The 115,343-nt window shown below is 44.4% G+C and carries 90 protein-coding genes and 3 pseudogenes (1 of these 93 only partly in view); 62 read left to right on the top strand and 31 right to left on the bottom strand.

Annotation, left to right across the window (positions count from 1 at the left end; genetic code table 11):
• Nucleotides 1-362 precede the first annotated feature (362 nt).
• The 3 genes from ACFBZI_RS11510 to ACFBZI_RS11500 are packed head-to-tail and all read left to right on the top strand — an operon-like array spanning nucleotide 363 to nucleotide 2,436.
• Complete coding sequence (locus ACFBZI_RS11510) at nucleotides 363-1,214, top strand: ParA family protein (RefSeq protein ID WP_375716513.1); 852 nt, start codon at nucleotides 363-365, stop codon at nucleotides 1,212-1,214.
• A 50-nt stretch (nucleotides 1,215-1,264) separates the two neighbouring features.
• Nucleotides 1,265-1,504: a hypothetical protein gene (locus tag ACFBZI_RS11505; RefSeq protein ID WP_375716512.1), complete on the top strand. Its 240-nt coding sequence runs from the start codon at nucleotides 1,265-1,267 to the stop codon at nucleotides 1,502-1,504.
• A 5-nt stretch (nucleotides 1,505-1,509) separates the two neighbouring features.
• Nucleotides 1,510-2,436 (top strand): ParB/RepB/Spo0J family partition protein, encoded by a 927-nt coding sequence (locus ACFBZI_RS11500; RefSeq protein WP_375716511.1) that lies wholly within the window; start codon nucleotides 1,510-1,512, stop codon nucleotides 2,434-2,436.
• A 63-nt stretch (nucleotides 2,437-2,499) separates the two neighbouring features.
• On the opposite strand, the gene ACFBZI_RS11495 is transcribed toward ACFBZI_RS11500, so the two are convergent.
• The 14 genes from ACFBZI_RS11495 to ACFBZI_RS11430 all read right to left on the bottom strand — a co-directional run bounded on the left by ACFBZI_RS11495 (nucleotide 2,500) and on the right by ACFBZI_RS11430 (nucleotide 25,094).
• Nucleotides 2,500-8,163: a DotA/TraY family protein gene (locus ACFBZI_RS11495; protein ID WP_375716510.1), complete on the bottom strand. Its 5,664-nt coding sequence runs from the start codon at nucleotides 8,161-8,163 to the stop codon at nucleotides 2,500-2,502.
• A 525-nt stretch (nucleotides 8,164-8,688) separates the two neighbouring features.
• On the bottom strand, nucleotides 8,689-9,954 hold the full coding sequence (locus ACFBZI_RS11490) for a hypothetical protein (protein ID WP_375716509.1): 1,266 nt from the start codon (nucleotides 9,952-9,954) through the stop codon (nucleotides 8,689-8,691).
• Entirely contained in the window at nucleotides 9,954-10,898 is a 945-nt protein-coding gene (locus ACFBZI_RS11485) for a hypothetical protein (RefSeq protein ID WP_375716508.1), read from the bottom strand. The genes ACFBZI_RS11490 and ACFBZI_RS11485 overlap by 1 nt, the downstream gene beginning before the upstream one ends.
• A gap of 48 nt (nucleotides 10,899-10,946) precedes the next feature.
• Complete coding sequence (locus tag ACFBZI_RS11480; protein ID WP_375716507.1) at nucleotides 10,947-11,486, bottom strand: hypothetical protein; 540 nt, start codon at nucleotides 11,484-11,486, stop codon at nucleotides 10,947-10,949.
• Between the two features lie 12 nt (nucleotides 11,487-11,498).
• Nucleotides 11,499-12,593, bottom strand: a complete 1,095-nt coding sequence (locus tag ACFBZI_RS11475) for a hypothetical protein (protein ID WP_375716506.1) — start codon at nucleotides 12,591-12,593, stop codon at nucleotides 11,499-11,501.
• A gap of 14 nt (nucleotides 12,594-12,607) precedes the next feature.
• Nucleotides 12,608-13,930, bottom strand: coding sequence for a hypothetical protein (locus ACFBZI_RS11470; RefSeq protein ID WP_375716505.1), 1,323 nt, complete (start codon nucleotides 13,928-13,930; stop codon nucleotides 12,608-12,610).
• Nucleotides 13,931-13,943: 13 nt separating this feature from the next.
• Nucleotides 13,944-15,113, bottom strand: coding sequence for a conjugal transfer protein TraW family protein (locus tag ACFBZI_RS11465; RefSeq protein WP_375716504.1), 1,170 nt, complete (start codon nucleotides 15,111-15,113; stop codon nucleotides 13,944-13,946).
• A gap of 34 nt (nucleotides 15,114-15,147) precedes the next feature.
• Nucleotides 15,148-15,756: a hypothetical protein gene (locus ACFBZI_RS11460; RefSeq protein ID WP_375716503.1), complete on the bottom strand. Its 609-nt coding sequence runs from the start codon at nucleotides 15,754-15,756 to the stop codon at nucleotides 15,148-15,150.
• A gap of 103 nt (nucleotides 15,757-15,859) precedes the next feature.
• Entirely contained in the window at nucleotides 15,860-17,362 is a 1,503-nt protein-coding gene (locus tag ACFBZI_RS11455) for a hypothetical protein (protein ID WP_375716502.1), read from the bottom strand.
• Nucleotides 17,363-17,387: 25 nt separating this feature from the next.
• Nucleotides 17,388-19,004 carry a hypothetical protein gene (locus ACFBZI_RS11450; RefSeq protein ID WP_375716501.1) on the bottom strand — a complete coding sequence of 539 codons (1,617 nt, stop codon included), beginning with the start codon at nucleotides 19,002-19,004 and terminating at the stop codon, nucleotides 17,388-17,390.
• Between the two features lie 90 nt (nucleotides 19,005-19,094).
• Nucleotides 19,095-19,847, bottom strand: a complete 753-nt coding sequence (locus tag ACFBZI_RS11445) for a hypothetical protein (protein WP_375716500.1) — start codon at nucleotides 19,845-19,847, stop codon at nucleotides 19,095-19,097.
• 27 nt (nucleotides 19,848-19,874) lie between these two features.
• Nucleotides 19,875-21,761 carry a hypothetical protein gene (locus tag ACFBZI_RS11440; RefSeq protein WP_375716499.1) on the bottom strand — a complete coding sequence of 629 codons (1,887 nt, stop codon included), beginning with the start codon at nucleotides 21,759-21,761 and terminating at the stop codon, nucleotides 19,875-19,877.
• 2 nt (nucleotides 21,762-21,763) lie between these two features.
• The gene (locus ACFBZI_RS11435) at nucleotides 21,764-24,475 is read right to left on the bottom strand and encodes a DNA polymerase family A protein (RefSeq protein WP_375716498.1); all 2,712 of its coding nucleotides are present in this window, start codon (nucleotides 24,473-24,475) and stop codon (nucleotides 21,764-21,766) included.
• Nucleotides 24,476-24,497: 22 nt separating this feature from the next.
• Nucleotides 24,498-25,094, bottom strand: a complete 597-nt coding sequence (locus ACFBZI_RS11430; RefSeq protein WP_375716497.1) for a hypothetical protein — start codon at nucleotides 25,092-25,094, stop codon at nucleotides 24,498-24,500.
• A gap of 264 nt (nucleotides 25,095-25,358) precedes the next feature.
• Between ACFBZI_RS11430 and ACFBZI_RS11425 the strand changes: the two genes are divergently transcribed.
• The 20 genes from ACFBZI_RS11425 to ACFBZI_RS11330 all read left to right on the top strand — a co-directional run bounded on the left by ACFBZI_RS11425 (nucleotide 25,359) and on the right by ACFBZI_RS11330 (nucleotide 54,313).
• Nucleotides 25,359-25,790: a hypothetical protein gene (locus tag ACFBZI_RS11425; protein ID WP_375716496.1), complete on the top strand. Its 432-nt coding sequence runs from the start codon at nucleotides 25,359-25,361 to the stop codon at nucleotides 25,788-25,790.
• Between the two features lie 22 nt (nucleotides 25,791-25,812).
• Nucleotides 25,813-26,217 (top strand): hypothetical protein, encoded by a 405-nt coding sequence (locus ACFBZI_RS11420; protein WP_375716495.1) that lies wholly within the window; start codon nucleotides 25,813-25,815, stop codon nucleotides 26,215-26,217.
• A 12-nt stretch (nucleotides 26,218-26,229) separates the two neighbouring features.
• A complete protein-coding gene (locus ACFBZI_RS11415) occupies nucleotides 26,230-26,574 on the top strand; it encodes a hypothetical protein (RefSeq protein ID WP_375716494.1) in 345 nt (114 codons plus the stop codon).
• A gap of 12 nt (nucleotides 26,575-26,586) precedes the next feature.
• Nucleotides 26,587-26,901, top strand: a complete 315-nt coding sequence (locus ACFBZI_RS11410) for a hypothetical protein (RefSeq protein WP_375716493.1) — start codon at nucleotides 26,587-26,589, stop codon at nucleotides 26,899-26,901.
• Nucleotides 26,832-27,929 (top strand): hypothetical protein, encoded by a 1,098-nt coding sequence (locus tag ACFBZI_RS11405; RefSeq protein WP_375716492.1) that lies wholly within the window; start codon nucleotides 26,832-26,834, stop codon nucleotides 27,927-27,929. The genes ACFBZI_RS11410 and ACFBZI_RS11405 overlap by 70 nt, the downstream gene beginning before the upstream one ends.
• Nucleotides 27,929-28,999, top strand: a complete 1,071-nt coding sequence (locus ACFBZI_RS11400; protein WP_375716491.1) for a hypothetical protein — start codon at nucleotides 27,929-27,931, stop codon at nucleotides 28,997-28,999. The genes ACFBZI_RS11405 and ACFBZI_RS11400 overlap by 1 nt, the downstream gene beginning before the upstream one ends.
• A gap of 26 nt (nucleotides 29,000-29,025) precedes the next feature.
• A complete protein-coding gene (locus ACFBZI_RS11395; protein ID WP_375716490.1) occupies nucleotides 29,026-32,256 on the top strand; it encodes a putative type IV secretion/conjugal transfer ATPase in 3,231 nt (1,076 codons plus the stop codon).
• Between the two features lie 26 nt (nucleotides 32,257-32,282).
• Nucleotides 32,283-34,718 carry a type IV secretory system conjugative DNA transfer family protein gene (locus ACFBZI_RS11390; protein WP_375716489.1) on the top strand — a complete coding sequence of 812 codons (2,436 nt, stop codon included), beginning with the start codon at nucleotides 32,283-32,285 and terminating at the stop codon, nucleotides 34,716-34,718.
• A 588-nt stretch (nucleotides 34,719-35,306) separates the two neighbouring features.
• Nucleotides 35,307-40,301: a hypothetical protein gene (locus ACFBZI_RS11385; protein WP_375716488.1), complete on the top strand. Its 4,995-nt coding sequence runs from the start codon at nucleotides 35,307-35,309 to the stop codon at nucleotides 40,299-40,301.
• An 83-nt stretch (nucleotides 40,302-40,384) separates the two neighbouring features.
• Complete coding sequence (locus ACFBZI_RS11380; RefSeq protein WP_375716487.1) at nucleotides 40,385-41,251, top strand: OmpA family protein; 867 nt, start codon at nucleotides 40,385-40,387, stop codon at nucleotides 41,249-41,251.
• A 170-nt stretch (nucleotides 41,252-41,421) separates the two neighbouring features.
• On the top strand, nucleotides 41,422-42,492 hold the full coding sequence (locus ACFBZI_RS11375; RefSeq protein WP_375716486.1) for a hypothetical protein: 1,071 nt from the start codon (nucleotides 41,422-41,424) through the stop codon (nucleotides 42,490-42,492).
• Between the two features lie 12 nt (nucleotides 42,493-42,504).
• Entirely contained in the window at nucleotides 42,505-43,440 is a 936-nt protein-coding gene (locus ACFBZI_RS11370) for a hypothetical protein (protein ID WP_375716485.1), read from the top strand.
• 14 nt (nucleotides 43,441-43,454) lie between these two features.
• Complete coding sequence (locus ACFBZI_RS11365) at nucleotides 43,455-44,078, top strand: hypothetical protein (protein ID WP_375716484.1); 624 nt, start codon at nucleotides 43,455-43,457, stop codon at nucleotides 44,076-44,078.
• Nucleotides 44,068-44,985 (top strand): hypothetical protein, encoded by a 918-nt coding sequence (locus ACFBZI_RS11360; protein ID WP_375716483.1) that lies wholly within the window; start codon nucleotides 44,068-44,070, stop codon nucleotides 44,983-44,985. The genes ACFBZI_RS11365 and ACFBZI_RS11360 overlap by 11 nt, the downstream gene beginning before the upstream one ends.
• A gap of 12 nt (nucleotides 44,986-44,997) precedes the next feature.
• Nucleotides 44,998-48,318, top strand: coding sequence for a D-alanyl-D-alanine carboxypeptidase family protein (locus ACFBZI_RS11355; protein ID WP_375716482.1), 3,321 nt, complete (start codon nucleotides 44,998-45,000; stop codon nucleotides 48,316-48,318).
• 97 nt (nucleotides 48,319-48,415) lie between these two features.
• Nucleotides 48,416-49,036, top strand: a complete 621-nt coding sequence (locus ACFBZI_RS11350; RefSeq protein WP_375716481.1) for a hypothetical protein — start codon at nucleotides 48,416-48,418, stop codon at nucleotides 49,034-49,036.
• A 236-nt stretch (nucleotides 49,037-49,272) separates the two neighbouring features.
• A complete protein-coding gene (locus tag ACFBZI_RS11345) occupies nucleotides 49,273-49,497 on the top strand; it encodes a hypothetical protein (RefSeq protein WP_375716480.1) in 225 nt (74 codons plus the stop codon).
• 96 nt (nucleotides 49,498-49,593) lie between these two features.
• Nucleotides 49,594-50,205, top strand: a complete 612-nt coding sequence (locus ACFBZI_RS11340; protein ID WP_375716479.1) for a hypothetical protein — start codon at nucleotides 49,594-49,596, stop codon at nucleotides 50,203-50,205.
• Between the two features lie 332 nt (nucleotides 50,206-50,537).
• The gene (locus ACFBZI_RS11335) at nucleotides 50,538-53,048 is read left to right on the top strand and encodes a DNA cytosine methyltransferase (protein ID WP_375716478.1); all 2,511 of its coding nucleotides are present in this window, start codon (nucleotides 50,538-50,540) and stop codon (nucleotides 53,046-53,048) included.
• A gap of 2 nt (nucleotides 53,049-53,050) precedes the next feature.
• Nucleotides 53,051-54,313: a hypothetical protein gene (locus ACFBZI_RS11330; RefSeq protein ID WP_375716477.1), complete on the top strand. Its 1,263-nt coding sequence runs from the start codon at nucleotides 53,051-53,053 to the stop codon at nucleotides 54,311-54,313.
• Between the two features lie 550 nt (nucleotides 54,314-54,863).
• Here ACFBZI_RS11330 and ACFBZI_RS11325 read toward each other — a convergent pair.
• The gene (locus ACFBZI_RS11325; protein WP_375716476.1) at nucleotides 54,864-55,430 is read right to left on the bottom strand and encodes a hypothetical protein; all 567 of its coding nucleotides are present in this window, start codon (nucleotides 55,428-55,430) and stop codon (nucleotides 54,864-54,866) included.
• 304 nt (nucleotides 55,431-55,734) lie between these two features.
• Here ACFBZI_RS11325 and ACFBZI_RS11320 point away from each other — a divergent pair, with 304 nt between their 5' ends.
• Together ACFBZI_RS11320 and ACFBZI_RS11315 are read left to right on the top strand one after the other, a co-directional pair.
• The gene (locus tag ACFBZI_RS11320; protein WP_375716475.1) at nucleotides 55,735-56,802 is read left to right on the top strand and encodes an ATP-binding protein; all 1,068 of its coding nucleotides are present in this window, start codon (nucleotides 55,735-55,737) and stop codon (nucleotides 56,800-56,802) included.
• 16 nt (nucleotides 56,803-56,818) lie between these two features.
• The gene (locus ACFBZI_RS11315) at nucleotides 56,819-57,748 is read left to right on the top strand and encodes a M48 family metallopeptidase (RefSeq protein WP_375716474.1); all 930 of its coding nucleotides are present in this window, start codon (nucleotides 56,819-56,821) and stop codon (nucleotides 57,746-57,748) included.
• Between the two features lie 54 nt (nucleotides 57,749-57,802).
• Here ACFBZI_RS11315 and ACFBZI_RS11310 read toward each other — a convergent pair whose 3' ends face one another.
• The 6 genes from ACFBZI_RS11310 to ACFBZI_RS11285 form a co-directional block, all read right to left on the bottom strand.
• Entirely contained in the window at nucleotides 57,803-58,342 is a 540-nt protein-coding gene (locus ACFBZI_RS11310) for a lysozyme family protein (protein ID WP_375716473.1), read from the bottom strand.
• An 8-nt stretch (nucleotides 58,343-58,350) separates the two neighbouring features.
• Complete coding sequence (locus ACFBZI_RS11305) at nucleotides 58,351-59,022, bottom strand: hypothetical protein (protein WP_375716472.1); 672 nt, start codon at nucleotides 59,020-59,022, stop codon at nucleotides 58,351-58,353.
• A 93-nt stretch (nucleotides 59,023-59,115) separates the two neighbouring features.
• Nucleotides 59,116-59,997, bottom strand: a complete 882-nt coding sequence (locus tag ACFBZI_RS11300) for a CHAP domain-containing protein (protein ID WP_375716471.1) — start codon at nucleotides 59,995-59,997, stop codon at nucleotides 59,116-59,118.
• Nucleotides 59,994-63,383, bottom strand: coding sequence for a hypothetical protein (locus tag ACFBZI_RS11295; RefSeq protein ID WP_375716470.1), 3,390 nt, complete (start codon nucleotides 63,381-63,383; stop codon nucleotides 59,994-59,996). Before ACFBZI_RS11295 ends, ACFBZI_RS11300 begins: the two co-directional genes overlap by 4 nt.
• 20 nt (nucleotides 63,384-63,403) lie before the next feature.
• Nucleotides 63,404-65,902, bottom strand: a complete 2,499-nt coding sequence (locus tag ACFBZI_RS11290) for a hypothetical protein (RefSeq protein ID WP_375716469.1) — start codon at nucleotides 65,900-65,902, stop codon at nucleotides 63,404-63,406.
• A gap of 3 nt (nucleotides 65,903-65,905) precedes the next feature.
• A complete protein-coding gene (locus tag ACFBZI_RS11285; protein ID WP_375716468.1) occupies nucleotides 65,906-69,187 on the bottom strand; it encodes a hypothetical protein in 3,282 nt (1,093 codons plus the stop codon).
• 131 nt (nucleotides 69,188-69,318) lie between these two features.
• Here ACFBZI_RS11285 and ACFBZI_RS11280 point away from each other — a divergent pair, with 131 nt between their 5' ends.
• Nucleotides 69,319-72,996, top strand: coding sequence for a primase/helicase family protein (locus tag ACFBZI_RS11280; protein ID WP_375716467.1), 3,678 nt, complete (start codon nucleotides 69,319-69,321; stop codon nucleotides 72,994-72,996).
• A gap of 52 nt (nucleotides 72,997-73,048) precedes the next feature.
• On the opposite strand, the gene ACFBZI_RS11275 is transcribed toward ACFBZI_RS11280, so the two are convergent.
• The 5 genes from ACFBZI_RS11275 to ACFBZI_RS11255 form a co-directional block, all read right to left on the bottom strand.
• Nucleotides 73,049-73,999: a DNA cytosine methyltransferase gene (locus ACFBZI_RS11275; RefSeq protein WP_375716466.1), complete on the bottom strand. Its 951-nt coding sequence runs from the start codon at nucleotides 73,997-73,999 to the stop codon at nucleotides 73,049-73,051.
• 107 nt (nucleotides 74,000-74,106) lie between these two features.
• Entirely contained in the window at nucleotides 74,107-75,021 is a 915-nt protein-coding gene (locus ACFBZI_RS11270) for an OmpA family protein (protein WP_375716465.1), read from the bottom strand.
• Nucleotides 75,022-75,095: 74 nt separating this feature from the next.
• Nucleotides 75,096-79,181: a YadA-like family protein gene (locus ACFBZI_RS11265; protein WP_375716464.1), complete on the bottom strand. Its 4,086-nt coding sequence runs from the start codon at nucleotides 79,179-79,181 to the stop codon at nucleotides 75,096-75,098.
• Nucleotides 79,182-79,213: 32 nt separating this feature from the next.
• The gene (locus ACFBZI_RS11260; protein ID WP_375716463.1) at nucleotides 79,214-79,462 is read right to left on the bottom strand and encodes a hypothetical protein; all 249 of its coding nucleotides are present in this window, start codon (nucleotides 79,460-79,462) and stop codon (nucleotides 79,214-79,216) included.
• Between the two features lie 191 nt (nucleotides 79,463-79,653).
• On the bottom strand, nucleotides 79,654-81,096 hold the full coding sequence (locus ACFBZI_RS11255) for a site-specific integrase (protein WP_375716462.1): 1,443 nt from the start codon (nucleotides 81,094-81,096) through the stop codon (nucleotides 79,654-79,656).
• Nucleotides 81,097-81,188: 92 nt separating this feature from the next.
• Here ACFBZI_RS11255 and ACFBZI_RS11250 point away from each other — a divergent pair, with 92 nt between their 5' ends.
• From ACFBZI_RS11250 to ACFBZI_RS11215, 8 genes are all read left to right on the top strand, one after another.
• Complete coding sequence (locus ACFBZI_RS11250; protein ID WP_375716461.1) at nucleotides 81,189-81,539, top strand: hypothetical protein; 351 nt, start codon at nucleotides 81,189-81,191, stop codon at nucleotides 81,537-81,539.
• A 23-nt stretch (nucleotides 81,540-81,562) separates the two neighbouring features.
• Nucleotides 81,563-82,513 (top strand): DotI/IcmL family type IV secretion protein, encoded by a 951-nt coding sequence (locus ACFBZI_RS11245; RefSeq protein WP_375716460.1) that lies wholly within the window; start codon nucleotides 81,563-81,565, stop codon nucleotides 82,511-82,513.
• A 17-nt stretch (nucleotides 82,514-82,530) separates the two neighbouring features.
• Entirely contained in the window at nucleotides 82,531-83,532 is a 1,002-nt protein-coding gene (locus ACFBZI_RS11240; protein WP_375716459.1) for a DotH/IcmK family type IV secretion protein, read from the top strand.
• A gap of 11 nt (nucleotides 83,533-83,543) precedes the next feature.
• On the top strand, nucleotides 83,544-85,502 hold the full coding sequence (locus ACFBZI_RS11235) for a TraB/TrbI/VirB10 family type IV secretion system protein (RefSeq protein ID WP_375716458.1): 1,959 nt from the start codon (nucleotides 83,544-83,546) through the stop codon (nucleotides 85,500-85,502).
• A 14-nt stretch (nucleotides 85,503-85,516) separates the two neighbouring features.
• On the top strand, nucleotides 85,517-86,713 hold the full coding sequence (locus ACFBZI_RS11230; RefSeq protein ID WP_375716457.1) for a hypothetical protein: 1,197 nt from the start codon (nucleotides 85,517-85,519) through the stop codon (nucleotides 86,711-86,713).
• A 48-nt stretch (nucleotides 86,714-86,761) separates the two neighbouring features.
• On the top strand, nucleotides 86,762-87,148 hold the full coding sequence (locus ACFBZI_RS11225; RefSeq protein WP_375716456.1) for a hypothetical protein: 387 nt from the start codon (nucleotides 86,762-86,764) through the stop codon (nucleotides 87,146-87,148).
• A 50-nt stretch (nucleotides 87,149-87,198) separates the two neighbouring features.
• Nucleotides 87,199-87,780 (top strand): hypothetical protein, encoded by a 582-nt coding sequence (locus ACFBZI_RS11220; RefSeq protein ID WP_375716455.1) that lies wholly within the window; start codon nucleotides 87,199-87,201, stop codon nucleotides 87,778-87,780.
• Between the two features lie 98 nt (nucleotides 87,781-87,878).
• Nucleotides 87,879-88,883 (top strand): DNA cytosine methyltransferase, encoded by a 1,005-nt coding sequence (locus ACFBZI_RS11215; RefSeq protein WP_375716454.1) that lies wholly within the window; start codon nucleotides 87,879-87,881, stop codon nucleotides 88,881-88,883.
• 81 nt (nucleotides 88,884-88,964) lie between these two features.
• Here ACFBZI_RS11215 and ACFBZI_RS11210 read toward each other — a convergent pair whose 3' ends face one another.
• Nucleotides 88,965-92,024: a hypothetical protein gene (locus ACFBZI_RS11210; protein ID WP_375716453.1), complete on the bottom strand. Its 3,060-nt coding sequence runs from the start codon at nucleotides 92,022-92,024 to the stop codon at nucleotides 88,965-88,967.
• A gap of 592 nt (nucleotides 92,025-92,616) precedes the next feature.
• Between ACFBZI_RS11210 and ACFBZI_RS11205 the strand changes: the two genes are divergently transcribed.
• From ACFBZI_RS11205 to ACFBZI_RS11195, 3 genes are all read left to right on the top strand, one after another.
• Nucleotides 92,617-93,228: an IS607 family transposase gene (locus ACFBZI_RS11205; RefSeq protein WP_375716452.1), complete on the top strand. Its 612-nt coding sequence runs from the start codon at nucleotides 92,617-92,619 to the stop codon at nucleotides 93,226-93,228.
• Nucleotides 93,225-94,367: an RNA-guided endonuclease InsQ/TnpB family protein gene (locus ACFBZI_RS11200; protein WP_375716451.1), complete on the top strand. Its 1,143-nt coding sequence runs from the start codon at nucleotides 93,225-93,227 to the stop codon at nucleotides 94,365-94,367. Before ACFBZI_RS11205 ends, ACFBZI_RS11200 begins: the two co-directional genes overlap by 4 nt.
• A 118-nt stretch (nucleotides 94,368-94,485) precedes the next feature.
• Nucleotides 94,486-94,734: a hypothetical protein gene (locus ACFBZI_RS11195; RefSeq protein WP_375716450.1), complete on the top strand. Its 249-nt coding sequence runs from the start codon at nucleotides 94,486-94,488 to the stop codon at nucleotides 94,732-94,734.
• Nucleotides 94,735-94,783: 49 nt separating this feature from the next.
• Here ACFBZI_RS11195 and ACFBZI_RS11190 read toward each other — a convergent pair whose 3' ends face one another.
• From ACFBZI_RS11190 to ACFBZI_RS11175, 4 genes and pseudogenes are all read right to left on the bottom strand, one after another.
• The gene (locus ACFBZI_RS11190) at nucleotides 94,784-96,298 is read right to left on the bottom strand and encodes a RepB family plasmid replication initiator protein (protein WP_375716449.1); all 1,515 of its coding nucleotides are present in this window, start codon (nucleotides 96,296-96,298) and stop codon (nucleotides 94,784-94,786) included.
• A gap of 638 nt (nucleotides 96,299-96,936) precedes the next feature.
• Nucleotides 96,937-97,368, bottom strand: a complete 432-nt coding sequence (locus ACFBZI_RS11185; RefSeq protein WP_375716448.1) for a hypothetical protein — start codon at nucleotides 97,366-97,368, stop codon at nucleotides 96,937-96,939.
• Between the two features lie 51 nt (nucleotides 97,369-97,419).
• The gene (locus ACFBZI_RS11180; protein WP_375716447.1) at nucleotides 97,420-97,866 is read right to left on the bottom strand and encodes a hypothetical protein; all 447 of its coding nucleotides are present in this window, start codon (nucleotides 97,864-97,866) and stop codon (nucleotides 97,420-97,422) included.
• A gap of 103 nt (nucleotides 97,867-97,969) precedes the next feature.
• A pseudogene (locus ACFBZI_RS11175) lies at nucleotides 97,970-99,478 on the bottom strand (UvrD-helicase domain-containing protein); the annotation flags it as partial.
• Between the two features lie 248 nt (nucleotides 99,479-99,726).
• On the opposite strand from ACFBZI_RS11175, the gene ACFBZI_RS11170 reads away from it, so the two are divergent.
• The 25 genes and pseudogenes from ACFBZI_RS11170 to ACFBZI_RS11050 form a co-directional block, all read left to right on the top strand.
• Complete coding sequence (locus tag ACFBZI_RS11170) at nucleotides 99,727-100,704, top strand: YqaJ viral recombinase family nuclease (RefSeq protein WP_375716445.1); 978 nt, start codon at nucleotides 99,727-99,729, stop codon at nucleotides 100,702-100,704.
• Nucleotides 100,705-100,810: 106 nt separating this feature from the next.
• Nucleotides 100,811-101,932, top strand: coding sequence for a RecT family recombinase (locus ACFBZI_RS11165; protein ID WP_375716444.1), 1,122 nt, complete (start codon nucleotides 100,811-100,813; stop codon nucleotides 101,930-101,932).
• Between the two features lie 67 nt (nucleotides 101,933-101,999).
• A complete protein-coding gene (locus tag ACFBZI_RS11160) occupies nucleotides 102,000-102,275 on the top strand; it encodes a hypothetical protein (RefSeq protein WP_375716443.1) in 276 nt (91 codons plus the stop codon).
• A gap of 901 nt (nucleotides 102,276-103,176) precedes the next feature.
• The gene (locus tag ACFBZI_RS11155; protein WP_375716442.1) at nucleotides 103,177-103,563 is read left to right on the top strand and encodes a hypothetical protein; all 387 of its coding nucleotides are present in this window, start codon (nucleotides 103,177-103,179) and stop codon (nucleotides 103,561-103,563) included.
• A 9-nt stretch (nucleotides 103,564-103,572) separates the two neighbouring features.
• On the top strand, nucleotides 103,573-104,094 hold the full coding sequence (locus ACFBZI_RS11150; RefSeq protein ID WP_375716441.1) for a single-stranded DNA-binding protein: 522 nt from the start codon (nucleotides 103,573-103,575) through the stop codon (nucleotides 104,092-104,094).
• Nucleotides 104,095-104,247: 153 nt separating this feature from the next.
• Nucleotides 104,248-104,949: a thermonuclease family protein gene (locus tag ACFBZI_RS11145; RefSeq protein ID WP_375716440.1), complete on the top strand. Its 702-nt coding sequence runs from the start codon at nucleotides 104,248-104,250 to the stop codon at nucleotides 104,947-104,949.
• Between the two features lie 9 nt (nucleotides 104,950-104,958).
• Complete coding sequence (locus ACFBZI_RS11140; RefSeq protein ID WP_375716439.1) at nucleotides 104,959-105,099, top strand: hypothetical protein; 141 nt, start codon at nucleotides 104,959-104,961, stop codon at nucleotides 105,097-105,099.
• 234 nt (nucleotides 105,100-105,333) lie between these two features.
• Nucleotides 105,334-105,762, top strand: coding sequence for a helix-turn-helix domain-containing protein (locus tag ACFBZI_RS11135; protein WP_375716438.1), 429 nt, complete (start codon nucleotides 105,334-105,336; stop codon nucleotides 105,760-105,762).
• A gap of 177 nt (nucleotides 105,763-105,939) precedes the next feature.
• The gene (locus ACFBZI_RS11130) at nucleotides 105,940-106,749 is read left to right on the top strand and encodes a hypothetical protein (protein WP_375716437.1); all 810 of its coding nucleotides are present in this window, start codon (nucleotides 105,940-105,942) and stop codon (nucleotides 106,747-106,749) included.
• Between the two features lie 81 nt (nucleotides 106,750-106,830).
• Complete coding sequence (locus ACFBZI_RS11125; protein WP_375716436.1) at nucleotides 106,831-107,475, top strand: hypothetical protein; 645 nt, start codon at nucleotides 106,831-106,833, stop codon at nucleotides 107,473-107,475.
• 90 nt (nucleotides 107,476-107,565) lie between these two features.
• Entirely contained in the window at nucleotides 107,566-107,721 is a 156-nt protein-coding gene (locus ACFBZI_RS11120) for a hypothetical protein (protein ID WP_375716435.1), read from the top strand.
• A complete protein-coding gene (locus ACFBZI_RS11115) occupies nucleotides 107,711-107,869 on the top strand; it encodes a hypothetical protein (RefSeq protein WP_375716434.1) in 159 nt (52 codons plus the stop codon). Before ACFBZI_RS11120 ends, ACFBZI_RS11115 begins: the two co-directional genes overlap by 11 nt.
• A gap of 15 nt (nucleotides 107,870-107,884) precedes the next feature.
• Nucleotides 107,885-108,811, top strand: a complete 927-nt coding sequence (locus ACFBZI_RS11110) for a hypothetical protein (RefSeq protein WP_375716433.1) — start codon at nucleotides 107,885-107,887, stop codon at nucleotides 108,809-108,811.
• Between the two features lie 12 nt (nucleotides 108,812-108,823).
• Nucleotides 108,824-109,198, top strand: coding sequence for a hypothetical protein (locus ACFBZI_RS11105; RefSeq protein ID WP_375716432.1), 375 nt, complete (start codon nucleotides 108,824-108,826; stop codon nucleotides 109,196-109,198).
• A 29-nt stretch (nucleotides 109,199-109,227) separates the two neighbouring features.
• Entirely contained in the window at nucleotides 109,228-109,857 is a 630-nt protein-coding gene (locus tag ACFBZI_RS11100; RefSeq protein ID WP_375716431.1) for a hypothetical protein, read from the top strand.
• Between the two features lie 8 nt (nucleotides 109,858-109,865).
• Entirely contained in the window at nucleotides 109,866-110,297 is a 432-nt protein-coding gene (locus ACFBZI_RS11095; RefSeq protein WP_375716430.1) for a hypothetical protein, read from the top strand.
• A 164-nt stretch (nucleotides 110,298-110,461) separates the two neighbouring features.
• Nucleotides 110,462-110,794, top strand: a complete 333-nt coding sequence (locus ACFBZI_RS11090) for a hypothetical protein (RefSeq protein WP_375716429.1) — start codon at nucleotides 110,462-110,464, stop codon at nucleotides 110,792-110,794.
• Between the two features lie 11 nt (nucleotides 110,795-110,805).
• Nucleotides 110,806-111,321: a hypothetical protein gene (locus ACFBZI_RS11085; protein ID WP_375716428.1), complete on the top strand. Its 516-nt coding sequence runs from the start codon at nucleotides 110,806-110,808 to the stop codon at nucleotides 111,319-111,321.
• 20 nt (nucleotides 111,322-111,341) lie between these two features.
• Nucleotides 111,342-111,695 (top strand): annotated as a pseudogene (locus ACFBZI_RS11080) (ribonucleotide-diphosphate reductase subunit beta); the annotation flags it as partial.
• A 978-nt stretch (nucleotides 111,696-112,673) separates the two neighbouring features.
• Nucleotides 112,674-113,414, top strand: a pseudogene (nrdB, locus tag ACFBZI_RS11075) (class Ia ribonucleoside-diphosphate reductase subunit beta); the annotation flags it as partial.
• A gap of 9 nt (nucleotides 113,415-113,423) precedes the next feature.
• Entirely contained in the window at nucleotides 113,424-113,960 is a 537-nt protein-coding gene (locus ACFBZI_RS11070) for a hypothetical protein (protein ID WP_375716427.1), read from the top strand.
• Nucleotides 113,961-113,991: 31 nt separating this feature from the next.
• Nucleotides 113,992-114,294: a hypothetical protein gene (locus ACFBZI_RS11065; RefSeq protein ID WP_375716426.1), complete on the top strand. Its 303-nt coding sequence runs from the start codon at nucleotides 113,992-113,994 to the stop codon at nucleotides 114,292-114,294.
• A gap of 12 nt (nucleotides 114,295-114,306) precedes the next feature.
• Entirely contained in the window at nucleotides 114,307-114,780 is a 474-nt protein-coding gene (locus ACFBZI_RS11060) for a hypothetical protein (RefSeq protein WP_375716425.1), read from the top strand.
• Entirely contained in the window at nucleotides 114,777-114,944 is a 168-nt protein-coding gene (locus tag ACFBZI_RS11055) for a hypothetical protein (RefSeq protein ID WP_375716424.1), read from the top strand. The genes ACFBZI_RS11060 and ACFBZI_RS11055 overlap by 4 nt, the downstream gene beginning before the upstream one ends.
• 29 nt (nucleotides 114,945-114,973) lie before the next feature.
• Nucleotides 114,974-115,343, top strand: partial view of a hypothetical protein gene (locus ACFBZI_RS11050; RefSeq protein WP_375716423.1) — the 5' portion only. 41 nt of this gene lie beyond the right edge of the window; 370 of the gene's 411 nt are visible here — the first part of the coding sequence; its start codon is at nucleotides 114,974-114,976; its stop codon lies beyond the right edge, outside the window.

Raw genomic sequence — 115,343 nt, 5'->3', positions numbered from 1 at the left:
AGAGCTGCTTTTTTTGCGTGTCCATATTTGGACACATTGGAAATTGAATTGACAAATCAAGCAAGCAAACCATAAAAAACCATCTGTCCATATTTGGACACTTTCGTTATTTTAATCGATAGGGTAGTGCGTGTATCGTACAAGATTTTTATCCTATCGGACAATAAAAATGCAATTTTAGCGATATTTTTTGTTTTAACACTTGAAAATATCGAATATATAGCGTATTATGTCAGACAAGAAAATTGATGTATCGTACAATTTGGGAATGAAAAGTGTCCAAATATGGACACATAAAAACCGAAATTGATGAATTTTTACTAAGTGTCCAAATATGGACACATAAAAAAGGAAGAAACCAAATGTCTAAAAAACAAACTCGCATTATCGCACTGACCAATCATAAAGGCGGTTGTGGCAAAACAACAACTGTTGTTCATTTGGCCGCAGAATTGGCTCATCTTGGCTTGTCTGTGCTTGTTGTGGATTTGGACCCACAAGCAAACAGTAGCGATCATATCGGCAAGCAACATTCGTCTCTCAACCCACTATCTGTTCGTGACCTACTGCTCAAAGAAACAGATAATATCATGGAAGTTATCCAATTTGAGACCCGTTTTGACGGCGTGGCATTATTACCATCGTCTCTATCTTTAACCGTTGATGGTGAAAAAATCAAAGACCGTTTTCAAGCTCGCCCTTTTGAGGCTTTAAAAAAAGTACTGGCTCCTGCAGTTGGTGTTTTTGATGTCATCTTGATTGATACACCACCACACCTGGGCATTCTCACTGCCAATGCTTTGGGCTGTGCCACTGATTACATTATCCCTGTGTTTAGCGGTTCTCAGTATGGCTTGAGTGGCACAACAACGCTACAACAATACATTGGTGAAATTCGTGAAGTGAATCCTGAGCTTAATATGTTAGGTGTTTTGCTTTTGCACCATGACTCACGCACCAATGTTTGTCGCACCATGAAAGAAGTGGTACAAGAAACTTTTGAAAAAATCATTCCTATCGACATTCCTACCAGCACCAAAATGGAGCAAACCACAGCAATGCAGACCAGTATTCGCAAACTGGACCCAACTTCTAAAGTAGCTCGAGCATTTAGAAAATTGGGTTTGTGGGTGGCTGCTGAGATTGGTTTTGCTGTTACCAAAGATGCCGAAACTGATGCTGATGATACAGATGAGGACGCAGGCGGTGAGTGATGAATTTACTGATCAAACGCAATGACTTTTTTAAAGAGTTGGAAAGCAAGGTGGTTGCCAATATCGTGCATTTTGCCATTGATAAACGCAAGAAAAACCTAGTGATTAAATTTTCTTTTTTGTATGGCTCTAAACAACTTGAAATATATCGGTTAAATTACCACAGCCATGTCAAAGATGATTTAAAAGGTTGGGTTGAGATCGACAGCCACCTTATGCCAACAGAACAAGTACAAAGCATTGCCAATTTATTAAAAGCATCAAACATCGAACATAAAATAAAGGAGTGATAATTATGAGTTTTAATGCCCAGGCTTTAAAAGAAAGAATGACAGCAAACATTCAAGCTCAACAATCTGCAGAAAAGGGTGTTGATCAGTTACTGGATAAAGACACAACAGAGTTAATGCAAATCTCTTTGGATAAAATCAAGCCAAATCCAGCACAGCCACGCAAACGCTTTGATGAAAGTGAGCTGTTAAAATTGGCGGACTCTATCCAAGACGCTGGGTTGATTTCGCCCATTACGGTGCGTAAAGTGCCAGGTATGGACCAGTATCACATTGTTGCAGGCGAACGCCGTTACCGTGCTCACCAAATGCTCAATAAAAAAACCATCAGCTGTGTGGTGATAAAAATCAATGACCAACAAAATGCACTGATGGCATTGGCTGAGAACTTAAGCCGTCAAGATTTGACAGATTACGAGATTGCCAAGGCGGTGTCTTTGTTTGAAAAAGACTTCCCAAACCGTAAAGAGTATGCCAAAGCAATCGGGGTAACACGGCAAAAGCTCTACCGCTTACTGTCTTTTGAAAAGTTGCCAAGGGTGATTATCTCTATCTTGGAAGATACCCCTGATTTGTTTTCTTGTGCGCAAGCAGACCGTTTGGCTACCATTGCCAAAGGTGTGGACGAAGACGCTTTTGTTGATGCAGCACTCAAAGGCTTTGATGAAATGCGAGAAAACCGCTTGACCGAATCAGCACTGCCTGATTTTGTTAAAGACTTGCTAGAATCGCCTGAAGAAACAGAAATCGCCCCACAAACACGCTTGGCAAAATCTACGCTATTAAAGCGCACCATCAGTGTTGGTGGTCAAACCATGGGCAAAATCAAGCAAGACGCTAAAAAACTCACTGTTGAGCTATCCAATGAGTCGTTATCAGATGATAAACAAAAACGCTTGTTTGACTTCTTAGAAGAATTACTCAATTCGTGATTTTTACCACCAAAAAAAAAGCAGCCCAAATTTGAGCTGCTTTTTTTTGTTGCCAATTAACGATTAGTCATCTTTTGGTTTTGGATCAAAAGTGCTATCGCTGGTTTTTGGCTCAACCTTGGTGGTTGTCGCTGAGCGCTCATGCTCTTCCTCAACTGTTTTTTCTAGACGAGAGTCATCAATTGCAGTAGAGTTATCTTGATAAGAGCCACTGATCACAACTTCAGGATTTTTCCCCGTGTTGAGGGTGGTGTAGCTCGTATCGTTATAAGACCGACCACCTTGTTGATAAGATGTACCGTCAGGCGTGGTTGTTGGTTGTTCAACCGTTGTTGTTGGTTGAGGCTTGTTTCCTTGACCACTAGGAGTATAACCAGCATCTTGGTTAAATCTACCTAATGACGATACGCCCTGCGAGGTCTGGTAACGCACTTGATTTTCAGATGTTGCTTTCACCTGTGGAGCAGTACCAATAGCCATACCACCTGATGGGTCACGTGAAATCACCCTTGGTGCAGGTTGTTCCGCTCGTGCGATGCGAGATGCACTTTGCACCTGTGGCGATGGCGTTACTTGGGTTGTTGCTGTTGGTGTCGCTGCCACATTAACAGGGTTAACAACAGGAGCGTTATTACCATTATTAAGGTTGGCAGTCACGCCTGTTGGAGCGACAACGCCTGTCGGGTTGGTTGACACAGTGCTAACAGTGTTGGCAGGACCACCCATGTCTATTGTCGCAGTTGGGGTGGCAATAGGACTTTGATGCTGTTGGTTGGTTCCGACAGTTTGCACAAACGCTCCGCCTGCATCAGCAACTGGGTTGGTGTTTGCAGGTGCTGGACCAGCCAAGTTGCTCGCTTGGGTTTGAGCATTAGCCACAGGCACATCGTTACCACCAGCAAAATTGGCAGTACTTGTAAAGCCGTTACTACCAGGTGTGCCAATTACCGTATTGCCAGAGTTGACAAAGTTAGGTGTTTGGGTATCACTAACCACGCCTGCAGATGGCCAACCATTAGCTTGATTGTTATTGCCGCCAGCAAACGCACCTTGTGCAGTGACTGCTGACACAGCAGCAGTATCTTGACCATTGTGGTTATTTGTTGGTCCTGCCACATTAGAGGCAACATTAGCAGCACCGCCCACCGTGAACGCAGGATTTGTATTAGGAGCAGTGATAGAGCCTAGGTTCACATTGGTGGCCTGTGGTTGGTTGCCAGCCCCATTGTTGTGCATTTCGCTTGCAACATGAGCATTACCCGCCCCGTGATTGCCAGCTAGGTTACTCACTGCATTGTTGTTAACCTGTCCAGCAGGGCTTGTAATGACATTTTGAGCGCCATTATTAGCCGTTAGACTTGATGGGTTCAAGTTATTCGCTCCTGCAGTTTGCGATAGGGTGTTAGTGCCTGTCGCTAAGTTGCTAGCAGAATTTGTACCCAAGTTGGCATTTGGTACTGCACCCAAGTTGGTGTTTGGTACATGGCCAACAGTCACACCTGGGTTAATGTTGGCTGAACCACTAGGCTTAACATCAGCGGCTCGCTGTGCTTTTTCTAGGCTATTTGGTGTCAATTTGACATCATTTGCACCAGAAATAGCATTGCTCACAGGCGTGGCTTGTTGTTTTGTATCACCTGTTGCACCTGTAACAGTGAAACCATCTGCTTTTGGAGCAGGTTGGTTAGCGCCGCCAAGTGTCACTGAGCCTTGATTACTTCCATCAGTGTTCCGCACATCTGCTGTATTAAATGCAGATACTGGGTCTTGTTGAACGGTGGCACTATTACCATTTGCAGCCGTTTCAGCTGTTGTTGCAGGGGTTGCACCGTTCTGTTGGGCAACAGACGCAGGGGCTTCGCCATTTGTCGCTTGTGGGGCATTATCACCGCCATTCAAGGCAACAGAGGCATCAATCGCATTGTTTTGATTGTCTGATACGCCAAAGCCTGCAACATTCGTGCCGCTATTAGTGGTATCAGCAGCATTAACCACAGATTGATCAGCAGTTGTTGCAACAGTTCCACTGCCAGCTGCATCAGCACCTGTTGGGGTGTTGTCAATCGGCGCACCAGTGCCTGTCACATTAGACGCACCACCGTTGGCAGAAGTGGTGTTTCCAGATGTCCAAGTGCCTGCCCAAGCAGCATTGGCTTTGTTGTCTTTACCGCTGATATTGTCACTGCCAGTAAAGCCTTTATTAATGCCTTTGTTACCACCCGCAGCAGTCACAGAACCTTTGCCGTCAGGTTTAAGCTTGTTGGCTTGTGCCTTATCAGCACCGCTTGCGCCACCCAACTTGGTAGTGTTGTTTGCAGCTTTGGTTGTTGTGCCAGTAGCTGCAGCATTTTTAGCTTTAATATCAGTGCCTTTTGCTTTCGGATCCTGGTTTTGTCCAGCTTTAGCAACAGGGGCGAATTTAGCATTTCTAAAGCCACCACCTTGACCAGCAGCGTTTCTAAGAGAACTTCCAACCAAGAACCCAGCTGTAGCACCAGCAATGCCGCCCGTGTTATGTGCTGATTCAGAGATATTAGCGTTAGGGGTTTCTCCCACTAAATCTGACCCACCTGCATCTCCAGTGCCTTGCCCACTGCCCAGTCCAGTAACTGCAGAATTTGCATCACTATCTGTTGCCGCATGGCTATCACCACTGGTGTCTGTCAGATCATTATCTTGACCTGGGCTTAGGTCAGTGCCAGTTGCACTGTCTTGCTGATCATTAGCTGGCTCGTCAAGGTCTTGATGGGCTTCGTCTGTGCCCTCCAAGTCATTAACTGGAGGTTTTTCATCTTGATTGTCAGCAGTTGTTGGCGGGTTCCCGTCCAGAGGTGCGACATCACCACCATCATTAACAGGATTGTCTTCACCTAGAGGTGATTTATCATCAGAACCCTTAGGATCGGTTTCGTCCCGTTTTTCATCAGCAGCAACTGTGCTTTCTGGCGTTTTTTCTGTATCCAAGGCGGATTTATTACCGTCTTTCCCTCCAGATAGGCCTAGAGCAGAACCTTTTCCTGTATCAGCGCCTTTGTTTTGATCGTCCTGAGGATCTTCACCACCACCGTTATTATCACGGGCTTTTTCCATCTCTCGGCTACGCTCTTTGTTGTTTCTCATGGCCTCCTTACGGCGGCTTTTCGCAGCAAGTGCCAAGCCTCCAATCGTGCCAGCCATACCACGCATAATGCGATCGCTGTCCAGGTTGCCAAAGTTTCTCAACAAGTTCGTGCCTAGCCAGTCTAGGATATTATCGCCAAGCTCTTGCACCAAACCAAAAATTAAGTAAGTAATGGCAACCAAAGTAAAACTGTAGATATACCAATACGCTTTCATGGTGGTTAAGATTGACAACAACTCTCCTATGGTGGTGCTAGATGTAGAACCTGCAAGTGTTTGTTTGATGTTAAAGAATGTTTGAGTGAACAAAATAACAGCGGGTTCATACAACACAAACGCCAAATAAAAACCACACAAAATCAGAATGGGTCTAAAGAACAAGCCAATCAGGGTGATATATCCCTGTTGTTGTGAGCCAATAAAACGATCACCTTGCAAGGCGTGCATGATTAAGAACACAGGGATAGCAAACATCGTCTGTGTGACTTGTAAAATCCAGCCAATCGCAGCCAATGTCAGCAAAAAGTATGGCATGGTAGGGATAACCACCCCGAGCATTAAACCAATAAGCTCGAAAGCCTCACGCGCTTCTTCCAAAAATGGTTCGATAACTGTTGTAAACAAGGTGAAAATGGCCTGAACGAGGACATCTGAGGCACCGATAGACGAGCCAAGAGTAAGGAGAGCGACACCAGCGTTGGTTCCAGCCCCTTTTAACGCCGCACCAACAACAGACAGACCAATAACTGCTGCTTTTTCAATTACAGAGATCATTGTGGCTGTAATAAGAAACATCTCGCCACTGTCTTGGATACGGAATAAAATATCACCGCTTTCTTCATGGTTTAGATTCAGCCCTTGACCATCATCAGCTTTCACCCCTAGGATTCCTTGAATGGCGTATTCTTCTGTGCCATAAATCATGCGAGAAAGCAATCCCGTTGGAACCAAGCGGTTTTCATCGATTTTATCGCCATTGGCTGATGCTTGAGAAGCCATAGAAAGCGTGCTGATGTTGCCAGCGCCCGTGCCTACACCTGGTATGGTAGCAAACTCTCTTAACAAGCCTTGATAAACACCCTTAAAGCCATCTAGGTGCTTATTAAACATAGATTCTGACTCAGGGTCTGGGTCTTGTGGGTTTAGATGGAACGAGTCGCCCCGTGCATAAATTGTTTTATCGGCAACCTTACGCACAGAATTTAATCGAGCACGAGAAAAACCTGCATCAAGCCAGCCGTTTTTAAGGAACTGTTCCTCCATTTCACGCAGGTTTTTGGCGCTGACCTTGTTGTTGATAACCTTTTTTTCAGTCAAATAGTTTTTAATTTCAGCATTTAACTGAGCAGTGTTGTTGTTAGCAATGGCAATGATTTTTTCCACAGAAATTGCATCAGCAGAGCCAGCGAGACTTGCCGCTTCCCCTGATGCACCTTGGGCACCATTACCACCAGCACTGCCTGTTCCTGCACCATTTTCTCCACCCTCGGTGTTTGAAATGTCTGGGCTAGAGCCGATTTGCACCTGCCAACCATGGCTTACTGGTGGTGGAGCGGATAGCTGGGCTACCCAGTTTTTACCCAATGAACCAGCACCAGACGCAAAAGTGTTGGTCAGTTCTGCAAAGGGCAAGTCTTTAATTCTTGAGGCAACTTCAGTACCAGCAGCCAGATAAAAAGCATCACGATAAGTTGCCAAAGCTGCTAGGTTGCGTGCAGACTTGATAGTAGCGCCGATACGCTCCATATCAGAGGCAGACTGACCACCAAAAACTTTACGAATAAAATATTCCTTTGACGAGTTATTCCATGGTTCCACTATAGGTGTCATGCCGACAGGAGTATCAACAACAACCCCTGCTGAATTTATCGCATCTACCACACTCCAATCAGGGATTTCCAAAGTTAAACCACCACAAGTAGGGCTCGACTTTTGGTTACTGGCCTTGTCGTAGATCTCAAAACCTGCTTTTTGATTGGCATTAAAACTCTTAAAACTCACTTCATTAAGAAATGGCTGATTGACAATAAGCATGGCACTTTTGGCACAATACCCTTGTATAGCACCATAAAAAGCAGCATCTGTCAGGTTGTTTGCCGCTGCAAAAGCGGGGTTTTGATCGATGTTGTTAATGGCAGGCGAGACCAACACCGCTTTTTCAGCAAATTTCTCATAGGCTTTGTTGGCAATCCCGTTTGAGTTTAGGGTAATCGCCATCAAAAACACCGCCACCAGCGGATAGCCAGAGACGGTTGGGAACAGCATTAACACCGAAAATAAAGGACGCCCCCACAAGCCAAGGATTGAACCCGAACCACGGGCAAAACCCTTAATTTCCCCATCGTTGGTTGAAGTAATCATGTTGGCAATCATAGAGAATGCCAAAATCAATAAAACAACCGTCAAAGAAATGACACTGACTTGATTAATCAGCAATGGCACAATACTGCCATTAGGATCAATTTGGGTAAGAGCAGGGGATTGTCCTGCGGTGTAAAACGAGCGGATAAAGTTCTCGTCAAACAGGTACTGGAGTATCTGAATGACCTTGTCTTGCTCACACGCCGCTGCGCCATGTGGACACATAAAAGAAGTATTGTCAGCCATGAGTTATGTTCCAATTTGCTGATTATCGGGGTTAAAAACTGCAGTCACACTTCCTTATCATTCTTTACAAAATAATAAACATAGATAAGTAATAATGCTGCTCTATTCATTGTTTCCATTCTCACCTTTTGTTAAAATTTGCCTGTTTAAAACGACGCCTTTATCCTGCAACAGCACAAGATAGCTTTCGCAGGCAATGAATGCCGATTAAACCCAGAAGCTGTTCCCATGTGGCTTGTCTGAAAGACACTAAGAACAGTGGAACAGGCTAACCGTACGGTCTTGGGTTGCAAAACCCTAAAAGTAATCCAACTGGCAATTTATATTATAGATTGCTAAGGTGAGTTGGTTACGGTGAATGAGTTACCTTATTCATATTTTAGTAAGACTAATTTATATATTTTATCTTACATTAGCAATATTGGCAAGGTTCATTTGTCATCACCAACCACCAGCAAAAGCCAACCACAAAAAAAAAGCCAAGGCACGAAACCTTGGCTGTCAACCATGCAAAACAATACAAGATCAATCAAATCGCCTTACAGCAGTCAAGTAACTGGGCTGGCGTGTATAAACACACAACGGCGTGCGTTCAAGTACTTCTTCGCCGCCAGGCAACAGTTCAACCTCTTCTTCAGGCACAACTTGCACAACAGGTTCTTCTGCTGTATCCACGATACCTGTACCTGCCACATCTTTACTCACCTTAGGTTTTCTTGAAAATACCCCAAAAATTCGCTTGGTGGCAATAAACATATCTTCAATAGATACTTTTTTAGTAAGCAGGCCCTCTGTTTTTTTCTCACTATAAGACTCAATACTTGAACCTGTCTTAGTCAAAGCGTCATCAAACCCAGTGGCAACCTTAGCAAAACCACTCTCAATTTTCTGTAAAAATGTTGGGGGAGAGGGCAAATCTTCTTCTGCCACTTCTTCAACAATCAATTCAGGCTTTTTGCCATTAATCCAATCCTGCATGGCAAGCTGATCGGTGGTCTGTTCAGGAATGTTCACCCCTGACTTTTGTGCCAGCTCTTGCATGGTGGCAGTGGGGTCTTCAAGCGTTTCGTCAAGACTTGGGATAACAGCCACCGCCTGCTGTTCTGTGCCACGATGGGCAAAGTACAAATAATACGCCAAATGCAACAAACAGTAGGGTAGTGCGTCCGTTTGCCGTTGGGTGTAACTACAAAAACCCAATAAGCCAGCCGTTTGTGTAAATAGCTTATCAGGGTCTAAAATCAAGTGTTCATGGCTGTTTTGGGGTGTGCGGGTAACTCTCAACACGCCAAACTGCTTTGATGGACTGGCGAACAGTGTCGCTAAGTCATCACCCAGCAAGTGAGTAATCAAACTTTGGCAACTCTCGGCAATCTGTGCATTATTGGCGGTTTTGCCCACGCAAATGGTCACAAGCCAGCTTTTTCGCCAAGAATACTGGCTCATAATGGCATGATAGTCTGTGATGTCCTGTTTTAACACCTTGCTACGCAATTCATGAAACCACGGCTCATTATTCACATCAGGTTTTTCAAGGGCGTGAATGGTGTCTTGTAAGCTCTCTCGGGTAGCGTTTTGTGCTTTCATTAAGCCGACAATACGGTTCAGCACTTCCATCTCGTGCTTGTTTAAGCCACCATGTCGCATGCGTACCATCAGCCATAAAAATGCCGACAGCAGGGGATATAAGGCGTTTTGTTCTGCCTTGTCTGTCGTTTCAGGTTCGCTTGGCTCACTTATACCCAAGTCCACCACAGGCAAGTCATCATCTGGGGGTAAAACAACGCCCATCAAGCCACCAATTGCTCATCAAACAGCTGTTTGTATTTTTGGCACAGCTTAAGGAATTTAAGGTTAATCTCTTGCAAAACCCGCTGGCGTTCTTCATCAGTGATCGGCTGGTATTCGCCTTGCTCATCGGCATCATACATAAAATTGGCCATACCATACCCTTTCATCATCTCTGATTTTAAGTAGGTATCGTACAACGCCAAACTGTCGCTAAATTCAAGCGGTTCACCCGTCAAGCTCCACATTTCGCCAACGCCAGCAATGGGGTTATCATAGCTCAAATAGCGGTTACACACCTTAACCAGTGCTTGGCGTAGCTCTGCCATCTCAAACTGTGTGGCAAAAATACACAACCAGTGATACATCAGCCATTGGTTGTGTTCAGGCAAATCAGTGCTTTTTAAGAACACCAAATCAGGCAGACCTGCCGTTTTGTCCACTTCTTTTTGCACACTTTCAGGAATGCTCTTACCATAGCCTACAAAGCTGACTTCGCCATTGTCGATACGCTCAGAAAACAACTCAGCCAGTGTCAAACGCAACATTTCAATGCGTGTGCGTCGGCAAATACGCATTAACATGGTTTGCCAGTCCAATTCTTGGTCAATAATACCGCGGTGCTGGCTTAAAGCTGCCATCAGCTCCAAGCCCCATTCTCGAATAACAAAATTGTGCTCGTGGTAAATCCCTGCTTTTTGTAGATTGGCTAGCGCCGACATCAAGGCATTTTGCACATCATCATCGCTTTGGTAAGTCGCCAAATCTTCAAGCTCATCGTCTTCAAACACCCACTTGCCAGCGTTGCCAACAGATTTTGGCAGATAAGGGCTGACCATTCGCCACAGTTGTGTGCGTTCTTCGGCAATCGAACCAAAAACTTCATCAAAAGTATAAGGGGCAAGCTTTGGCTCTTCTAAAGTGGCTTGGTTTTGCTGTTCTGTCATCGTTATTCCTAGTTCGTTAGTTTATTTCAAAAAAAAGTGCGGTGAAAATCAAAAACCATGGCTCAAAGCATCGTTGGCTTGGCTATCATAATCACGGGCAGCTTGACTGGCAGCAATACGCGCCGCATCAGCCTCAGCTCGGCTCTCTGCCAGTGTTGGATTTGGGGCAGAGACATCAAAACCTGCCTCTTTGAGCAGCAGATGGTTATTGGTGATTGTCAGCTTACTGGTTAGGGTTTTTTCCACACCAAGGGTTTTGCCGTTAAGCAGCTCTTTTAGGTTGTCTTCGCTCAGCTCCAATGCACGGACAATTTTACGAATGTCTTCAAATGCCGCATGGGTGATATGCGTACAAGGACTGTCCGCCCCAAAAATAATCTCGGTCATCACCCCTTGGCTTGGGCGGTAATCGGTGTCGTTCATGGCAATCACCACTTGTACATCAGACGGCAGCACAGCACAAATCTGTTTTTTATTGACAGGGTGGGTGGTCACAGGGTCAAGACTGCGGGTCTGTGGGTTGGCGACTGCGATAAGCTCACCGCTTTCTTCAATTTCTTGCTTGGCTGAACCTAAGATTTTTACCATGGTTAGGATTTCCTATGATCGTGGCAGTTGTGACAAAATCGCCTGTAATGAAAAGAACTGGCGTTTTTCTTCTTCTACCGTGTCGATAAATTCATTTAAAGTCTGTTTGGCAAGGGCGGATACTTGGCTTTGCTGTTGGCAGTGGCTAAGTAGTGCTTGCGTTGCCAATAAATGGTATTTGATATGCGGGGCATACTGGATTAGTACCTGTTTTTCAAATTTGGACAACAGGGGCAAGCCTGCAAACGCATAACAAAAGTTATCGCTATCGGCATTGGTCAATGTGGCGTCTTTGTTGAATTTTTTTAAAACGGTTTTAAACAAATCACCATCTTCAGTAAACGGCGCCACAAAATCTGCGTCTTTTGCCACTTCATCTCGCCACAAGTATTCCAATTCAGTAAACATCGCTTGCGTTTCTTGCATGATTTTGGTGTTGATGTGCTTGTTAATGCGGTTGAACGCTTGGGCGATAAAATGCGACAGGTAATGGTTTAAAAACATATGGGCTTGTAGGGCAGATGATATTTTATCTGTTCCCTCAAGGCGGTTTTGTACTTTAATGTCCACCTTATTGGCAGGCAAATAAAGCTGGTGGTATTTGGCTTTCACCTGTTTGATTTGCACAGCTTGGGTAATATCCCGAAACAAGGCATCATAAGTAGCACGAATAACGGTGTTAAAGCCCACCGCTTTGACCGATTCGCCATCATAAGACAGATGGTCATAATCGGTTCTAATACTCAAAGCAGAAGACAGATTAGACACCAGCACATCAGCCAAGTAAAAATAAAACACCATCAATTGGGCAGGGTTTGGGGCAGGGATATTCATGCCTTTGCTTTGCTTTAAAGTGCTTTTACTGGACTGTCGGGGTGTGCTTAGCTCTTGTAGTGCAGGTGCCAAGCCAGGGTGGGTGTTGGACTGTTTGACAACAGATTTAAAATCATGGGGGCATAACCCCATTTCCCCGATAAGTATGGGGTCATGCCTAGGGTTTAGTGATAAGCCGTCCTCGCCTGCAGGTTCACTGATGAACCGCATTTGAAACAGAGCTTTACCAGCAATTTCTTGAGACAGATCGATAAGAAGACCAGTGCTGCTCATCGTATCAGATCCAATTAACGACCAACCAAAGACGAGGCGGTATTTCTTAGAGCTTGTCTGCGTTGTTGGTCAATTTTGGTTTCTAAGCCTGAACTTGAGATTTGTGCTGACGCCATGGCGGCAATCATTGCCTCGTGTTGTAGTAGCTGTTCGTATTCATCAGCAGCCAGTTTTAGACGCAAGGCTTTAACAGCAAGCAATTCTTTCATTACGCCACGCTCAGTAGCACCAACAAGGTAGCGAGACCAGTCTTTGTACTCTTCACCACCACCGAAGTAGCGATCAACATCTTTTTTCATTTGGGCAGCCAGTGGGGTATTGTCTTCACCACCGCTTGCTTTGTCGCCATCATTTTTTTCAGGATTGGTGGTGTTGCTGGCGGTTTTGCCGTCTTTGTCTTTGCCGTCATTTTTCTTAGCGGCTTCAACTTGGCGAGCTTCACTGGCAGCGACACTGTCTTGTTTTGGCTGTCCTGAAGTATGTGTTGGCTCATCAGCCACGCCAGAGTACTGGGCTTGTAGGTTTTTAAGATAAGTAGCTGCCGTTGATTTGACAGCGTCCAGACGGCGTTTGGTGTCTTGATACGATTGACCCATTTCAGAGCTTGCCTCTTCTGGGGTCAGGGTATCAGCAGCAAAACCCATCATGTTGTTAATAAATGCCGATTTGTCTTGGTAGTTATCTGAGTTATATTCGGCAGGCTCAAACATTGTGGCCGCCATTAAGCTTTTACCCGCACGAGGGGCAGGTTTGGTACACAAGCCAGCTCTTGCTTGGTCTTGGGTACAGTATAACCGATCGTGTAGCTCTAGGCGGTTGGCAATTTGTTGTGAGCGGTCAGCGTACAAGCCAGGGCGTGCAGTGATTTCTGTGCGAATCATGTTTGGCACGGCCTCTTTGATACGGGACTGCTGACGAACAACCTTGGTTCGTGACTCGTGAACATTACAAATATCAAAGCCTTGACCTTGTTGGCCATAATCTTGAATGGCTTTGGTTTTTTCACGAGCGCCAGCGGCTTGTTGTTCGGCGGTTACTTGAATTTTGGTGTTGTTTTCAATGGCCTTGGACACCTGCATGGTGGACACTTGTTTTTGTTGTGCCAGTGTCTCTAAAGCTGAGCGGATTACCGCTGTTTGTTGATCTAAGGTCAGTTTAACTGCACGGTCTAGGTTGTCCATAAACGCATTGGCGGAGCGTTCTGGAAATTCGAAAGCTGACGACATATAACCTTTGACAGTGGCGGTGTTACTGTCGATATAGCAGGTAAACGCTTGGGCACTGGTGCCAGCACAAAGTAGAGCGGTGGCGAGGCCGAGTTTTTTAAACATTTTCATAGCTCATTCCTTATCAGCGACCAACCAAGTTACTTGCTGAGCGTGTGGTCATACGGCGACGCTGTTCATTCATTTGGTCTTCAAGCGGTAGGGTAGAAGTGATGGTCATAGCGGCCAAGTTGCCCCCAACACGCTGGTTGGATAAGCCTCTTTGATAGTCGATATAAGCACCCAGACCCTCCATTTTTGCCAGTTCAACCAAAATACCACGAGGGCGTTGTTCTAACATTTGTTTTTGCCATTCGGTGGCTTGCTCAGTACCATAGTAGCGAGCCACATTTTTAAACAGCATATCTTGTGGGGAGATGGAATTGCCCTCAGCGTCTTTCAAATCCTCACGAATTTCACTCATCGACTGCAAATACGCCAAAGAATAGGCAGGGAATGCCGCCAGTGAAGTGGCACGGTTTACCGACAATAGGTAAGCTTGACCCAATGCGGTTTGTCCAGCCTCTTTTGGAATGGCGGTATGTGGTCTGCCTAAGATATTTTGGCGTACTGCGTCTTTGGCCGCACCCACCAGCGAGTCTTTGGGTGCTGATTCAAACAATAACGCAGCATTTGAGTCAGCACCTGGCAACTCACTCACCTTGCTACACATGCCTTGATCATATTCTGCTTGTGAACAGAAGTTCTCGGCGTGTACTTTGGCTCGTTTGGTGCGGTATTCCCCCTCAGAGTTCGCCAATCGTCCAGGAGAGTTGTCAAGGGTGACAACTTTTTCTACAGCTTTTAGCGACGCTTCACCCACAGCACGGTTGGTTTGCGTGCTTTCGGCATACACTCGACAGACTTGGTAGCCTTGTCCTGTCTGTACACCATGGTCAAGCATAACTCTGACATTCTCTTTATTGGCCTCGACTTTTTCATTAACCGCTGTTTCAAGTTTGCGGTTGTTTAAATCGGCTTTACCGATTTGCGTGGCGGCCAACGCCTCTTGCTGAATGTTGATGGCGATTGCCTCTTGGATCATCGCTGTATTGTCCTGAATCGCTGTGGCCAGTGCCATTTGCGATTTGGCAATGCGTGTACCCAATCGAGTGCTTAATTTGCCACCCTCACTGGCAGCCACCGCACTGACTGTTCCTGGGTTTAGGCCATAAACACCATAACTGGAGATTGTCATAAAAGGGGCAGCTGCCAAGACAGCAAGGGTTAAGAGTTTTGAGGAATGTTTTTTCATGTTGTTACCTAAAATCAGGTGTTATGTGTTGCTTTTATTTATTTCCCAATGAGATTTCCCACTTGTGGTACGCACCTTTTTGCTGTGCTGGCGTTAAGTACTCAATGCACACACCCTCTTCGCCACTAGCTGCTGAGCGCCAACCACCATTGGTAAAATTCTTATCCTCATCAAGTAAACAAATCTTGTTGCTTTTGGCTGAGATTTTAAGAGTCGGCACGATGTTATCTGACCCAACTGTCCAAGGCAGCGTTTCTACCGTTTTGGTCTTGGGATTGATGGCGACATAGGTGTAAATCTTGAAATCTGGGTTATAGACTGACGGCATGGAAATATGCCCTAAAATCTTATCTTTGTTAAAATTTGGCTTACCAGACTTGATGATTTTATCAAAATGCTTGGTAGCGTTGGTGCTGCATAAGTTATAACTGTAATAACTTGTCTCTTCAATGTCTTCGTAATCGCCCATTTCTGCATAACACAGGTCAATGCTATAACCATTGACTTTTTTATTGATATAAGCGTCATAGTTTTTGGCGGATTCATAGCGTGATAAATCCATAACATCATACAAATGTCCATGAGCCACACCAGATAGACCTAAGGCTGTTACTGTTAAGGTTTTCGCAAGAATCGATTTCATGATTTGTACTCCTTAATAGATAGTGTTTTGTCTAAACTTGTCTAAATTTTTGTCTAAAAGGTATCCAAGTTAGACAAAACAATCATATCACATTTTTAGTCAATCAGCGTGTCTGGTGCTTTTGTTGGTGATACACCTTAAGTCTTTCTAGCTGAGCTCTGAGGGGGTCATAAATGCCTTTGGCAGATTTATTGCGACCGCCATCATAGTAACCTGTGTTTTTGTTCTCGGCTTTTACACCTTTCTTATTGACAAAACCAATAGGCATTGGTACAGCTGCCCATTCCTGAGACAACGCATACTGTGCTTTATTGACATCAAAGCTCTTACCGTTGATCATACTGCTAATGCGATCATACAGTAGTTGATAACCAAACAAATCTTGGACATCTTTGGTAAACGGTTGGTTTAGATATTGTCGTAAATTCGGGTGAGCATTAACCAAGCCCTTTCGTGTATCAGGGATGATTTGGAAACGACCTACAGCAAATAGTGCCGATGAGCAAGGTCCGTTATATGTTGCATTGATTTGGGCAAGGGTCATTTGAGTGATCGTGGTCTTGCCGTCGCCAGCTCCATAAGCACCGCCTTTACAGCGATCTGGGCGGTTGAATGCTTCATAAGACTTTGATTCGCCCGACAAAATCACCATAAATAAATCAATGACAATTTCTTTTAACTCAGGTGGTAGGTTAACAAGGTTCATTTGCGGTCTTTCCCCAGCAAAGTTACCACCTGCACCCCCTGGCTGATTAGACACCATACCACTGTCAGGGTGTGCCACACGGCCGTCCCATGCACCACTTAGCTCGCCTGTTTGTTCGATGGTCACAGGGGCAAGTCCTGTTGGTGGGGTGTCCCATGCCACAGAGCTTTGGATTTGTGCCATGAATGAGTTTTGGATCATCGAACCCATGGTGTGATACTGCTCTTCGTTTTTGGCAAGATCACGGCAGTTAGAAGTTTGACAAAATGAATCGTCAGTTTTGCCAGGGTCAATGACATTGCGAGTGTAGGCGTATCCTGCTTGCACCTGCTCATCGGTCAAGGTTAGGTTATTATTGATGGTGCTGTAATTGGTGCTCATACCGCCTTGAGCGCCAAAGCTTGGCAGGCAAATGCCTTGGGCAGCCTCTGAGACATCGCAGTAGTTGTCGTAGTGGTTTTTGGCACGCAAAGCGCGTTTAAAACCATCACCACGGTAGCGAGTGCCAGCATTGGACTGCATAATGGCGGTTTTTACCTGTGAGCTTAGCTCATGGCGTGCGGTATGCAGTTTTTGTTGTTGCAAGCTCTCACAACCCATAGAAGTGGTAATACCCACGCCATAGGTGGTGTCATCAATGGCTTGCTTGATGGTTTTGGCTTGCTCAATACCAATTTTAACCGCTGTTTTGTTGATGGTGGTGTACAAGGAGCGTTTGGCAACTTCTTGGGCGTGTAGGGCGGTTTGGGAAGCATTGATTTCCAATGCCGCCGACAACTGGTCCGCCTGCTGAATTTGTGCCACCGCACCAGGATTTTTCACAAAATCAGTGACTGCATTGGCGCTACCTGCAACGAGAGTTAAGGCCATCGCCAGTGGCAAGGTTTTATACTTCAACATACAAAAAAAACGCTCCTAACACCAATCAACGAGTGGCAATTTCAGTGCCGATCGTTCTTTGTTTGCCTGTCACAGGGTCAATATAAGTCTTGGTGGCAGGCGTGGTTGTTGAACCTGCTTTACCTGCTGGCGGTGTTGGTGCTTGTGGAGCGTTTCCACCTGCACCTCTAAACCCAGCATTACCCGCAGGCGGTACTTGTTGAACCTGTGTCTGTTGTTTGTCTGTGCTAACATTGTTATTAACCACAGGGGCAGACGCATTTTGTGCTTGGTTATTCATGGTAGCTGACAGTGGGGTGGCCGCTGCTGGTGGTGGCACCGCAGGCGTGTTGTTGTTACCAAGACCAAGACCCAGTTTTTGACCAGCTTTAGCGGCTAAGCCACGAATGTCTTTTTCTTTTTGGACATTCTCGGCAGAGCGTTCTTCATAAGTATCACCCAAGGCTTTGGCGCTGCCCGCCATGATTTTGATACGCTCAATTTCTTGGGCGTAGTATTCTTTGGCCTCGTTGTGTTCTTTCCACTGCTGTTCTACTTGTCTGTAACGATCAACATTAACCACTTGACACTTGCCACTGCTGTCACACTCTTGGTACTCAAAACCAAAACCTGATACAGGTTTGGTTTTCTTGACCGTGGTTTTTGGTGCTGGTGGAATCTTCGCTTGAACATCTTTCATCATTTGAGCAGCAACGCTAGCACCTGACTCAGCGTTATCTTTTTGAGCGTCAGAAATTTTGAAGTTAAAGATGTCATTCACGCTGTTGTCCAAGTCATTGATAGCTTTATCAACACCACTATATTTGTCGTAAATTTCATCAGAAACTTTCTTCAAGGACTCGTCAGCTTTTAGCAAGCGTTTTTCCAAAGATTGCGTAATCTTATCACCCACTGTATCAATATGGCCAACGACAATACCACCAACATAATGATCAATGTTGCCAAACTTATCGTTGGTATTTTTAACGGACTCCGCCCAGCGTTTGTTAAAGTCAATCACAGGTTTTAGCGAGTCACGGGCGAATTGGTCAGCGATTTCACAACCACGGTCAATCAGACCCCGTTTCATTTCTGCCATTTTTTGTTGGGCATGTTTACGCACGATACCTGAGATGTCACCCCATGAAGTTGGGATTTTTGGTAGGGCTGTTGTCAAATCAAGCAGTTCACTGCTGACGGTTAGACAGCCTTTGGACGCTTCGTTTTTACCAACATTTTCCATCATCTCAGTGGCTGTTGAGCCATAGACGGTTTCGGCGGCGTCAATATTGCGTTCGATGGCTTTTTCGGCAGCCTCGCCCAAACCTGCTGCACAAGTCTCGGCAGCACCTGGCACATCATCTTTTTCTTTTTGAGCGGCATTTGGCGCCTCAGGGTGGTTTTCTGAGGGTTTGACATCAACAGATGGCTTAGATGTGGTTGGCGTAGCCGCCGCTGGTGCATTAGTACCAATACGGTTTTTTTGCACATCTTCAGTTTTGGCTGAATTGCCTGTCTTTGAGCCAGCAATTGCTGTGTTTAGTGGCTTATGTTCACCTGGCAGCAAAGCATTGGCAACCAAGGGGGTTGCAGCAACGGTCACAGAGGCAGATACCAAAGCTATGGCGGCCGCAAGGTGTGTTTTTTTGCGTGTGGTTTTCATGGCTGAGATCTCGAATATAATATATGTTAGCCTAACTTGATAATATTTATTATAGATGATAAAAAATGCCTTGTAAAGTGGCAAAACCAATCATTCAGGAACAACTTCGGCAGGGGGTTTTGTTGGCGGGCCACCAATTCTACCCAAAACGCTTCTAATCACAGGCTTGCTCTGCTGTGTTGTTTCATGAGCCGCTAACCCATGAGCCTCACGGGTTTCACTTGCTCTTTTATCGTCTTGTGGTTTGCCTTGCAGATGGTTTTCTAGGCGAGATTGCGAAGTTTTTAACATCTCATCAAGCTGATTTTTACGCTCCAGGTTGCTTTCTGGCGTGCGTTTGCTTTGGTTTTCTTGGATTTGCTCAAATACCGCTTTGATTTTTTGTACAGACAGTTTGTTGGCTGGCACAGTGTCAATCAAGCGGTCAGTGCAATCTTTTACCTGCTCAGGTTTTAGCTCATCAAGCAAGGGTAGCACTTGCATTTGTAGCACAGGGTTGCCTTGAGTTAAAGCGAGTAGGGTGTCATCTTTGACATAGGGCACAGGGCTTTCTTGGCTTTTGTTTTTGAGTGTGCCAGCAGCACTGCCAGCGGTATCGCTAAAACAGTGCAAATCATTACCAGCCAGACTTTGGGCAACTGCCATGTCTTTATTGGCAGCTTGATTGACAAGCGTAGTGGCACAACTGGGCGTATTTGGCAATAGCCCCAAATCAGTCGCTAAGTCTTGGCTGTGATCATCTAAAGGTAACAACCCTTGCTCGGACAACGCAAACACATAGGCAACATTGACAAGGCTGCTCGGTGGGTGCGTTGGCGTTTGTTCTATCAACTCATTGCTCATGACAGATATTCCAAAAAGTAGCCGAGATTACGGAGCAGGTGATGAACTGTTATTTTTACTTGATTCGTTGCTGTTGCTAGCACCCAAACCAAGTTTATTACCAACAAAGTTTTTCACCATATTCCAAGCGGCAATTAACATACCACCAATACCTATGGCTTTTTCAATCAAAGCATTCTTTTTCTTGCCCGCTAAGTCAGAATCTTCTACCGAACGGCGAGTTTTGTTGTTGGACTCGTTTAGGGTCTTATACTGGTCTTCAGGGGCATAAGGGCCTTTTTGTTCGGCTTTATCTCTTAGCTTTTCAGTATCTGATTGTAATTTAGAGAAATGGGCATGTCCCATTTTCTCCCCAGCGGTGTTTTGTTGTTCAGCGTCTTGGGCTTTAGTGGCGTCATTTGCTGATTTGGCGGCTTGGTTTTTGTGTTTGGCATTTTCAAATTCAAATTTTAAAGAACCACCTGCTTTATTGGTTGCCTCTGCAGTCTCACCAGCAACACGGCTTGGGGTTGGGCTTTCGGCTTTTTGCATGGTTTCTTTGGCAATTTCAGCTTTTTGTTCGTTAGCATGAACATTTTTGCTGACAGTCTCAGGGTTATTAGCAAAAGCACTTAAAGTCTCTCTTACCTTGCCTTGATAGACCACCTTGGAGGTATTAATGGCCATGCCAATCGGTTTGGTAACGATTGCCCCCGCAGCACCCACCATCTTACCCAATAGGTCAGTGGTGGCGGCATAACCTGCCATAATCGCACCGCTAAAAGAGGCTTGCGGCACACCGCCACCACCTCCTTGTGGTCTATAATGTCTTGAATTAAAACTCATGGCAGGATTGTGCAACGACTGGGCGTGCTGTGCCTGCGGTTCTGTCTTTTCTTGGGGCTTATCTTTGTCGTTGTCTGACGCTTTATTGACTTGCTCGTTATCAGTAGCAGGGTCTTTGGGTTTATCTTTACCGTTTCCTTTTTCTTTGTCCCCATCTTTAGCGTTGTCGGCGTCGGTTTGTATGTCTTGGGTTGTTTTGCCATCATCTTTTTTGGCAGGGTCTTGCGATTGCTTGCCGTTTGCCTGCTCGTTGCTATTGGCGTTGTCTTTTTCCTTATCTAGGGCGTGTTGCGGAACCAGTTCTGATGCTTTTGACACAAGAATTAGAGTATTGTTAATGCTGTTACCATCAATACCCAATGCGTCTTTTTCCTCGTTTTTGGCATATTCTGAGTTTGGATTGACGCTGTAATTGTATTTTTCAACAAAATCTTTGATATTAAAAGTAATCATTGAGTCAGCAGAATAGCCGTTTACCTCTTGATCTCGATATTCTTTGAGATTTTTGTAAAACTCCTCAACTTTTTTACTGTCGTTGACATTATTTTCATCACCGCCGATATAGCGATTGAATGTTTGGTAATCCAACCCTGTTTTAACCATTGTGGGCTGATCCATGATTTTGGTGTCAGGTTCTACAAAATCAGTAAGCTTAAAAGCCAAATGCGGACCTACTTTTTCTCGTATTTCCCCTTTAAAACCATTCTCCATGCTTGCCAATTCGGGATTTTCCTCCAGCTCAGAAACCAGTTCTTGGTACCAATCGTTTTTTTTGCTTGGATTTAAGGGGTCTTCTCTTAAGTTTTGAAGATAAGCGTTTTTAATTGCCTCAACACCTTTGCCATGAACAAGAACATCATCACCCAGTGTTAGTGTGGTAAGGCGAATGGTTTTATCAATATCTGCCTCACGATTTTGGTAACGTTGAGAAATCTCAATCATATCCTTGCCTAAAAGATAATCTCTTGGAAAAGGCAAGTTAGCATATGGGTCTTTTTGAGCCTGTGGTTCTTTTTCCAGCGTATGTTCTTTTTCTGCTGACAAAGCCTGTGCTTGTGCTGAGGCGTGTGGTGTTTGACTAATGCTCATGGTTAAAATCCGTAATCTAGTGAAGTGGGTTGGTTACTTGCTGGCGTCATAGTAACTGGCGGTTGCCTGACTTGCGGTGGTGGCTCATGCCTTGTCAAACTGTCGTCATGTGTCGGTTTGTTATCTGTATAACCCAGCTCGTCAGCAAAAACTGCCGCAAAAGTGTTATCCCTGTCATCGTCTGCTTTTGCTGGTTGTGGGGCAGGGGCTTGTGTTTTTTCAGCATTTAACAAGCTTAACAAATCACGAGAGCTGTTTACTTCCTGTCCTGTTTCTTGGCTCACCGTAACAGCCAAGGCTTGCACATTCACATTGAGCTTAGAGTGGTCAGGTAGTGTTTGCACAGGGTCAGAGCTAAAGGTCAAACGCAAATTAAAATCTGCTCCCAGCTGTGCTGCCGCTTGGTTTACCAGTGTGACAGCCTGCTCATTGGCGGCCTTATCAACGCTTGCAATGGTCATTGAGTCATGCACCATCATGACAACAGTTGATTGCTTGCCGTGTTCTTCAAGGGATTGGTATAGCAGGGCATTCATATGGTTCATGGCAGCTGCCCCATATCCTTGACCTAGGTTTTGGGCAAGTTTTGATGGGGTGATGGCTGAAGTTTTACCATTTGCCGTGTCGTACACCAAAGCAACACTGGTATTGTTATTTAAATACATCTGGCGTAAGGTGTCGGCTTTGATAGCGTTGTCGGCTTTGATAGGGCTAGTCTTCTTGTTCTCAACTCGGATATTGTTGTACTGCTGACGCTCACCGCTGGGGTAATTCACTTCAATAACGGTGTTGTCTGTGGCAAGTGGCGGCGCCCAGTTAAGGGGGTTATTGGCAAAGTATTGGCGAACTGCAGGGTTTTCGGCTTTACCCAGTGCGTCTAAGATGGCACTTTGTGCAAATAGGGCGTTTTGTCCGCCATATTGTAAGCGAATGGGGTTGTCATTATCACCAATTTGCAGATGACTGCTGCCAGTGGCAATGCCTTGCTTAAAAAAGTGGTCAATCTGCTGTTTGGTGTTTTCAATCTCTGGGAAAATGGATTTCACCCCTTGCTCAATCTGTTGGGCTTGTTGCAGGCTGATACCATTTCTCTTAGAAATACCCCAATCAGTTTGTCCATAAGCAACAGGAATTAGGCCTTTTTTACCCAAATCCCGCACTTGTTCAGCCTCAGCGTGCAAAGGGTCTGTCGCTCCTGCCATGCGTGCTTGTTGATACTGCAAGGTTTGTTGTACCGCTTGTTCATGACTGATTGGCTGATTGTGCATGGTGGCGGTCATCATTGAGCCAGTGTACAAATAGGGGTCAATATCTTGTTGGAACAAGTCTTCTAGTCGTTTCAGGCCGTAAGTTTTGGCAATACAGCGGATTTCTAACTGATTGGCGTCAAATACCGAACCAGCGGCACCCAAACCAACACTAAGGCATTCTTTAATCTCTGGCGTTAAACCATGATAGTTGATGTTGCTTTGCGTGCCTGAAGTGTGGCGGTTGGTGTGCGTACCAAAAGCGGTCAAATCCACTTGCAAACCACCGTTTTCATACTGTGCATTCTTAAGCTTGTCAGCGTCATTACTAAACATACGAAATTTATCGGCAGTAGAACGCAAATCCAAGCTGGCTTTGACAAAATCAAGGCGTGCTTTTTCTTTTGGGTCTTCGATGTCTTGACCGTCATAGTTGCGTAGCCACGAAACTTCTGGCGAGTGGCTTTGGGCGATACTGCTTAACTCTGGTTGGTAGCCTGTTTGTGCCAGCTTATCAAACCATTGGGGGTTTAATAAGCTTTGGTTTGGCACATGGCTTGGGCTGGCAAGCAAATCTTTAAAGCTGCCTGGTGCGGTGAATGTTTTGGTGTCGCCGTCCATCAAGTCGTTGAATGCCAAAGGATTAGACCACACAGGGGGATAATTTTCAAAAGCCTGCTTATAAACAGCGATTGAGCGATCCATATTTTGCTGTAGTTGCTCTTGTTTGATGTCAAGTTTTCTGTTATCGGCGAACAACACTGGTTTGTGGCTAGCCATTCTTGCCAGCTGATCGACATTGAGCACGACTCTATCGAACAGCTCATCAGGGCTTTGTGAGATGTTGTTTAAATGCTTTTTAAGATGGGTGTAGGATTGGCCTGCCCAAAATGCGGCATTTTCTTTGCCATAACTGGCTTGTTGCACCAACTGGCCTTGTGCGGCAGTTGCTTTTTGACCAAGGTCTGCCAAAAACTCACTGACAGCAGTGGCATTTGGGTCTTGTGGGTTGAGCTGGCTTTGAATGTGTTGGCTTTGTCTGCTGATTTCGCCATAACCTTGACTGCGAACACTGAAAATACTGCGTTCGGTGTCCAAAGCTTGCACATCACCCGTTGAATACTGCTTGCTTTGTAATGGGATATGCGTGGCACGGTAAAGATCACCAATATTGACAACACGGCCGTTGATGTCATCAACTTGGATATTCATGGCTTTGGCGAAGTCTTGGATAGTGTGCTTGCTTTCACAGACAATGTGCAAATCATCGGCATTGCGTGCTTTCACCAAAAAATTAGCAAGTTTTTGGGTGCTGTCAGCGTCTTTGCACTTACTGCCAGTAAAGTTTTGCCCACCATCTCGACTAAAAGCAGCAACCAGCTGTTTTCTAGTAACGTCAAACTGGTTCACTGCTGGTATCTCTTCAAAAGCTAGGCTGAGTATCTGCTGGGGTTTATTCGGTTGCATGGCGATTCCTTTTGATGATTAATCAATCATATTCGGCTGCGCCGAGCCGTGCTTGTCTTAATTGCTGTTCTTCGGTCAGTGGAGCGTCAAACCTTGATAGCGATTTTTGAATTTGCTGTCTGGCATATTTGTCCTGCACCACACCTGTGTCAAATTTTTGTAAATCTTGCAAATTGGTGATACCACCTTGAGCACGAATCATCGCCTCATGCTCTTGCACCACGCCAATTGAAGTTTGGCTTTCGTTAATGGCGTCGCCAAAGGTGCGTTTTTGGTATTCATAAAAAGGGCTGTCTTCATCAACGGGCACACCAAGTACCAAAGCGTCGTAAGCCTCATCACCCAATTGTGCTCTCTGCCCTTTGTACGCCAACGACAAATCAGACGCATAGTCTTCAAACTCGGCAGTTTCTTCAGCAATCTGCATAAAATCCTCAAAAGTTTTTGGCTTGGGTTGGTTTAGGTGCATAAACAACCAAACGCCTGCCCCAATCGCCAGCAAAATGATGATAATCAGGCGTTTTTTCTTAAGATTTTGCACAAAACTTTTTTGTGTTTTTTTACCAAGCTCGTTGGCAGACTTCAAAAAACTGGCAGATTTGGGTGGATTTTTGTTCATTTTTTGGCTCAAGCACTGATAGGTGGCGTTTGCAATCGCTTGGTAGAAACTAGATTTTTCAAGACTTTGCAAGGTGTTGTTGGTAGTTTCTTAATTTTATCTTAAAGATATTAATTAGTCAATATTGACAAAAAAACAAACTGGTGCTATCTTAATGCCACAGAAAAATAGGTTTTTGCTTTGGCAGGCTTATTTTTTCAAACCGTGCCATAGCAAAGACATTGCTACGGTGAATCTGATTGATTAAAAATAAGGTTACAAATCATGACCGTTCAAAGTACTTTACTTAAAAAGTCCACAGATCTACAGCTTAAAGTAGGTGCAGGCGTGGCAACATTTCTAACCCCAGTATTGGCCATGGCTGATGCTACCAAGAAGACTGCTGTTGAGAAGCTGGCTTCTAAGCAAGGGATCGAACTAGATGGCGAGCTTGCATGGGGTGGGCAAGGTGGGCTTATCGACAGTGTACAAACCGAGGCTGAAAAACTGTTTGACCTAATGGCTATTGTTTTTCTGGTGGTGGGGTTTGTCATCACTGCCTCAGGCCTTGTAACGATATATTCTCGAAGCAAGCGTGATCAACCAACAGGTGGAGCTTGGATTGCAGTGGCAATTGGTGTCGCTATCGGTTTGATCTCAACAGGATACTTGGTGATTGTCGGCCGCTCTGTTAAGTCTTTGAAAGGCGGAAAGTAGGCTGGTGTGTTGGGTTCCTGTCATGCATCACTCATCAACAAAAACCACTCGTTGGTACAACAATCTGTGTCAGGTGTTCCTGTTGCTCATGACACCTGCGGTTGCCTTTGCCGAAACAGGCTCAGGGTATCTTGCAGGTGTTGCCAAACAAAGCGGCCTTGGCTATAAAAGTGGCAAGTCTCTCGACAACTTGACCACAACTGCAACCAGCGCGGTGAATGGCACTTATACCATTCTTTCACTTGTGTTTATCGTTGTTGGCTTTGCCATGGCCGCCATCAGTTTGGTGGCTATTTATAACCGCAGTAAGCGCGATCAGCCCACAGGCGGGGCTTGGGTTGCGTTTGCTGTGGGTTTAATTATGGGTGTGCTTTCAGTCAGTTATCTGACAATCGCACGACGCACTGAACTTTCTATTGTTAACTAATCGGTCAATAACATGAATAAGTTTTATACAGTATTGCTATTGCCGTTTTGCCTTATGCAGGCACAAGCACAAAATATCGCCAGTGTCACCAAAGGCCCGTCCAATGTCAGCCTTGAGGGGATTTATACCCGTGCCGAGGGCTTTTTGGGCAAGTTTTTGGGTGCGTTTGCGTTATTCGCTGTGCTGGCAGGGTTTGTCTTGGTGTTTTATGGACTTAAAAACATCTATGACTTAAATCTTGGTGCAGGGCAGGGCAAAGGCACTGTCGGTACCAGTGTCATCGGTGTGGTTATTGGCTTTTTAATCGCAGGTCTGGGCGGTTATTTTTTAACCGTTGTCGGCATGGTTTCACTTTAATAGTCAATCATCATGACCAACCACCCACTCAAGCAATACGCAAGCAAAATCATGGCAGGGGAGAGTACCCCAAACGACTGGACGGAGATTTTTCAGCTGTGCCTTAGCGGTGATGAAAACGGATTGACCAGCCAACAAGCCATCGATGATTTGCTAACTCTTTTGGATTTTGGCGAATACTATTACCTGCCCATCATTGACATCGCACAAGTCATTTTACAAAAAGGCAATGCAAAACAAATCATAAGGTTTATGCAATGGCAAACACAACTCCTCAACAAAGTCCACAACAGCTACCAAACGCACCAGCGGGCTACGGCACGCTAGATTTTGCGGTGCTTGCCAACTGGCATTCTGAAAAGTCCACGCACTGTACTGACGAATATTTTGAGTACAAACAACTCACCTTTGAAAAAGCCAAACAACAAAAAGGAGCAAATCGACTGGTTTGCTGTCATTTTTGTGGCTTTCCCGATCATGAATACCTAGAACTACACCATTTAGATGGTGATCATAGCAATTTTGGCAAAATCAAAGACGATAAAGGTAACGACACCGAGCAAGACAATCTTGTTTTGGCGTGTTCGCTGTGCCACCGCTTGCACCATTTGGGTTGGATTGGCATTGAGGGCTTGGGCAAACTGCTTTATATGCCACCCAGTGCCGCCAAACAAGTCGGTTTTCATGAGCAATTTAACCTATTGCAACGCTTTTTATTACTGGTTAAACACGGTCAAGACCAAAATCAAAAACAGTTGGTAGAGTCGCACGCCTTGTTTAACAGCTTTCGAGAGGGAGAGTTTCGCTTACACCAAGCATCTCTAGAGAACGCTTATCGCCGTCACCAAGTGCGTGAGCTTATCGCCAAGGCTAAAGCCGAAGAGTTGGCTAAAAAGAGCCTAGAGAGCCAAAACAACCCTGCCAACGAACAAGAAAACCAAGGCGAAGAGCAAGACAAAACCGCCAATAAAGACCAAGAGCGTGCTTATAACGAAGATGATGAAAAATACATCGAAGAAAAAAGTGGCGATGAGTTTTATAAATCCGCCTATCTGCTCGATATTTTAGACGCTGCCGCCAGAATTGATAGCAAAAACAGACGGCAATTACAGCAAAGCGGTGAGCAGACTGCCAGAACTGCCCCAAAACGAGCAATTGACAACTTTTTGACCGCCCAAAGACAACGCACATTGGGGTTTTTTGCAATGGAGTTTGATATTGACATATTCAAACCTTGGGACGACAGGCTTGGCTACACCTTAGAACAGCGACTGGATACCTACTACAACATGTATGGTGTGGGCAGTACAGACGGTGTGGCGGAAGTTTTTGGTAAATTTGAGGGCTATTTATAATGGTGTCTTTACAGTCTTTACTAGAGCTTTTTTCACAAAGTGAAAGTAGCGAAAGTATCAACCTATTAAACCCTGATAAGTCTTTGGTGGACGCCATCGCCAACGAATGGCAAGATGTCAGTGATGATGACAGCAGTTTGTCACCTGTTATTACGCTATTAAGCCATGTTCGTAACGCCATTGATATTGACGAGGGTGTCAATCAAGACAGTTTAAACACCCATGATCTGTCTGTTTTGCGGCTGTATCAGCCACTGGTGATTGGTGCAGAGCATTTGTTAAAAGCCCCACTGTTTTCTAGCAAAATCAGCAGTGAAGTTGAGGGCTTTTTTGGTTTAACCACCTTTTTAATGCCTAAGTTTTTATCAGAAAAATTAAGATCGTGGCTACAAAGCTATCCACCACTACAAATGGGCTTTGACCATCGTTTTTGCTTGACAGACGCCGAATATAAACTCATGCGCCAAGAGCGTCTGATTGGCAAACACGCTTATTTTAGAACGCAAACCGAATATTTTGAACCAGCTTTTGTGCTGGGCGACTTATACAGCACCGTACAAAGCAATCAAGATTTTAGCAATTATCAAGACCCTGTTAAGAAAAACATGATTGTTGCCAACAATCTGTTGCATTTGCTACAAAACTCAGAAAGCACCTTGCACCGTGCCAATTTAACCGTGCTAAAACGACTGGCACATTTTCGCCTAAAAGCGTGTGTTAGCTTTGCCCAAAGCGTCAGTGGCTTAAGCTCAAACTGCCTAACCATGCCAAATGCCCACACCTTTTCTTATGCCCAGCTAAGAGGCGCGTCAAGCTGTGTGCTTATTAAAAATGCCCCAACAAGAATAGCGGCCACATTTGTGTTTATCATGGCTCAGTTGGGCTATTTGCCACTGCCAAGTGCCAAAGAACAAGTGTTGGCGTTTATTAATACCCATTTGCAAGACAAAACCGACATGCTACATATCGACAAGCAAATCGGCTACCAGTTGCAATTTCCAATCCAACAACAAACCGTACTCCAAAGCCACCAAGTGGTGAGTGGCTTGTTTACCAAACCCACATACTAAATCTAGCAAAAAGGAAAGAATTAAAGATGTCCCTGTTCGCTTCAAAAATCCAATCCGTGATTGTCAATGCGTTGGCGGCACTCAAAACCACCAACGAAGATTACTGCTCCATTGAAACCATTGACTCAAGCACCAACATCGTCTTTGAAAACGGCTCACTGATGAGCTTAATTCGTTATGATGGGTTGATGTCCATCATCACCGTGGACGAGTTTTACGACATGATTCAGTACATGGCCCGTGATTTAAACAACTTTATGGCAAAACCTGGCTATAAAATTGCCTGTGTGTTCCGCAAAGACTTAAACTCATACTCACTGCTTGAACGCTCTAAAGAGATTCAAAAGAAAACCGCCAGTGTGCTACTGCTTGATGTCGATGATTTGATTGAAGAAGAATCAGAAGAGTATCAAAAGCGGGTTTATAACGAAGAAGTGTGGTTCGCTGTCATCACTCAGCCTGTGGTGTTGGATAAAGTTGAGCGTCAAACCGTGGCAGAAGAGCATATGGCTTATGTGCGTCCGCCTATCCGCAATGCCCAAAATGTGCTGCAACCCCTAGATGTTATCCGCTCAAAACACCAAACCTTTGTGGGAGCGGTGTCATCTGCTTTGTCTAACCGCAGATTTTATTGTAAAGCCGAAGTGGTCAATGTGCTTGACGCACTAAACTTTGTCAAACGCCAAGTTGTGCCTGATTTGACTTCCAAAAAATGGATGCCAGCCACAGTGCTTGGTTCTCGAGTGGCAGAGTACTTGGGTTATCCAAACTACCAAACCCCAATCACTTGGCCAATCACCCACGACAAAAACGACATGTCGCACCTATTCCCACCAAAGCTATCACGCCAAATCATGGCCAGTACCACCATGCGAGTGATGGGTGCCAAAGAGGGCTTGCCAAATAACACCGTGTCTATGGGCGGCCGCTTATTTGCAGGCTGTATGATGGACATTGCTCCAAGTCAGCCAAACTTGTTTAATGCCTTGTTCTCAGCATTTAACCAAAAAACCAACCGTGATTTGTCTGGTAAAACCGTGACCATGCCATATTCCATCAGCTTTATGCTTACCAGTGATTGTTTGGCGAGCATGGCAATCAAGCGGGCGATGGCGGGCTTTTTGGCAAAAGTGCCACCAATCACCAATCAGAACTTGCGTTACTCACTAGACCAGCTAAAAGTCTCAAAAAATGAGGGCTTGGCAGTGGTTGGTTTGCAGATTTCTGCCATGACTTGGGTGGACGACACCCCAGAGTGCTACAAGCTACTGCGTGACCGTAAGCAGCAACTACAAGCCACGATGGAGGCATGGGGTGGTATGACCACCAAGGACAATGTTGGTGATCCATTAATGCTTTGGCAGTCTAATGTATTGGGTCTTAACCAACAACATGTCGGCACCAAAGCCGCCGTTGAGCTACCCAAAGCCTTGGCGATGTTGCCATTGACTCGCCCAGCCACGCCATTTCCCAAGGGAACCATTCCGCACAGTACCTTAGATGGCAAGCTGATGATGTTAGAAAAATTTAGTCCTTTGCAAACGACTTGGATTACTATCATCACAGGTATTCCAGGTTCGGGTAAATCCGTTCTACTAAACAACACCTTGGTGAACAGCTGTTTAATGGCAGGGATTAGTAAATTGCCATGGATTTCGGTAATTGACAAGGGTTTTTCATCAACAGGCTTTATTCAGCTATTACAAGACCGCTTACCGCCTGAACGCAAGCACTTGGTGGTTGCCAAAAAACTGCGTAAGGACAAAAAACACGCCATCAACCCGCTGACAACGCTCAAAGGCTTACCGTTTCCTTTGGAATGGGAGTTGCAACAAATGGTGTCGTTTATGACCACCATCACCACCCCAGCCGAGCTTGAAAAGCCGTATGAGGGTACAACCAGTTTTTGGACGGAAGTTATTCGCCTAACCTTTGACTCAATCCAAGACACAGGGGCAAACTCCACCCCAAAAATGTATCGTCCGCATGACAATGAAGAACTGGACTCCTTATTGCAAGAATATAAGGTGCTAAATTACCGTACTTACCAAGTCAAAGACAAGTTTGGGCGGATCATTGATGAATATGATTATGAAGTCTTTGATGAGATTTCCAACTTTTCGCTTGAGCGTAAATTGCATGTGATGAGTGAACAGGCGAACAATAAGCGTGATTCAGAGCGTTTGGCTCGTGCTGCCGACTTGGCTCACCGTTATGCCATGCCTGTGCTTGCCGATATGATCAGTATCATCAAATCTGCTGCCATTACCGACATTTACACCAACAAAGTGGCGTCCACAGAAAGTATGCCAGACTTTGCTTTGCGTGCCTTGTCAAACGTGATTGCCGAGTATGAGTGTTTTTCTTATCACACCGAGTTTGATGTGGACACCGCACGGGTGATGGCACTGGACCTAAACGATGTGGTTGATCGCCGCAACCGCCAACAAACCGCCTTATTCTTCCAAATCGCCCGCATGGTATCGGTGAAAAACTTCGCCTTGTCAGAAGACGACTTAAGATCAGGCAAAATCCCTGCGTTGTTTATGCCGTACTACGAACGCCGCCTAAAAGATTTGCGTTCTGAAAGAAAAATTTTGGCATTTGACGAATTGCACAACGCCAAAGGCGATATGGCAACCATGAAACAGTTAGAAACTGATGCTCGTGAGGGCCGTAAATGGGGTTTGGAGCTGATTTTATCTTCTCACAAATTGGGCGACTTCCGTTATGAGGGTCCGACAGAGGCAGAAACTGTGGATTTGTTGAGCTTTAGTACCACCGTTTGTGTGTGTTCAGAACCGACAGAGAAAGACTTAGACATTTTCAAAAAGTCTTTATCGTCCAACCCTGGGGTGATTAATGGCTTTGACAATATCGGACTGTCAGCACATGGTTTGACTTATTTTGTATGGTTTAAGACCAAGGCGGGTAAGTTTTCACAATATTTGACCAGTTCTGTGGGGCCAAAACGCTTGTGGAGCTTGACCACTGACCAGACAGACCGTGCGATGTTGCAGGCGGTGTCTGCCAAAGTGCCGAGCTTGAAACGAGCCATTGAAGTGTTGGCGTGGTTCTTTGGTCCTGGTGCGTCCAGTAAGGTTAAAGAACGCTTAGAGCTTGAAAAACGAGACCCAAATGCAGGGGCGATGACCAAGCAGCGTGAAGCTGGGGTGATTGATCAGATGGCGTTGGAGGCGATTCATGCTTATGAATACCACGAGCACCAAATGGCACTAAAAGAAAAGAAAGCTTGATGTAGATAGGTTAGAACGGTGGCAAGATGGCAACAGTCCGCAATCGCACGGCGATAGAACAAAGTCAAACCAAAGAAGTTGAAATTGACACAAGGAGTTTTAGCGAAAAGCTGCAAGCGTCGTTAAAAACCCATAAGACAGCGTCAATGGCGGCTATTGCTGCCCCAATCATTGGTGGACTAATGGCCCTGACTTCGCCAATTGCCGCTTTGGTTGGCTTGCCATTTATTTATGTGATTTCAAGAAAGTATTTTCACCCCAATCACCGCTTGCACAATATGCCGTTGGCAATCCCCCAACATTTAAAATTGCCTGATGGCCGAGAGCGTGTGCCGTCTGACACCAAGCTGAATAAAGACTCTATCCACAGAATGTGGGGCAAAGGCATTAGCTTTTTGGGGCATATGCGTGATGATTTGGGCTTGCAAGTATGGCTCAATAAGGCAACCGCCACCACGCACATGACCATCATTGGTACAACAGGTTCTGGTAAGACTGAGACCATTTTAACGCTACTGCTCAACCAAATGCTGGAAGATTCAGGGTTTATCTTTGTGGACGGCAAGGGTGACGCCAGTGTTATGCCCAAGGTGAATTATGTGGTTCGCCGTGTGGATCGTGATGAAGACATTTTGGTGTTGAACTTTGGTGGTTCTGCTGACCCCAATAAAAACTTGCGTAGCCGAGAAACCAACACTTTTAATATGATGGCGTCAAGCCCAGCGGCGATTTTGATTGAGATTTTGTCGGGCATGGTGTCCACCAGTGAGGCAGGTAGTGATATGTGGGAGGGGCGATGTTTGTCTTATCTGGCAGCATTGACTCGTCCATTGGTGTATCTAAGAGACCAAGAGATGATCGACTTGGCACCAGCGACTTATAACGATTTTATGGAGCTGACCCAAGTTGAACGCTTTGTCCATGATTCGCCGTATCCGCCAGAGATTAAAAAAGGCTTGAAAGCCACGATGGGGGCGCTTGACAACTTTCTACAAACCTTGCCAGGTTATAGCCCCAATAAGCTGTATCAACAAGAAACCAAGACCAATGAGCAGTTTGGTTATGTGACCATGCAGCTGACCCGAGTGTTTAACGATTTGAGTTATAACTATGGGCATATTTTTGGTTCTAAGGTGGGTGAGATTGATATTACTGACGTGGTGCTGAACCGCCGCTGTTTGGTGATTTTATTGCCAGCGTTGGAGCGTTCAGATTCTACCCTTAAGATGTTGGGACGCTTGATTATGAGTGGTGTACGGCAGATGATTGCCACCGCTTTGGGGCGTTCGCTTGAGGGTTCACGGGACTTGAACATTGATTCCTTGCCCTCTTCTTCAAAAAATATGTTCCGTGTGGTGCTAGATGAGCTGGGTTATTACATCGTGCCTGGCTTGGCGGTGATTGCTGCTCAGTCTCGTTCGGTGAATATTGCCATGACTTATGCCATGCAAAGTTATGCCGACTTGACCAAAAGCGGTTCTAATGAGGCCGAGAGTATTTGGGATAACTGTCGTGTCAAGATGATTGGTAAGATCGTAACTTCGTCTGATAGCCAGACTTGGGGCAGGGTCAAAGGTTTGGCAGGCGAGATTCGTGTTGCTGAATACTCAGGTTATGAGAAAAAAGAGGGTCTATTCGGCAGTATTCGCTGGAAAGCCAGTGGTTTTGCCAATCAGGTGCTAAAACCACGCGTCAAAGAATCTGATATTCAAGGTCAAGAACAAGGGCAGTTTCATATTTTTGTGCCTGCGGTATTCGATGGTGGCCGTGAAGTTGGCAACCAAGAGATGTTGATTTTGCCTGTGCAGATGTTTTGGGCAAGAGAAGAGTGGGTAGGCGTTGAGCTGGCGTTAAATGACTTAGTGCCGATTTCTAAAGTGGGGGCAGGCAAAGCACTGGAGATACCAACGGTTGATTTTACCAGAGTGTTAGAAAGCGATGGCAGTGTGCTGACCAAATACCACGCCTTGTACAACAAAAGTGGCAATGAGCAGGCGGGTGTTGAGTCAAAAAGTGCGTTGTTGCGGTTTATGGAATATTGCCATGAACAGTTGGCACAGGATACTTGCCATGGTCTGTTTGAAAAGATGTATTCGCTGATTGCTGATGAATTTGAAGAAAAAGACAGAAGTTTGGCGGATTTGGGTTATTCAGACGATGTGGATTCTGAGATCGTTGTTGAGGGTCAAGCCAATCTTTTGGCGTCAAGCACCGCCACAGACTCGATTTCAGCGTATGAAGAAGTGCCAGCCTTTACCCCTGACGCTGATCTTGGCTATCAAGACCAAGGGTTTGTTATGGACCCACGAGCGATGGTGTTGCATGACAGTGCGGACGATTTGTTGATGGATCTTGATGAACAGCGTCGCAAACTGGCTGAGACGATGGATAAAGAGCGTCAGTTGAGTTTGTTGCAGTCTTCCGCCAACCGCCATGAGCGGCCGACAAGTGGTGATGAGTGATTTTTGGCATTGATTGGCAATCAATGTTACACAGTTCCAATTTACAAAAAACCAACAATAAGCCAATTAGCTGGCTTGTCTAAACAATCGATTTTTATTATTATATTCACAATATATTTTAGTAAAAATAAAATATATTGCTTACAGTGAACCGTAACCAACTCACCTTAGCAATCTATAACACAAATTGCCAGTTGGATTACTTTTAGGGTTTTACAACCCAAGGCCGTACGGTTAGCCTGTTCCACTGTTCTTGGTGTCTTTCAGACAAGCCACATGGGAACAGCTTCTGAGTTTAATCGGCATTCATTGCCTGCGAAAGCTATCTTGTGCTGTTGCAGGATAAAGGCGTCGTTTTAAACAGGCAAATTTTAACAAAAGGTGAGAATGGAAACAACGAATAGAGCAGCATTATTACTTATCTATGTTTATTATTTTGTAAAGAATGATAAGGAAGTGTGACTGCAGTTTTTAACCCCTCCCTCAGCAAAAGTGGCAGCTTTTGATGGGGGGGGGTTGTCGTTGGTTGAGACCCCAACGCTGTTCATTGTAAGCACTTTCCTTTCTTTTAGCAACAAGGATTAATACATGAACAAAATCTTTAAAACCAAACGCAACTCTCGTGGGCAGTCGGTTGTCTGCTCGGAGATTGCCAAATCATCAACCAAAGGCCGTATTATCGCCTCTGCTTTGGCGGTGGCTGTTGTTGGGTTGATGAACACCGCTCATGCTGAGGAAGTCGCCATTTTAGGCACAGCCACAGGCACCAACGCTGTCGCTGTCGGCGATGATTCCTATGCCACTTCTACCAGCGGTATCGCCACTGGTTTTGGTGCTGTCGCCACAGGCACGAACATTGACCGCACTTCGTTTGACAAGCTGGCACAGGCGAACAAAACCGCATTGGACGCTTATAACAAAGCCGCTGACGCACTAAAAAACGCCAATAACACCATCGCAGCACAAAATACCGCTATTGATGGTCTGGCAAAAGAAATTGACGCACTTGCCAAGCAATCTGCCGCCAACGCGGTTAAGCTTGCCGAAAAAGAAAAATTAGACAACCAAAAAGCAGGTTTACAACCTCGCTATGACGAGGCTAAGAAAACCCTTGATGGCGTATCAGTAAACGGTAAAAACCTGTACTTGAATTTTACAGATGTACTAAACAGTCTTAACTGGACACCGCTAACCAACAACCAAAACTCAGACGCAGCTCGTAATACCGTATCAGCCGAGCTAAAACAAACCATTGAAAGAAATTTTGCGGATTTTGCAGGCAAATATACTGACGCTGATTATCGCAATATCGTTGATGGCTATATCAATCGGCAGGCGAGCTATCAGGGGACGTATGAGTATTTGGAAAATGCTTTGACAGACCAGAACAGGTTAGCGCCGTTCAACCCCTTTACTCTAAAAGATTTATATAATAATGGTTTTTTTAACACAACAAAAGATACAGCGGCGTATGCAGTGTTGGATGGGAATCACAATTCAAACCTTGCTCTTGACACTGACAGAGCTTATCAACTCAACCCCGAAGCGTTCGGAAAAGAATATATAGTCAGAGATGGTGATTCTACAAGATTAGAAAAATACGGGATGCTTAGAGACGCCCGAAGAGAGGGTGGGAGCAATTTTTCAGGTGTTCCCCAGTCTTTTCTTAATGCAAAAGTTTTACATCAGGCTAGTTATGAATCTTTAAAAAAAACTGATCAGTACAACCCAATAACATATATGTACACCGCCCCAAGACTGGACGGGTCCTTTAATTCGCGCTTCTCTGTCCTTGTTGATGGTAAAAATTTCAGCACCTTTTACAACACAGAAGTTTTTAAAAAATCAATATGGAGGTTCAACGAGTTTGGTTTGAAACCAACCAACGGCAACAACCCAATTGGCTCTCTTTTGTATGACAGAAGCGTTGGTGTTGTCACCAAAATCAACGACTACACCGTCAATAATAACAACTTAATTTCATCAGAAGACATCAAATCTTTTAAAAACCACTACAAAGAAATCAACGATCTATACACCAAAATCGACTGGAATTTTGACAAGTCACCGATTGATCTAAAAGCCTATCGTGCCAGCCTTGATAAAATCCGTGATTATAACAGCAAGATCAACAACGCACTGGATATTTACCAAAATATCATCGATGAAGCCAAAAAACCTGATGCTAACCGCAGTAAAATTGACACCATGACGGTCCAATTGATGAACTTAAAACAAGAAATCATCACTGAGGCGTACAATCCAGAAAACTGGTTTGCTGGTATGAAACTTGTCTATGACAAGAAAAATGTCGATTACTACTACAGCTTTGGTAAGCCACTGGCTGACGAGATGATCCGCCGTATCAACAGCGAGCTAAAACTGTACAACGACAAAGACCAGTTGATCGTTGAGGCGACCACCAAAGCTAAAGAAGCACAAAAAGCCCACGACGATCTTAAAGCTCAGCTAGATGACATCAACAAGAAAATCAAAGACTTGAATATCCCAGCTGACGCTGCCGCTGTCAATGACCTCAAACGAGAAAAAGAGGCCGAAAAAGCTCGCCTAGAGGGTGAAAAAGCCGCTATTGAGGCTGACCTTGCCAACAAGCAAAAAGCTGCCGATGACGCCCAAAAAGCCCTAAAAGCGTCTGAGCTTGGCAACAAAGGCCTACGCAACCAAGCGCACGGCCACATGGCATTTGCTTCAGGCAATGACGCCATCGCCATGGGTACTAATGCTACCGTGATTGGCAATGACTCTATCGGTATCGGCAGTAACGCACTGGTTACTGGCACCAACTCCATCGCTATCGGTAAAGACAATGTGGTGGCCTCTAACAACGCAGCGGTGTTTGGCAACAACATCTCAGTACCAACTGGCTTTGACAACACTGTGGTGCTGGGCAACGACTCTATGCCAACCAAAGCCAACCCAACAGCAAATATCACCATTCAAGACACGGTGCGTAACTTTGCAGGGGCTAACCCAACAGCTACCGTATCAGTGGGCAAAGCAGGGGCAGAACGTCAAATCACCAATGTAGCAGCAGGGCGTGTAACAGCATCTAGCACTGACGCAGTAAACGGCTCACAACTGTACGCTGTGGTTGAGGCGGTCAATAACATCAAACTGCCAAAAACTCCAGATGCACCAAAAGCAGCGGGCATTAAAGCAGGCGATGGTTTGGCGGTTACAGCACCAACTGATGGGGATAACAACTACACCATCAGCCTAGCACCAAAACAAGCCAAAGACATCTCCGACGCTTTGGCTGCTTCTGCCCAAGAAGAGTCAGTGTCAGCAGGTTCTGACGCTGTTACGGTAAAACAGGACAAAGTCAATGAAACTGGCGGTAAAAACTTCGCTGTTGATTTATCAGACGCCACTAAATCTAAGCTGGCAGACGCTGGCAAGAAAACCTCTGTGGGTGCAGGTGATGGTGTTGTCGTGAATATGGCAGGTAAAAACGCCACTGGTGGTGATATTTATAATGTCTCGTTGTCAGACGCCACTAAAGCACAAATCGCCAAAGAAACCACTGCCAAGGCGGGTTCTGATAAAGTTACCGTCAAAGAGGGTGCTAACAGCACTGGTGGTAAAGAATACACTTTTGACCTATCAGACACTGCAAAAGCCGACATCGCCAAACAAGCCAGCACTAAAGCAGGCTCGGATAAGGTTGTGGTCAAAGACGGTGTAAATAGCACTGGTGGCAAAGAATACAGCGTGGACCTGTCAGACGCCGCCAAAGCACAACTGGCTAAAGAAGAGTCTGTCAAAGCAGGTTCTAATACTGTCACTGTCAAAGAGGGAACCAACGCAACAGGTGGCAAAGAGTACAGTGTGGATTTGTCTGACACCGTTAAGGCCCAACTGGCAGACGCTGGCAAGAAAACCTCAGTCGCTGGCGGTAACGGCGTAACCGTCAAAGTTACTGGCAAAAACGCCACTGGTGGTGACATCTACACTGTCAGCCTAGATGACGCTGCCAAAGCCCAGCTGGCCAAAGAAACCACTGCTAAGGCAGGTTCTGACTCTGTCAGTGTGACTGAAAGCGACAACGCCACTGGCGGCAAGGAATATACTTTTGACTTGTCAGACAAAGCCAAAGCTCAACTGGCTAAAGAAGAATCTGTATCAGCAGGTTCTGACGCTGTCACGGTAAAACAAGACAAAACCAATGCCACAGGTGGCAACAACTACTCAGTGGATCTATCCGCCAAAACCAAAGCCGAAATTGCCAAGAAAACATCGGTTACTGGCAAAGATGGTGTAATAGCTACTGTTGCAGGTAAGAACGCCACTGGTGGTGATATTTACGCTGTTGGCTTGACCGCCGATACTCAAGCTGAAATTGCCAAGAAAACCTCTGTGGGCCAAGGTGATGGCATTACCGTTACTGATGGTGGTAAAAACGCCACAGGTGGCAATATCTACAATGTTGCCTTGTCAGATAAGACCAAGGCTGACATCGCCAAACAAACCTCAGTGGCAGGTGATGATGATGTTAAGGTCACCAAATCTGGCAAAAACAGCACAGGTGGGGATACTTACACCGTAGGCTTGACTGATAAAGCAAAAGCTGACATTGCCAAGAAAACATCGGTTACTGGCAAAGATGGTGTAATAGCTACTGTTGCAGGTAAGAACGCCACTGGTGGTGATATTTATGCTATCGGTCTAGACGCTAAGACCAAGGCCGACATCGCCAAACAAGCCAGCACTAAAGCAGGATCTGACCAAATCACTGTTAAAGAGGCGACCAATGCCACAGGTGGTAAAGAGTACAGTGTAGATTTGTCTGATAAAGCCAAAGCCCGATTGGCTAAAGAAGAGTCCGTGTCAGCAGGTTCAACCGCCGTTGTTGTTAAGCAAGATATGGACAACGCCACGGGTGGTAAAAACTTCAGCGTTGATTTGTCCGCTGAAACCAAAGCTGACATCGCCAAACAGGCAACCACCAAAGCAGGTTCTGCCGATGTTGTCGTTAAAGAGTCAATGAACAGCACTGGCGGCAAAGAGTACACCGTGGATTTGGCAGACACCACCAAGGCTGACATCGCCAAGCAAGCATCTGTATCAGCAGGTTCGCCAAATGTGGTCATCACCCCAACAATGAACGCCTCTGGCGGTGTCGATTATGCCGTTGATGTGGCCAAGCAGTTGGATTTGGGCCCTCAAGGTGCGGTGAAAACTGGCGATGTGGTTGTCTATGCAGGCGGTCTGCATAACGGGGGCAATCGTATCACAGGCGTTGCTCCAGGTATGGCGGGCACTGACGCTGTGAACTTAGACCAGTTGTATGGCGTTCAAAGCCAGCTACAAAGCAATATCAATGCCGTTAGCAATGAGCTAAAAGCGGGTATCGCTGCATCGTCAGCCTTTGTAGAGGCTCCGACAGTCGCTGGCAAGTGGACTTATGCCGCTGGTGCGTCAAACTACGCCAACCATCAAGCCGTGGCAGTCATGCTTCGTAAGACCGCTGATAACGGCCGCTGGTCATTCACAGGCGGTGTGTCGTCAGCAACCAAGAAAGGTGAAACCATCGTTCGCCTAGGCGTATCTGGTGTGTTCTAATCTTTTCTAGCAAAAACCCAAAAAGATGGGCGGTAATTAACTGTCCATCTGAACAAATACCAAATTTACGGAGCTAATATAAAATGAAACCTTTAAAACTTCTAGCGGCCACCTGTGCTGCTTTGTGTGCCAGTACTGCCTTGGCTGCTCAAATTGTACCTGCGTCAGACGATGTTGTTTTTCCTGACTTTGATAAAAAAAGTTATCTAAAACAAGTGCAACGCTATGAATTGGCTGATGTCATGCGTCTAGATGTTGGCATGGACAAAGACCATGTGCGTAAAATTCTAGGCAACCCACAGTTTAACGAGGGCGTGTTTAAAAACAACAAATGGAACTATGTGCTAGACATTCGTGTGCCATACACCGAAGACTATGTGCGTTGCCAATTGCGTGTTGATTTTGACAAGAAAACCGCCCAAGCCTTGCATTGGCAGGGTGAAGAGGGCTGCTTTAATATCGAAGACAAAGCACCGATTGTCACCGTGGTTCAACAGCAACCTGTGGTTATTCGTGAACCTGCCCCAGCACCTGTGGTCAAACAAGCGGTGAATGAAAAGGTGAACCTAGCCGCTGACGCTTTGTTCGCCTTTGACAAATTCAACGCTCAAGACATGCTGCCAGCAGGCCGTGCCACCTTGGACGACTTAGCCAAAAACCTAAAAACCATCGAAAAACAAGGTTCTGTGCGTGTAACCATCGTTGGCCACACTGACCGCTTGGGTGATGATGCTTATAACTTGCGTCTGTCGCAACTGCGTGCCAACACAGTGCGTAGTTACCTGATCGATCGTGGCGTACAGCCAGGCAATTTGGTGGCCTTTGGTGCAGGTGAATCAAGCCCTGTCAAACAGTGTTCAACCACTGGCTCAAAAGCCGAGCAAGTCAATTGCTTGCAGCCTAACCGCCGTGTTGAGTTACATATCCAAGCTGAAATTGCCAAGCCATAAGCAAAAGCAAATCAAGCAACAAAATGCCTGCAAAATTTTTTTGTGGGCATTTTTTAACAGTGCGATTTGGCGACAATTGACAATTCAAAAGATATATATTAGAATTGCTTACAAATATTGTGAACACAAAGTAACAAATATTCCTTTCCCCGATAAAATAGGTAATTTCAATGGCTATTCAACGCAAATCTACGCAAACCACCCCTGTGGCGCAAACAACCACGCCTACCCAAAATGCCCAGCAAGCAACGCTTGGCAATGGTCAAACGCAAAACACCACTGCCAATAACAAAGTCACCCCAGTTACCAATTCAAGTAAAGACCGACTGGACGGTCTTAAAGTTTTGTTGTTGCCTGTGTTGATGGCAGCCTGTTTTGGCGGTGGCTTTTATGCAGGTGCTAACGGTTATCACGGCCCAACCACATTGAAAAACCGTGCTGCCGTTGAAGAAAAAGTGGCCACTTTCGGGCAAATCAAAGATTCTGAAACCAAAGACGGTTTTACCGCTTTTCAGCTGGGTACTGAAAATGGCGACACTGTGTTGTATTCAACCAATGACGGCAAGCATTTCATCTTAGGTGAAGTTTATAAAAACACCGAAGACACACCATCATTATTTGCTGAGTTTTTAGAAAAAATCAGCAGCCAAGCCCCGCAAGCGCAACCTGCCGAGAGCCAAGCTGCTCCTGGTGTTAGCTATGAAAATGTCGGTACGGTAGTTGGTGAGTTTAGCGGTGAAGTACCAAGCATTATGTCGGTGCTAGAAGAGATGGGCGGTTATAAAGAAAACGCCAGTGTTGCCCCTGAAAACACCGTTTATGTGTTCTATGACCCACGCTGCCCATACTGCCACAGCTTATTTGACAAGAGCCGTGAGCTAGACCAAGCAAATGTCACCATCAAGTGGCTACCAACCATCGCCTTGGGTAATGACGGCGGCGATCAATCTGACGCTTTGCGTTTGGCAGCAGCAGGTCTAAATATCAAAGACGCCCAAGAGTTGCGTGCTTTGTTTGACCGCACTTCACAAGGCGTTGATCATGTCAGCGATGAAATGCGTAGCAAACTGGACGAAAACCTAAGCAGCCTGTACTTTGCTGCCGACCAAATGTATGGCGAGGGTTCACGCCGTGGTGTGCCAGCTGCCATCTTCCTAGATAAAAAATCAGGCAAAGTGCAATTGGTTTACGGCCTGTCCAATGACAACATTTACAACGCTGTCTTTGGCTTGAACAAATAACGGAAACACACAATGAATGTAGAATCACAACAACCCAAATCATTCAATGGGATTTATGCCTTAGATCCCAAAGTTGACTTTAGCATTGCCAAAATTGCTGGCACAAGCATTGATTTGACCCTAAACACCACCGAGCAAGACCAAAATCAACAAGAAGTGGTTTTGTTGTTGGACACCAACGATTGCATGGTTGGCTCAAGACCTGTATTTTTCAATCTCAAAGGCTTTGATAAGTTCAAATTTGCCATTGATGAAAAAACCAGCAAAACTTATGCCGTGGTTGAGGGCACAGTACTTATCGATCACCCCAAAGGGTTCACCACCCTAAACCCATCGTATGCCTATCCTGTTGTTGGTGGGGCAGTTGATGTTGAGCTTGCCGATGTTACCAAAGCAATTTATGACGCTTGGAGCCAAGCTGAAAACAACATCTACTGGCAATTGACCACGCCAAACAGCGACACCGATATTAACGATGTCCAACCATTAGTGCCAAGCCCTGATGTGGTACAACAAACGCCAACAAACGCCCAAAACCGTCAGTTTTTTGAGCAGCACAACCCACAAATGGCAACTGGCGACAACTTGCAATCCGCACAAAACCCTGTGCCACCAACAGACATTGTACTGCAAGGCAAACAAATGCTGTTCCGTAAAGAAATGCTGTACATCCTAGGTGTCATCGCCATTGCGGTGGTTGCTTATTTTCAAGGGGCAAATGCCAAACAAAATACCTCTAGTAGTGTAAGTGTAAGCCAGACAAGCACACAAATGGCGGCCCAAGCAGACTCTACACCCAACCTAATCAATGATCAAAATGGGCAAGGTGCGGTTGTCAATGCCGATGTGGTCAGTCAAGTTGCCTCAGACACCACCAGAGAGATGTTAAAACAAATGGGCGTTGATCCAGACGCACCAAAACAAGACCTTGGTTGTCTTGTCCGCTGATGTGAGGTTCTAAAATGGCTGGTTCTTTTATGCTTGGCAACAAAGGTTCTGATTCACCACAGGCACGCATGGCAGAGATTGCCGCCAAAGCCGAGCGGATCAGTAAAGAAGAGGCAACCGCATTGGCTGCTGGCATTCGCCTAGGGTATTACTTAGGCTGCCACAATGCCTTACAGCCTGTGGAGTACTCACCCACCGCTGGCACCATCATGCCTGTGCGTGTGGTGCAAGAATCAGCCATTGGCATTGGCAAAACCCCAACAGGGGCGTTGTTTCTAACTTTCTTACTGCAACAATACCTGTGGGAGATTGTCCGCCCCTTAATACCAATTTATGCGGTGATTGAAGAGGGTAAACAAAGCCTTGCCATTCGCATGCAAGAAACCATCGCAGGGGAGCATAAACCCAGCTCGTTCATTTTAAGTTTCCCCATTCGCTCAAACAACCTATGGTCAATGATTTTAAGTGGCAAACACAGCTTTGTTACCTTAGGTTGGGGGCAAAAACAGATTGATATTGGGGAAGATGGCCGAGATCGCCATGTCATCACCTGCAAAGAAATCCAAACACAGTGCGTACCTATCATGCACCAAAAAGATTTGCGCAATCGCAAAGGGGCAGGTTTTTATGGCTACTAAACCGCTACAAATCACCTGCAAACCGCACTTTTGGGATGCAAACGAAACCGTCCCACAAAAACTGTGCTACACCGATGAAGACAAATCGGTACTTAGCGAAAAAATCCAAGCACTGTGTGATACGGCACTGGCGGACAATCAACGGCTGATTGAGGCCACCAAGCAAAGCCGTGGCTTTGACATTATGGCTTATTTGGACGCTATCCATTACTTACAAAACACCATCAACGAGCAGTGTTTGCACCTAAGAGCACCAACTGCTGATGATATGGGTGAATTTGGGGTGTATTACCACCAACGAGCAGTGCCACACATTTCTCATAGAGGCTATTTCACCGCTCATGACGCCAGTTTGGTGCTGGTTTTGCCGATTAAAGGCAGTCTGTTTCCTAAAATGCGGCGGATTTTTGGTTATCACAACACCTTAAGCACTGACCAAGCCATGTACAAAGACGAAGAATTTTTGTCAATTTTAATCCCTTTTGATTTAACGGTGCTAATCAAAGAACAAGACATGCCAAAAACACCTGTAATCAGAACAGGTGAGACCGCTGCCGAGCTGTACGACGCTTTTGGCGATATTGATTTATTCCATCACATTTTAACGCCAGCACCAATTGCAGGGTTGGCAGTTGGCAGAGATTTGCAGTATTCACTGGGCTATGTGGTTCACTCCGACATTTTGGCCCAAACTTTGATTGAAAAAGAGCTGGTATCCCCGAACACAATCGGCTTTGAAAATCTGAGTGACACCTTGCAAATCAGCAATGCTTTTGCCTTGCAAATGCTCAAAGAACGCTATCGCATTCCCATTGAGCAAAGTTATATAGACAGCCTGCGTAAAGCAGAAGACAAGATGTTCGAGCTTGACCAACAAGGCAAGCCAATCATTGTCGAATTTTGTTGAGGATACCACCCCGTGAACTTCCAACTCAAGCCATTATATTTAAGTATCTTTTTACTGCTAGGCACATTGGGTACGATTGCCAGTGCTAATAACATTGTTGGTGGCGTGCCTAAGCAGACCAATGCCAGCAAAACTGATGGCAAAGCCGCTAACAAGTCTGCCAATGACAAAGATGGTAAAGCTGGCGATAAGGTGATCAGCACCAAGGATAAGCCTGTGGCACCGCCAGAGATGTCAGGCAATGCCGCAGCAGCTGCCGAGTTCTTAAAAACAGGGCGTCCAGCCAATTTAAGCTCTTTGCAAATGCCGAATAATAAAAATTGGGAGTCGCAAGGGCGGTTTGGTGAAAACCGTGGCAGTCGCCCGCACCGTGGGGTGGACATCAACAACGCCTTGGGCACACCATTAAAACCTTTGGATAGTGGTGAGATTGTAACCAATGCTTCGCAACTAACCAAAGATGGCGGTGGCCACTATGTGTCGGTGCGTCGTGACAATAACGGTAAAGGTGGCACCACCGATGGGTTTCGCTACCTGCATATGCAGTACAAGTCAGGTTTTGCGCCAGGCTCAAAGGTCAGTCGCAATGATGTGATTGGTTATGAGGGCGGTACAGGTGCAGGTGGTATCCATGTACATATGGACTATGGTGTACCGTTCGAGCGGGTTCGTAACGCTTGGATTGATGGCAGTGGCAAAATTTTGGCAGTTCGTTTGGGTCAAGGCAACACCAAGAATGACCAGCGGGCTAAGAACATGAGCATTACAGGGCTGTATAATACCGACCCAACGCCGTATTTTGACAAAGATGTACTGTTTACAGGTCTTGCATTAGGTCCAGGCTATGTCAAATACTACGGCACTTCTTGGCGTACTCAATTTAATACCCTGTACGGTACAAACTTACCTATCGATCCAAAAGCCAAAAAACCAACGGCACAGCTGCCAGCCACTTACCTAAATCAGTTAAAAAACACCTACGCCAACACGCAAGGCTTAACCCCCGAAGAGTTGGCAGCGGCTCAAAGAACGCTTGCTGAGGGGGCAATGGTTGCTGACAGTGCAGGTTATGATGTTTCTGGTCAGTATGTCTCACAGCGTGTGTTGGCAAGCTTTATGTTGGTTGATGATGGTAAAGACTTTGCCACCATGCCAGGTTTGATGGATACAGGCGACATCACACAAAAATCCCCAAAAGAGCTGATTTTACAGATTGGCAATAAGCGGTATGGCAACCCACAGTGGGAACAAGACATGACGGGATTAAACTCTAAGGGTTTGATGACCGAATACTTGATGATGAACGCCCAAGAAAACTTTATCAAGCAGCAGAGTGCTGAAGTGCGGTCTCGCATTGAGAACATGCTTGCGGTGTCCAACCTTGCTCAACTAGAGGAGTACAAAAAGAAAATCGAGGCACTGCAAGTGACTGCCGAGGCGGACAAAGTGCCTAGCATGATTGACCTTAAACTTGAGGCCAGCGGTGATGAGTGGGTGGATACAGGTTACTGGGGTAACTGTGAGCCAACAGCCGCTGTTGCTGGCGGTGGCTCTGCTGGCGGGGCTGCCGAGGCGCCTGCGACTTCGTTTGGTAAAGAAACGATGAAATTTGGCAATGTTTCAGTGACTGTGGACCACGGTAAAGACGGTAAAGGTGAGTACTACGATGTTAGAACTGAGGGGGATAAGCCTGGCACGTACAAAACAACCAGATACTATCGTCAAAAATCTGCGCCAGCGAACGCCTTAAAACCTGTGCCAGCAGGTGTCGGTACAAAAGCAGGCATGGTGATGCACGAAATGGCGATAGGGCCTTTAGAGAGAATGGTTGCTGCTGCTAAAAAAGACGGCGTGCGTTTAACCGTTATGTCTGCTCATCGAAGTGTTGCAAGACAAAGAGAACTTATCACAGGCCGCCTAAATGGCAAAGGCAAAAACTACAGAACACCTGAGAATGTCTTTGCGTCTGGTTCAATTCCTGGCACTTCTGAACACCACACAGGTTTGGCACTTGACTTCTGCGATGTGTACTCGCATAAATTCAAGCCAGGCGGTGAGTGTTACGAACAAGGTAAGTGGTTAAGAAAAAATGCGGCCACGTATGGCTTCACTCAATCTTATCCAACAGGAAATGCACAACATGTAATGCCAGAAGAATGGCACTTCGCCTACACAGGCACACCTGAGGCCAGAGAGTTGCTAAAACCAATTGGCGCACCTGGATCATCAAGTGGTGGTGCAACTACTGGTAGTACAGCAACCAGTGCGGCAAGACCAGCTGGTGGTGGTGCGGCAACTGGTGCGGCGGCAGGCAGTGGCAAAGCTTACTATATTGGTGATAGTATTGCGGCTGGTGGGGCCAACCAAGGCGGTACAACACTAACAACCACTGAAGCTGCATGGACAGCCAAAGGTGCTGGTGGTAAAGGCACTCAAAAAGGCATTCCAGGGCAAGCGGTTGTCGGCTCTAACCCTGCAGGCGTGTTGTTAATGGTGCAAAACCATGCCAGCAAGCTTAAAGGTCAAAATGTGGTGCTGTCATCAGGTGCATCTAACTCTGGTGGCTTGACAAACAACCGCCGTTTGAGCAAAACTGAACTGGATACCATCGAAAAACAAATCCAAACACTGCAAAATGCAGGGGCGAGTGTTACTTTGATGGGCGTTGCCAATAACTTTATCCATGGTGCTGACATTGGTAGAAATGTCAACCAACAGTTAGACGCACTGGCTAAGAAATATAAGATTTCATTTGCAGGCGGGTTCACTGCAACAGATGGTCTGCATGGACAGTACAACATCGCCAAAACGGTCAAATCCGCTGGTGCCATCGGTGAGGGTGGTGGTGCACCAAGTGGTGAGGCTGCTGGTGGTAATTATGGATATTGTGCGCCAAATGACACAACAGGTGCCGACGCCAGTGCAGGGCAAGGTACGCCTGCGACGAGAGCGGCGAAAGCGGCTCAACATGCCACCCGCAACTGGCAAGGAAGCCGAAGAAATGGTAAATGTGCTACTTTTGTTCGTCAAGATTTGCAGGCAGGGGGCTACAGCTTCACCCCTCAACCATCAGCCTATATGTACCACTCCGAAGGTATTTTAAAACAAATAGGCTTCACCCGCTTAAATGCTGATTTGACCACCTTTAAGCCACAGGCTGGGGATATTGTGGTCTGGGATCGAAGACCTGGCAAACCACACGGTCATATTCAAATTTATGACGGAACCCGATGGGTATCAGACTTTAGACAACAAACCCCTTACCCTTGGGCGGGCGTTAGAACGGGTTATACCATCTATCGCGATTTATCTAGAGCTGGCAACAGCAAATAAAATAAAAACTCCCAAAAAAAATTGGGAGTTTTTATTGCCGAACTGCTTAAGCTTTGCTAAAATTGTCAAATACTAACAAAATTTTAAGGGAGTTATTATGAAAACAAACTTGTTGTTTCTATCAATTACTTTGATGACGGCGACAGTGGCTTCTCCCGCTTTTGCTGGAGATTACGACGCTGGCCCAGCTGATATTGATGATTTTAAGCGAGGCGTCGTCAAGAAGACAGGCAGTTTCTTAGTAGATCATTGCTACAATGTAGAAGATTCTAATATCAAAAATGGCAATTACAAGCCAGCCCAACATAACATCAACCTTTGCGACTACAAAAAGTCAGGCAAAATTTTAGAAAATGCTTTCAAACAGCCAACAAACTTCAACAAGAACTATGTCTTACACCAGCAGTCTTACAAAGATCTTCGAGGCAAAACTCTTTACTATTGGTTTGCAGTAAATAAAACCAATAAAAAAGTTGCGGTTTTGCCTTTGGTAGGAAAAATCAACAACCCAAACAAAGCAGACAATGTTGTTTTTAGCAAAAACAGCAATAAATTTTGTGTTAATGCCAATGGTAAATTTGGTTTATGGGATTATGGAAGTGTCCACTCAGCGTATCCAGCATTTGATTATATGCCATTAGACGGTCTGAATGCGAATGCTTGTTTTTATCTCAAAGAAGACAGAACGGGTGTTTATTGGAGCCAGTGGGGCAACTAATTCCACCCACTCACTTAAGCCCTCAAATTTGGGGGCTTTTTTGTGGGCAGTGGCAAGGCTTACTGTATTGTTGGTGGTGTTGCGGTTGGTGGGTTAAAAACTGCAGCCACACTTCCTTAGCTTTGCCTGGCAAAGGTAAATGTGCGACCTTTGTTCGAAAAGCATTGCAAGCGGCAGGATATGAGTTCATACCTAAAGCTTCGGCTTATATGTATGCTAACGGCACTTTGAAAACAATGGGTTTTAGTCAAATTAATAAAGATGGCTATGTTGCACAGGTGGGTGATATTGTTGTTTGGAATAAGACTCCAAAAAACCCACATGGCCATATCCAAATCTATAATGGCACACAGTGGGTGTCGGACTTTAGACAGCCGAATTTCAATCCTTACAGAGACAAGTCTTCAGCAGGCAGCTATACCATCTGGCGGGATTTGTCAGCAGCAGGCAGTAACAAATAAAAACAGCAAAACCCCAATTTCTTGGGGTTTTGTATTGATTGGATAATCTTGTTTTGGTAGAATCTTTGCATATCAGTAGGATTTCGAGGGAAAATCATGAAAAAAGGTTTAATTTTTACTTCAGCAATTGCGGTATCTGTGTTATCAGGTGATGTTTTGGCAGCCCCAAAAGCGGTTGCCAATGAAGCATATGCCATTGAGGAGCTTGGTGATAACTTTTCTCGTGATTCTATTAAAAAATCTGGCTCTTTTTTGGTTGATCGTTGTTACAATGTGGAAGAGTATGCCATCAAATTAGGTGCTTACAAGCCCTCGTCACGCGACATCAATTATTGTGATTACAAGCGCTCAGGGAAAATCCTAGAAAAAGCTTTCAAAGAACCAACCAACTTCAATAAAAACTATGTCTTGCACCAAGAAGCCTATACAGACGCCAAAGGCAAAACCCTATATTCGTTAATTGCGGTCAATAAAACTAATAAAAAAGTTGCCGTCCTACCACTATCCACAAAAATAAGCAAACCAACCAATCGGAACACAGGCTTGGTTTTTAATAAAAACAGCAATAAATTTTGTGTGAGCAATAAAGGTAAGTTTATTGTTTGGGATAATTTAGGAAACTTCCCTTATGACGGCGATGCTATAAATGGCTCCTGCTTTTGGTTAAAAGAGGACAGACAAGGTCCTTACTGGTCTTTACAACAGTAAGTATTCGCAAAGGCACAACCCCAACCCAACAAGCCCTGCCGATTGGTGGGGCTTTTGCTTGCCAGTCACAGCAGGCAATGCTAATTTTTCCTTGACATTGTCTCCAAACCTGCTAAAATAGCACCAACTGCAATAACCAACCTTTGGACTTCGAGCTTTGGCTCTCTCCATGCACACAGGCGTTATTACAGAAAGACAAGACCTGCCTTTTGGTGGGTCTTTTTTGTGCCGTGCAATAAACCTACGAGAAGTTGTGGTTTTGGTTGCTCATGCGGATTGGTTTTGGTAGAATTTGTGGCAAATCCACAGTAAAAAATAAGTAGCAGTCAAATATGATCAACAACGCACCAACTTATATTTCTTTATTTTCATCGGCAGGCGTAGGGTGTTACGGATTTAAAATGGAGGGTTTTGAGTGTATTGCAACCAATGAGTTGCTTGCAAAAAGACTCAATATTCAAAAAATCAATAACAAATGCCAATATGAGTCTGGCTATATTTCAGGCGACATCACACACATTGAAACGCAACAAAAAATCTATGATGAAATAGCAGTTTGGTCTAAGAAAGGAAATGATAGGGTTGATGTTGTGATTGCAACACCACCCTGTCAAGGCATGAGTGTTGCCAACCATAAAAAGAAAGAGGATGAGATAAATAGAAACAGCCTTGTCGTAGAGAGCGTAAAGATTGTAAAAAAAATTCTTCCGAGATTTTTTATTTTTGAGAATGTCTCGGCATTTTGGAATACAGGGTGTACCTATAATGGCGAAATAGTTACCATAGGGGATATGATTGCAAAAGAGCTATCTTTAGAGTTTTTAATCGAAAAAAGAGTGCTGAATTTTAAAAATTATGGATCAAATTCATCTCGCACCAGGACTTTGGTTATTGGTGTTCATCGGTCTCAGAGCAATACTGTTTTGCCGATGGAGTTATTTCCAAATTTCCAAAAAGAAAAAACTTTAAGGCAGGTTATCGGCGATATGCCTCAACTAGACTGGGGCGAGTATCAAAAAGACGACTTCTTTCACAGTTTCAGAACATATCCAGCTCACATGAGGGATTGGATAAAGAACATTGGCGAGGGTCAAAGCGCTTTTGATAACATCGATGACCATAAGAAGCCTCACAAAATTATTGATGGCAAACTGGTTATTAACCAATCAAAAAATGGTGATAAATATAAGAGACAGGTGTTTGATAAGGTTGCACCTTGTATTCATACACGAAATGATCAAATGGCAAGTCAAAACACAGTACACCCAACACAAGACAGAGTTTTTTCAATTACGGAACTCATGCGAATGATGTCTATTCCCAGCAGTTTTAAATGGCTTAATTTAACTAAAGATGAATTAAATGCAAAGACATGGGATCAAAAAAAGTTGATTTCCAAGAAAGAGGAGATGAACATTAGACAAAGCATCGGCGAATCTGTTCCCACAGAGATATTTCGGCAAATCGCTCATAATATACAAACATTTTTATCCAAAAGAAAAATGGGTGATTCTGATATTCGAAAAATAATTGAGCAGCAGCAACTATTTAACCCAATTAATTTAAAAATATTTGTAAAAAATAATAAGGATACTATTTGTTTTGATAGCCTGGCTAGAATTATAGAGCTATCAAATGCAAAAAGGTATTCTCATTCAGCCTTTTATACGCCAAAAGAGATATTAAATGAAATTATGACAGTGTTGCCAAGTTTTGAGCAACAAGATGAAGTGTCTATTTTAGAACCTTCAGTGGGTATTGGTAATTTTATCCCACTGCTTTTTAAAAGATATAGCCATATAAAAAAGGTAAAATTAACAGTTGTTGATGTTGATTTGGAAGTGCTTGATGTTCTAAAAATTATTTTTGATAAAAAAGCAATTCCATGCAATTTTGAGATTAATTTTGTGCATGCAGATTATATGCAAAAAAGTTTTAACTGCAAGTTTGATTTAATAGTTGGCAATCCGCCTTTTACCAAACTGAGCACCAAAGAGATTTCAGAGTATCTTGCAAAGGTTGATTATAGTGCGAAATTGACAAATTTAGCAGGGTTGTTTTTGGAAAAATCACTAGCTGAAAGTAAAAACATATCGCTTATTTTGCCAAAAAATTTATTGAACACATCAGAATACGCACAAACAAGAACTAAATTAAGGCAGTCCAATGTGTCATCTATATTGGATTTTGGTGAATTTGGATTTAAAGGAGTTTTAATTGAAACAATTAATTTAACAATAACAGACAGCAAAAGCAATAAAGTGTTTGTTAAATCAATCCCTAAAGGCATTGAGCTTGAACAGAACAAAGGCTATATTTTTTCCGAAAAACTTCCTTATTGGGTGATCTATAGGAACGATTTTTTTGATGATATTTGCAATAAATTGGTTTTTGATGTTTTTTCTGTATTCCGAGATCGACAAATCACAAATAAATTGCTAACGAGCACTAAGAGTGGTGCTGCAATCAGGGTTTTGAAATCAAGAAACATCAACGATGATGGTAGTGGTATTGTTAACTTATTGGATTACGATGCTTATATTAATCAAAATGAAGCCAAACGATTGGCAACATACAAGTTTTTAAACCGCGATGATGTATATTTAGTCCCCAATATGACATACAAACCAAGATTGTTAAAAAAAGAAAAGGGATATATTACCAATGGCTCAGTCGCCGTGTTGCAAAAAAAACATGATTTTACCATCACTGAACAGCAACAAAAATATATCGCCAGCAAGGAGTTTAGGGACTTTTATGCTTTGGCTAGAAATTTTCAAACACGCTCATTGAATGTTGATAATACAAGCGTTTATTGGTTTGGACTCAACAAGGATATGTGAATATGAACATTTATTTTAACTTTTTAAATCAATTTGATTACGATGTGAGAAAAACAAACAATGCTAGATGGATTGATCAGAAATGCACATTCGATGTTATAACCATCGTGGCCGACTGCATTATTGAATATGTGGAGAATGAAGGAGAGGAGTTTACCGTGTCTGACATATGGCACAGTGCTTACTCAAGAAATAATGTGATAGAAATTTTTTCCAAGCCAGATCCTGAATTAGAAGCAGGTAATGAATATGACAAATATTTTGGACAGCCAATTAAACTGCTGGCTTACAGTAGGATATTATCAACAAGAAAACAAGGCAGAAGATATTATTACAAGATAGGTAATAAAGAATTGCTAGAGAACATTGCGTTAAGACCGACAAACGCACTAAATTTTCTTTATGAGTACATTACAAAAGTTTTAAAAGATAGTGGCTTGAGTGGGGACTTTGACAGTTTCTTTGAAAAACAAACCAAAGAATCCTACAGAAAAATAAGACAAGTCTTTATTGATTTTACAATCAAAAATACTGCCATTAATAAAGAAATTGAATGTGGGCGGATTTTTACAAAAATTCTCAATCCATTGGCATTCAAACTTAGAAAGAAAGGTACGGAAAAAGGAAGGTTATCTCTAAAAATCATCACTTTAAATGATTTGCAATACAACAGATCTAATTGGCGAGATGAATTAAGCGGCAAAGAGAAATCTGTAACTCGAGGTGAGCATGAACCCAACTTAAAACAATTGCAATCAAAAGCTTTGGCAAAATATACTGTTAATAAAGCAAAGAAAGCTGTCAGAAGATATAATGAGAAGTTTTATAACTCACTCTCGGAAGTAAAACAAGAAACCGAGATAGTTGCTGCCACACAAGTACACCATATTTTTGCACAATCAGATTACCCAAAGATAGCTGATTATATAGAAAATCTTATTACAATAACGCCCAACCAACATTTCACAATGGCTCACCCAAACAACAATACGAGAGATATAGATAAAGATTTTCAATATATTTGCTTATTAGCGAAAGCAAATCGAATAATGGAAAACTTACTATCGGATTATTTGCCGAAATTTTATGATTTTGATGATTATAAATATGTGCTGAATATAGGCCTTGAAACCCAAGAATTTAATGAAATAGCTGATTTAGATTTCGCCGCTGTAATCGATAAAATTGATTATTTTTATAGCGATTACATAGGCCATAATAAATATCATACTTTAATCAAGAACAACCGACCAACTCCATGCTAAGTTAGTGATAAAACCTGCGCAGTGGTAGGTTTTATCACTAAAGTTTGTGACAGCTTAATCAAAAATCTGTCATTTTATCTGCACCTAACTTAACTGTGAATTAAAAACTTGCTTATTGCTAACAAAAACTTGCTTAATAAAAAAAATACCTTTACTTTTCAATAAGTTAAAACAAATCGTCAAACTTGCTTAATCTTTTTTAAGAGTAAAGGTTGCATTGGCATCACGTTGTTTTAGGCTATGACGCTCAATAATACGATTATTGATAAAAGCATTTAAGTAAGCACGAACAGAGGTGCAACATAAAATCTGTTGATAGCTTTTTAGAGTTATTTATAGGTTTTTGTAAGTTTGTAGGGGCGGATTGTGTTTGATCCAAAGCAATGGAGATTATGGCATACCCCATAAAAGAAAGCCCCTAACCTTGTGATTCCAACCCTTGAGTTGGCAAAGTTAGGGGAGTTATTGGTGGTAATTATACTAGAAACGCTTAAATCTAGCAAGCTGGAAATTAGTTATATCAAAAATAATCGACCAACTCCATGCCAAATCAATACTCAATGTGCAATAGCACACGGCCTTTTTTGTAAGTAAATTCAGCAGCGTATTCGACTTCGTAATCTTCTGGCAGTTTTTTAAAGTAAACTTTTTTGTTCAGCTTGGTAAATTGGGCTTTACTCATCGGACCAAAGTCCACATAAGAGCCAACATTGTCAGTGCCTGGATATTCCCACAGGATAAAGCCATGGATTTTATGCCCATACAGTGTGGCGTTTTTGACAGGCACATAGGCAGGTGTGTAAATGCCGTTGTCTTCAACTTCTTCGCCAAGCTCACGACTGGTCACATTACGAGCAGGTAGGGCGTCATTGGCATAAGGTTTTGAGAGCTTGTAAGTTTTGCTCAAGCTTCGTCGGTAATCACAGCCGTCAGTGATTGGGCAGTTTGGGTCTTCTGTATAATGTGCCACACTGCCAGCAAAGGCAGCAAAAGCCTTGCCACGATCGCCAGTTTTACCTTTTTCTAAATAACTAAACATCGGTGTCCAGTCTGCTGCTTGTGCCATTGCAGAAAATAATAGGGCAGGTAACAGTAGGGCGATGGCTGATTTTTTCATGATGTCTTCCTTTTGATCATGCTTATAGTAAAAAATCGCCTTACTTAAGCAAGGCGATTAAAATAAGGCAACCACAACCGCTTGGTTTTCGCTTAAGACCATTTTTAGGTTGTCGTTATGTCTGTTTTATTATTTTGGCAAATTACTGGGTGAAAGTCAAGTGGCTTTGTCGTTACTTCCAACGATACAAGCTATAATAAAACAACCCACCAAACCTGCTTGACAAAAATATCAACACCGATATAATTATATCCAACCAATATAATTATTTTTTTGAATATAATTTTGTATAATTTGAGCCACCATGACCGACTTACTTTATTTTAATCGCACCGAACTGGCAAAGCGACTTTTAATCAGCCTAAAAGACGGTATCGCCCACGCCTTGACGCTGTTTGCCCCCAGACGAATGGGTAAAACGGCCTTTTTGTTGCACGACATCGAACCGATGGCTAAAGAAATGGGTTTTCATGTGTTTTATTTTAGTTTCATGAACGACAACCAGCTCAACATCGAAAACGAGTTTAAAGGCTCGCTATTGAACTTTCTGTATCACATTCAGCCATCAAAACATCTCAATAGCATCAAGCGCGTTGATGTTTTAGGCGTTGGTGTCGAGCGATCAGACCTCCAGCAAACGCATACCTCTGTTGTTGAAGTGATTAACCTAATCGCCAAAAGCAATAAGCCGACTTTATTTTTGCTTGACGAAGCACAAGAGCTGGCACGACTTAAAAACACTGATGGCTTAGTGCGAGCTTTACGCACAGGTCTTGACATCAACAAATCAAAAATCAAAACCATTTTTACAGGCTCAAGCACCAACGGTTTACGGTCAATGTTTCATGACAATAAAGCGCCGTTTTTTGAGTTTGCACACGCTTTGGATTTCCCAAATCTAACTAAAGATTTTACCGACCATTTGGTAAAAATTTACGAAAGTAGAACAGGGGAGAATATGGACAACGACGCCTTGTTCTCAATTTTCCAAAAACTACAATACAACCCCATGCACACCAGAACGATTGTGCAAAACATGATCATCAACCCAAATCTGAACTTAAGCACCGCTTATCAAGAAAGACTGGCCGAAATCAATCGTAACCAAAACCATATTGGCAAGTGGCAGGCCTTAAGCGAACTGGAAAAACAAATCTTAATTTTGGTTGGCACAGGAGAAACTTCGCTTTACAGCAATAAAACCCGAGAAACTCTAGCTCAAAGGTTGGGTGTCGAAACTTTGACCAACAGCAGCATTCAAGGCAAAGTCCGTAAACTTATCAACATGGATTATTTGACAAGAAATGCCGATGGGGCTTTGTGTGTCAATGACGACAACCTTGTTTCTTGGATCAAGTTATCTATTTTATAAATCACTAAAGGAAGAGATGATGAGAAAATTTGCACTTTGTTTGGCAGCCACTGCCGCACTTACCACTACAGGCTGTACGACCATTGGCGATTTTATGGGCAATGACAGCTTGACCTTGGACAGTGAAGCGGCCAGCAATTACGCCATTTTTAAGCACAAAAACCGCCACATGATTGACACCACATCTACCACGGCAAAACGCATTCAGGCGGTGTTTCAACGCATTGTGCCTTATGCCGATAAAGCCAATAACACAGGCATTCCGTTTTCTTGGGAGATTACCGTATTTCGCAGCGATGAGATGAACGCTTGGGCAATGCCAGGTGGGCGTATGGCGTTTTTTACAGGCTTAGTTGAAACACTGGATTTGAGTGATGATGAAATCGCCGCCATCGTGGGGCATGAGATGGCACACGCCTTAGAAGAGCATCGCAAAGAAAAAGAAAACCAATCTTTGGTCAGCAGTTTGCTGGTGGTTGGTATGGCTTATGCAGGCGTTGGGGCGGTCAGTGAAATAGCGTTGGCGTCAGATTTTGGTGAAAAGGGCTATTCACGAGCCAAAGAAAAAGAGGCTGATCGCATTGGTTTGTTTTTGATGGCACAAGCAGGTTTTAATCCGCAAGCAGGTATCAGTGTTTGGGAAAAATCAATGGCTTATGCCGAAAAACAAAAACAGCTCAATGGTGATAAAAACAAATTCTTTGAAAAACGAGACAACAGGATTTTAATCAGACCATTTGCAGGGCTAAATAAAATCGTCGAAAGCCTTAGCTCAACACACCCAGCGGATAAAGAGCGTATCCAAGCGATGAAAGACCTGCAGCCACAAGTCATGCCACTTTATCAAGCCGCCTTACAAGGCAAGGCAGAGAATTTTGTGGTGCCAACCAATGTCAAAAATCCCGTTGGTGAGAGAGTTAAGGGTGTTTTTGGGAAGAATAAGTAAAAAAACCAGCCAAGCCGCAAACTAAAAACTTGACTGGTGAAAAAAAACAAACCGTTAAACCCGCGGCGAGCCTACCAAATAGCCCATTTTATTATCAATCAGCCATTTTTGCCACTGTCCTGTATAGCGAACCAGCTTGGTGCGGTAAATGGCGTTGTGATAGGGCGTCCATGAGTGGTAGCCGCTGGCTCTGGTGTAAAAGTCCAAATGTTGTTTATTCGGCATTTTTAACGCCTCAGACATCAATAAAGACGCAACTGTGGCATTATAACAGCCCCTGTTTAGCACATCTTGGCGACTGCCACCCATGCCTTGAATGCGTGGCAAGTGAATGGTGTTAATCTGAAAAGCACCCAAATCCTGCGTGCTGTTCTTATTATTCACCCCTTGACCAGTTTCGCCACGCTCAATCGACTGCACGCCAAGCATTAAATCTGTTGGCACACCAAAGCGTGTGGCAGCGTCTCTAACACATTCTAAAGTCGGGCGACCAACAGGGTAATGGTTGGGGTTTGGCAGTTGCGCGGCTTGCACAGGAGACGCAAGGGCACAAACCACGCCTGCCAAAAACACTTTGTGAAAACGCACAACCATGGTATCACCTATGGCTGATAATCACTGACTTTCCAAGGGCTGCCTTGCGACAACCAATGGCGTAACAACGCCTTGCCGTCTTTGTGGTACAATAAATCGTTATGCAATTTCCAAGCGGCAAAACCTTGGGCTAAAAAATTCAAACCAAATAATAGGGCAAAACCCAAAGCAAGTAGGGCGATGAGATAGGCACTCATAGTGATGTATTTGATCGCGACACACGCCAGCACCAACGCCACACCCCCACAGATACGAGAACGCAACAGCAAGCGTTTTACGCCTATTTCTCGCTCTTCAGCACTCAAAACTCCCACGCCTGCGGCACGGCCTTGTTGATACCACTGACTACCCTCTTTGGCAATCAAATTCACCAAAGTTTTGCTTTTCTTATCCGCAGTTTCAACCTCAAAACCACAGTGATCGCATTGCCACTCACCTTTGGCGGTATTATCCTGTGCATTTTGTAGGTGTAAGAACCCATCAGCACAGTAAGGGCAGTACACCTTACTTTTGGGTTTTGTTTTGACATCTTGCACAAAAGCTGAGGCGGTGCGTCGTGAACCACGGTTAAACATCAAGCCAAGGGGCAGTGTCACCACTTTGGAGACACCACGAGTGACTAAACTGGACTGTCGCTCGTTGTTTTGAGCATTGTGATTTTTGGGGGTTTTATCTGACATAATGGGTCCTGAGCCAATTTTTAGACTTGCTTAGTAAGATAGTTTACATATTCTAAAATATATTGCTAAACAAGTCAAGCCACAACAAAACCATCAACGATCGTTATATGCCAGTGTCGTGCGACCACCATCAACCGCATTCAGGTAATTGCGATCTCGCCAAATGGTATAGCCATTGTGCTGGGTGTATGGGCTAAACTTCGGTTGACGAAAATCTGACACCCACTGTGTGCCATTATAGATTTGGATATGGCCGTGTGGGTTTTTGTTTGAGCGGTTAAATACTGCCACATCGCCCACCTGTGGCTGGTAGTTGGTTTTAGAAACCTTAGTAAAACCAGCACTCGCCAAAGCACCGTTATTATACATATACGCTGACGCTTGCGGGGTGATCTTATAACCTGCCACTTGCAACGCCTTGCGCACAAACAACGCACACCAACCCGTACTGCTACCTTTGGCCGCACTTGTCGCTGATTTGGCAGCCAGCACAGGGGCGGAACCACTTGGCAAATTGCCATAAGCTTTGGCACGATAACCATCTTCTTGGGCGTTATTGCCATAATGATTGCTTAATTGACTGGCGACGCTGGCATTACCACCAATCACAATCTCTTTACCAAGCACAGGGTCAAAATAGCTAAACGGTCTGACCGCCGCTTGCTGATTACCCACATGTGGGGTTTGTGGGGCATAAAACCCTGTGTTTTGTGCAGGGGCTTGGTTTTGAAGTGCCACAACGCTTGGCGGTGGTGTCGCTTGATAACGCTGCAACAGGTTGTTAATGGCAATATCAATGTCATTTGCCCCCACCAAATCAGGAATATCATTACTGTGGTTAGCCGCATTATCCTGCGACAAATAACGCTCATAGCCAGTGTTGGCATGGGCGGTGGTACTCATCATACTTGCCAATAACAAACACGGCGCCATCACGCCTGCTTTGACAGCTGACAACAAAGGAGTGGTTTTCATAAAATATCCTCGCAAAGGTGAACTTTAGTTTCATCACCAAAAATATCGGTGGCTAGGTAAGGTTGCCCTTGTGTGTTAGGGTCTTTGTCAAATACAATCACATCATCAAGCTTGGGGTAGCAATCAAAAAACGCTCGCAGCACTTCTTCAAAATCAGCGTCCAAAGCAGGAATTGACAACAGCTCTTCAACGGTCTTGGGCGTAGGGGCAGGTGTGGTGCTTTCTTGTGTATCTTTGGCCGCATCTTCTCCATCAGCCACGCCAGCAGCACGCTCAGCCATCGCCAGCTCTTCAGGCAAATCATCGTCTTGTGCCGACTGTTCAGGGGCAATCTCTCCACCCTCAGCCGACCCAGACGCTTGCTCGGCAGCTAAAGCGGACACTTTGACTTCTTGTCTTCTTTTAAGCTCAGGCAGTACTTGGATTTTTAACCGCCCATCACTCCCTTTTAGCACCCGCATTTTGCCAAAACTTAGGTTATCAAGCCAAGTCTTCTCACCGCTGTTTTTAGCACCACTAGCCGCTGCTTTTAACGCCTTGTTTTTCTGCTCGTAAATCTGAGCCACCGCTGCCGCCGTTACCAGTGGCACATCTTGCAAACCATCATCACCTTTTAATGATGAACCACTGATATACGCATAAAACAGTGGGCGTGAGCTGGCGGAGATAAACGGTGTGGCTGGTAAAAACAATGCCAATTGTGGGGCTTGACGCAAATAACAGCGTGGCACAGGTGGGATTTTGGTTTTTAGCAGCTCTTGTAATGTCGGCTCGCCTGCACCTGCCTCATAGCGAATAAAAGGAATAATCAAATGTCCAGAAATCAAGGCTTTGACAATCTCAAAGTAAATACGATACTGTGAACCCAAATCCCCTAATGACTGCAAGTGCATATAATGGGCGTACAAGCTTTTTTTCACCGCCGACGCTTCGTTATACGCCGCCGCTTCAGGGTTGCTATCAATGTCTCTCAGCTGTGGCGACATCACCAAATATTCCGTACCTTGTGCCAGCGTATGTATCTTATCGACAAAGGAGAACGAACGGCTAGAGTCTGCCCCCATCACCTCAAAAGTATCATCATCAATCATCGGATTATTGATGGAATCCAGTAGGCTAGCAAAGGTGTTCAACACTTTCATTGACCCCATCGGCTCATAGACCAAACGGGCCGCCAGTAGTTTGTCCCCACTGTGTAAGCAATTTGTCAGCATAGGCAAACGGTAGCTTTGGGCGAACCGTTGTTCTTGCTGGTGTTCAACCGCCGCTTTTTGCTCATCGGCACTGTAATGTAAGCAATCCAACAAAGGTTGTGGCTCCAAATAATCATTGCCCAGCAAATCCTCGCACTTTAACCGCCCAATCAGGGCTTGGCGTTGGTGCTGTAATACAGGCAAGGCTTGATAAGGCAACCAAATCTGTACCAATGGTAGTTGGCGATATTGCACTTGTGCCAAGTGGCTGATCAACGCCTGTTTTTGCGACAAACTTTTTGGCAAGTTCAATAAAATCACAAAAGGGGTAAAACCCGCCACTTGCTCGCCTTGGACTTGTAGCTGGGCAGTCACTTTGTTCTCATTGACCAACGGCAAGGGCTGCTTGTTATCATCAGTCGCTTGTTCAGCAAACGGCAGGGTATAGTAATCATAGTAACCGCTCAGTGACCAAAAATCTTGAACCTTATGTTGTGGCTGAACCCCAACAGGGCGTTGCATGAGCTTTTTAAAGCTGATACCACAAGGCTTATCAGGATTTTTACTCAAATCTTCACGAGAGTTTAAATGTATGGATAATAGGTTGTGCATTAAGCTTAAGCTACCAGAGTTGATCTCCAGTGTGTCCTCGGCAAACCGAAACCCCGCTATTAAAAAATCAAAAAAGCTGGTTGCTTTGTTTAAAGAATCAATGTAGCGACGGGCTGCCCCATGGTTACTGTCCAAGCTTTGAATATAAGCGTCCAAACGCTCCTTAAAATCGTCTTTAAAGAAGATGATTGACGCACGGCCATTGGCATGGTCACAAGCGGTAAAAAACACCTCTAAGGCTTGCTCAATCGACAGTGTGTCATACAATCTGGCAATCAAAGCATTAAAAAACACTTGGTGCTGGCTGTTTTGGGTGGCGCCAGTCTCGCCAAGCAAATTTAACAGGGCGCGGACCAGCTCTTGCACTTGATTACCAAAACAACGGGTTTGCCAGTGAAACTGTTGGTAGAACTCGGGCAACTTACCGTCTAAAGCTCCCTTTTTCACATCATCACCCATCACCGCAAACAAAGGCATCACTTGCTGGCTGATGGTCTGCTCATTTTTAGACTTTTTCAAATCAAAATACGGCACAATGCGGTCATTTCTATCATTGACCACATATTCATGCAATAAGCTGTTGGTGGGTGACTCTTCTGGCAACAAGTTTTGGGCGTATTGTAAAAATTGCTGATGTTCAGTGGACAGTTGTTCATCGCTCTTATCTTTGCTGTCCGCTGTGGCGGTTTTTTGGCGGTGCTCGGCCTGTTTTGCCTCTTGGTACTGTTGGTACAGCTCATCAATAGACGCCCCCAAATCGTGTAGCACCATTGCCAAGCGGTGTCTTAGTACCGTAGGGTACAAATGGCGGTAGGGGCTGTTTTGTAAGTCGTCAATGTCATCTTTTTGTGGTTTGTCAGACGCACCAGACCCGTTGGCGGCATTGTCCCCACTATCCTCAGGCACCCGATTGACCAAGCCATCAAAAGCAGCTTGCAAGGCACTGACACTAGCTTTAGGGTCTGCACACAGCTTTTTTTGGTCATGGATATGGGCGTGCTTGTTTTTTAATACCAGCTTTTGCGTGTAAAGCAAGTGATGGCAAATCCACGCCACACAGCGATCTTCATAATCGCCTCTTTGGATTTGACCTGCCATCAAAATGGCATAAGGTGTCATCAGTTTGCTGGTGGCAAAGCTGGCGAATAGCAGGCGAATGCGGGCAAGCTGGCGTTTATCACGGCAAAATACCCCTGCAATGCTCACACCCAAGCGTTCGCTCACCACCTTAAAACTGTGCTCAGACAGCACATCAGGGGCAGTCAAGTAGCAAAATGGTACGGCTTTATACACTTCACCCTCAAGCACCACAAAACAGACATCATATTCGGTGGGTATGCCTGTCGGATACGCAAAAAACAACGGACGCTGCTCGTTGGCTTTGCTTTGGTAATACTCATTGACTGTTTGGGCGATCACGCCTGCCACTCGGTCATCGGTATAAGCAGGCAAGTCCAAAGCGTGAATGCTGCGAGCGTCCACTTGTTTTAACGCTTGTAGGTCTTGGGCGTTGTATGGCACAAAAGCAGGCTGGGCTGGTTTCGGTTTAATCACCTTTTCGATATTGCTAAAATGGCTCACGCGTCACCTGCTTCTTTTGCTTAGCCGTTGCCAGGTATATCATCGATGTTTTCAGGTGGTGCGTTTTCTTCATCATTGGCATCATCTTCATCCTCATTAGCAAAATTGTCCAGCTCGTCCAAATCATCGTCAGCAGCAGGCGAGCTCTCTTGGGTTTTAGGGGTGGTTGTGTCACCGCCAGTGTCAACACCACCTTTGTCATCAGCGGTGGCACTTTCACAATCAGCAGAGCTATCATCGTCATCATCACTGCCAAACATACTACCCATATCAGTGTCAGTCATATGGCTGTGGTCTTCAGGCTTGGTTTCGTCCGCTGCTTTCTCAGTTGATACTGATTTATCTTGTGCTGTCTGTGTTGGCTGTGCTGCTGGCTTATCTGCAGGCGTGGTGGTAGAAGCAGCAGGCGGGCTTGGCTTGTCTGTCGTGGCACTTGTTGCATTAGCTGTCGCCGTAACAGGTTTTTGGGTAGGGGTGTCGTCTTTTGCCTTGCTTTGTTCTTTATCCTGCACATCTTGTACAATCACCGCATTTGGCACAGGTTGATTTAAGTCTGCATTTTCAGACACTGACGCCTTGCTTTCTTGCTGTTTGTTGGTTTTTTCAAACATCTGTAAACTGAGCAAGCGTTGCAATAAGCTTTTAATATAAGCTTTAAACGCCTGAAAGGTCTCAATCTCACGCACATGGCTTTGTAGCACCAGCTCGTCCAGCCGTAAGCGGGCTTTTTTCTCATCAGTGGCTAAGTTTTGTGGCAAATAAAAGGTGATCATCGTTGCTTGCATGGGCGTGTTGGCCACATCTTTGGCAAGCAGTACCGAGTTGGACAACATCACAAAATTCACCTCTTGGTAATAATAACCAAGCCATTTGATGAATTTATAAAGGTCTGTCTCTCGCTTATTGTGAAATTGTTGGTTGATTAAGATCACTCCCATGTCCACTTGAGTATGCTCATCATGATACATGGGAGCGATGGTGTGTGCCGCTCGCAATAAACTTAAATCGCGAATCGCCAAGTCGGAACCGACGCCTGTTTCGTAATACACGTCCACTTGACCTGCTTTTTCCTGAAAAAACACAGGTAAGTGCTTTTCTGTGCTCATGGCGATGCTGTATAAGTTGCCCATATACACACTAGAGCCACCAAACCCCTCTTTGCCATGCACAATGCCATGCACAATGGCGGTATAGGCTTTACTGCTCAAACTGTGTTCATCATTACAAATCACAGGCGTTTGTTGTTTAAAAAATGGTAACACCTCGTATTGAATCAAAGCGTCCAGCTCTGCTGTTTGCTGCTTATGTGTCGGAGCGACCAACAACTCTGCCGATTGTGGCTGCATGAGTAACATAGCAGGGCTGATGTCGGAGCTGACACAGGTGTGATAGGGCAGATAGCAACGTGCCAAACCTGCCAGTGCCACGCCAATCGCAGGGTGGGTAAGCGTAAAATTTAATGCTTGGTTGTCAATCACAATCCGCTGAGCCCAAGCCATCATGCTAAACAATTGGCTGGCTGGCAGGCGTGTATTGGCGGTTTTAAAATCTTTGGCCAATCGTTTATAAATGGCGGCGATTTGTGCGGTTTGTAGCACCGCCAAGCCGTTCACCACGCTAAGCGTGTATTCAGGGCTATCGGTTGCCACTGTTTTGTTGTGTTGGCTTTGAGCTTGTGCCAGTTGTCTGGCGTATTGATAAACATAAGGCACCAAATCGTAGGTGGTTTGATACTCTTGGGTGGCCTCAGTAACCGTAACACGACGCAGTGGGGTGGGGGCAGGTTTTATCAGCCCCTCCAACGCCACTGTTTGGATCAAAGAAAAAGGATGTTTTAGCTGATATTCTAAGCGGTTCACCAAATGGTGGTACAGCACCGCACGGCGGTCATCTCGTTGGTTGTTATAAAGCGATGTGGTTTGGTGGGCTTGCGTGGGGTCTGTGTATAAAAAATCAGCATAACTGTATTGGCTGCCCGCCTCTTGCAATACCGATTCATGGACAACATCACAACCGTCAGCAATAAACCGTCCAAAAACCGATTCAAGCAACACACACGGCTGTTTGCTGTGTTCGGTAATCACCGTGGCGATGGGCGTGGCAGGCTTGCCCAAATTGGTGTAAAACGCCACAATCTCAGGTCTGCCAAGCTCATACAAATCAGTGGCAGCATGCAAAGGGACAATATCATAAGGCAGTTGTAGATGGCGTCTGATTTGCGACATGGTGGGGCATAACAGCTCTTCCCCCATATCACTGGCACTGTTACGCACAGGATTGACAATCCATAAAAACTGCTCTTTGGTGCGGGAAACACCACCAACCATCTCTTGCCAGCTGTCTTTATAGATACAAGTCACCAAGCCTTTGCTGGCAGCGGTCATGTCAATCAAACCATCAACATCAAGCAAAAAAGTTACCGCACCAGCCATACCAAGCCCGTGCTTTTTCTGCAACAAATGATGAAACAGCAAAAACTTTGGTTTAGCGTTTGCTGTTTGTTGGATAAGCTCAGTCATTGCTTACATTCCTGGGCTGTAATCATCGTCTCTACTTGGTGCAGGTGGGGCTTTGGCTTGGGTGTTATTGGCAGATTTATCACCATGCGAACGCGTGGCAGGGGCCAAGCCCTCGGTGAACAGGTTATCAGCGTCATTTGGTGTTGCCAACGCTTTACGCACCTCTTCAGCGATTTTTTGTTTTTCTGAATCTGACAACACGCCATCAGGGGCATGAATCTTCTTAGCTTTAGATTCAGGGTCATGATTGTCTTTGCTTTGTGTGTTGTCTTTGCTCTTAGCGTGGGCTTCTTGCATGGCTTGTGTCTTATGGTTGTTGTGATTAAATTCAAATTCGGCGCTTTCTTGCACTGTGACCACTCTGGTGTTATTCATGGCAGCGTGCGTTACCGCTTGGGTGATGACCGACTCTGCTGATGGGGCCATGATGTGTTTTTTTACAAGCTCACTGGCAAAATCCATCACCTGTTTGTTGGCTTGGTTGATTTCTTGAATGTGTTTGACCGCCTCTCGGTTATCGGAGATGATTGGGTTGATTTCAACTTTTTCATGGGGTCTGCCAAACATTTCAACCTTATTAGCAATCACAGGGTAGTAGTTCCATTTGTCATCAGCAAAAGCCGCCTCTTGCTCAGTTTGGTAGCGGACACCTGTGGTGCTTAGGATTTTTGGCACAGCAGCGTTGCCCTCTAAGGATAAGTTACCAAACTTTGCCCCGCCAGAGACCGAAGTCCCCCCTTGATAAGGAGCAGACAAATCTCGAATGTCTTGCATTTGCTTATAAGTGGTGGCTGCCATCATCGCTTTGGCGGTGTTAAAGTTGCCGACAATCTCAGGTTCGCCACGCTCATTTTTTTCATAACCCATTGAGAAGTAGGTGGAGTGTTGGGTTTTTTGTGTATTTGATACCATACCCAAAGCGTAGCTGCCAATCGAGTCGTTTTTGTACTTTTCAGCAGCCACAACGGTTTTGGCAAACTCGTTGGTGTTGACACTGTCCATCTCTTTTACTGCTTTTTGTCCAGCACCTCGAGGCAACACCCAGCGGGCAGTGTTGGCCGCTTGAATGTCATCTCGGCTTGATGTCAGTGGCACACCTGGGTTGGACAACAGGTTGGTAGTGGCTCTTGTTGACAACACGGTATCAGCAATTTCAATACCTTGGTATAAGCGGTAATAAGGGTTTTCCACAGGACCTGGGCGATCTTGTGCCATTGCTGAGATGACCGCCATGGCAGGTATTGCTGTGGTGGTGTTGGGCTTCCAGATACTGGCACGGAATTTTTCACCATTTTCATTGGTCAGCCAAGGTTGTTCACGGGTTAGCATGGACATATCTTTGGCAAGGGTTTCTCTACGCTCCAAAGCTTGCCGTGGGTCATAATCCATCTTAATGCTGTGATTGCCAATGTTCACATGACCTGTATTTGGGTCATAGCCTTTTGCCAAAGCAGGCAACACATTGGCAAAAAACACCAGTTCTGAAGCGGCTTTGTGTTCGATATTGGCACTTTGCGCCAACAAGTTGGAGAACTTTGCCCCGTTAAACGTTTTTTCTGGGTCTTTGCCTTGATTTTTGGCAAATTGGTAAAAATCCACCGCATTGTTTTTTAACGCATTGTAGAAGTTTGGGCTTTGTGCGGCGACGGCGTATTCACCCGTGTTATTTTGCACCAACGCCCCAGTGCGGAGCAGCGTTTTACCAAAATTGGACTCCAAGAAGCGTTGTTTTTTGGCGTCGCTCTCGGCAGTGCCGCCTTTTAAAGTGCTTTTAAGCAGATCTCTCATCTGTTTGGCGTGATCTCGCATTTCACTGCGAATCTGCTCATTGATGGCACGGTGAACAGTTGTTTTAGATGGGGCAACTGGCTTGTCGGTGTCTTTATGGGCTGCCGTGTGTTTTGCCATAGGGAAACGTGGCATGTTCTGCCCATCAAGCTGCATTTCACCCAAATAGGCTTTGATGTGTGGTGTGCGCAGATTGACAATATCCGCCAATTGCTGGTGCATTTGTAGTTTGTTATGCTCAGGGTGGGCGTCTGTTTTGCCTGATAAAATCACATCAAGGTCAAAGCCGTTGTGGTCTGGGTTTTTGGACTTGGCAGATTCTGAATAACCCCAATATTTGACAGTCACAGAGGGCTTGCCACGCATGGCATTGGCAGTATCAGTGACTTTGCTTGAAACATCATCAATGCTTTGTAGTACATCGCCAAGCAGTAACTCAGCGTGTTTTTCTCGTTGAGCAGCAGTGATTTTATTGGGGGCGGTGTCGGTTCTTGGTGCAGGCGAGTAGTTTTGCTTAGACTCTGTTAATACCAAGTGCTGAGTTACAGCAATTTGAGGAGCACCGACATCATATAAACCTGGGAACTGGCCTTTAGCCAAGTTTGTTTTAATTGTTGGAATGTTAAAGTTAACCACTTTACGCCAATGGCCGTTTACGCCGTCACCGTTGAGTAGTGTCGCCATTTCAGGCTTTTCTTCAACGATGTTGCGGTTTTTATGGACACTGATAAAGGTGGCGTTATAACTCTCCACCGTGGCATGGCGCTCGCCTTTGATGGTGTCGGCCGTTAGCAGTTCAGCAGGTTTGCCTGTTGGGTTAAGACCGCTTAAAGTTACCACGCTACCAGGGCGAATGTTGTTTAATGCCTTGTCTGAGCCAAAAGTTATGCCATTATCGATGAACTCTTGGGCTTTATCACGAAATTCTTTGTATGTTTTAAAGTGCAGGTCTTTAAGGTCAATAAGATTGGGGTCTAAAGACAACTGGGTGTTTGTCTCTTTTTTGTACTTTTCGTTTGCACCCTCATAGGTAGCACCACCAGCCAACATGTTGGCCATCACCCCTGATAATAAGCGTTCATTGGTGAATGACTTAAACTCTGGGCTGTCTTTGAGGTATCTATCAAGGGTACTGGTATTTTTTTCGCCTCTTTCGTGTGCCGCAGCCTGCTCTTTTAAAATCTCATTGGCTGTTTTGCCCTCATTTTTACCCTCAGCCAGTAGTTGTGATAGGGCTTGGCGGGTGGTGTGTTCCATGACCGTTTGAAACTGTACGTCAAAGGTGTCTTTACCGTCTGAGTTTTGACCTGACACCACAAGGATACGCACATTGTTGTCATCGCCAAGTGCCGCAAAAATCCCAACTTTTTGTCCTGTTTTTTTGCCTTGCTCATCAATGCCATCAACCACATCAATACACACCGCATTTTCAATAGGTCTGAATGCTTGATAGCTGACTTCTTGTTGGTTGTCATTTGTGTTTTTTTGAGTGGTCATGGGTAAATCCTTACTATCTGGCAACGGCTGTGCACTTGCTTTAATTTTTTACTATGGCTATAATATATTTATTAGAGATTTTAATATATACCTGTTAAAAAGTCAAACCCAAGTTATCACAAGGAATCGCCATGGCCTACAATAAAAACAGCAATTCTCAACCACGCTACAATCGCAACACCAGCTATGAAGAGGCCAGAAAAGTTGCTGAGGCACTGGGGGCTTATCGAGATACCGATTTAAACTTCAGTCGCTTAGGGATTCCGTTGGAGGCAGCACCAGCTGTTTATCAAAAGGAGGCTTTTGAACGAGATGGTTTGATACTTTCTAACGGTGCAACTTTATCTTTGGAGAATTTGGAAACGCCTTATGTGACAGACGCTAAGCACCGCAAAGAAACCGACCAGCGTTATTTTATGAAGTTTGACACGGCGTTGTATCTGACCGAAGACAAACAGGGTAATCAAATACTAAACCGTAACCACAATGGCCCCAAATTAAGCTATCTGAAACACGGTTATAACGGTTGGAATGCCATTGAATCGCCTTTTGGCAAAGAACACAGTACTTGGAATAAAGCGGATTATCGGCTTGCCAATAACTTGTTGGCGGAGTCTTTGATCAAGGCAAAAGGCCCTGATGGCAAGGAAAGAAACTTGACTACAGATGACCTGGTTGTCCGTGACATCAAAAACATTCCGCAAGATGCGCCTAGAAAAACCTTTATTGGCTTAGACCCAACCGTTGAGTATTCTGTCGAGTCTTGCCACAGAGCCTTGGATTACATCAGCCGCTCTCCGTATCATCAGCCAGGAGCGATGAAACAGCTGGCCATGAGTGTCAAAGAGGGGCAGCGTCAGCGTTCTGAGCGTACGGCAGAGGCGGGCAGGGAGCGGGGTTCGAGCTTGGTGGAGGCCATACGTACTGACCAGTTTGCCCAGTTGCTTGAAAGTCAAGGGGTACAAACACAGCAGAGTAACACCCGTAACAGTTTTGGTTCTTATTTGGATCAAAAACTCAAAGTTGGCCGCCCAGGGGACAATTTGACAAATGTGTTAGAGGGGGTTTTTGCCAATGGGACTTTGGTGGTGCCGTCTTTGCTCAAACAAGGCAGTTCTTTACAAAACGCCTTTATGCAGATGGAGATTGAGGGGCTGACCAAAACAAGAACACTGCACTCAGACCGTGAACTGACCGATAAAGAAAAAACAGAAGTTCAAGAAGCGGCAGCACACACTATTTTTAACTCAAAAGACACTTTTGTGGTCTATCGAGATGTTGAAGATCCTAATGAAGTTACGGTACAAGCCATTCGTGCAGGTGACAAAGAGGACTCACCTTTTAATAAGAAATTTTTAAAAGCGCACAGTCAGAATGGTAAAATCGCGGTGGTTGATGAGCCAAACGATGACGAACCTGACCCAAAGGTGGTTTTTGTGGCAGAAAGCTTTTTGGACGTTGCTGTGGTCAAGTCGTGGGTGAAAACAGACAAAGAAGACCCTGAGGCACCGACGATGGCGTTTTATGGGGCGGCTGATGCTGGCAACTTGGTTAAGGTTGTGCCAAAGCTCAGTGAAAGATACCCCAATGCGTTGTTGGTAGTGGTTGCGGATAATGACAACCCAGACCCAAGTGCCGAGACCAAGTTTAGTGAATACGCAAACAAAGGCGTCGAGGAGGCTTATACAGCCAAGCGAGAAACTGAAAAGCTGGCTTTGGGTGAGAATCGTTTTCCAAACACCGTGGTGTTAATACCGCCTGGCATTGCTGACCCAGAGACAGGCGTCAAACAAAAAACAGACATCTACGATATGCACAAGGCACTGATGAATTACGCCAAAGGCGTGGCGGTGTCTGAACAGCAGGCTTTATTGACCGCTACCGATAATAAACGGGTGCGTGTGGACCAAGAGATGGCGTTTAAGCGTATCAACACCATCTACTCTGAAAGATCGGCCAACTGGATTGAAACCAGGGTGAATGCGTTGATTAAAGAGGGGGTGGCGAATGGCAGTATCAATCCTACCGTTGCTGAGATGGCAAAAATCCAAGGCAGAGCCCAAGAGGGTTCGCACCTGTCGGCAGGCGTGGTGGCTCCAAAAACAGCCATTAACCCGCTGCGTGAGTTTGAACAAGCCAACAAGCGGTCTAGCTCTCGTGTTCGCCATGCCAAGCCTGTGGACGCCAGCGAACAGGCATTAAACGAGCAGGCAAGACAAAGCCTAACCCAACCACAAACCGCGGCACTGGGTTTACGCTTGCTGGATAAAGACGGTCCAACTTCGATTTTACAAATGCGTTCACAGCAAGACCATGCCAGCTCGGTGATTGCTTTGTTTGCCAAAGGTGTGGTGAGCAAACAAGAGCGAGAAACTAACCCCCATGCCAAGCTTGCTTCAGATTTGATTGACGCTGTACGTGACCATGCCATCAGTGCAGGCAAACGCAGTCTGGGTGATGCTGTGCAAGGTTTAAACGATGCCGAGGCCAAAAAACTGGGCTTACAAGAGGCAGCCAAGCACAATCCGATTGTTTTGGTGGCTAACTATGCGTATGTGGCACGAGGTGCAGCTGATGCCGCCCCTGCTAAGCACCAAGTCATTAAAGATGCCTTTATCTCCAAATCGGTTGCCAGTTTTTCTCTGAGCAATGCGGTGCAAAACTCTTCTGTGAAAATGGAAGAAATGCTGCACAATGCCGCCCAAAAAGACGCCAGTTTTAACACCTTTATGAAAATGGGTGGTGAAAATAAAACCGCCGTGCAGGTGTTGCCTTTTATGCAGACCATGCTTGGCGAGTCTTCTGTGGCCAGTAATAAAATGGCGAACATGGCAGGTTTGTTACCCGCCCACCACGAGGCATTAAAAAACATCGCCAAAAACCAAACAGCAGTGGCAGTGATGGAGTCAAAAGGGGAGTTGGGATTTAGATCGTTGCTCTCTGCCGTTCATCAACAGCAAAATGGTGATACCTCTGAAAAAGCACAAAGCAAAGAGAATTTAGGCTATGAAGTTGCGTCTGTGGTTGCTTTGAATAACCTGTTTACAGGCAGTGGTAGTAAACCAGGTCCGATCGATAACAGCTTGTCAATCTCCATCAATGCGGCGCTTGATAAAGCTTCTAGTGCCAACCCAGCCATGCAAGAACACCGAGACTACGCCAAACAGGTGTTAAGTGCTGTTGATCGTGTTGCCCAAGAAGAAAAAAAGGTGCGCGAGGCAGGCGAGTTGGGTGTTGGTAAACGTGTTGACAATGTCAAAGAGGCGTATAAAGGTACGACAAAAGACTTGTTTGAACGGGGGTTGGTTGTCCAAAGTAAGCACTCGCACCTAGCACCCAATTATGAGATTGTCGAGAATGTCGATGGCAAGACCGTACGAGTGGACACCAAAGAGTCCGATGTGCGTGCCGATATGCTTTTGAGCATGAGTCCCCATGCCGAGATGGAAAAAGCGTCAAACAGAGTAGATTTGGCGGTTTGCCAGCGGGTGCTTGCCCACCAAGTGGTTGAAAGAAACCAATTGGTATATGACTCTGCTGATGTGGCGATGTCCAAGCTGAAAGGCGTTGATATTGGTGCTGATCGGAGTACGGTAAGACAAGTTAACACCTTCTCCAATATGTTTATGGGCGTTGATGACAAATCTTTAAAAGAAAAATACGACAAAGAGCAGCAAATGCACGCCAGACAGCTTGACGACTTGCATCAGGATAGAGATAGAAGTGCTATGCCTGCCAACGAGCAGCGGGAATATGAGCGAGCCGAACGCCAAGTAACGCAAGCTGATAGCGTTGGTTTGAGCCGTTGATTTTATGCTATGAGACCGACATTGATGTCGGTCTCATCAAGTCAGTCCAAAATCAAAGTGCTTTTTTAATGTTATCAGCAATAGCTTTGATCACAGGCACCACCACACTGTTACCAGCTTGCTTATATAGACTGGCAGTGCTGGCAAAATCAGGTAGTTTAAAATCCTTAGGATAACCTTGAAAATTAAAGCATTCGCGTGGTGTCAATTTTCGGGCACCGCCTTTTTTGCCTTGTGGGTTTAAAATTGGCACATTATGGCCACCTGTACCCATGTTGGCAGTCAAAGTTGGACAAACATTGCTTTTGTTCTGACGAATATATTTGCGCCGCCATTGATACAGCGTGCTGGCATCATTGACCTGCTCAACCAGTTCATTATAGAATGGCGTTTTTTCTGTATAGTAAAATTTTTTATCGATCGTGCTTTCATCTTCAAGCATATCGGCAATTGTTGTTGTCAATTCTGTTTTTTCAGGAAATGAAAAGTTATGATATGTTTGTTCATCTAAAAAGCAAACAATGTAAATTCTTTCACGATTTTGTGGAATATTGCCATATTCACTGGCATTTAAAACCTGGTGCTTGATGTGATAACCTGCGCCAGTCAAAGATTTTTTGATAACTTCAAAAGTTCTGCCATTGTCATGTCCAACCAAGTTTTTGACATTTTCCAAAAAGATAATCTTTGGTTTTTTTGCCAAAAATATGCGTTCTAATTCAAAAAATAAATCGCCACGCCCTTTATCGTCAAAACCTTTTCTATGTCCTGCAATGCTAAAAGCTTGGCATGGAAAACCTGCCAACATGATGTCAAAATCTGGAATTTCACTAACATCGACTTCTGTGATTGAGCGGTGATCCATTTGGATATGTGGATGGTTTAACCTAAAAGTTTCAACAGCTTTGGCGTCAAGCTCATTGGCGTAAACGGTTGGAAATCCAGCTTGTTCAAAACCCAAATCAATGCCACCAACGCCAGCAAAAAATGAAGCACATTTCATGATATGTAACCTAGTTTATTTAAAAAAAAATTTAAAATCAGCAACTAAACAAAAAGTCGGACCATCAACTCCGACTTTTGTTCTTTCAATTAGCACAAGACAATGACTTAGCCAAGTTTGTAGATCATGATTTCCACACGACGGTTTGGCTGCAAGCAAGCGATTTGTTGCTCACGAGTGCCGTCGGTACAGAACTTCACAGGCATCATCTCACCAGCACCAACTGCATTTAAGCTGATTGGCTTGACACCTTGAGACAACAAATAGCCCAATACGGTGCTGGCACGCTGTTGAGACAAGGTTAGGTTGTAAGCGTCATCACCAAAGCGGTCAGTATGACCGACGATGTAAGCAATGACACGACCGTCGCTTTCAAGGTGCTTGATGACCTCAGCCACTTGGCGTAATTTCTCACGACCACCAGGTAACATATCGCTAACAGACGCTTTGTCAAAGGCGAATAGGGTATCTGCCTCAAGCACAATGGTGTCCACCAGCTTAGCGTTTTCTTGTTGCACCGTGTTGTAGATGTTTTGAATCACTGGCGGTGGGGTTTGTGGGGCAGTTGCTTGTACCAAGTGGTCAGCACATTCAGGATCTTTCCAGTACATACCCTTAACATGATACTGCTTATCAAAGGTCAGTTTGTATTGGCATTGCTTGATGTCATTACCCTCACGGTAGTTGAACACATAGTCCCACTCATGAACATGGTACAAGCCCTCTGTAAAATGCGGACGCTCAATCAGGTTATAAATCTGGTCTTTTGACATGCCGTGTTCAATCTGGGCAATGTTTGACCAGTTCGGCCATGAGCCTTGAGTTTGTCCACGCGGTGAAAAGGTTGATTTTTTAATATCAGGGAACTTGATATTGTCATCAGACTTATCAGACTTGAACACATGGGCAATTTTAGAGTGTTTAACCGCATCAACGCCATCGTGTGCCACTTGTTTGGTGGTTGCACAGCCTGTCATGGCAACAGTGGTAGCTGCGGCAAGCATAAGTAATTTAAATTTCATAAAATTTTCTCCTTATTAATCGGTAGTAATCGGTGAAAATCACGGGCCGACTATTCAGCCCGTGAAAGGGTGGCTTACCATTCGTAACCCAGACCGATACCACCACCGAAGTTTTTCTGGGTATCGCTACTGATGTGGGCTTTTAGGGCATATTTGCCGTTATCGCTTAAGCGAGAGTAGCCAACCGCCACCGCACTTTGGTTACGATATTGACCAAGACCGATAGACACACGAGACTTACCAAGACCGCGCACTTCAGGTAATGAAGCAGCTGCGTGCGCACCAGCCATCGCAGCACGGAAGTCGTTATCCAAGTCGTTAATGCGGCCATGCAAGTGGTTGACATTGTCACCAATGTAGTTGTAAGCCGCTTGTAGCTGTGAGCCATTGACAGCATCGGTTGAGCTTGGACTAATCTCGCCTGCTGCCACATGGGTAACTTTCATATCGCCTGCATTGATACCCATATTGGTCACTGCTGGGCCATTATTGATGGTTAGACCACCATTGCTAAGCATGACATCACCAGTTTGCACCGAGCCTTGATCGCCCAAGTCTAGGTTGTTGGCGACATCAACGGTGTAGTTATCACCACCAGTAGCGTTCACACCGTCTTTAACCACTTTGACATTGCTAGAACCTGCTTTGACAGACTCTTCCTTGGCAATTTGCTTTTTAACAACGTCTGCCAAATCCACCGCAAAATCCTTGCCGCCAGTGCTGTTAGTCATGCTTTGTTTAACCACAACTGAAGTTGAGCCAGCCGATACAGACTCTTCTTTAGCAATCCGAGCTTTGGCGGTGTCTGATAGGTCAAGGGTGTACTCTTTACCACCTGTTGAGTTGGTGTTTTCTTGTACAACCACGGCATCAGAACCCGCCTTAGCGGTGGTTTCTTTAGCGATTTGTGCTTTAGTGGCGTCTGAAAGGTCCACGCTAAACTCTTTGCCACCTGTGCTGTTCACGCTGTCTTGCGCAACAACCACAGTGTCTGAACCTGCTTTGACAGATTCTTCTTTGGCAAGCTGTTTTTTGGTGGCGTCTGATAGGGCGACATTGTAAATATCACCGCCAGTGGCGTTCTTGCCACCCATGGTCACGGTAACACCGTCGCCTGCACCAACCGATGTTTTCTTGGCAATTTCGGCCTTGGTTTTGGCTGACAAATCAACACCAAAGTTTTTACCGCCAGTGCTGTTTAGCTTGTCTTGTTTGACTTCAACAGCATCTGATAGGGCGCTGATAGACTCTTCTTTAGCCAGCTGCGATTTGGCTTTATCAGACAAATCCACAGCATAATCAATCACACCGTTAGCGTCAGGTTCGCCTGCTTTGACAGTCACATAATCACTGCCATTAGAAACAGAGGCTGAACCGTCACCGCCTGTGGCTTGCACCGTAGCTGAGATGGTGTAGGTGGTTACATCGCCTTTGGTGTCGGCTTTGATTTTGATGTTCTCGCCTGCCACCAAATCAACCGTTTTTGGTACATCAACATCAATGGTTGAGGTCACTTTACCTGTGGTTGGGTCTTTTTGGTTGTTGATAGTGACATTTTTACCGCCAACAAAGCTTGGACCACTGACCGTAAAGGTGGTTTTGCCGTCTTTTGAGGCGGAAGAGACATTGATATTATCGCCTGCAACGACTTCTACTTCGTCTGGGACATCAACATTGATGGTAGAAGTTACCTTGCCAGTGGCAGGGTCTTTTTTGTTATCAATGCTCACATTTTTACCACCTGTGAGAGTAGGGCCACTGACTGTGTAGGTGGTCTTGTTGCCCTCGGTGTTGCTGGTAACGGTGATGTTGTCGCCTGCCACAACTTCGGTTTCTGCGATGTCGCCAAGTTGGTCTGAGATGTCAAGAGCGGCGGCATTTTTCAAGCGGTTTTCTAAGGCGTATAGTTGCGAACCGTTTACTGCGTCGGTTGAGTCAGCATTGATTTCGCCCGCTGCCACATTGGTGATTTTCTTGTCGCCTGCCTTAATGCCGTCTTTATTGATAGTAACAGGACCGACTTTTAAACTGCCGTCTGCTGTCAAATCCACATCTTTATTCAAGCCAACTTCAAATTCATTGCCACCAGTGGCGTTTTTGACAGCTTTGGTGGCAACAGTAATATTTTTCTCACCGTCTTTAGCGACAACAGTTTCTTCAACAGGGTTGCTTGGGCTGTCTGGCTTGTTCAGTTTTGCCTTAACATCATCACTCAAATCAAAGGTGACTTTATTACCCTCTGCTTTTGAGACGATAAATGCAGCGTTGCCCTCAATCGCTAAGGTTTGGTCAGTTAGACGAACATCGCCTTTGCCTGTATTGCCAGCGATTTTTAAGTTCACAGATTTTAGCTGTGCCACGTTCACGGCATCTGTGTCATTAGTACCAGCAGCAAGGCCTGTGATTTGACGAGTGATGGTTGCACCGTTACCGATAGACACTGCAGCCAAAGTTGAGGTTAGGGCGTTGCCAGTCAAACCTGTGTATTTATTGGTACGACCATCATCAAAAGGTGTTGCACCCACGACGGATTTATCAACGCTTGCCACAGAGTTGCTACCCAGTGCCACACCGCCAGCAACAGTCACATTGGCAGATGAGCCAACCGCTGTACCGTCTGTCTTGCTTACAGTGGTATTAGCACCCAGTGCTACGGCGTTGTCTGCTACATCGCCACCATCGGTGAATAGGACAGATGATTTTTCCAATTTTAGGAAATCAGCGTTATCACCAACAATCAATGAGCCTGTTGTTCTGGCATTAGGGCCAATGGCAATAGAGTTGTTGCCTAGTGCGCCTTTGTTATCAATATTGCTTTGTGTCTGTTTGATAAGCTTTTGCTTAACCACCTCACGTTTTTGCGCTTTAACTTCATCTGAGTCTGTGTCATAGATTGCATCAGCATCGGTCAATAGGTGTTCTGAACCAATGGTTGAGTTTACCGACAAATATCTGATTTTCTTGACACCATCTAAGACAGCGTATAACTGCGAACCATTGACAGCGTCAGTTGAATTTTTGGCGATTTGACCAGCAGCCACATTTTTAAGTTGTCGTTCGTAATTTTCTGCACCGAATGAAACAACATCGCCTGCGTCAGTGTTTTGACCACCAGCAAAAGTGTAGGTTGTGCCATGGATTGCGTGGGAGACTTCTTTAGTGCCGCGTTTGTATGTGTTGGCAGCTGCACCGATGGCAACGCCGTTGGCAATATCAACTCTTGAACCTACGCCAAGGGCTACGCCTGCTAGGCTTCCCGTTGTGACTTGCGCTTTCGTACCAAAAGCGGTGGATAATTCACCTAGAGCGTTTGAACCCACACCCAGTGCTACAGCGGCGTGGCTTGTTTCTGTAGAAGCATATTCTACGTTGTCCTTTTTAGTTGTCCCTGTTAGAGCCTCAAAAAGATCGCCAACAGTCACAGGAGTTTCATCAATTTTACCTGCTGTAATTACATAATTTGAGCTATTTGGACGAGTGATATTTAGACTTGAATTTGTTGAAAGAGGTTGTGCATATGCCTCAAAAATGTCATCATTACCGATAGCGATAGATGAATGACCGCGGGCGATCGTATTGGGTCCGATAGCCATAGATTGTTCACCCAATGCTTTTGCTGCAAGGCCTGCATCATGGTTTGAACCGCCAATGGCGAGAGATTCTTCACCACGAGCTTCGGCACCATAACCAATAGCAATTGCGCCTCTGCCTGCTTGAGAAGATCCTTTTTTACCGTTATCTCTGCCAGCTTGTGCAAAATTACCGATAGCAATACCACCCTGAGAAACAGCGTTGGCGTAAGCACCTACTGCTAGAGTTGCTTTTTCTTTTGCCCCATTTGCAGTTTTATTATCTACAATTGTATAACCGTAATCTTTAGCAACTCTTACACCAAAAGAACCGTTTCGTGCATCATCTTCACCCGCACCCAAGGTAACCTCTGAGAGTCTTTCCCCTTTATTGATATTAAAATAAGCAGGGCTTGTTGTTTGAGTTGTCTCACTTGTAACAGCTGCTTGCACTACCCCCCCCCACATTGCACCAGCCACAGCCAATGCGCTCACGGTGAGTTTAAAACCTTTGCCATGACTTTTAGCGATTTCCGAGCAGACAACAGATTGCCCCAAGGCATTACGCTTGGTTTTAAAGATTTTATTCATGAATTATTACCTTTTAAAAAGAACAAAGGCAATCAAGAAGAGCCGTTCACCTCAGCACGAACTTTCTCGAAAAACCCTTTAATATCTTTATCTTTGGTGGATTCTTCTGCCTTGCTTAAAAACTTAAGCAATATTTGACGCGTATTCTCGTCGGTTTTTGCTTCAGCTTGTATCCGTTCAAAAAACAAACACATACCAGCTTGTTTAAGCTGGGCAATTTTGGCATCAATTTCGACCGTTCTTTGTTCAAGGCGGGCTCTTTCTTCGAGTAATTTTTGCACAGGTGTCACCTTTGATAAAAGTTTGAAACTATATGTTATTTTATCTAAAATATTTTGTCAATTATTTTTTCACAAAACTATTGACCTTTAATTTTCAATTTGCTATTATTAGCACCGTAAGCAAGGCAGATTGTGGGTTTTCTTTCTTTCCTGCTGTCTGCTTTGTTTACCTTTAGTCATGATACACACTCCTATAATGAGCCAAAACTCACGCCCAAATCAGGTTCGCTTGCTTTGGGCGTGAGTCTTTTTGTCACCGCTTTTTCTTTCTCAGCCACCGCCAACTGTGCCTCCTTTTCAGCAACCACTTGTGGTGCCACTGCCAACAACTGACTGGCTGTCATCTCATTGATCACCTCAAGCACGTTCACAACATCAGGCGCCAACCCAAATCCGCCCACACCTCTGCTACTGTGTGCATAATGGCGATCGGCAGTAATCACCGATACATGACCAAACAAGGCGGCAATGCAAACAGGGTGTAAACCTGCAACCTTGGCATTGGCAATGGCTTGATGGCGAGTGCTGTACAAAGTCGGCTCGGTATAAACAGGGGGCAGGGCATTCACTTGCTTACCTTTTTCTTTAGCCTGATTCACCCGCTTGTTGTACTCCCGCAGGCGTTTTTTATAATCTGAACGCAATAGCTTCTGGCAGGCGTGGTTTTTGATAAACCGTTTCAGCGATTTACCCAAGTTCTCCAAAAACTGCTTTTCTCCACCAATCTCCACCGACTCAAAGCCAACCAATACCCGTTTAAGCGCATCGAGCTTATCCTTAGGCAAATCAAAATACAAAGTTCGCACCGCACCACAAGCTCGTCCATGGGTGTTTTTGGCATTATTGACAATCAAGGCGTAGGGCAGGCCGTACCCCTTCAAATCTAACGCCAAGCTCGACAACACCGCTTGGGCAAACTCATCAGTCAGCGGTGCATCGCCCAAGCCAGCAGGCGTGGCTTGCAATTGACCATCAACCACCTGCAACTTGGCAGAAAACCACTCCACAGGACGCAAGCCAAAAATCATATTAATCTCAATAAAATCTCGCAACAGTTGGCGACTGGGCAGGGTGTCTGCCTGCAAAAGCTCGGCAATCGCTAAAGGAAAATCCTTGCGTTTTTTGGTGCTGGTTTGGTTCAATCGGTGGGCTTGTTGCTCTCGCTGTCGCAGCTCATCGCTATTCTCCCCGCCAATCGCCAACAAGCGACCACTTAAAATATCAATCTGAGCAAGGTTGTAGTAGGGGGCAATCTGTCCTAAAAAATCATCGCCAAAACCCCCAGTCTCACCTTTGGTTTGGTGTATCTGCGATAGCAAAGCCAGCACATACTGAAATGCCGCACGGTATTGACGCAAACTGGCGTGTTTAAGCTCGCCTGCCGCTCTCTTGTCCACCAAATCCGCAATCAAGGCGTTAAACACCAAGCTTGGCGGCACGCCTGCACGGGTTTTACTCGCCCACGCCCCCTTAAAGCGAGCAAGATAAGCCGCCTTGGTTTTATCTGTGGTATCAGCAAGTACCCGCTCATAATCCAGCGACGCCACTTGCGAGCGTTTGTCATAGGTGACTTCTCGCACCGTCTTGGCGATTTTTTTGGCAATTTGCAGGCTTTTGTTACTAGCACTTGACATAAAATAGCCATTTATTTAAAATATCTAAATTATACATTATAGGATAGATTAAATATTTTTTCTATCCTAAAACAGCAAACTAAGGTCCCAACATGTTTGGTTTTGGCAAGAACAAACAAAATGCCGCAAAAGATCTCGGGGATAAATACATTTATATCCCCGAAGAAGATTTTGGCGAAGATCAAAAAGTAAGTAACTGGCGGCACCCGATTGACCCCAACCGCTACTATTTCAAAGCAAAAAGACAGTACTTGGAGCTTTCTTCTAAAATCCAAACTGTGTTTTTTTGGATAAACATTGCTTTGGCGATGTTGGTTTTTATCGGTGTGCTTTACTTAATCTTAGGTGTGAACTACGAAACCACAGTCATCTATGACGGCACCAACCTGTACTGCATGATTGATGAAACAGGCGTGGTCAAACCTTGGCAACCGCCCCAATAACCACAAAAGAAAGGTATGACATTGTGAGTGAAAATAAACCAACCAATAATCCTGCCGATACTGATGACGAAGTCACAGAACAAGTCGAGGATTCCAGCTACGAGTTTAAAGAGCGGGGCGGTAATCCCATGGACGCCGACCGCTTATCGGCAGTTAAAGTCAATCTGGCAGAAGAAGATGAAGATGAGATTCTTCACTACCAAGTGCCTGGCTATGACCATGAGTTTTATGCCAACCACAACCCAAGTTTTGAGAACTTGTCTGCTGCCAAATCAGAAAGCGGTGAGGGTTTTAGCGACCGTGATGCTGAGATGTTTGCCATGAATCAAGGCTTAGAAGCTGCCATTCGTGAAAAAGCCCACTTAGAAGTGCAAATCAAGCAAGCCAACAAAGCCAAGCTGATGGCAATGCTGGTCACTTGCTTGTTGTGTATTTTGTTGGTAGCCATGCTCACGGCATTCAGCTACTACCCAAAACGCACCTATATTGCCACCATGGACAATACCGCTGTTTGTAGCGTCAATCCACAAGACAACCCAAACATCACCGACAGCACCATTACTGAATTTGCCAAAAACGCTGTCTCAACGCTGTACACCATTGACTACATCAACTACCCAACCCAAATTGAACAGACCATGACCCGCTACTTCACCTCACAGGGACGAGTGGACCAAGTGGCAGCTTTCCAAGCGTCTGGCATTTTAGACACCTTGTCAAACCGTGCTTTGACATTGCGAGCCAGCACACGCAACGCCCCACGCATTGAAGAAAAAGGCTTGACCTCAGACGGCAAACCTTACTGGGTTGTGCGTTTCCCAATGGTCATTGATGTGTACTCTGGTTCAACAACCCCAAAAGAAACCCAAAGACATCTTGTCACTGTTCGCTTGCGTGCAGACACGGCAAGTGCCGCTAACCCAACAGGACTGGGCATTCTTGCAGTCGCCATGGTTCCTGATACCTCTAACTGATAAAAAAGGAAGTACGTATGACGCGTAAACTACTGAGTTTGAGCCTGCTTGCCAGCGTGTTGGCAAGCACCACCGCAGGGGCGAACACGCCACCGCCCAACACTTTGAACATGACAGGGCAAAGTCCTGTCATTGCTGCCGCTCCTAGCAATATCCAACAAGATATTGTGCCATCTTTGCCATATGCCATACAAAATGTGGTGCAAGAGTACATCAACGCCCAGCCAACCCCCGATCAAATCGAGTGGATTAAAAAGAACGGCTTAGACATTGCCCGTGCCACAGCGTCTCCTTATGTGGACATTCCACGCCCTGTGGTGCGTTCAATGGCGGTCAATCTGGCACCAGGGGAGGCACCGCCCATTGTTCGCCTATCAAAAAACATGGTGACTAGCATTGTGGTAACTGATAATGACGGCAACCCATGGCCAGTTGAAAAAGTGGTGGTCAATCAACAACAGTTTGTCAATCACACCAGCACTGATGAAAATGGCGAAACCAACATCATCACCCTTGAGCCAACCGAATCGATCAGCTGGTCTAACATGTCGGTGACACTGCGAGACAAAGCCATTCCTGTAATTTTCTTATTGACCGCAGGGCAACCTGAAGTGGATTTGCGAGTGGACGCCCGTGTGCCTGGCATGTCACCCAATGCCGTTGAACGCTTAGGCGAGCGTGTGGGTCCAGTAACCCCGCATACCGCCATCTCGAACATTGATGACACGATGTTGCACTTTTTAGATGGCACAATCAGCTCAACAGCAGAGCGTTTGGTGTCCAGCAGTCCTGACGCACAAGGTTGGTTGGTTAATGACGCTTTGTATGTCAAAACTCGATACGACATTTTATACCCAAGCTATCAAGGCAAAGCCAGCTCATCAGAGGGCGTGCATGTTTACCGCTTTGACAATGGTGTCAATGACGCAGGCAACAGTGTCATCACCATGACTCAGCGCGGCGGTCAGCCTGTTACCATTTCTTTTGAAAAGCAGCCATATCTGTATTACAACCACTAAGGAGTATCAAGATGACAGCTGCAATTTTACAACCAGGATTTGATATGTTAAGTAATCAAGGCGGAACAATCTCTGAAGATAAGTTCAGTTTAAAACTCGGTGGGCAGGCTGACGCAGGTGTCGCCAAAAATTCAGACACCCCAGAAGTCGCAAAAACTGACAAAACCACCAATGAAACCACCATCGGCAAGCCCAGTATCCTAGCCTCAAAGTTTGAAGACAAAACCACCGTCACAGACGCCATCGACAGTATCAGAAGTGAAGAAGAAGTTGGTGAAGACGCCAAAGACTTAAAAGACAAAGTGCAAACCGCCATGGGTATTCCTTGGGTGCGTGCCGCTGCTGTTGCCAGTGCCGTGGGTGTGGGTATCTTCAGTTACTTTACCCTAAGCGGTGGCGAGAGCCAACAAGTGGCAGGCATTGAGGGCCGGGACGGTGTCGCCTCCATCTCCACAGGTGTCGATTCAAGCGATGACCTAAACGCTGAACAGGCCGAATACCTAGCTCAAAGACAGCGTGAGGCAGCAGCCGCCCAAGCCAACTCAGGTGAAACCAACGCCGCTGTGTTGTTCGTACCAACCGTTGCAGGCGAAGACCCAACCGCCACTGTACCCAGTGAGCGGGGCAGTATCATGCAGCGTGATAGCAATGGCGATGTGATTTACACCGCCCAAGGCCGCATGGTCAATGGTTCATCTCGTTTTGAGCGTGTGCAAAATGAAAACACCAAAGAAGTGTATTACATCGACACCCTAGATCCACAAAAAACAGAATGGGTAGTTGTTTCAGGCACTTCTGCTCTGTCACCTCGTGCCAGCACCAGTGCTTATACAAGTGAGCAAACCCCGCCAAACACCCTAGCCAACGCCAGTTATGATGGCGGCAGTGGCGGTTATAGCGGTGGTGGTAGCAGTGGTGATGGTGGTGCCTCAGGTGGTGGCGGTGGCGGTGATTTCAGTGCTGCCGTGCCTTACGATGTGCAATCTGACCCAGACATCGCCAATTACAGTGAGCAGATCTCAGCCAGCATTGGCACTTATCAGCAAAACAAATACGCTCGTGAAGTGGCAGAGGCAGAGCAAAAAGCCGCTTATCAAGCACAGCAACAAACTTTGGCACAACAACGCCAACAACAAGCCGCCCAAGTCATGCAAACCACTTTGGCACGCATTGCTAGCCTACAAACCCCAAGTGCTGGCTTTGGTACTCAACCGATCTCGAAAAAGCGTGAGGCGTCATCAGCCAGTGATAGTGGCGGCACACCAGCCACGCCTGCAGCTCAAGGGTCATTTACTGAGCAGCCTGCTTCAAACCCCCAAAATAGCGGTTCAAACGGTGCCAATGCCCAAAACAATGGCACTGCACCAGGTGCTGGTACTCAGCCACTGCCTAACCATATTATCCGTGCAGGCACAACCTATCAAGTGGTGGTCATGCGTACTGCTAACTCAGACCATGGTAACAGCGTCGAGGCACGCATTATCAACGGCCCATTTGCAGGCTCAACTGTCTATGGTCAAATGGTTCAGCAAGGACGTAATGTTGGCGTGATGTTCGAGTCTGTGCAACGCCCAAATCCAAAACTGCCAATCTTAACCGTGCGTGCTAAGGCGGAAAACATCGGCTCAACCAACCCAGCCATTGGGCAAGCCAAACGCCATTATGCGCAAAACTATGCCTTTGCCGCCGCCACTTCGATTCTTAAAGGGTATGGAGACGCTTACGCTGATGGCCGCACCCAGACCACCATTGAACGCTCTGATGGTTCGGTAGTTACCCATTCAGACGGCAAAGCCACTCGCCGTGAGCTTGAGGCCAACATCGCCCGTGACTTCTCTAACCGCATTCAACAAGACACCGCCCATCTGGGCAACCGTGCACCAACCTTTATCATTCCAGCAGGTCAGGTGCTCAATATGCGTCTTTTGAACGACTGGGACACCAACCAAACCACTTCAACTCTATTCTAAAAAGGAACATTACTATGTTAGGTATCAATAAAAAAACAGACCAAGCGGTAAAAGAAGACATGTCTGACAAGCACAAAGCCCAAGCCGATGCCACCAACAAAGCCAAAGGCGACATGCCAAAAGCGTCTGATCTAAAAAGCCCAGTCAAAGAGCCTGCGCCAAAAGGCTTGGCAGCACTGATGAAAAAACCCATCGGTTTGATTGGTGCAGCCGTTGGTGTGGTGACAGTCATTGTTTTGATTGTGATCTTTACTTTGATCTCTTCAAACAAAGACGCCGAAGTTGCCAAACAACGCCAACTTGCCCAGCAACAAGAACAAGAGCAGTTGCAACAACAGCAGTTGATGGAAAACAAGAAAATCCCAGATTTTTATCAAGGCACTATGGCATTGGATTCTTTGCCACCTGACCACTGGGCAAAAACTCAAGACCCAATTGGCGGTATGATTGATGCGGCGGTTAAACAAGCCATTGAGGGTTCACAAGATTACAACCAAGCAGCAGGGGGTTTACAAATCACCCCTGAAGTGTTGTATCCGCTAACCTCTGTGGAATACGCTGCCTTGACCCAAGAAGTGGCTAACAGCACGCGTATGGCCCTGCAAGACAGCATGAAAACCGAGACCCTGCCTGACACTGGTAAGACGTTAATCCTGCTAAAAACAACCCCACAAGTGGTGTTAGACGGCGGTCCTGAATACCAAGTCATTGCCGACGCTGCTGCTTATCAAGCGGCTCTTGATGACGCTGCTCGTGTGGCAGCTGCCAACCTAAACCAAGCAATCATGGCTCAGCGTTTGCGTATTCCGCCACCAGCCAAAGAAGAGCCAGCACCAGTGGATACAGGTATTTCTCAAGCACAGCGTAATGAGTTTACACGCCTGCTAAATATCCAAAAAGACCAAAACGCTGAACTGCAACGTGAAAACGAACGCTTGGCTGAAGAGTTGCGTCAAAACAAAGAGCAAATGAAAAAAGTCTATCAAGACCTTGAAGACAATCCAGCTGCTCAATCTAAGCTGAAAATGAAAGCACTGAATGACGCCAATTACAAAGTACAAGCCGTTCAAGGTGACTTGGTGTTCTTGCAAGACAAAAAGGGCAATAACTACACCGTGCGTGTGGGTCAAGCCTTGCCAGACTCTACCTATATCATCGCTGCTGCTGACTCAGCAACTGGCCTAGTATTTATCGACGACAGCAAAAAATGATTTACCCCCAGCCCCAGTGCCATACTGGGGTGTTTTTAGGAACCTCGTATGTCACTATCTCTAAATGCAGAATTGATGGCTTTTCGGCCAAAACCATTGGTAAAACCAACTTTTTTGGAAGAAAAAGCGCTGCCACCTTATAAAACCAATACCTTTTACTTTGTTTTTGAAAAACAGTATCTGAATGTAGATTTTGCTCATGGTTTTAGGACGCTATTGGATATGCCCGAGCCGTTTAAAGATTACTTTGATTTGATAGATTGGGCGGGAAAGTTATCAGAGCAGTTAAAACTCAATGACTTAAATCCACCTGTACTACTTAGCCAACAACAACTGGATAAGCTTGGTGGTTTGTTAGGCCGTCATGTGCTTAACGATTATTTTTTAGTGATCACCGCCAAAACCGCCGAATATTGCACCTTAGGCAATAGCTAGTTTTTCAACAGTTCATCAGCATTCAAAACCAATCAAAATAAGGAAGCCCCATGTTAGATATTTTTTCCGTATTACAAGCGATGGACAAGTCGTTTTTGTACCTTATCAATATCTTAAGGGTGGGTTTGTTCGCCTTAGCGGCCGTTTGGTTTTTATTTGGCTTTTTAAATTTACACACAGCAACCGTTGGCGGGCAGGGTTCTAAATTCCTGCCCAGTAACGCCCAACCAACCGTATCAGGCAGCTTGCTACAAATTCTCACAGCGGCCATTTTAGGCTCATTGGCGGTAACTTTTACACCAATTGCTGTCGTAGGGGCGTTGTTCAGCGACAACATGCAGACCGTGCAGATATACACCGTTGAAAGCTATTCAAGCGTGACAACGCCTGACCAGCTAGAAGAGCTATTAAAACGCTTTACTTTCCAAATCTTCTACTTGATGGGCTTTATCGCCATCTATCGTGGTCTGTCAGCGTTTTGGCACAAAAACCAAGGCACCAGCAACGAGAGCAACGCTCGTATCATCACTTGGATTGTGCTAGGCGGCATGTGCTTCTATCTGGAGTGGGTGAATGCCCTGTTTGCCAGCATGATCGGCTTTGATGTCTTTGAAGTGATTTTTAGCAAGTGATGGTTGAGCAACGGTTAAACAAATGATAAATATAACCCATTGATTTTCAATGGGTTTTTTAAAATCAGAAAAAAATAACGAGTTTTGGTTAAGCAAATATGACAAGCAAAACAAAAGCACTAAAAGCCATTGATCTGTTTGCTGGCATAGGCGGCATTCGTTTGGGTTTTGAGCAGACATTTGGCGAACAAATTGAGTTTGTCTTTGCTTCAGAAATGGACAAGTTTGCCAAACAAACCTACCAAGCCAATTTCAATGAACTGCCACAAGGTGACATCACGCAAATCCCAGCTTGCGACATTCCTGCACATGACATTATTTTGGCTGGCTTTCCGTGCCAAGCTTTTAGCATTGCCGGGCGACGACAAGGTTTTGATGACACTCGGGGCACATTGTTTTTTGAAGTGGCCAGGATAGCTCAATATCACAGACCAAAGCTGATCTTTTTAGAAAATGTCAAAGGCTTTAAAAACCATGATAAAGGCAAAACCTTTGCGACAGTCAAATCAACCTTGGAACAGCTTGGTTATCATGTTTTTGCCGATGTTTTGAATGCCAAAAATTTTGGCATACCACAAAACCGTGAACGGATTTACATTATCGCTGCTGCCAAGGATTTTGCTGATGATTTAAACTTTAGTTTTGAGCAGTTAAAAACCACTGCCATGCCATCAAAACTTGGGGATATTTTGCAAAAAACTGTTGATGATAAATATACAATTTCTGACAAAATATGGCTAGGCCATCAACGACGAAAAGCACAGCATGTACAAAAAGGTAATGGTTTTGGTTATTGCCTGTTCAATGCTCAATCGCCATATGTCAGCACCATCTCAGCAAGATATTACAAAGATGGCTCAGAAATTTTGGTGGAGCAGGCCAGCAAAAACCCACGCCGATTGACGCCACGAGAAGCAGCACGCCTGCAAGGTTTTCCTGATGATTTTGTGATTCCTGTCAGCGACGTGCAAGCTTACAAGCAGTTTGGCAACAGCATCGCTGTGCCTGTGGTTGTAGCACTGGCAGGTGAAATCAAGCGCCAACTCATTGACCAAAACCACCAAACAAACCAAGCACTTGACAATCAAACCATTCCAAGATAAGATATGACTTTCATAAGCAGTTCTTGCAAAAAGGCACTCGTTTGAGTGCCTTTTTGTTTTCCTAAAATTTACCAAATCAAATCAGAATGGAATTTCGGCAAGAGCAGCGCGTTTGTGTTCTCGATATTCCTCTTCAATAATTTCCATATCATTCAAACGTTCTGGCAGGGCGACATTGCTGTACCTGTAGAGCTCAAAATTACCCTTGCCTTGTAGTTTTCTGTGACTGTAACTTGGCTCAAGGTAATCAGGGTTTTCTGCCAAAAACTTCTCCATGCCCTCAGTTAACCATTCTAGGTCTTCAGGCTCAGCATTGACCAACTCAATCAGCAAATGGCCATCACAATTAGGCAAGCGGCCATTTTCGTTGAAATATTCTTGCAATTCTGACCAAAAACTCTCGTTCTTGAGTTTGTCGGTAAAAAACTCAACAGGCAGATCTTTATCAAACCCCATAAGGTCTTCAAAAATGGCGTAATGTTCTTGGCTTTCTACACTGCCACGATAGCGACTCTTAAACTCAAACTTCTTCACTAACTCTTCGGCAACTCTGTTAAACACATGGGCGTGCATGAACAAAGGATAATCATCTTTTGCTGATATGGTGAGTAGTAGGTTGTAGTAAGTTGTACGCACTGTCCAACCATACAAGTGTGGTTCCTTATCGAGATACCTTGGCGCGTCTTCAAAACTTAAACACTTCAACTCATCAACAAAGTGTTCAGTAAAGCCCTCGGGAGTGTGTAGGCCTTTTGCATAGTCCAGCTCATAATCGGGCGCCACCATCGCCTCTTTACCAATACCTTTCACAAAATTATCCGCCAACCCAAAATATGGCAAGTCAGGAATGTGCGTGATTGCAGGCCCTTGGTGCAGTGTCAAAATGCGTGTGCTGTCCAATTTGGCGACAGCAGGGTGGTCCTTGGCAAAGAGTCTCCGCGTTTTATCATCTGGCACATATTTTTCAATCCAAGGGAATAAAATATCCTTGCCTAGGGTTTCTAATTCTTGTAGGGCTTGCTCATACAACCGTACTGCCAAAGAATTATAAAACATATGGTCTTTTGCCAAAGCGTGTGGCAATCCTGGCAAATTCGGATCTGGGTTTTGCAGATTTTTTCTATATTCTTGAGCAGACCACAGCGAGTAAACACGGTCATTATAGGCGATTTCTCGTGCAATATCGCTGTCGTTAGCATCCTCGACACAAAGCGTAGAAAAATCTCCACTCTCCCAAACATCTTCAAGCAAGTAGGGGATATTCAAAGCGTAGCTTAGGATTTTGCGGATATGGGGAGGCCAGCTCCAAAAATCTTCTTGTTTGAATTGTTTATATAAATAGACATCTCTTCCATTCAATAAAGAGATAGCTTCGTACAAGTCAAACGCCATCCATATCATCATCATGTCATCACGACACATCAAACCGTTTTTGCTAAGGCCGTCGTAGTCGAAGTTATCCCAATCTGGCACCAAAGCGGCTTTAGGGTCAGCTGCTGACAACACTTTTTGGTAAAACAGCACATCAGCACGCACAGGAATGGCTTTTTTGGACAAAGGTTTTACCGTGCGAACAATTGGCCACGACAAACTCTTAGCAAGCTCCAAATCTTCTGCACTGAAGTTGAAATACAAATGCTGCTGAGAGTCTTCAAACCACTGCCGAGCACTCAGTTTCGCTTTGCGTGAATGATGGTCTATATCCGCTTTGATTTTTACAGATTGGAGGTTTTTTTGCACAGCAGGGTCTTGGTGATAAGGCAACAGGTCTCCCGCCTGCAGGCGCATAAAATACAACGGACTGATTGCAGGCACATAACGATCGGCCGCTTTTTCCAGTGTGCGTTGCAAGTAGTCAAGGTCATGCAATGCACTAAAGTGCAATCTGCGCCAATCGGCAAGGCGGGTGTATGGTGTGCCGATACAACGCTTATCTCGATCCGCATAAAACCGCTCTTCGGTTTTAGACCCATACTTGTGGTTATTCTCTTGAGAAAACACGTCATAATTAAAGTCTTCTGGCTTGTACTTTTCCTCGCCTGCTTGTTGATAATTCTTTGCAGCAATCGAGTAGTAGCGTTTTTCAGCCTTTGGTCTGCCTTGGCGGGGGTCAAACGCACCAAAGCGTTTGACATTGCGGTGTCCATAATACGAAATTTCACAGCCATATGTTGTCGGCAAATCATCACGCATTGCTTGTCGGGCACGGTCAGAGCTGGTTTCAAAATTATCTATCAGCTCTTGCAGGAAACGATCCAAATCTTCTTGGCTATCCCAACTAGGAAAACCACTCGTTGAAGCAGCATAAGTCATTAGTGGCAAAAAGTCTGCCAATACACGCATGTCACCGTTAAGCATAGGTACAAGCAGTTTATTGACCAAATACAGGGCGATTGCTCGCTCTTCTTCGCTTAAAGACAGCAAACCCCAATCACAAGCACCAGGGGTGTAAAAAGGGGAGGTTTTGGCGAAATCAGGGACAAAGCCCACTCTATTTGCCCATTTTTGTGCAATTTTTTCACGGATTCTTAAGACACGGCTGTTGAAGTTTTCTTCATCAATGACTTCATGTAAAGGCGAACCTATATACAGGTCTTGTGAGATGGTATCAAACATCTTAGGGCGGCCAGCTTCTGTTTCAGCGAAGTTGTAGGCACGCAGGGTGTTTGTGTCGATCGTTTTAGGGTTTACTTGTTTGGTAAATTGACGCTTGACAGGACCATACCAGCCACTTTCCATCGGTGGGTGATAACGGTGGGGGTTGTTTGTTGCATGGTCAATGGTGGGGGCTTCAGGGTGAATGTAGATGTCTTTAAATTCAAGGTATTGGGTTTCTTTTGAGGCTCTAGCATCCATTACTGGGCGATGATATTCAGGAGTTATGCCTCTTAATTGCTCGATAATATCTGAAACAAGGTTGCTTTTAAAATGCACCTCTCCTTTAGTTTGGTGTACAAACAGCGGTGTTTGTTCAAGGTAATCACGGTAGGGTACAGCTCTTTGGAAGAAGTTCTCGGCCAACATGCCTCCCTCGCGTTTTTTTTGCTCGAACTGATCTTCATAAACCGCACGATCAAGCATTTCTAGTTCGTCCACTTTGCTCACAGGATCAAGCATTTCTAGTTCGTCCACTTCGCTCATAAGCAGGATTCCTTTTTTTTTAACAAATTGTAGTGCCATTATAGCATGTTTTGGCGCTGTTTAGCAGCTTGGGTAGTTTGGTGAATGGTTTGTCATAAGAAAAATTTAGACAAAATCGTGGTTTGCAATAAAAATATTTCGTGAATAATAAAAATTTGGCAATCGCAGCAAATAATAATAAAAACAGCAAACACCAAAATGTTAGTTTAGCTTAATTCTGTTTTCAAATATCGATTAACATAATCTTGATTATGCGAAGTATAACTAATTGATTTTAAAAGAATTTTTGGTTCTAAAATCCAACAAAAATAATGTTCACCAGTCAGCCAAAACTAAAATTTTGCCATGTTAAATGGTTTAACATTAAGCCACAACCATGTTAAAAAAATCCTGTTTTCTTAACATGCCAACATGACAATTTGCCAACTTACCATCGCTGTGTTATATTGCCCAAAAAAAGAAAGGAAACCATTTTGATCACGTCTTATCCTCGCAAAATCCTATTTGGCCTGTTCATCGCTTACCTGGGCTTTTCCGCTTGGGCTCAAAACAGCCCTTGCAATCCAACTAAATCTATGCAATAATATGCACTATGAATAGATTAGTAACCATTGGTAAAGCTGCTGAACTTCTTGGCGTGCATATCACCACATTAAGACGCTGGGAAAAGCAAGGCTTGATCACTCCCGAAAGAACCACTAAGAGCGGACATCGTCGCTATGATATGTCTAAAATAGATCCCAGCTTGCGTAAGCGTCCTGTGGATAAAAAGACTTATGCTTATGCTCGTGTGTCCAGTCATGATCAAAAAGCTGACCTTGAACGACAAGTACAGGTTTTACAAATGTACTGCGCTGCTCAAGGTTGGCAACATGAAATCATTCAAGACTTGGGCAGTGGTTTAAATTACCATAAAAAAGGTTTAAAACGCTTATTACAAGCCTTGCTTGATAATGAAGTACAAAGACTGGTACTAACCCACAAAGACCGACTGCTTCGCTTTGGCAGTGAGCTTATTTTTGAGATCTGCGAACAAAAGCAAGTAGAAGTTGTGATTATCAATCAAGGCAATGAATTATCTTTTGAAGAAGAACTGGCACAAGATGTGCTAGAGATCATCACTGTTTTCTCAGCCAAACTGTATGGCTCAAGAAGCAGTAAAAACAAAAAGCTCATCGACGCTGTTAAAGAAAACCTTAAATGATCAGAGGCCAATATATTCAATTAAAACCCAACAACAAACAAGCCACGCACCTTGCCAAAGCTTGTGGCGTTGCTCGCTTTGCCTACAATTGGGGCTTAGAGCAATGGCAAAAACAGTACCAGCAGGATAAAGAATATCGTGATGAATGTGCAAGACTTGGCGTTGAGATAGATAAAACCAAGCTAAACCGCCCAACAGAGGGTAAGTTGCGTAAACAGTTAAACGCCATCAAGCGTGATGAATTTCCGTTCATGATGGACGTGACCAAATGTGCACCACAAATAGCCATTATGCAATTGGGCAGTAGCTTTGATCGTTTCTTTAAAGGTGACAGTAAATATCCACGGTTTCGCAAGAAAGGCGTTGACGACAGATTTTCACTGACAAATGATCTTTTCACCATTGTAGAAGTGGACGGCAAACCCTTTATCAAACTGCCACGCTTAGGCTTAGTGCGACTGTGCGAAAAGCTACGCCTTGATGGCAAGATTTTAAATGGTAAGGTTTACAAAAAAGCTGATAAATGGTTTGTTTCTATCACCGTTGAGCTGGCAGAGCCAATCAAACCACTGGCTAAAACAGGCAAATCCATTGGCATTGACATGGGCATATCCGACTTTGCTGTGTTGTCTGATGGCAACAAAATCCAAGCACCTAAGCCTTACAAGCGTGCTATAAAAAGATTAAAACGAGCTCAGAAAAGCCTGAGCAGAAAACAAAAAGGCAGTAACAACCGTGCTAAAGCGAGAACCAAGCTGGCACGACTGCACCTAAGAGTAAGCAACATTAGACTGGACTTTTTGCATAAGCTGACAACAAAGTTGGTGAAAACCCACGATGTGATATGTCTTGAAGACCTAAATGTCAAAGGCATGGTTAAAAATCATAAACTGGCAGGTTCTATCGCAGATCTTGGTTTTTACGAGTTCAAACGTCAGCTGATGTACAAAGCAGAACAATGGGGACGACAGGTTAAGTTTGTTGACAGGTTTTTCCCGAGTTCTAAGACTTGTAGCTGTTGTGGCTATAAGATGGAGAAGTTGCCGCTATCTGTCCGACATTGGACTTGCCCAAGCTGTCAGACAGAACATGACAGAGATGTCAATGCGGCAATCAATATTTTAAACTTTGCAACCTAATTGCATGGCGGTGAGTTCCACCGTGTCAGCCTATGGAGTTTGTGTAAGACCTGAGGCAATAGCCAATGGCGGCGAACTGTGAAGTAGGAAGAAAACGCTAAACTTACTTTGAGTGGGTTTGGGTAGGTTTTTTGGAACGGCTCGGTTCTACAGCTATGGCACAGTCGCCACTATAACGCTCAAATCCACGGGCGAAACCATCGTCGGCTATGTAGCCACCAGACCAATGATGGACGCCGTTAAAATCGTTACAACACCGCATTATCCAATCCTAAATTGTCCAATCTACTTCACAGACGACTCCTGTGGTGAAGTACTATATATCAACAAAGCTGATATTTACAACATCGCCGATATTGACGACTAGACAGCCAGTTACAAAAAAAATCCAGTTTTACAACTGGATTTTGGTTACATCAAAGCGACAATATCTTATCCACCATCTCAAAATGCCGTCTTGTTTGCTCATCTAGTAAGGCTGGCTTCCACACCATCATCAAATCGGTATATTTGCCTTGTTCAAAGTACAAACGCTCAATACCGTTCTTATTGACACGGTTATGATTGGCAATAACAAACAGCTCGGCATGTGCCAAAAGCTTATCAAAATCCTGCTCCAACTGCTTTAATTTGGCTTGCTTGTCTTCTTGGATACGAGCCTTAGCACTCGCCTGCTGACTTGCCAGCTGTTCAGCGGTCAAATGCGATTGGATTTCTTCTTCGCTGTACCATTCGCTTGGCACATAGTCTAAGACTTTCAAAAACGCCACATGCTTGCCCTGCAAATGCACATTGGACAACTCAGCGATAATATCGTCCACATCTTGGCCACTGGCTTTTTTAATCTTAGCAGCAAACATCGACAGCTGTTTTGGTGTCATCTTAAAGTTGGCAAACGGGTCTGTAACCGCCCCACTCGCCTGCTGTTTTTCTTTGATGGTCTTGGTGCTGGTGTCGGTATATGAAAAGGTCAAACCTGTAACGCTGCGGCCTTGTTTGTGTTGGGTAAAAGTTACACGGATGGGTGTGTTTTCTTCAATCTCTTTAATTGCCTTATCAATCACCCAAATCTTAAAATTGCCAAACTTGGGATAGTTATCCACACAGCCAAATTTCTCACGCAAATACTCAATGGTATAATAACCCTTGTTCTCAAGCGAACCTAATAACATCTCCAGCATGATAATGCCATAAGTCCCCAAGTGGGTAATCCACTCTTTTTGGTACTTAGTCCAATAATAACCCGTACTCTTATCAAAGATGGTCAGCATTTCAATGACATCTTCATGCAATTCAACGGCAATCTCACCTTGGGTTTTTAGGTAATCGCACTTTGTCACCCACGACAGCCCTGTTTTATACCCTTTTTTACCGAACAAGTCATTGTCTTTAAAGTTCCAAAACCAAAAGGCTTTTTCTAAGATGGTATCAGCCACCTTTTCCAGCACTTTATACGAGTTTTCTTTTTTAAGGTTGTACTCATTGGCAAAGTCAATCGCCCTAACCTTAAAACGCTTTACCGTCTCATCTGCCGATACTTCTTGGCGAACGATGGGCGATAAAAACAAAATCAACCGACGCTCATTTAGGGTCAAATGACTGATGGCGTGTAACAGGCGGTTTTGAATGATGATTAAATCTTCGCTGTTGGCATAGGTTAAATCTTTGCCTTTTAGCCGAGCGATGGGTTCAACATTCAATTCGGTATCAGGTGTTTGTTGTACCGCAGGCGTGATCTCTTCAGTCTCATTCTGCACAGGTACGCCAGTGATGAAATCAAAAACCACAGGGTCATTTAAATCCAAAACAAAGCGTTTTACAAGGTTGATTTTGACATTGACATCATCGCTTTTTGATTCTTGGATATAGTCAGCCAACTGCATAAATTGGTTTTGTTCTGTCGCTGACAGGTCTGCAAATTTTCTGCTCACAGCAAGGTTCCTCATTGGCATTTTGTCTTAACGAAAACCATTATATCACAAAAAGCAAGAAAATTGTACTTTTCTTGTCGTACAGCATTTTACTTGACTTTAGCAGGTTTTTTCAAGACATTGACAGGTTTTTTCAAGACCTTAGCAAGATTTTTCTAGACCTAAACAGGTTTTTTCAAGACTTAAGCAGGTTTTTCCTAGACCTAACCACTACTAAGCCATTGATTTTAAACGAAATAAAGAAACCTAAAAATTATAAAATAGGAAAATTATTAGAAAATAATAAAAACAAATTCTTGTTATTTTTCTTGCTTAGATGTTTAAAGGTAAGAAAAAAGATTGGTTCTTGACATTCTTTAGGTTTTGGTGAAAAGTTTTAGGCGGGTTTTGTTTGCTGTTTTAGCATCTATCGTTGAACAAACTGTCTTATTCTTTTGTTGAAAAATTTGCTTATTAGGTTTCAATCAGCAAAAGAAAAATCCACCCATATGTTGCCATACAAGCGGATTTCGTATTTTAAAACGCAATCTCGGTTAACTTAGAACTCCGACGCCCTTGCGTTTGAAAGTAATATAACGCATTTTGATATGAAATTCAAGCAGGTTTAACAATACTATGACAGCCAATTTCACCTACAATCAGAAGAAAACAGGAATTGCTTTCTTTTCGCCGAACTTGCGTTCTAAATGCGATTTGACATCATAGCGTTCTATCGGCGGAATATTGTTGAAATCCATAATCACAAACTTGCCATCACTGACGCAAATCAGGTTTTGCAGAAAATAACCATAGTCTTCAACATTTTCATTTGCCAGTTGCAGATTCCAACGATAAGCCGCCAAGTTCAGTGCCGCTTGCTTAATCTGTTCATATTTCTGCGTTTGGTTGAGCGTCACGATATTAGCGTCTTCAGCAAAGATGTAATCATAATCTGCCGAAGTAATAATCGCTGGCCAAGCGGCGGCGATTTCTTTTCGTCTCATGGCAAGTAGTAGCATTTTTTGCAGGGGCAGATCGAGCTGATCGACAACTTCGGACAATGCTTTGGCTTTAGGTGGTTTATATGGCATTATTTTTCCTTGTTATTAACTGGTTGTGGTTTGTCGCCAAATCAGCAAACCCTACAAATAGGTTTTGGCCCGACCAAAATAATCATTAACTTTCAAAAAGATGGTCTGCTTGTCATCATCACAAATGACATTTTGTAAAAACCAGCCACTGTTGGTAATGTTCTTATCGTCACTCTCCCAACGATGAAAAAGCATATATTGGGCATAAGTTTTTAGCAGGTCAAATTTCAGTGCTGGCTCGACATTTTCATAAGCTGGCATCTCTCCGCCAAAAACAATGTAATCAAAATCATCAACTGTGATTGTGGCAACATTGTTGGTCATTCGCTCGCTGACAAGAAGCAACATTCTTCGCACAGTTATAGGCAGTTTTTCAATCGAGATTATGAGATCTGCGGCATGTGGTTCTCGAATTTTCATTTTCCTATTCTCGGTAAAAAGTTCAACTAAAAATGTTCCAAAACTTTCGCAAATAGTGCCAACAATTTCAGCAATCATGGCTACCTTACTATGCTGTTCGTGGACGTGGGCAAAGTGGTGCTTCACCTGTATGCACGGCAAGCTCCTTTAAAAAATCACCCATGTTGTTTAAATACAATTTCTTTTGTGCACGAGTGATACCGACATACAACAGGCGTAACTCTTCAGCACTCAAGTCCTCTTTCATATCACCGCTTTCATCAACAAAAGCAGCCAATACATCGTCAGCCAACATCACATTGTCCCATTCAAGCCCTTTAGAGCGGTGCATGGTGGTGATAATGGGTCCTTTGTGTGTCTTGGGGTTAATCTGCTCAACGCTGTTGATAGCCTCAAGCACATTGATAAAACCAATGTTTTGGAACATACGCACATAACCTGAAACTTCGCTATCCATCGGACACGCCTGCGCATATTCAAGCACCTGCTCAAAGTTTTCAAAGCCTTTGAGTTTAGGGTGGTCAGACTTGCCGTCTTTACGCAAACCTGCCAAGGCGTACATCATCTGTTTGGTTTCTTTAAATGAGATGTTTTGTGGCAGCACTGTGGGCGTGTCATAGCCGTTTTTCTGGCGGTTTACCACGTCCATGACCAAGTTCACCGCCTCAGCGTTACTACGCGTCAAAATGGCGTCTAAATGCGTGTATGACGGCGGTCCGCCATCGATAACTTGGGTTTCTTTGGTCTGCAGGCCTAGGATGCGAGAACGGCAACCTAGGGCGTTTAAAATTGGTTGGCAGTAAATCGCCAATTCATGACCAAAGCGGAATGACTGGGTCAGCTCTGCCTGTGGTGCGTCCAAATTTTGCATGACATTTAACGCCCCACGAAATGAGTAGATCTGTTGGTACGGATCACCCACATAGATCACTTGGGCTTTTTGTGAAGTCAAGATAGACGACATGATTGGGTCAGCGTCTTGTGCTTCATCAAATAAGATGAAGTCGGTGTCAATCTGTGGTTTGGACAATGCCCACAGCTTTAAATACACATCGTGTCGCCCTGCTAGTCCGATTTTGCCATTGGGGTTGATGAAATCTCGCCACATATCCACAGCGATTGGGTACAGCTCTTTTGCCAGCACCTTGGTATCATCAGGGCTTAACGACATCAGCTCTTCAATCGCACCCTCAACATGGTACAGCTTGGGTTCTTCGGTTTCGTCTTTGTAGAACGCCAACAATGAAGTATCCACAATGTTCTTTTGCTTGGCAGGCGTGATGATACCCCGCCCTTTTTTCTTGACATTTTGTACCTTGCCTTGCACCACGCCAATGCTGTCGTGAATTTCATTCATCAAAATGTCTTCAACGCCAAACATCTCAATAAAATCCCAAATGGCAAAGTCGTCTTCTAAGCGTCGGCGGATAAAATCGGGTGCGCTGGCCAGTGCCATTGAGTGAAAAGTCTTAGCTTTGACGTTTTTGGGCATTTTGCGTTGGGCTTCATTGGCGATGGCTCGGTTGAATGCCAAGTAAACACCGCTTTTGCCCAAGTCTTTTAAAGCATTGGCGACAAATACCAGTGTGGAAGTCTTGCCAGCACCTGCAAAGGCCAGTAATTTCATGGTCTTGCCCTGCCGTGCCAAATCAATGGCTACTTGTTGTTCGGGGGTTGGGGGATAGCTCATAGACGGTAATTGTCCTTATTGACAAAATTCAAAGTATATTTTAGAATAACTAAAATATGTATATTACCATAACTGATATATGTTTGCAAATTTGTTGGTGGTGATGGCTTTGATGACAACACACGGCAGCAAGCCGAACTTTGTAGGCTAACGCCATTTTAAAAGGGCTTTGGATAGCCTTTGGCTTTCTGTCTCTGTTTTGTCGTAATATTTAGTTGTTCCCAGTAACAACCAACGAGGATAAACCTATGAACCAACAGTCAACAGTAAACATGAGTCGCACCGATTGGCTAAAAGCTCGTCAATCTGGTATTGGTGGTAGTGACATCGCTGCTTTGATGGGCGTATCACCGTATAAGACGGCATATGACATCTATCTTGATAAAACGCGTGAGATTGAAGCTGACGAGATGAGCGAGGCAGCCTATTGGGGGACGCGATTAGAAGCCCTAGTTGCCGATGAATACGCCCTACGCAACAATGTTAAAGTACAGCGAGTAAACTTCCTCATTCGCTCAGAAGAATATCCTTTTGCTTGTGCAAACATCGACCGTGCAGTGGTTAACCCTGCCATCAGTGGGACAGTGCGAGTGAGCAAAGATGGGTCATTGTCCACCGATAAGCTGCTAGAAATCAAAACATCATCGGCTTATCTGAATAAAAATTGGGGCGATGAGGGCTCAGATCTTGTGCCTGACCACTACTTGCTACAATGCCAGTGGTACATGGGCATTACCAAAGTGCCAACCTGTGATTTGGCGGTGCTAATCGGTGGCAACAAGTACCAACAATATACCATCAATTTTGATGAAGACTTGTTCGCTGAGATGATTGCTGTTGCAGGCGAGTTTTGGGAAAACCTGCAAAATGGCATTAGTCCTGACCCTGTGTCTTATGAGAACATTCGCCACAAATACCGCAGAGCAGAAATCGGCTCTATCTTGGACATCACCGAAAATGAGCAAGCGGTGGAATTGGTATCAAGCTATCTTGATTTAAAAGATCGTGAAAAAGCTGTCAATGACGAGCTTAACGATTTAAAAAAAGACATCGCTGTATTGTTTGCCGACAAAGAAACCATGGTTTTGGACAAACAAATTGTGATGACTTATAAGAACCAAACTTCCAAGCGTTTGGACAGTAGTAAGCTGCGAAAAGAACACCCCGAGCTGATCGGTTCTTATGAAAAAGTGTCGGAAACTCGTGTTTTACGAGTGGCGGCGTAAACAGTTTTGAGCGGCCTTGGCCTGGTTGTTGTTGATGGTTGTTTGGTAAACCAAGGCCGCTCACCCTATTATTCAATTTCAAATCTTTAAAAAAAAGGAAACTCCTATGAACAACGAAACTTATCAACCCGAAGTGATTGCCCATAACGACACGGAGCTAAATCTAGCACCCAGTGCAGAGATGTACCCTGTGAACGTCAATACCCAGTTGTTTTTTGATGACAAATTGTTCGACCGCTGCACTCGAATTGCTGAGATGATGGCCACCGCCCAAAACATTGTCCCTAACCATTTTATGAATCAGCCAGGCAGCTGCTTTGCCATCATCAGCCAAGCACTGCGTTGGGGCATGGACCCGTTTGCCGTAGCACAAAAAACCTTTTTGCTTAATGGCGTGATTGGCTATGAAGCACAGCTGGTAGCGTCAGTCATCAATGCCCGAGCGCCAATCCACGGCAGTCTAAAATATACCTATGAGGGCCCATGGGAAGAAGTGATTGGCAATTACAGCAAAGAAAAACGAGAATACAACAACAAAATCAGCTGGGTTAATGCCAAAAAATGGTCTCAAGAAATTGAAATGCAAGTTTCCGTTACTGTCAGTGCTTGCCTAAAAGGTGAAGATGAACCGCGTGAGCTGAAGCTGTACCTAGCACAAGCAGAAGTGCGTAACTCACCGTTGTGGGTGACTGACCCACGCCAGCAGCTGGCTTATTTGGCGGCTAAGCGTTGGGCTCGCCTGCACGCCCCTGAAGTACTGCTTGGCGTTTATACCCCTGATGAGCTTGAAGACCGCAGCATGAAAGTGGTTCACGAAGTCAAACCCGCCCCTGAAACAGTGGCCAATGGCACTGAGGGTTTAAAACAACGCCTTGCTTCTCGCAAAACTGGTGGTGCTAAGAAAAAAGCCACTAAGCAGAACAATTTTGAGGGCTTGGACGAGTTTAACGCACGCATTAGCACCGCTACTGATATGTATGAATTAAAGCATATTGGTCAAGAGATCTCACAGCTGGTTGAAAATGAAGTGATTGATGAGATGGATCGGGCTTTGCTTGAAAATACTTATCGCCAACGCCAGAACATCATCAAAACCCAAGAAGCTGTTGCTACTGTGACGATTGATAATGCTGATGAAGTTCGCAATTTGCTATATGGTAATCAAAACCTGTTTAGCCATGATGAAATCCAAATCATGCTTGAGCAAATCGACAACGCTGTCTCGTAAACTGTTAGTCAAACAAAAGCAAAGTGGTGATGATTGCCACTTTGCTTGTTAGCCAAAGGTGATGAACATGGCCAGAAAACCAACAAAAACCAAAGCTGTCAGAACGAACATGAAGACCAAGAAAACAACTGATTTGATCACAAACTTCATCATTGCTATGAGCGTGACAGGTGCTTGCTTGACAGCATTAACCTTTGGTTGTTACCATTACTTTCAAGCAATGGCCGCTGAAAACGAAGTTCGGCTATTGAAAAAGCAACTGGAAACCCAATATATCACCACTAATGATTTGCGTGACAAGTACGCAATGTGCATGCTAAATCACAAATCAAAACCTCGTTAACTGTCACATCGACAGCTTCGTAACTTGACTGCTGCAATGTTCATTTGCCACATAGGCAGCTTGAAAAAATGTAGGCAGTTTTAAAACACTTCATACTGTAAGCTACCACATAGGTAGTTTAGCGATAACGCGTTATTTTTTAACGCACATCTGCCACATAGGCAGGCTAAGTAAGGTTGGTGCTGTTGCCAGCCTTGCCCCGCGCAGTTCATAGGAAGCTACCACATAGGTAGCTTAGAAAACATAGGTAGATTGTCATATATTCTTTTTTGTTTTGAGATCTGGTACATAGTCAGCTTGATGTTGTTACAATGACTGGTTTTGCCTGCATAGCTGGCACATAGCTAGTTTGGTAAATAGCTAGTTTGACAAACAATTCTTAGGCATTCTTCTTTAGTCGGTCATCTATCATATAGATAGTAAACTTGATGAAAATTAGCTGGCACATAGCCAGTTTTGCAGATTTAAAAATCTCGTTTTTCTGAAAAATCTACCACATAGGTAGCTTAGAAAATGGCATGATCATCTACTACATAAGTAGCTTAAAAATGCTGCTTAGTTACCGTGCTGCAACACACCCACCATATAGGTGGCTTAGAAAACACAACTATTTCCACTTTGGAAATAGTTGCCATCTGTCAGTTATCAAGTTTTACTTGATAACTCGTCATCTGTCGCACAGACAGCTTAGAAACACAACTTTAGGGCGTTCGCCATTTTTCAGCTGTTACATAAACAGCAAGTTGTTCTCTCTACTACCACATAGGTAGCTTTCAAAACACACGTAGTCCTTTGTTTTCACGATCTCGGCACATAGTCGCTTGTTTGTTTGCATTTTTGTTACAATTCATTTATAATATAATTTAGTTTAGCTAATATATTATTTTTGGCGCTGTTCGATATGCAAAAAATTGAAGTTCCAAATGTTCAAAACGACGAATATGACGTTACTGAGAGCTACATGCGTTATGTCAAAGCCTTTGGTTATAAACCATTAAGCGACGACAAGGCCATCATTGCACAAAAAAAGCTGTTCAATAAGCTATTACACACTTATGCCATCATCTTCTTATTGGGCATGGTGTTGCTTGGTGCGATACCGCAATACCTATTATCTGCCACCAAAGGCATGACTGAGGGTATCGCCGCCTTTTTGGTGATTTGGTACGCTGTTGAATTTTTTGTGGTGTATAACGTCATTCGTGAATTTCAAGTGATTAAAACCTTAGGTAATAATCAATTTCAAATCGATCTGCAAGCTGCCAAAATCAAAAACCCTACTGAATAAGGAAACCAAATGTCTAGCTTTAACCAAGTCAACCTGTTGGGCCGTGTCGGTCAAGACCCTGAAGTTCACATGAGTGCTAACAACAATAAGGTTGTTACCTTTGCTTTGGCAACCAATCAGCGCTGGAAAGACCGTACTTCTGGCGAGAAAAAAGAACGCACCGACTGGCACCGCTGTGTTGCTTTTGGCCGTGCTGCGGATACCATCGAAAACTATGTCACTAAAGGCGACTTGTTGATGATCACAGGTGTTTTGACCAGCCGTTCTTATCAAACCCAGTCTGGTGAAACTCGCTGGGTAACAGAAGTCAATGTGCGTGGCTTTGAGCTTATGCCAAACACTCGCCCTACTGCTTCTGCACCAACAGCTCAAGCACCAACTGCCACCACGCCTGCCTCTACTCAATCAACAGCGGCCCAAGCACCAGTGGCAAGCCCAGCACCAGCTGCTGACAAAGAAGTGCCATCAACATTTGCGGCGGACATTCCAGTTGATATTACCAATGAAGACCTTGATTTTCCTTGGTTTTGATTTCCTTGGTGATGTTTAGTGAAGTCCAAGCGTAAGCCTTATAAAAAATCCACGCGTTGGCGCAGTAAACGCCGACGCTCTGGCTTTTATAGCAATACGTGCAGAAAATACAAATTTCAAAAAAGAAACCAATTTATATATCAGGTTGATACTATGATCAGAACGCTTGTTCTCATTCTCGGTGCTTTGGTACTGTTATTTCTTTATCAAGAAACACAAAAAACAGGCACTGCCCCAAGCATTGTTAATACAGTGATTGAAAAAAGTGCAGACGCTTTACCTGAAGAAAAAGTTGAGCAAGTTGCCAACTTGGTTGAAAAAGCAGGTCAAGCGGCAGGCGTGAAATTGCAAAACGCTGAAAAAACAGCTGCCGAAGTTGCCCAAAAAGACAAAGTTAAAAAAGGCTATGACAAGCATTGTAAGATTGTCGGCATCACTGATGGCGATACTGCAACTTGTTTAACAGCGTCAAATGAGCGAATTAAAATCCGCTTTGCCAACATTGATGCACCTGAGTCAAAACAAGCCTTTGGTACTAAGTCTAAGCAAGTGTTGTCTGATCTGATTTTTAATAAAGAAGTCGATTTGAAAATCGACACTGTCGATCGTTATGGACGCTCTGTCGCTGAAGTGTTTGTTGATGATATGAATGTCAATAAACACATGGTGAAAATGGGTTGGGCCTGGGCTTACAAAGAGTATCTAAAAGACCCACACTACTTAGAGCTACAAGAAAAAGCCCAAGAATTTAAAGAGGGTTTGTGGATTGACAAAACAGCGGTTTATCCGCAAGATTGGCGCCGCCAACAAAAAGAACAACGAGCCGCTAAAAAAGCTGCCGAGCAAAATAATTAAGGTAACTGTATGAAAAAAATCAAAAAACTGGCGAATAAAACCGCCAAAACTCGTAAGACTGTGTTGTTTTATCGTGACATGCGTAATGTGCGTGATGGTGATTTAAAAGACTTAAAAAATTTCAGAAAACCGCTTGACTGGTTAATTTAAATTTTTTATACTGCTATCGTTACTTAGATTTGGCTGCTTGCATTGTCTAAGTAACGATCCATAGAAAACCTAATGTTTACAATGTTAAACAGAAACTACGGCTCACACCCTCCTCGTGAGCCGTAGTTTCCCATCTACCACATAGGTAGCTTGCGTGGCCTTTTGCTTTTACTTTGTTTTTCAAGACTACCAGCCACGCTACTCACATTTCCCCTTTAGCGAACTTGTGCCGATATGACCAAAAAGCTAACCATTCAAGCAGTAACCAAAGATGTCAGAGAACACCCCTTTTCAACAAATGCTGAACGGGCAAAACGAATGGGTGTCAGTTATCAAAATCTTTGTGCGTTTATGCGTCGCCATCAGATCATCAAACCTGTTGCAGTAGGTGAGCCTAAGCGTGGCCAGTCAAGATACCAAGATAACGAGATTTTGCTGAATGTTGAGTATGCCGATTGTTTTGCTGACTATCTGCATGTGGAATTGGCTCGCTTAAAGCTTCGCCATTCAGATTTGCAAAGAGTACTTGGTATTTCTGAAAGCACGGTTCAAAACTGGCGTAGTGGCACAAGCACTCCGAATTACAAAGCCATGAAACGCATGATTAAAGCGGGCTTTGACGTTCCCTATCTGCTTACTGGCAGACCTACTTTGACCAATTGAATTTTTCTAAAAAATCAATCAACAATTACCTTATATTGAATACTTTTTAATTTGTAACACAATATATTGTGTATTTAATACACAGGTAATTGGGGTTCTTTTTAAATATAATTGCTCCTGTAACAACCTTGCAAGCTTTTGCAAAGCTTATGTAACATAATTTAGGAGTAGTTAATTATGTCTTTTAATTCTAATTTAATCCCTGACAAAAAACAGGCTTTTGTTGGCACAGAACAGTTGTCAAAACACCATCTAAAACTGATGGAAATCTGTCAAGCAATGGACTTTAATGCCCTTGCTCGCCTAGACACTGATGTATTGATTGCCGCTGCCACTAATGTTGAATTTGTTGGCAAAATCAACATGAAAGACGCTTACGAGTATCAAATCGAGTTGCTTTTTGAGAACTTGGTGCGTGAAAATTATGGTGAAATTGCTTATCTATTGCTAAACACTGAGCTGAACGGCTTTTTCAACCCACTGGCTGATGCTTGGTTCTGCGAACATTCAAGTTTGAACTTAAACTTCCACGATGTAAACAGTTTTTACAACGCTGTCACTGCTTTTGAAGAGTTTAATAAAATCGTTGATTTTGCTAACGAGATTTCGCTACGCAACTGGGGCGATTCAAGAACTGGCCGCTGTGCCGTTACCCACGAGGGTATCCACTTATTCACTATCTATCACGACTTGCTGACCCAATTGGACGCTTTGATTGTCGCCAAACGCCACAAAGAAATCGTGGACGCTTGCGATGGCGAGTTGCCAGCAGGCGAGCTGTTAGACCTAAACTATGGCAAGTTGGTCAAACAAGAATATCTTGATAAGCTGGTTGCCGCCCTGCTACAAAAAGCTCGTGGTTATTGCCAAGTTGAGTTGTTAGGACGGAAAAACATTATTCCATTTTCTCATATCAGCAAACGCTTAGACACCAAGTCTGTGGTCATCACTGACGACACGCCTACAGATGAGAGCCACGCTGCTTAATCAAGTCAATCAATCTCTCCAAGCAAAGCCTAGCATGGTTGTTAGGCTTTGCTCCAAAGCTAAAAAAGAAAGGAAACCATCATGACTAAATTGCTTTCTCATAATTTGAAAATGGAGTGTTTTCGGCTTACCAACAATCCTATCAGCGTTGTTGAAGTCGATTGCAATCAACAACTACTCACCCAACATTACAAAACCAACTTGGTGCGAGATGTTGCCTGCACAACCCTACTTAGCGTGCCGCTGTTGATCGGTGTGCTGGCTGTAATCGAGGGTAGCAACTTTACAAACGCTTTTTTGATGATGGAAGAAAAATCACTTATCAGCAATTTTCAAAGCATGCCTGTACTTGTGTTTTATGCGGCAAATTTTTATTGTGGCTTGAAAAACAGATTCTATCATGGCTTGATAAATTACTTCAAAATCAGCACAGAGACAGAGCGATTTTTTGCACCTTTGCCAATGTTGTTAATGTTGTTAAGCCTGATTATCAGCGTTTATAGCTTATACAACAACCTTTTAAACGGCGGCATGCCGAGTGTTGTCAATCAAATCTGCATACAGCTGACCCTATTCTTAACCTCTTTGGCGATGACTATCAATACCACTTTGGATTTTTTGGCGACACGTCAAGCTCGAATCAGTCAATTTTATTCAATGCTGATTAATGAGAGGTTGGTTTACGACCCTGAGCGAGTGTCGGCACCAAGCAGCAAGCAAGGCTAACGCCTGATTATAAGGGTTATGGGTAATTGTTGGTGTTTGCTTTTCTTTCCGTGCCAAAATAAATCAAACCAACCAATCTAAGGATCCCCCATGAAAAACTGCCTTATTTTTGTACTGAGTTTGAGTTTATTAGCAGGTTGTGCAACCACAGGTCTGGATACTTATTGCAGAACCACGGTGAATTTTAGCGACATCACCAAGAAGTTTGAAATGCCTGATTTTAGGGTGAATTGCGATGCACGATGATTGTTATTTTGAGCATGTTGGCATGGCGGTGTTAATGACCACCGCCCTAGTCTTCGGCTGGATCGTCTGTGTGATTGCTGTCAATCTGATCATCACCAATGATTACTTGGCATTGCCGCATGTGGCCAGTCATGTTGTGCTGTTTTGAAAAGGAAAATTCGTCATGCAAAGCTACTCACATCTACCGCTACAAATTGAATTGGTGCCAAAAACCGCTTGGTTCCAAAATTTAAGATCGTTGTTTACCAAAGAACAGTGGAATTTTGTCCGCAGACACAGCTATAAACGTGCCAATAACCGCTGTGAAATTTGTGCTGGACGTGGTCCAAAATGGCCTGTGGAGTGCCACGAAGAATGGAATTATAACGAACAGGACAAAACCGTTACGCTGAAAAAAGCCACCGCCATTTGCCCTGCTTGCCATGAAGTCAAGCATTTTGGCTTTGCCAATATCAATGGCCGTAGCGAAGAAGCTCTATCGCACCTAATGCTGGTCAATCAATTAAGCCGCTATGACGCTGAACAGATGGTGCAGCAAGCCTTTGACTTGTGGGAGCGGCGTTCAAAATTCTTGTGGACACTGGATATTGAACGGCAAAAAGCGTGGATCAATCAAAATATCCCCTTGCCTGACGATGTTGCCGAGTTGGAAAAACAAACCAACGATAAGCTGGAACAACTTAAGCAAAAATATCTCAAGGTTTGGTTGGGTCTTGGCAAAGATGATGATGTTGAGCAAATGGAGCGTGATATTACCAATGTTCTATTAGCACATGAATATGGCAAATGCTTGGAAGAGACGCTGGAACTTCGAGCAAGTCATCTAGATACTGCCAAGAAAAAGCTCACCAGTTTTAAGCGCCGCATGAAGAAAAGCGATGACCCGCACGGTGATTTTTTAACAATGTTGCGTGATTTGAGTGGCTTTAGAGGCTTGCGTTGCAGCGAACAAGAAAGCGAACCTGACGAAACACTGGCGAGTGGTGCTTTTGTGTCTGTTACGCCGATTGCTAGCGGAAAATCAAACTGCAAAGCAAATATTACTATGGGTGAAGTGTTAACCAAGATGTTTGGTGGCTTTACCGTTTAAAAAGGAAAGATTATGACGAATTTTACAATGCTTTCTAAAGAAGAATGGCAAAAAATCGAACAAGCTTATGAAAATTATCAAAATAAAGCGGCCCAACAAGTAATTGACCAAATCAACAGACAATTGACCTGTGAAAACATTGCTAAAGCAGCAGCTAAAGGTTTGTTTACCTTTTCTTTTGAAGTTGAACTTCCTAAAAACCTAAGCGATACCAAACTAAAAGATATGTACGAGGAATTGGTCTCTGCTGGTTACGTTGTTAGAAAATGGATGCAAGATAGCGATAAAAATTATGGCATGCATGTGGTGGAAATCGCCTGGCTATCCACAATAAGGCTTGCTAACGAGCCAATGTTAGTTTCGCTAGCTTCAAGAAAAAGAACTTAATTAAAACCAAGCACCGATAAGGAACAAGCATGACAAACATCAAAGTTGGCGACAAAGTGTACTTCCCAGCTGGCACCACAAAAATTTGCACAGTTGAGCGGTCTGGCAACGCCACATACCCCCTAGTAATCAGATACCGCAACTTTTCAGAGTACTTTTTGGAAGATGGCTGTGAAACTGAAACACGCCTTTATCCTGCATTACTCCCAGCAACTCGAAGAAACTGTGAGCTTCTGAGTGAACTTTATGGCGTTGAATTTGAAAAGCCTGATGGCGATAGCGAACCTGTCGAAAAACAACCAGTAAAACGCCGTGGCCGCCCTAGAAAAAATACCACCATAGTGGTTGGCGAGCCTGTGCAAAGGGCTGGAACAGAAAACACCGCCCCCTCTAAAACACCCCCACTGAATTTAGGCGAGCTTGTCGAGCATCTCGAAAGCCTTCAGCTTGAAGCAGATGAGTTGAATAAAAGGATCATTAAAAATCAGATCAAAAGGAAAGGTGCTGCGCTTTGTTATGTGCGCGTCACTGACACAGACCCTCCCACTTCTGAAACTCGCTGGATTCGTAAAGTCACAAAGAAAGGCTTCGTTTCGGGCCGTAAGCAAAACAAAGAAGTTTGGAAACACGCCGAGCTTGTTCCACATGATGATAAATAGGGTAAACCATGGAAACCAAAACGCTCACCTTAGAACAATTTATCAAACAAATTGAAAGAAAAATTATCAGCACAGCCCATAAGAAAGCCATTTCTCGCTCTTATGGCGTGGAATTTGTGGATATTTTAAACATATCTCACTGTGAGGGCATGGTGAACACGCTATGCCTGCACCTTGATGAAATCTCAAAAATAATTCTTGTCTGTGCTGTCCACACAAACGGGTGGCCATTTGATGACCCATTGTTCGACAACTTAGCCAAGCACCAACAAAGCATTGCCGAACACATCACCAAGGCAGAAATTGCCATTGGCGAAGAAGTTATCCCTGAAAATCGCTTGGTGATTGAAGAACTGCAAGGCCATAAACAAGCCCTGCTGTTTTTACAAGATGGCCTGCAACAAGTTTTGGACGGTTTTGATGAAGAAATACCTGCCTGAAATTATCATCGGCGTTTTGTTGGTTGGTTTTGTTGGATTTTTGGCGATCGCTGGTAGGTAGTGATAAACCAACGCTAACGCAAATAAAGGCTTGGGAACGCATTTGGTTGTCTTTTTCATTTTCTCTTTTACTATTAACCCATTGGCAAACATAGGAATATTTTATGGCAAATTCTCGAAATAAAAAACCCGATTTTAAAGATGAGATGAGCAGTGTTAAACACGATCTTATCGAGATACTGACCACCTCTGTCATCATCTCAGAAGTTATGGAAGAAATGGCGGAAGAGTCAGGTTGTGAACTGTCGTTCACCGCTCACGATGAAAACAACAAAGAAATTTCATTGCAGGAATTTGTGATGCGGCACAGACAAGATGTTTTAACCGTGTTGCGCAAAATGGGCATCACTTTGGCGCGGATTCCTCTGCCTCCAGAAGCCACTGAAAACATACAAGTGGCCAATTCAGTAACCGTCTCTTACGACACCAAACAATAAGGATTGTAGCTATGGTAACATTTAAAGCAGGTGATAGAGTTTATTACCCTCGACACACAAACAAAATCATTACACTAGAAAAGGCATACGCCCTACGCGACTTCCCTGTGCGCATTAAGTACGGCCCAGATTTTGAAGACTTTGACTCTTTTACCGTCGATGGCAAAGAGTATCCCCATCAAGATTGTGCTGTTATTTTTCATGCAAATGAAACAAACCGTGATTTGCTCAGCAAGTTGCACGGCGTTGAATTTGAGAATCCATATGCCAATTTACCAAAAGAAGAAATCAAACAACTTTTTTTGAACAATGGCTTTAAGCTCAAAGCACAACCCAACGGCTCTGTTGATCTAAACCCCTATGTTTACGAGGCTGCCGAGGCGTTGTTAGAACGACAAACCAAAAAGTTCTTGCATCTTATTAACACTTTGCATGCTGAACTCATGAACCTTGAAGATGATGAGTGCAACATTGCTCGTCAAGATATTTTGGAACAACTTCACTCTCTAGTGAAAGCTGGTCTGTAAAGTAAAATTGAGGCTATCAAATGAGTTATACAGTATTCAACACCAAACCTAACGACGCCACCAGAGAACCGATGTTTCTCGGTCAAGGCGTCAATGTCTCACGCTTTGACAAACAGCATTATCCGTTCTTTGAAAGTCTAACTCAGCAGCAGTTGTCATTCTTTTGGCGACCTGAAGAGATTGATGTATCCAAAGACCGTATGGATTTTATGGAGCTACCAGAGCATGAAAAGCATATCTTTGTCAGTAATCTAAAGTACCAGACTTTGCTTGACAGCGTACAAGGCCGTAGCCCTAGCGTTGTTTTGCTGCCGCTGGTGTCTGTCCCAGAGCTAGAAACTTGGATTGAAACTTGGTCATTTTTTGAGTGCTTGGCTGAGGGTACAGAAGTCTTAACGCCTAAAGGTTGGAAAAACATTGCCGAAATCACCAAAAAAGATCGAGTTTTAAACTACGACTTGAAAACTGATAGCGTGTTTTTCGACAACCCTAACAAAACCATGGTTTATGACTTCAATGGTGAGTTAGTGGACTACTGTTCACTGGATAAAGGCGGTTTTCATCAGCGAGTAACGCCAAATCATCGCATGCCAGTAAAAATGCGCAGCGGCGACAAGCAAAAACTCAATCATTTCTTTGTAGCGGCAGACTTTCACCATTATCAGTCTAATCATCTGGCGCCAGTGAGTGGTCTCGCAGTTGCCTCCCCTACGGTTGGCAAACCTGAGTACCGATTGACCGCCATTGACCGCTTACGCATTGCTGCGCAAGCTGAGGGCGTAATCTCAAGCGTCACCAAAACCCATGGCAATGTCTCTGTGCAATTTTTACTCAAAAAACGCAAAAAGATTGAAAGACTGTTCATGCTTGCCGAACAAGCAGGCGTGGAGATTGCCGACATCACCCGATCTGATAAGGCAAAAATCAGAAGAATCCGCTTAAGTGTTCCTGCTCAGCACGAGCCACACAAATGGTCACAGTTTAGACAATGGGCGGATTTGTCCAAAGTGTCGCAGGTATGGTGTGAAGAGTTTTTGCAAGAAGTTAGTCAATGGAACGCTAAAACCCCGCTAAACTCGCCTGCTGACGGTCTGCACTTTGAGTATTACAGCACGGATAAGCGTAACACTGACTTTGTGCAAGCCATTGCTGCTATGTGTGGTCATACCGCCCGCTATATCGGCAAACCACAAGATGCACTAAAAGCCATTGAAGTATTCCCTAAACAATATCAGGATGGCGGCAACATCGAGAAAAAGCGTGTCCCCTACCGAGGCAAGGTGTATTGTCTAGAAACCACCACAGGGGCGTTTTTGGTTCGTTATAACGGTGTGGTGTCAATGACAGGCAACTCAATCCATGCACGCAGTTATACGCACATTATCCGTAATATCTTTAATAATCCTAGCGAAGTGTTAGATGATATTGTGGTTAATCCAGAGATTATTAAGCGTGCAGAGTCTATCAGTCAGTACTATGACAGCTTACATGAGTTATCGCTAGAGTATCAGCAAGGTAAGCCAGTGGATATGTATGAGCTAAAAAGACGCTTATATCTATGTATTATGAGTGTCAATGTGCTAGAAGCCATTCGCTTTTATGTATCCTTTGCTTGTTCGTTTGCTTTTGCTGAGCGTAAGCTGATGGAAGGTAATGCTAAGATTATTAAGATGATTGCTCGTGATGAAGCATTGCACCTTAATGGCACACAGCATATGCTTAAGCTGATGTTAGATGAAGATACTGACTATCAACAGATAGCCAATGAATGTAAAAATGAAATCTATGATATTTTCTGGTTTGCTTATGAACAAGAAAAGGCATGGATTGAGTATCTGTTTAAAGACGGTTCAATGATTGGTTTAAATACCCCAATCTTAACGCAGTACCTAGAGTATATCACGGCTATTCGTATGAAAGCCATTGGCTTAAGACCGTTCTTTAATACCAGTAATCCAATCCCATGGATTAATGCATGGTTGTCATCAGACAATGTGCAAGTTGCCCCACAAGAAACAGAAATTACTTCTTATCTTGTAGGACAGATTGACGCTGAAGTGTCTGATGATGCGTTTAATGATTTTGAATTGTAAGGAACTGGCGTGGATTTGACCGATGAGCGAGATGGCAGTTCAACAACTGATGCTGTCTTGAAAATCAATGAGCAGATTGCACACAAGAAAAAGCTCTTAGACGTCGTAAAATCCATTAAAAGTAAGCTCGATTATCGCAAAGAACAAACCAAGGACAAGTGCATCAAAGGCGGATTGGGAATTTTCTCAGGATTCTTCTTTTTCGCACTTTTGGCTTTGTACTTTACCGAATCTGAATCATTATTTTGGAACAGCGTTTGTTCAGGAGCGGCAGTCGGGCTTTTTCTTGCAGTTTTAGGTCATTTAGAACAGAAATTGTTTGAAAGTTCTTTGCTTTCTGATGAAGATGTCAAACCACTGCTTGATATTGGCGAACAGTACAGCGATCATGCATTAATCAAAAAACTTAAGATCGGTCAGATCTGTTATGACGATCTAAGAGTTGTCGCAACTTTTTTAGAATATGAAATCATTGGTTTAGAATATGACCTGATTGCCTTAAAAAAGCAAGCGATTGATGAAATCCACGATCGCTGCAATATTTAATGATTTTGAATTGTAATTATAAGGAATAGTTATGACTGAAACACTAGAAGAAGAAGACCTACAAGCCGTAGCTGATGCTTTTGCTGCCTTGAACGCCATTCTACAACAATGTCGTATTCTGGCAATCGCTGCCAGTGACTTGCCACCACTTGATTATGGCATTAGGGAGATCACCGTAGAAGACGTTAAAGGCAACATATACTCGCTAACTTTACAACAGTTTGCACTTGATGTTCGTGCGCAATGTGATATTGCTTTGGAATGCATAGCTAAGCTTTTTGAAGCTTCTGAAATCGACGAAAATAAAACTTTTCACCATGAAATTAAATCTTAAATAGGAAACCATATGACAAACCTTTACGAAATTACTTTATTTCTAAAAGCAGCGAATCGGGTTTTTCACCATCTAGGCGAAAGTGCTACTTTGGCACATTTGGTGAAAAATGCACCAACAATTGAAGATCCAAATAGCGAGCTTGCTTCGTTTGGCATGACAGCCAACCAATATGCCGAACGGGTGCATGATGAAATTGTTGAGCTGCTGTTCAGCGACTTACTGGTAGCTGTGCAAAAAGCATCTGAGCTGCTAAAAGATACCGAACATTTAGCAAAATTCATCAAAGATGGCCCAGTTATTGAAAATACTGATGAAAATGTCGGCTTGGTTCGAAATGGTGAAGATGGTGCTGATTCTTCAAAGTTCACGCTCAATGATCTGGCTGCAGATGTTTACACGGCGTTGTCTGACATTCCCGAGTTCCCAAAAGACGTAGTGGCCCCTTTTGCTGAAGATTTTACTCAACAAGGTGGCAAATCATGAATCTAACAAACAATGCCACAATCAAAGCCATTTTTGATCAACTTGGCCAGCACTTTGAAGAAGTGGCCAAAATGCCTTTGGCGAGTGGTCAAAATCAAGACCAAGCAACATCGCAATCGCTGTACAACCAGCTTAATGCCACCATTGGTGATGGTTTACGATAGTTATTCTTCATTTAATTATAGGAGTTTTTATGAAAAAGTTTCACGTTCCAGACGAAGTTTTTGAGATTTTTGGTCAAGAAGACGATGCACTCAAAGAAATGCCAGTGATGGTGACAAAACAAACTGTTGACCAATTCGGCTTGTTGGTTGGTGGTTTGCCAGCACTGGTTGATGCCATCAATCATGTTTGCGATGAACTTGATCAGCTGAAAAAATATGGCAAAACTGATTTTGACATCAACAAGTCAGTGATGATCACCATGCGAGATGAGACAACTGGCATGAAAATGCCTGTTCCAATCAAAGTTTGGGCCCAGCACTTGAAAGACATAGCAGGTTTTGGCAGTTACCTGATTTCTCGTGATTTCGATAATACAAGTCAGTTGTTTGATATTGAGA

This window comes from Moraxella marmotae, assembly GCF_042219885.1.
Taxonomy (GTDB): domain Bacteria; phylum Pseudomonadota; class Gammaproteobacteria; order Pseudomonadales; family Moraxellaceae; genus Moraxella; species Moraxella marmotae.
The sequence above is the reverse complement of the archived record's forward strand: the minus strand, read 5'-3'. Positions and strand labels throughout refer to the sequence as shown.

What these genes read in the sequence shown, in the direction of transcription:
- ACFBZI_RS11510 (WP_375716513.1), top strand. Translation starts at nt 363, where the DNA reads ATGTCTAAAAAACAAACTCGCATTATCGCACTGACCAATCATAAAGGC.
- ACFBZI_RS11500 (WP_375716511.1), top strand. Translation starts at nt 1,510, where the DNA reads ATGAGTTTTAATGCCCAGGCTTTAAAAGAAAGAATGACAGCAAACATT.
- ACFBZI_RS11495 (WP_375716510.1), bottom strand. Translation starts at nt 8,163, where the DNA reads ATGGCTGACAATACTTCTTTTATGTGTCCACATGGCGCAGCGGCGTGT.
- ACFBZI_RS11490 (WP_375716509.1), bottom strand. Translation starts at nt 9,954, where the DNA reads ATGGGCGTTGTTTTACCCCCAGATGATGACTTGCCTGTGGTGGACTTG.
- ACFBZI_RS11485 (WP_375716508.1), bottom strand. Translation starts at nt 10,898, where the DNA reads ATGACAGAACAGCAAAACCAAGCCACTTTAGAAGAGCCAAAGCTTGCC.
- ACFBZI_RS11480 (WP_375716507.1), bottom strand. Translation starts at nt 11,486, where the DNA reads ATGGTAAAAATCTTAGGTTCAGCCAAGCAAGAAATTGAAGAAAGCGGT.
- ACFBZI_RS11475 (WP_375716506.1), bottom strand. Translation starts at nt 12,593, where the DNA reads ATGAGCAGCACTGGTCTTCTTATCGATCTGTCTCAAGAAATTGCTGGT.
- ACFBZI_RS11470 (WP_375716505.1), bottom strand. Translation starts at nt 13,930, where the DNA reads ATGAAAATGTTTAAAAAACTCGGCCTCGCCACCGCTCTACTTTGTGCT.
- ACFBZI_RS11465 (WP_375716504.1), bottom strand. Translation starts at nt 15,113, where the DNA reads ATGAAAAAACATTCCTCAAAACTCTTAACCCTTGCTGTCTTGGCAGCT.
- ACFBZI_RS11460 (WP_375716503.1), bottom strand. Translation starts at nt 15,756, where the DNA reads ATGAAATCGATTCTTGCGAAAACCTTAACAGTAACAGCCTTAGGTCTA.
- ACFBZI_RS11455 (WP_375716502.1), bottom strand. Translation starts at nt 17,362, where the DNA reads ATGTTGAAGTATAAAACCTTGCCACTGGCGATGGCCTTAACTCTCGTT.
- ACFBZI_RS11450 (WP_375716501.1), bottom strand. Translation starts at nt 19,004, where the DNA reads ATGAAAACCACACGCAAAAAAACACACCTTGCGGCCGCCATAGCTTTG.
- ACFBZI_RS11445 (WP_375716500.1), bottom strand. Translation starts at nt 19,847, where the DNA reads ATGAGCAATGAGTTGATAGAACAAACGCCAACGCACCCACCGAGCAGC.
- ACFBZI_RS11440 (WP_375716499.1), bottom strand. Translation starts at nt 21,761, where the DNA reads ATGAGCATTAGTCAAACACCACACGCCTCAGCACAAGCACAGGCTTTG.
- ACFBZI_RS11435 (WP_375716498.1), bottom strand. Translation starts at nt 24,475, where the DNA reads ATGCAACCGAATAAACCCCAGCAGATACTCAGCCTAGCTTTTGAAGAG.
- ACFBZI_RS11430 (WP_375716497.1), bottom strand. Translation starts at nt 25,094, where the DNA reads ATGAACAAAAATCCACCCAAATCTGCCAGTTTTTTGAAGTCTGCCAAC.
- ACFBZI_RS11425 (WP_375716496.1), top strand. Translation starts at nt 25,359, where the DNA reads ATGACCGTTCAAAGTACTTTACTTAAAAAGTCCACAGATCTACAGCTT.
- ACFBZI_RS11420 (WP_375716495.1), top strand. Translation starts at nt 25,813, where the DNA reads ATGCATCACTCATCAACAAAAACCACTCGTTGGTACAACAATCTGTGT.
- ACFBZI_RS11415 (WP_375716494.1), top strand. Translation starts at nt 26,230, where the DNA reads ATGAATAAGTTTTATACAGTATTGCTATTGCCGTTTTGCCTTATGCAG.
- ACFBZI_RS11410 (WP_375716493.1), top strand. Translation starts at nt 26,587, where the DNA reads ATGACCAACCACCCACTCAAGCAATACGCAAGCAAAATCATGGCAGGG.
- ACFBZI_RS11405 (WP_375716492.1), top strand. Translation starts at nt 26,832, where the DNA reads ATGGCAAACACAACTCCTCAACAAAGTCCACAACAGCTACCAAACGCA.
- ACFBZI_RS11400 (WP_375716491.1), top strand. Translation starts at nt 27,929, where the DNA reads ATGGTGTCTTTACAGTCTTTACTAGAGCTTTTTTCACAAAGTGAAAGT.
- ACFBZI_RS11395 (WP_375716490.1), top strand. Translation starts at nt 29,026, where the DNA reads ATGTCCCTGTTCGCTTCAAAAATCCAATCCGTGATTGTCAATGCGTTG.
- ACFBZI_RS11390 (WP_375716489.1), top strand. Translation starts at nt 32,283, where the DNA reads ATGGCAACAGTCCGCAATCGCACGGCGATAGAACAAAGTCAAACCAAA.
- ACFBZI_RS11385 (WP_375716488.1), top strand. Translation starts at nt 35,307, where the DNA reads ATGAACAAAATCTTTAAAACCAAACGCAACTCTCGTGGGCAGTCGGTT.
- ACFBZI_RS11380 (WP_375716487.1), top strand. Translation starts at nt 40,385, where the DNA reads ATGAAACCTTTAAAACTTCTAGCGGCCACCTGTGCTGCTTTGTGTGCC.
- ACFBZI_RS11375 (WP_375716486.1), top strand. Translation starts at nt 41,422, where the DNA reads ATGGCTATTCAACGCAAATCTACGCAAACCACCCCTGTGGCGCAAACA.
- ACFBZI_RS11370 (WP_375716485.1), top strand. Translation starts at nt 42,505, where the DNA reads ATGAATGTAGAATCACAACAACCCAAATCATTCAATGGGATTTATGCC.
- ACFBZI_RS11365 (WP_375716484.1), top strand. Translation starts at nt 43,455, where the DNA reads ATGGCTGGTTCTTTTATGCTTGGCAACAAAGGTTCTGATTCACCACAG.
- ACFBZI_RS11360 (WP_375716483.1), top strand. Translation starts at nt 44,068, where the DNA reads ATGGCTACTAAACCGCTACAAATCACCTGCAAACCGCACTTTTGGGAT.
- ACFBZI_RS11350 (WP_375716481.1), top strand. Translation starts at nt 48,416, where the DNA reads ATGAAAACAAACTTGTTGTTTCTATCAATTACTTTGATGACGGCGACA.
- ACFBZI_RS11345 (WP_375716480.1), top strand. Translation starts at nt 49,273, where the DNA reads ATGGGTTTTAGTCAAATTAATAAAGATGGCTATGTTGCACAGGTGGGT.
- ACFBZI_RS11340 (WP_375716479.1), top strand. Translation starts at nt 49,594, where the DNA reads ATGAAAAAAGGTTTAATTTTTACTTCAGCAATTGCGGTATCTGTGTTA.
- ACFBZI_RS11335 (WP_375716478.1), top strand. Translation starts at nt 50,538, where the DNA reads ATGATCAACAACGCACCAACTTATATTTCTTTATTTTCATCGGCAGGC.
- ACFBZI_RS11330 (WP_375716477.1), top strand. Translation starts at nt 53,051, where the DNA reads ATGAACATTTATTTTAACTTTTTAAATCAATTTGATTACGATGTGAGA.
- ACFBZI_RS11325 (WP_375716476.1), bottom strand. Translation starts at nt 55,430, where the DNA reads ATGAAAAAATCAGCCATCGCCCTACTGTTACCTGCCCTATTATTTTCT.
- ACFBZI_RS11320 (WP_375716475.1), top strand. Translation starts at nt 55,735, where the DNA reads ATGACCGACTTACTTTATTTTAATCGCACCGAACTGGCAAAGCGACTT.
- ACFBZI_RS11315 (WP_375716474.1), top strand. Translation starts at nt 56,819, where the DNA reads ATGATGAGAAAATTTGCACTTTGTTTGGCAGCCACTGCCGCACTTACC.
- ACFBZI_RS11310 (WP_375716473.1), bottom strand. Translation starts at nt 58,342, where the DNA reads ATGGTTGTGCGTTTTCACAAAGTGTTTTTGGCAGGCGTGGTTTGTGCC.
- ACFBZI_RS11305 (WP_375716472.1), bottom strand. Translation starts at nt 59,022, where the DNA reads ATGTCAGATAAAACCCCCAAAAATCACAATGCTCAAAACAACGAGCGA.
- ACFBZI_RS11300 (WP_375716471.1), bottom strand. Translation starts at nt 59,997, where the DNA reads ATGAAAACCACTCCTTTGTTGTCAGCTGTCAAAGCAGGCGTGATGGCG.
- ACFBZI_RS11290 (WP_375716469.1), bottom strand. Translation starts at nt 65,902, where the DNA reads ATGACTGAGCTTATCCAACAAACAGCAAACGCTAAACCAAAGTTTTTG.
- ACFBZI_RS11285 (WP_375716468.1), bottom strand. Translation starts at nt 69,187, where the DNA reads ATGACCACTCAAAAAAACACAAATGACAACCAACAAGAAGTCAGCTAT.
- ACFBZI_RS11280 (WP_375716467.1), top strand. Translation starts at nt 69,319, where the DNA reads ATGGCCTACAATAAAAACAGCAATTCTCAACCACGCTACAATCGCAAC.
- ACFBZI_RS11275 (WP_375716466.1), bottom strand. Translation starts at nt 73,999, where the DNA reads ATGAAATGTGCTTCATTTTTTGCTGGCGTTGGTGGCATTGATTTGGGT.
- ACFBZI_RS11270 (WP_375716465.1), bottom strand. Translation starts at nt 75,021, where the DNA reads ATGAAATTTAAATTACTTATGCTTGCCGCAGCTACCACTGTTGCCATG.
- ACFBZI_RS11265 (WP_375716464.1), bottom strand. Translation starts at nt 79,181, where the DNA reads ATGAATAAAATCTTTAAAACCAAGCGTAATGCCTTGGGGCAATCTGTT.
- ACFBZI_RS11255 (WP_375716462.1), bottom strand. Translation starts at nt 81,096, where the DNA reads ATGTCAAGTGCTAGTAACAAAAGCCTGCAAATTGCCAAAAAAATCGCC.
- ACFBZI_RS11250 (WP_375716461.1), top strand. Translation starts at nt 81,189, where the DNA reads ATGTTTGGTTTTGGCAAGAACAAACAAAATGCCGCAAAAGATCTCGGG.
- ACFBZI_RS11240 (WP_375716459.1), top strand. Translation starts at nt 82,531, where the DNA reads ATGACGCGTAAACTACTGAGTTTGAGCCTGCTTGCCAGCGTGTTGGCA.
- ACFBZI_RS11235 (WP_375716458.1), top strand. Translation starts at nt 83,544, where the DNA reads ATGACAGCTGCAATTTTACAACCAGGATTTGATATGTTAAGTAATCAA.
- ACFBZI_RS11230 (WP_375716457.1), top strand. Translation starts at nt 85,517, where the DNA reads ATGTTAGGTATCAATAAAAAAACAGACCAAGCGGTAAAAGAAGACATG.
- ACFBZI_RS11225 (WP_375716456.1), top strand. Translation starts at nt 86,762, where the DNA reads ATGTCACTATCTCTAAATGCAGAATTGATGGCTTTTCGGCCAAAACCA.
- ACFBZI_RS11220 (WP_375716455.1), top strand. Translation starts at nt 87,199, where the DNA reads ATGTTAGATATTTTTTCCGTATTACAAGCGATGGACAAGTCGTTTTTG.
- ACFBZI_RS11215 (WP_375716454.1), top strand. Translation starts at nt 87,879, where the DNA reads ATGACAAGCAAAACAAAAGCACTAAAAGCCATTGATCTGTTTGCTGGC.
- ACFBZI_RS11210 (WP_375716453.1), bottom strand. Translation starts at nt 92,024, where the DNA reads ATGAGCGAAGTGGACGAACTAGAAATGCTTGATCCTGTGAGCAAAGTG.
- ACFBZI_RS11205 (WP_375716452.1), top strand. Translation starts at nt 92,617, where the DNA reads ATGAATAGATTAGTAACCATTGGTAAAGCTGCTGAACTTCTTGGCGTG.
- ACFBZI_RS11200 (WP_375716451.1), top strand. Translation starts at nt 93,225, where the DNA reads ATGATCAGAGGCCAATATATTCAATTAAAACCCAACAACAAACAAGCC.
- ACFBZI_RS11185 (WP_375716448.1), bottom strand. Translation starts at nt 97,368, where the DNA reads ATGCCATATAAACCACCTAAAGCCAAAGCATTGTCCGAAGTTGTCGAT.
- ACFBZI_RS11180 (WP_375716447.1), bottom strand. Translation starts at nt 97,866, where the DNA reads ATGATTGCTGAAATTGTTGGCACTATTTGCGAAAGTTTTGGAACATTT.
- ACFBZI_RS11170 (WP_375716445.1), top strand. Translation starts at nt 99,727, where the DNA reads ATGAACCAACAGTCAACAGTAAACATGAGTCGCACCGATTGGCTAAAA.
- ACFBZI_RS11165 (WP_375716444.1), top strand. Translation starts at nt 100,811, where the DNA reads ATGAACAACGAAACTTATCAACCCGAAGTGATTGCCCATAACGACACG.
- ACFBZI_RS11160 (WP_375716443.1), top strand. Translation starts at nt 102,000, where the DNA reads ATGGCCAGAAAACCAACAAAAACCAAAGCTGTCAGAACGAACATGAAG.
- ACFBZI_RS11155 (WP_375716442.1), top strand. Translation starts at nt 103,177, where the DNA reads ATGCAAAAAATTGAAGTTCCAAATGTTCAAAACGACGAATATGACGTT.
- ACFBZI_RS11150 (WP_375716441.1), top strand. Translation starts at nt 103,573, where the DNA reads ATGTCTAGCTTTAACCAAGTCAACCTGTTGGGCCGTGTCGGTCAAGAC.
- ACFBZI_RS11145 (WP_375716440.1), top strand. Translation starts at nt 104,248, where the DNA reads ATGATCAGAACGCTTGTTCTCATTCTCGGTGCTTTGGTACTGTTATTT.
- ACFBZI_RS11140 (WP_375716439.1), top strand. Translation starts at nt 104,959, where the DNA reads ATGAAAAAAATCAAAAAACTGGCGAATAAAACCGCCAAAACTCGTAAG.
- ACFBZI_RS11135 (WP_375716438.1), top strand. Translation starts at nt 105,334, where the DNA reads ATGACCAAAAAGCTAACCATTCAAGCAGTAACCAAAGATGTCAGAGAA.
- ACFBZI_RS11130 (WP_375716437.1), top strand. Translation starts at nt 105,940, where the DNA reads ATGTCTTTTAATTCTAATTTAATCCCTGACAAAAAACAGGCTTTTGTT.
- ACFBZI_RS11125 (WP_375716436.1), top strand. Translation starts at nt 106,831, where the DNA reads ATGACTAAATTGCTTTCTCATAATTTGAAAATGGAGTGTTTTCGGCTT.
- ACFBZI_RS11120 (WP_375716435.1), top strand. Translation starts at nt 107,566, where the DNA reads ATGAAAAACTGCCTTATTTTTGTACTGAGTTTGAGTTTATTAGCAGGT.
- ACFBZI_RS11115 (WP_375716434.1), top strand. Translation starts at nt 107,711, where the DNA reads ATGCACGATGATTGTTATTTTGAGCATGTTGGCATGGCGGTGTTAATG.
- ACFBZI_RS11110 (WP_375716433.1), top strand. Translation starts at nt 107,885, where the DNA reads ATGCAAAGCTACTCACATCTACCGCTACAAATTGAATTGGTGCCAAAA.
- ACFBZI_RS11105 (WP_375716432.1), top strand. Translation starts at nt 108,824, where the DNA reads ATGACGAATTTTACAATGCTTTCTAAAGAAGAATGGCAAAAAATCGAA.
- ACFBZI_RS11100 (WP_375716431.1), top strand. Translation starts at nt 109,228, where the DNA reads ATGACAAACATCAAAGTTGGCGACAAAGTGTACTTCCCAGCTGGCACC.
- ACFBZI_RS11095 (WP_375716430.1), top strand. Translation starts at nt 109,866, where the DNA reads ATGGAAACCAAAACGCTCACCTTAGAACAATTTATCAAACAAATTGAA.
- ACFBZI_RS11090 (WP_375716429.1), top strand. Translation starts at nt 110,462, where the DNA reads ATGGCAAATTCTCGAAATAAAAAACCCGATTTTAAAGATGAGATGAGC.
- ACFBZI_RS11085 (WP_375716428.1), top strand. Translation starts at nt 110,806, where the DNA reads ATGGTAACATTTAAAGCAGGTGATAGAGTTTATTACCCTCGACACACA.
- ACFBZI_RS11065 (WP_375716426.1), top strand. Translation starts at nt 113,992, where the DNA reads ATGACTGAAACACTAGAAGAAGAAGACCTACAAGCCGTAGCTGATGCT.
- ACFBZI_RS11060 (WP_375716425.1), top strand. Translation starts at nt 114,307, where the DNA reads ATGACAAACCTTTACGAAATTACTTTATTTCTAAAAGCAGCGAATCGG.
- ACFBZI_RS11055 (WP_375716424.1), top strand. Translation starts at nt 114,777, where the DNA reads ATGAATCTAACAAACAATGCCACAATCAAAGCCATTTTTGATCAACTT.